This is a genomic window from Hymenobacter metallilatus, from assembly GCF_003944705.1.
GTDB lineage: Bacteria > Bacteroidota > Bacteroidia > Cytophagales > Hymenobacteraceae > Hymenobacter > Hymenobacter metallilatus.
In genome coordinates, this window is sequence record NZ_RWIS01000006.1 from 112,673 (window position 1) to 226,238 (window position 113,566).

Annotated in this window: 100 protein-coding genes, 1 tRNA gene and 1 riboswitch (2 of these 102 cut by a window edge); of the genes, 46 read left to right on the forward strand and 55 right to left on the reverse strand. The window is 60.6% G+C overall.

Features of this window, described 5'->3' with window-relative positions; genetic code table 11:
• The 3 genes in view from EI290_RS10605 to EI290_RS10615 are tightly spaced (at most 26 nt apart) and all read right to left on the reverse strand, a layout consistent with a single transcriptional unit that may run on beyond the window.
• Positions 1 to 1,061: the 5' portion of an outer membrane beta-barrel protein gene (locus EI290_RS10605; RefSeq protein WP_125429554.1), read on the reverse strand. 100 nt of this gene lie to the left of the window's left edge; the window shows 1,061 of its 1,161 coding nt (coding positions 1-1,061); the start codon lies at positions 1,059 to 1,061; its stop codon lies off the left edge, out of view.
• A gap of 26 nt (positions 1,062 to 1,087) precedes the next feature.
• Entirely contained in the window at positions 1,088 to 1,891 is an 804-nt protein-coding gene (locus EI290_RS10610; RefSeq protein WP_125429557.1) for a hypothetical protein, read from the reverse strand.
• A gap of 4 nt (positions 1,892 to 1,895) precedes the next feature.
• Positions 1,896 to 2,459 carry an RNA polymerase sigma factor gene (locus tag EI290_RS10615; protein ID WP_125429560.1) on the reverse strand — a complete coding sequence of 188 codons (564 nt, stop codon included), beginning with the start codon at positions 2,457 to 2,459 and terminating at the stop codon, positions 1,896 to 1,898.
• A 253-nt stretch (positions 2,460 to 2,712) separates the two neighbouring features.
• On the opposite strand from EI290_RS10615, the gene EI290_RS10620 reads away from it, so the two are divergent.
• Positions 2,713 to 5,040: a T9SS type B sorting domain-containing protein gene (locus tag EI290_RS10620; protein ID WP_125429562.1), complete on the forward strand. Its 2,328-nt coding sequence runs from the start codon at positions 2,713 to 2,715 to the stop codon at positions 5,038 to 5,040.
• A gap of 72 nt (positions 5,041 to 5,112) precedes the next feature.
• Here EI290_RS10620 and EI290_RS10625 read toward each other — a convergent pair whose 3' ends face one another.
• From EI290_RS10625 to EI290_RS10640, 4 genes are all read right to left on the reverse strand, one after another.
• The gene (locus EI290_RS10625) at positions 5,113 to 5,472 is read right to left on the reverse strand and encodes a CoA-binding protein (protein ID WP_125429565.1); all 360 of its coding nucleotides are present in this window, start codon (positions 5,470 to 5,472) and stop codon (positions 5,113 to 5,115) included.
• Between the two features lie 159 nt (positions 5,473 to 5,631).
• Positions 5,632 to 7,203, reverse strand: coding sequence for an NAD(P)/FAD-dependent oxidoreductase (locus EI290_RS10630; RefSeq protein ID WP_125429568.1), 1,572 nt, complete (start codon positions 7,201 to 7,203; stop codon positions 5,632 to 5,634).
• 156 nt (positions 7,204 to 7,359) lie between these two features.
• Entirely contained in the window at positions 7,360 to 7,656 is a 297-nt protein-coding gene (locus tag EI290_RS10635) for a hypothetical protein (protein ID WP_125429571.1), read from the reverse strand.
• A gap of 157 nt (positions 7,657 to 7,813) precedes the next feature.
• On the reverse strand, positions 7,814 to 8,233 hold the full coding sequence (locus EI290_RS10640) for an acyl-CoA thioesterase (RefSeq protein WP_125429574.1): 420 nt from the start codon (positions 8,231 to 8,233) through the stop codon (positions 7,814 to 7,816).
• Between the two features lie 199 nt (positions 8,234 to 8,432).
• Positions 8,433 to 8,650, reverse strand: a riboswitch (cobalamin riboswitch).
• A 320-nt stretch (positions 8,651 to 8,970) separates the two neighbouring features.
• Here EI290_RS10640 and EI290_RS10645 point away from each other — a divergent pair.
• Positions 8,971 to 10,299 (forward strand): O-antigen ligase family protein, encoded by a 1,329-nt coding sequence (locus tag EI290_RS10645; protein ID WP_125429577.1) that lies wholly within the window; start codon positions 8,971 to 8,973, stop codon positions 10,297 to 10,299.
• A 28-nt stretch (positions 10,300 to 10,327) separates the two neighbouring features.
• Positions 10,328 to 11,623: an MFS transporter gene (locus EI290_RS10650; RefSeq protein WP_125429580.1), complete on the forward strand. Its 1,296-nt coding sequence runs from the start codon at positions 10,328 to 10,330 to the stop codon at positions 11,621 to 11,623.
• A 16-nt stretch (positions 11,624 to 11,639) separates the two neighbouring features.
• Here the strand turns inward: EI290_RS10650 and EI290_RS10655 are convergent, their stop codons facing one another.
• Complete coding sequence (locus EI290_RS10655) at positions 11,640 to 12,050, reverse strand: hypothetical protein (protein WP_125429583.1); 411 nt, start codon at positions 12,048 to 12,050, stop codon at positions 11,640 to 11,642.
• Positions 12,051 to 12,229: 179 nt separating this feature from the next.
• Between EI290_RS10655 and EI290_RS10660 the strand changes: the two genes are divergently transcribed.
• Entirely contained in the window at positions 12,230 to 12,772 is a 543-nt protein-coding gene (locus EI290_RS10660; protein ID WP_125429586.1) for a DUF2911 domain-containing protein, read from the forward strand.
• A 47-nt stretch (positions 12,773 to 12,819) separates the two neighbouring features.
• On the opposite strand, the gene EI290_RS10665 is transcribed toward EI290_RS10660, so the two are convergent.
• Entirely contained in the window at positions 12,820 to 13,800 is a 981-nt protein-coding gene (locus EI290_RS10665) for a tetratricopeptide repeat protein (RefSeq protein ID WP_185816942.1), read from the reverse strand.
• Positions 13,801 to 13,899: 99 nt separating this feature from the next.
• Entirely contained in the window at positions 13,900 to 14,877 is a 978-nt protein-coding gene (locus EI290_RS10670; RefSeq protein WP_125429592.1) for a tryptophan 2,3-dioxygenase family protein, read from the reverse strand.
• 161 nt (positions 14,878 to 15,038) lie between these two features.
• Between EI290_RS10670 and sdaAB the strand changes: the two genes are divergently transcribed.
• From sdaAB to EI290_RS10705, 7 genes are all read left to right on the forward strand, one after another.
• Positions 15,039 to 15,719: an L-serine ammonia-lyase, iron-sulfur-dependent subunit beta gene (gene sdaAB, locus EI290_RS10675; RefSeq protein WP_125429595.1), complete on the forward strand. Its 681-nt coding sequence runs from the start codon at positions 15,039 to 15,041 to the stop codon at positions 15,717 to 15,719.
• 157 nt (positions 15,720 to 15,876) lie between these two features.
• Positions 15,877 to 17,382 carry a TolC family protein gene (locus tag EI290_RS10680; protein ID WP_125429598.1) on the forward strand — a complete coding sequence of 502 codons (1,506 nt, stop codon included), beginning with the start codon at positions 15,877 to 15,879 and terminating at the stop codon, positions 17,380 to 17,382.
• A gap of 106 nt (positions 17,383 to 17,488) precedes the next feature.
• Entirely contained in the window at positions 17,489 to 18,901 is a 1,413-nt protein-coding gene (locus EI290_RS10685) for an efflux RND transporter periplasmic adaptor subunit (RefSeq protein WP_125429601.1), read from the forward strand.
• Positions 18,902 to 19,152: 251 nt separating this feature from the next.
• Complete coding sequence (locus EI290_RS10690) at positions 19,153 to 20,142, forward strand: NAD(P)H-dependent glycerol-3-phosphate dehydrogenase (RefSeq protein ID WP_125429604.1); 990 nt, start codon at positions 19,153 to 19,155, stop codon at positions 20,140 to 20,142.
• Position 20,143: 1 nt separating this feature from the next.
• Positions 20,144 to 20,608 carry a hypothetical protein gene (locus EI290_RS10695; protein ID WP_125429607.1) on the forward strand — a complete coding sequence of 155 codons (465 nt, stop codon included), beginning with the start codon at positions 20,144 to 20,146 and terminating at the stop codon, positions 20,606 to 20,608.
• A gap of 84 nt (positions 20,609 to 20,692) precedes the next feature.
• On the forward strand, positions 20,693 to 21,088 hold the full coding sequence (locus EI290_RS10700) for a DUF4259 domain-containing protein (protein WP_125429610.1): 396 nt from the start codon (positions 20,693 to 20,695) through the stop codon (positions 21,086 to 21,088).
• Between the two features lie 4 nt (positions 21,089 to 21,092).
• Positions 21,093 to 21,521, forward strand: a complete 429-nt coding sequence (locus EI290_RS10705) for an EamA family transporter (RefSeq protein WP_125429613.1) — start codon at positions 21,093 to 21,095, stop codon at positions 21,519 to 21,521.
• 94 nt (positions 21,522 to 21,615) lie between these two features.
• Here the strand turns inward: EI290_RS10705 and EI290_RS10710 are convergent, their stop codons facing one another.
• The 3 genes from EI290_RS10710 to EI290_RS10720 form a co-directional block, all read right to left on the reverse strand.
• The gene (locus EI290_RS10710; protein WP_125429616.1) at positions 21,616 to 22,029 is read right to left on the reverse strand and encodes an EamA family transporter; all 414 of its coding nucleotides are present in this window, start codon (positions 22,027 to 22,029) and stop codon (positions 21,616 to 21,618) included.
• A gap of 424 nt (positions 22,030 to 22,453) precedes the next feature.
• Positions 22,454 to 24,241 carry a sensor histidine kinase gene (locus EI290_RS10715; protein ID WP_185816943.1) on the reverse strand — a complete coding sequence of 596 codons (1,788 nt, stop codon included), beginning with the start codon at positions 24,239 to 24,241 and terminating at the stop codon, positions 22,454 to 22,456.
• Positions 24,242 to 24,481: 240 nt separating this feature from the next.
• On the reverse strand, positions 24,482 to 25,840 hold the full coding sequence (locus EI290_RS10720) for a sigma-54-dependent transcriptional regulator (protein ID WP_125429621.1): 1,359 nt from the start codon (positions 25,838 to 25,840) through the stop codon (positions 24,482 to 24,484).
• Positions 25,841 to 25,972: 132 nt separating this feature from the next.
• Here EI290_RS10720 and EI290_RS23020 point away from each other — a divergent pair, with 132 nt between their 5' ends.
• On the forward strand, positions 25,973 to 26,356 hold the full coding sequence (locus tag EI290_RS23020; RefSeq protein WP_185816944.1) for a YbbC/YhhH family protein: 384 nt from the start codon (positions 25,973 to 25,975) through the stop codon (positions 26,354 to 26,356).
• A 9-nt stretch (positions 26,357 to 26,365) separates the two neighbouring features.
• Here the strand turns inward: EI290_RS23020 and EI290_RS10730 are convergent, their stop codons facing one another.
• The 5 genes from EI290_RS10730 to EI290_RS10755 all read right to left on the reverse strand — a co-directional run bounded on the left by EI290_RS10730 (position 26,366) and on the right by EI290_RS10755 (position 32,276).
• Positions 26,366 to 27,196, reverse strand: coding sequence for an ATP-binding cassette domain-containing protein (locus tag EI290_RS10730; protein WP_125429626.1), 831 nt, complete (start codon positions 27,194 to 27,196; stop codon positions 26,366 to 26,368).
• 185 nt (positions 27,197 to 27,381) lie between these two features.
• A complete protein-coding gene (locus tag EI290_RS10735) occupies positions 27,382 to 28,158 on the reverse strand; it encodes an ABC transporter permease (protein ID WP_125429629.1) in 777 nt (258 codons plus the stop codon).
• Between the two features lie 190 nt (positions 28,159 to 28,348).
• The gene (locus tag EI290_RS10745; RefSeq protein ID WP_125429632.1) at positions 28,349 to 30,127 is read right to left on the reverse strand and encodes an OmpA family protein; all 1,779 of its coding nucleotides are present in this window, start codon (positions 30,125 to 30,127) and stop codon (positions 28,349 to 28,351) included.
• Positions 30,128 to 30,414: 287 nt separating this feature from the next.
• Positions 30,415 to 31,404, reverse strand: a complete 990-nt coding sequence (locus tag EI290_RS10750; RefSeq protein WP_125429635.1) for a hypothetical protein — start codon at positions 31,402 to 31,404, stop codon at positions 30,415 to 30,417.
• A gap of 152 nt (positions 31,405 to 31,556) precedes the next feature.
• Positions 31,557 to 32,276: a hypothetical protein gene (locus EI290_RS10755; protein WP_148103633.1), complete on the reverse strand. Its 720-nt coding sequence runs from the start codon at positions 32,274 to 32,276 to the stop codon at positions 31,557 to 31,559.
• A gap of 210 nt (positions 32,277 to 32,486) precedes the next feature.
• On the opposite strand from EI290_RS10755, the gene EI290_RS10760 reads away from it, so the two are divergent.
• A complete protein-coding gene (locus EI290_RS10760) occupies positions 32,487 to 32,903 on the forward strand; it encodes a hypothetical protein (protein ID WP_125429641.1) in 417 nt (138 codons plus the stop codon).
• A 2-nt stretch (positions 32,904 to 32,905) separates the two neighbouring features.
• Here the strand turns inward: EI290_RS10760 and EI290_RS10765 are convergent, their stop codons facing one another.
• A complete protein-coding gene (locus EI290_RS10765) occupies positions 32,906 to 34,966 on the reverse strand; it encodes an ATP-binding protein (protein WP_185816945.1) in 2,061 nt (686 codons plus the stop codon).
• Between the two features lie 225 nt (positions 34,967 to 35,191).
• Here EI290_RS10765 and EI290_RS10770 point away from each other — a divergent pair, with 225 nt between their 5' ends.
• Positions 35,192 to 36,085, forward strand: a complete 894-nt coding sequence (locus EI290_RS10770; protein ID WP_125429647.1) for a DNA/RNA non-specific endonuclease — start codon at positions 35,192 to 35,194, stop codon at positions 36,083 to 36,085.
• A gap of 85 nt (positions 36,086 to 36,170) precedes the next feature.
• Here EI290_RS10770 and EI290_RS10775 read toward each other — a convergent pair whose 3' ends face one another.
• Together EI290_RS10775 and EI290_RS10780 are read right to left on the reverse strand one after the other, a co-directional pair.
• The gene (locus EI290_RS10775) at positions 36,171 to 36,566 is read right to left on the reverse strand and encodes a hypothetical protein (protein ID WP_125429650.1); all 396 of its coding nucleotides are present in this window, start codon (positions 36,564 to 36,566) and stop codon (positions 36,171 to 36,173) included.
• 56 nt (positions 36,567 to 36,622) lie between these two features.
• Positions 36,623 to 37,042: a hypothetical protein gene (locus tag EI290_RS10780; RefSeq protein WP_125429653.1), complete on the reverse strand. Its 420-nt coding sequence runs from the start codon at positions 37,040 to 37,042 to the stop codon at positions 36,623 to 36,625.
• A gap of 460 nt (positions 37,043 to 37,502) precedes the next feature.
• Between EI290_RS10780 and EI290_RS10785 the strand changes: the two genes are divergently transcribed.
• On the forward strand, positions 37,503 to 37,949 hold the full coding sequence (locus EI290_RS10785; RefSeq protein ID WP_125429656.1) for a hypothetical protein: 447 nt from the start codon (positions 37,503 to 37,505) through the stop codon (positions 37,947 to 37,949).
• Positions 37,950 to 38,098: 149 nt separating this feature from the next.
• Here EI290_RS10785 and EI290_RS10790 read toward each other — a convergent pair.
• The 3 genes from EI290_RS10790 to EI290_RS10800 form a co-directional block, all read right to left on the reverse strand.
• Positions 38,099 to 38,171: transfer RNA gene (locus EI290_RS10790), tRNA-Thr, on the reverse strand.
• 161 nt (positions 38,172 to 38,332) lie between these two features.
• A complete protein-coding gene (locus tag EI290_RS10795) occupies positions 38,333 to 40,660 on the reverse strand; it encodes a DUF349 domain-containing protein (RefSeq protein ID WP_125429659.1) in 2,328 nt (775 codons plus the stop codon).
• Positions 40,661 to 40,710: 50 nt separating this feature from the next.
• Positions 40,711 to 41,277 carry a YqgE/AlgH family protein gene (locus tag EI290_RS10800; RefSeq protein WP_125429662.1) on the reverse strand — a complete coding sequence of 189 codons (567 nt, stop codon included), beginning with the start codon at positions 41,275 to 41,277 and terminating at the stop codon, positions 40,711 to 40,713.
• Between the two features lie 258 nt (positions 41,278 to 41,535).
• Between EI290_RS10800 and pdxH the strand changes: the two genes are divergently transcribed.
• The 4 genes from pdxH to EI290_RS10820 all read left to right on the forward strand — a co-directional run bounded on the left by pdxH (position 41,536) and on the right by EI290_RS10820 (position 44,672).
• Positions 41,536 to 42,186 carry a pyridoxamine 5'-phosphate oxidase gene (gene pdxH / locus EI290_RS10805; protein WP_125429665.1) on the forward strand — a complete coding sequence of 217 codons (651 nt, stop codon included), beginning with the start codon at positions 41,536 to 41,538 and terminating at the stop codon, positions 42,184 to 42,186.
• 134 nt (positions 42,187 to 42,320) lie between these two features.
• Positions 42,321 to 43,643 carry a DUF1015 domain-containing protein gene (locus EI290_RS10810; RefSeq protein ID WP_125429667.1) on the forward strand — a complete coding sequence of 441 codons (1,323 nt, stop codon included), beginning with the start codon at positions 42,321 to 42,323 and terminating at the stop codon, positions 43,641 to 43,643.
• 7 nt (positions 43,644 to 43,650) lie between these two features.
• Positions 43,651 to 44,247, forward strand: coding sequence for a Maf family nucleotide pyrophosphatase (locus EI290_RS10815; protein WP_246008921.1), 597 nt, complete (start codon positions 43,651 to 43,653; stop codon positions 44,245 to 44,247).
• 119 nt (positions 44,248 to 44,366) lie between these two features.
• The gene (locus EI290_RS10820; protein ID WP_449404928.1) at positions 44,367 to 44,672 is read left to right on the forward strand and encodes a hypothetical protein; all 306 of its coding nucleotides are present in this window, start codon (positions 44,367 to 44,369) and stop codon (positions 44,670 to 44,672) included.
• 5 nt (positions 44,673 to 44,677) lie between these two features.
• On the opposite strand, the gene EI290_RS10825 is transcribed toward EI290_RS10820, so the two are convergent.
• The gene (locus EI290_RS10825; protein ID WP_125429676.1) at positions 44,678 to 45,328 is read right to left on the reverse strand and encodes a flavin reductase family protein; all 651 of its coding nucleotides are present in this window, start codon (positions 45,326 to 45,328) and stop codon (positions 44,678 to 44,680) included.
• Positions 45,329 to 45,640: 312 nt separating this feature from the next.
• On the reverse strand, positions 45,641 to 46,213 hold the full coding sequence (locus tag EI290_RS10830) for a fasciclin domain-containing protein (protein ID WP_125429678.1): 573 nt from the start codon (positions 46,211 to 46,213) through the stop codon (positions 45,641 to 45,643).
• A 250-nt stretch (positions 46,214 to 46,463) separates the two neighbouring features.
• Here EI290_RS10830 and EI290_RS10835 point away from each other — a divergent pair, with 250 nt between their 5' ends.
• Both EI290_RS10835 and EI290_RS10840 read left to right on the forward strand, forming a co-directional pair.
• Entirely contained in the window at positions 46,464 to 46,736 is a 273-nt protein-coding gene (locus EI290_RS10835; protein WP_125428788.1) for an IS1 family transposase, read from the forward strand.
• A gap of 25 nt (positions 46,737 to 46,761) precedes the next feature.
• Positions 46,762 to 47,172, forward strand: a complete 411-nt coding sequence (locus EI290_RS10840) for an IS1 family transposase (protein ID WP_246008931.1) — start codon at positions 46,762 to 46,764, stop codon at positions 47,170 to 47,172.
• Here the strand turns inward: EI290_RS10840 and EI290_RS10845 are convergent.
• From EI290_RS10845 to EI290_RS10870, 6 genes are read right to left on the reverse strand one after another with little or no spacing between them, the layout of a single operon-like run.
• On the reverse strand, positions 47,169 to 47,708 hold the full coding sequence (locus tag EI290_RS10845; RefSeq protein ID WP_125429684.1) for a hypothetical protein: 540 nt from the start codon (positions 47,706 to 47,708) through the stop codon (positions 47,169 to 47,171). The two genes, EI290_RS10840 and EI290_RS10845, sit on opposite strands and share 4 nt — an antisense overlap.
• A gap of 38 nt (positions 47,709 to 47,746) precedes the next feature.
• A complete protein-coding gene (locus EI290_RS10850) occupies positions 47,747 to 49,600 on the reverse strand; it encodes a M2 family metallopeptidase (protein ID WP_125429687.1) in 1,854 nt (617 codons plus the stop codon).
• A gap of 10 nt (positions 49,601 to 49,610) precedes the next feature.
• Positions 49,611 to 50,000, reverse strand: a complete 390-nt coding sequence (locus EI290_RS10855; RefSeq protein ID WP_125429690.1) for a type II toxin-antitoxin system VapC family toxin — start codon at positions 49,998 to 50,000, stop codon at positions 49,611 to 49,613.
• The gene (vapB, locus tag EI290_RS10860) at positions 50,000 to 50,236 is read right to left on the reverse strand and encodes a type II toxin-antitoxin system VapB family antitoxin (RefSeq protein ID WP_125429693.1); all 237 of its coding nucleotides are present in this window, start codon (positions 50,234 to 50,236) and stop codon (positions 50,000 to 50,002) included. The genes EI290_RS10855 and vapB overlap by 1 nt, the downstream gene beginning before the upstream one ends.
• A gap of 44 nt (positions 50,237 to 50,280) precedes the next feature.
• Complete coding sequence (locus EI290_RS10865; protein WP_125429696.1) at positions 50,281 to 51,225, reverse strand: M90 family metallopeptidase; 945 nt, start codon at positions 51,223 to 51,225, stop codon at positions 50,281 to 50,283.
• Positions 51,226 to 51,268: 43 nt separating this feature from the next.
• Positions 51,269 to 51,616 carry a low molecular weight protein tyrosine phosphatase family protein gene (locus tag EI290_RS10870; RefSeq protein WP_246008922.1) on the reverse strand — a complete coding sequence of 116 codons (348 nt, stop codon included), beginning with the start codon at positions 51,614 to 51,616 and terminating at the stop codon, positions 51,269 to 51,271.
• Between the two features lie 152 nt (positions 51,617 to 51,768).
• On the opposite strand from EI290_RS10870, the gene EI290_RS10875 reads away from it, so the two are divergent.
• From EI290_RS10875 to bglX, 8 genes are all read left to right on the forward strand, one after another.
• Positions 51,769 to 52,356, forward strand: coding sequence for an RNA polymerase sigma-70 factor (locus EI290_RS10875; protein WP_185816948.1), 588 nt, complete (start codon positions 51,769 to 51,771; stop codon positions 52,354 to 52,356).
• 185 nt (positions 52,357 to 52,541) lie between these two features.
• Positions 52,542 to 53,567: a FecR family protein gene (locus EI290_RS10880; protein WP_125429702.1), complete on the forward strand. Its 1,026-nt coding sequence runs from the start codon at positions 52,542 to 52,544 to the stop codon at positions 53,565 to 53,567.
• Between the two features lie 214 nt (positions 53,568 to 53,781).
• Positions 53,782 to 57,099 (forward strand): SusC/RagA family TonB-linked outer membrane protein, encoded by a 3,318-nt coding sequence (locus EI290_RS10885; RefSeq protein WP_246008923.1) that lies wholly within the window; start codon positions 53,782 to 53,784, stop codon positions 57,097 to 57,099.
• 18 nt (positions 57,100 to 57,117) lie between these two features.
• Positions 57,118 to 58,596 carry a RagB/SusD family nutrient uptake outer membrane protein gene (locus EI290_RS10890; protein ID WP_125429705.1) on the forward strand — a complete coding sequence of 493 codons (1,479 nt, stop codon included), beginning with the start codon at positions 57,118 to 57,120 and terminating at the stop codon, positions 58,594 to 58,596.
• 69 nt (positions 58,597 to 58,665) lie between these two features.
• A complete protein-coding gene (locus EI290_RS10895) occupies positions 58,666 to 60,291 on the forward strand; it encodes a glucoamylase family protein (protein WP_125429708.1) in 1,626 nt (541 codons plus the stop codon).
• Between the two features lie 12 nt (positions 60,292 to 60,303).
• Positions 60,304 to 61,668, forward strand: a complete 1,365-nt coding sequence (locus EI290_RS10900) for a glucoamylase family protein (RefSeq protein WP_125429711.1) — start codon at positions 60,304 to 60,306, stop codon at positions 61,666 to 61,668.
• A 124-nt stretch (positions 61,669 to 61,792) separates the two neighbouring features.
• Positions 61,793 to 63,553, forward strand: a complete 1,761-nt coding sequence (locus tag EI290_RS10905) for a family 43 glycosylhydrolase (protein ID WP_125429714.1) — start codon at positions 61,793 to 61,795, stop codon at positions 63,551 to 63,553.
• A 202-nt stretch (positions 63,554 to 63,755) separates the two neighbouring features.
• Complete coding sequence (bglX, locus tag EI290_RS10910) at positions 63,756 to 66,077, forward strand: beta-glucosidase BglX (protein WP_125429717.1); 2,322 nt, start codon at positions 63,756 to 63,758, stop codon at positions 66,075 to 66,077.
• Positions 66,078 to 66,404: 327 nt separating this feature from the next.
• Here the strand turns inward: bglX and EI290_RS10915 are convergent, their stop codons facing one another.
• The 8 genes from EI290_RS10915 to EI290_RS10950 all read right to left on the reverse strand — a co-directional run bounded on the left by EI290_RS10915 (position 66,405) and on the right by EI290_RS10950 (position 80,008).
• Entirely contained in the window at positions 66,405 to 67,871 is a 1,467-nt protein-coding gene (locus tag EI290_RS10915) for a glycoside hydrolase family 30 protein (protein ID WP_125429720.1), read from the reverse strand.
• A 79-nt stretch (positions 67,872 to 67,950) separates the two neighbouring features.
• Complete coding sequence (locus EI290_RS10920; protein ID WP_125429723.1) at positions 67,951 to 69,399, reverse strand: glycoside hydrolase family 30 protein; 1,449 nt, start codon at positions 69,397 to 69,399, stop codon at positions 67,951 to 67,953.
• Between the two features lie 37 nt (positions 69,400 to 69,436).
• A complete protein-coding gene (locus EI290_RS10925) occupies positions 69,437 to 71,410 on the reverse strand; it encodes a sialate O-acetylesterase (RefSeq protein WP_185816949.1) in 1,974 nt (657 codons plus the stop codon).
• 200 nt (positions 71,411 to 71,610) lie between these two features.
• Positions 71,611 to 73,725, reverse strand: a complete 2,115-nt coding sequence (locus EI290_RS10930; protein WP_185816950.1) for an RICIN domain-containing protein — start codon at positions 73,723 to 73,725, stop codon at positions 71,611 to 71,613.
• Positions 73,726 to 73,893: 168 nt separating this feature from the next.
• Positions 73,894 to 75,318, reverse strand: coding sequence for a glycoside hydrolase family 30 protein (locus tag EI290_RS10935; protein WP_125429732.1), 1,425 nt, complete (start codon positions 75,316 to 75,318; stop codon positions 73,894 to 73,896).
• Between the two features lie 107 nt (positions 75,319 to 75,425).
• On the reverse strand, positions 75,426 to 76,721 hold the full coding sequence (locus EI290_RS10940) for a sugar MFS transporter (RefSeq protein WP_125429734.1): 1,296 nt from the start codon (positions 76,719 to 76,721) through the stop codon (positions 75,426 to 75,428).
• A gap of 746 nt (positions 76,722 to 77,467) precedes the next feature.
• Positions 77,468 to 78,862, reverse strand: a complete 1,395-nt coding sequence (locus EI290_RS10945) for a DEAD/DEAH box helicase (protein WP_125429737.1) — start codon at positions 78,860 to 78,862, stop codon at positions 77,468 to 77,470.
• A 204-nt stretch (positions 78,863 to 79,066) separates the two neighbouring features.
• Positions 79,067 to 80,008, reverse strand: coding sequence for a YihY/virulence factor BrkB family protein (locus EI290_RS10950; RefSeq protein WP_185816951.1), 942 nt, complete (start codon positions 80,006 to 80,008; stop codon positions 79,067 to 79,069).
• A 106-nt stretch (positions 80,009 to 80,114) separates the two neighbouring features.
• On the opposite strand from EI290_RS10950, the gene EI290_RS10955 reads away from it, so the two are divergent.
• Positions 80,115 to 80,648 (forward strand): DUF2062 domain-containing protein, encoded by a 534-nt coding sequence (locus EI290_RS10955; RefSeq protein WP_125429743.1) that lies wholly within the window; start codon positions 80,115 to 80,117, stop codon positions 80,646 to 80,648.
• A gap of 119 nt (positions 80,649 to 80,767) precedes the next feature.
• Here EI290_RS10955 and EI290_RS10960 read toward each other — a convergent pair whose 3' ends face one another.
• The 5 genes from EI290_RS10960 to EI290_RS10980 form a co-directional block, all read right to left on the reverse strand.
• On the reverse strand, positions 80,768 to 81,748 hold the full coding sequence (locus tag EI290_RS10960) for an enhanced serine sensitivity protein SseB (RefSeq protein WP_125429746.1): 981 nt from the start codon (positions 81,746 to 81,748) through the stop codon (positions 80,768 to 80,770).
• Positions 81,749 to 81,929: 181 nt separating this feature from the next.
• Positions 81,930 to 82,370 carry a c-type cytochrome gene (locus EI290_RS10965; RefSeq protein ID WP_125429749.1) on the reverse strand — a complete coding sequence of 147 codons (441 nt, stop codon included), beginning with the start codon at positions 82,368 to 82,370 and terminating at the stop codon, positions 81,930 to 81,932.
• Positions 82,367 to 83,056 (reverse strand): SCO family protein, encoded by a 690-nt coding sequence (locus EI290_RS10970; protein WP_246008924.1) that lies wholly within the window; start codon positions 83,054 to 83,056, stop codon positions 82,367 to 82,369. Before EI290_RS10970 ends, EI290_RS10965 begins: the two co-directional genes overlap by 4 nt.
• A gap of 8 nt (positions 83,057 to 83,064) precedes the next feature.
• On the reverse strand, positions 83,065 to 83,469 hold the full coding sequence (locus tag EI290_RS10975; RefSeq protein WP_125429751.1) for a hypothetical protein: 405 nt from the start codon (positions 83,467 to 83,469) through the stop codon (positions 83,065 to 83,067).
• A gap of 83 nt (positions 83,470 to 83,552) precedes the next feature.
• On the reverse strand, positions 83,553 to 84,044 hold the full coding sequence (locus EI290_RS10980) for a DUF4112 domain-containing protein (protein ID WP_185816952.1): 492 nt from the start codon (positions 84,042 to 84,044) through the stop codon (positions 83,553 to 83,555).
• A 115-nt stretch (positions 84,045 to 84,159) separates the two neighbouring features.
• Here EI290_RS10980 and EI290_RS10985 point away from each other — a divergent pair, with 115 nt between their 5' ends.
• The gene (locus tag EI290_RS10985) at positions 84,160 to 85,149 is read left to right on the forward strand and encodes an aldo/keto reductase (RefSeq protein WP_125429754.1); all 990 of its coding nucleotides are present in this window, start codon (positions 84,160 to 84,162) and stop codon (positions 85,147 to 85,149) included.
• A 38-nt stretch (positions 85,150 to 85,187) separates the two neighbouring features.
• On the opposite strand, the gene EI290_RS10990 is transcribed toward EI290_RS10985, so the two are convergent.
• Positions 85,188 to 86,651, reverse strand: a complete 1,464-nt coding sequence (locus tag EI290_RS10990) for a diadenylate cyclase (RefSeq protein WP_125429757.1) — start codon at positions 86,649 to 86,651, stop codon at positions 85,188 to 85,190.
• 189 nt (positions 86,652 to 86,840) lie between these two features.
• Here EI290_RS10990 and EI290_RS10995 point away from each other — a divergent pair, with 189 nt between their 5' ends.
• Positions 86,841 to 87,116: a hypothetical protein gene (locus tag EI290_RS10995; protein ID WP_125429760.1), complete on the forward strand. Its 276-nt coding sequence runs from the start codon at positions 86,841 to 86,843 to the stop codon at positions 87,114 to 87,116.
• 56 nt (positions 87,117 to 87,172) lie between these two features.
• Here the strand turns inward: EI290_RS10995 and EI290_RS11000 are convergent, their stop codons facing one another.
• Positions 87,173 to 88,402 carry a BaiN/RdsA family NAD(P)/FAD-dependent oxidoreductase gene (locus EI290_RS11000; RefSeq protein WP_125429763.1) on the reverse strand — a complete coding sequence of 410 codons (1,230 nt, stop codon included), beginning with the start codon at positions 88,400 to 88,402 and terminating at the stop codon, positions 87,173 to 87,175.
• Between the two features lie 109 nt (positions 88,403 to 88,511).
• On the opposite strand from EI290_RS11000, the gene EI290_RS11005 reads away from it, so the two are divergent.
• Complete coding sequence (locus EI290_RS11005) at positions 88,512 to 89,699, forward strand: cation:proton antiporter domain-containing protein (protein ID WP_125429766.1); 1,188 nt, start codon at positions 88,512 to 88,514, stop codon at positions 89,697 to 89,699.
• Between the two features lie 62 nt (positions 89,700 to 89,761).
• On the opposite strand, the gene EI290_RS11010 is transcribed toward EI290_RS11005, so the two are convergent.
• The 3 genes from EI290_RS11010 to aroQ form a co-directional block, all read right to left on the reverse strand.
• Positions 89,762 to 90,322 carry a MarC family protein gene (locus EI290_RS11010; RefSeq protein WP_125429769.1) on the reverse strand — a complete coding sequence of 187 codons (561 nt, stop codon included), beginning with the start codon at positions 90,320 to 90,322 and terminating at the stop codon, positions 89,762 to 89,764.
• 112 nt (positions 90,323 to 90,434) lie between these two features.
• Positions 90,435 to 91,502: an aminotransferase class V-fold PLP-dependent enzyme gene (locus tag EI290_RS11015; protein ID WP_125429771.1), complete on the reverse strand. Its 1,068-nt coding sequence runs from the start codon at positions 91,500 to 91,502 to the stop codon at positions 90,435 to 90,437.
• Positions 91,503 to 91,690: 188 nt separating this feature from the next.
• Complete coding sequence (gene aroQ / locus EI290_RS11020) at positions 91,691 to 92,134, reverse strand: type II 3-dehydroquinate dehydratase (RefSeq protein WP_125429794.1); 444 nt, start codon at positions 92,132 to 92,134, stop codon at positions 91,691 to 91,693.
• A gap of 129 nt (positions 92,135 to 92,263) precedes the next feature.
• Here aroQ and xerD point away from each other — a divergent pair, with 129 nt between their 5' ends.
• Positions 92,264 to 93,166 (forward strand): site-specific tyrosine recombinase XerD, encoded by a 903-nt coding sequence (gene xerD / locus EI290_RS11025; protein WP_125429796.1) that lies wholly within the window; start codon positions 92,264 to 92,266, stop codon positions 93,164 to 93,166.
• A gap of 15 nt (positions 93,167 to 93,181) precedes the next feature.
• Here xerD and EI290_RS11030 read toward each other — a convergent pair whose 3' ends face one another.
• Entirely contained in the window at positions 93,182 to 93,610 is a 429-nt protein-coding gene (locus tag EI290_RS11030) for a hypothetical protein (protein WP_125429799.1), read from the reverse strand.
• A gap of 115 nt (positions 93,611 to 93,725) precedes the next feature.
• Between EI290_RS11030 and EI290_RS11035 the strand changes: the two genes are divergently transcribed.
• The 8 genes from EI290_RS11035 (at position 93,726) to EI290_RS11070 (ending at position 104,888) form a co-directional block, all read left to right on the forward strand.
• Positions 93,726 to 95,459, forward strand: coding sequence for a DUF6044 family protein (locus EI290_RS11035; protein WP_125429802.1), 1,734 nt, complete (start codon positions 93,726 to 93,728; stop codon positions 95,457 to 95,459).
• A gap of 147 nt (positions 95,460 to 95,606) precedes the next feature.
• A complete protein-coding gene (locus EI290_RS11040) occupies positions 95,607 to 98,567 on the forward strand; it encodes an FtsK/SpoIIIE family DNA translocase (RefSeq protein ID WP_125429804.1) in 2,961 nt (986 codons plus the stop codon).
• A gap of 117 nt (positions 98,568 to 98,684) precedes the next feature.
• Complete coding sequence (locus tag EI290_RS11045; protein WP_125429807.1) at positions 98,685 to 99,329, forward strand: LolA family protein; 645 nt, start codon at positions 98,685 to 98,687, stop codon at positions 99,327 to 99,329.
• Positions 99,330 to 99,483: 154 nt separating this feature from the next.
• The gene (locus EI290_RS11050) at positions 99,484 to 100,761 is read left to right on the forward strand and encodes a DUF2851 family protein (RefSeq protein WP_185816953.1); all 1,278 of its coding nucleotides are present in this window, start codon (positions 99,484 to 99,486) and stop codon (positions 100,759 to 100,761) included.
• A 65-nt stretch (positions 100,762 to 100,826) separates the two neighbouring features.
• Positions 100,827 to 102,101 carry a hypothetical protein gene (locus EI290_RS11055; protein ID WP_125429813.1) on the forward strand — a complete coding sequence of 425 codons (1,275 nt, stop codon included), beginning with the start codon at positions 100,827 to 100,829 and terminating at the stop codon, positions 102,099 to 102,101.
• A 106-nt stretch (positions 102,102 to 102,207) separates the two neighbouring features.
• On the forward strand, positions 102,208 to 102,846 hold the full coding sequence (locus EI290_RS11060; protein WP_125429816.1) for a NeuD/PglB/VioB family sugar acetyltransferase: 639 nt from the start codon (positions 102,208 to 102,210) through the stop codon (positions 102,844 to 102,846).
• Between the two features lie 99 nt (positions 102,847 to 102,945).
• A complete protein-coding gene (gene trhO, locus EI290_RS11065) occupies positions 102,946 to 103,908 on the forward strand; it encodes an oxygen-dependent tRNA uridine(34) hydroxylase TrhO (RefSeq protein ID WP_125429819.1) in 963 nt (320 codons plus the stop codon).
• 107 nt (positions 103,909 to 104,015) lie between these two features.
• Complete coding sequence (locus EI290_RS11070) at positions 104,016 to 104,888, forward strand: nucleoside phosphorylase (protein ID WP_125429822.1); 873 nt, start codon at positions 104,016 to 104,018, stop codon at positions 104,886 to 104,888.
• Positions 104,889 to 105,141: 253 nt separating this feature from the next.
• On the opposite strand, the gene EI290_RS11075 is transcribed toward EI290_RS11070, so the two are convergent.
• On the reverse strand, positions 105,142 to 105,453 hold the full coding sequence (locus tag EI290_RS11075) for a hypothetical protein (RefSeq protein WP_125429825.1): 312 nt from the start codon (positions 105,451 to 105,453) through the stop codon (positions 105,142 to 105,144).
• A gap of 232 nt (positions 105,454 to 105,685) precedes the next feature.
• Complete coding sequence (locus EI290_RS11080; RefSeq protein ID WP_125429828.1) at positions 105,686 to 106,711, reverse strand: acyl-CoA reductase; 1,026 nt, start codon at positions 106,709 to 106,711, stop codon at positions 105,686 to 105,688.
• A gap of 165 nt (positions 106,712 to 106,876) precedes the next feature.
• On the opposite strand from EI290_RS11080, the gene EI290_RS11085 reads away from it, so the two are divergent.
• Positions 106,877 to 107,224, forward strand: coding sequence for a 4Fe-4S binding protein (locus tag EI290_RS11085; RefSeq protein ID WP_125430038.1), 348 nt, complete (start codon positions 106,877 to 106,879; stop codon positions 107,222 to 107,224).
• Between the two features lie 148 nt (positions 107,225 to 107,372).
• Positions 107,373 to 107,546, forward strand: coding sequence for a hypothetical protein (locus tag EI290_RS22450; RefSeq protein ID WP_185816954.1), 174 nt, complete (start codon positions 107,373 to 107,375; stop codon positions 107,544 to 107,546).
• Between the two features lie 65 nt (positions 107,547 to 107,611).
• Here EI290_RS22450 and EI290_RS11090 read toward each other — a convergent pair whose 3' ends face one another.
• The gene (locus EI290_RS11090; RefSeq protein ID WP_125429831.1) at positions 107,612 to 108,775 is read right to left on the reverse strand and encodes an N-acetyl sugar amidotransferase; all 1,164 of its coding nucleotides are present in this window, start codon (positions 108,773 to 108,775) and stop codon (positions 107,612 to 107,614) included.
• Between the two features lie 93 nt (positions 108,776 to 108,868).
• Positions 108,869 to 109,831: a carbon-nitrogen hydrolase family protein gene (locus tag EI290_RS11095; protein ID WP_125429834.1), complete on the reverse strand. Its 963-nt coding sequence runs from the start codon at positions 109,829 to 109,831 to the stop codon at positions 108,869 to 108,871.
• Between the two features lie 274 nt (positions 109,832 to 110,105).
• Here EI290_RS11095 and EI290_RS11100 point away from each other — a divergent pair, with 274 nt between their 5' ends.
• Both EI290_RS11100 and EI290_RS11105 read left to right on the forward strand, forming a co-directional pair.
• Positions 110,106 to 112,796, forward strand: coding sequence for a valine--tRNA ligase (locus tag EI290_RS11100; protein WP_125429837.1), 2,691 nt, complete (start codon positions 110,106 to 110,108; stop codon positions 112,794 to 112,796).
• Between the two features lie 311 nt (positions 112,797 to 113,107).
• Positions 113,108 to 113,566: the beginning of a TonB-dependent receptor domain-containing protein gene (locus EI290_RS11105; protein WP_125429840.1), read on the forward strand. It continues 2,133 nt past the right edge of the window; the window shows 459 of its 2,592 coding nt (coding positions 1-459); the start codon lies at positions 113,108 to 113,110; its stop codon lies off the right edge, out of view.

The window sequence follows — 113,566 nt, forward strand, 5'->3', positions numbered from 1 at the left end:
CCCCGGATGCCCACGATGCCCTGCACGCCGTACTGGAAGTCCTCCAGGTTGTAGCTGCCCCGGTCCTTGTCTTTCTTGGTGCCGCCGTCGGCTTCATACTTGATTTTGGTGTGGGAGCCCAGGCGGTAGCCGATGAAGCCCCCGGCCCCGAGGCGAAACGCATCCTTACCCTTCTTATCCTGGAAGTTGAGCATGGGCATCAGGGGCAGGTTGATGCTGGTCACGGCCAGCTTGCTTTTCTCCAGGTTGCGGCCGGCATCGGCCTTTACAATGGTCGTGACGCCGTTGGTATTCACAAACTGGTAGTTGTTGTCGAGCATGTAGTTGTTGAAGGCTACCTCGGGGCCGGTGCGCAGGAACAAGGGCGAGCCCTTGCCACCCACCCGGACATCGTAGTGCCAGTTAAGGCTGAGGTAGCGCGAGGCAATGGGCCGCAGGTCGGGCGCAAACTGGTTTTGCGGCACCGATTTGTTTACCAGCGCATTCACGCCCAGGTCAATGTCGAAATTACTGTGAACGGCACGGTTCCGGCGCTCCTCCTGCTTGGCTTTACGCTCGGCATTGCGCACGGAGTCGGAAGCTGCCGACGTACCCACCCGCACCGATACGTGGTCGGAGCCGCCGTCGGTACTCTCCTCCACCGATACCCCGAACACCCGGCCCAGGGTCACGTCCACGTGGTCGGCCGATTTAGTGGCTTTAGCTCCGGTACCCTGGTTGCGCACCGTAATACGGATTTGCTCGGGTACCTGCTTGCCGGGCTGCTCCTTGGCCGGGTAGAACTCCATGGTTACCTGCTCCGCCTTGGAGTTTTTGCCGGCGGCTTCGGCCTGGCTGATGTACCCATCCAGCAGCACCAGCAGCGAATCGAGCTTGTACTGGCGCAGCTCGCGGAGCTGGGCTTTGTTCTTCACATACAGCGTCATGCTGGCCTGGTTGGGCAGTTTCACCACAATGGTATCATCGTTGGCCACGGTGGTGGGGCGGGCAAGCGTTTTGGCCTGACCGGCAGTGGCAGTACCAAGGAGCAGAGCGGCGACGAGAACGGGGAAGCGTTTCATAACGAAGGGCGCAAAAAGCGGGAGAGTTAGAGTTGGATGACTTTGGTGAGGGTGTGGCCCGCCACGCGGGCCTGCACCGTCACGGTTTCGGGAATGCCAGCGGCCGTAAGGCTCACTTTCTCGCCCTGCACCACGTTGCGGGCCTGCCGCAGCAAGGATACCAGGCGGGGCCGGTGGGCCGGGGCGGCCGGGGCAGGAGCCACGGCCGCGGGCCGGACTTCTACCTCAATGGGGCCGGTGAGGGCTACTGAGTGGGTGGCAAGCTCCGGAAGAGGGCTGGGCTCGGGCTCAGGCCCGCGCTCCGGACGAGTGGGCTGAAGAGCAGGAGCCGGCAGTTCTGGCGAAGCGGTCCGGGTAGTAGCCTGCGCCAGCTGGCGCGGGTCCGAAGCACGGGGCCGGTCGGGCCGGCGGGCTTCCGAAGCGGGGTCCGGTTGTACACCCACGGACCGGGTTTCGGAAGAGGGCACCGCAGTGGCCACTGCGGCGGCCGGCTCGGGGGCCGGGGCTTCTGAGGGGCTAGATGGAGAAGTGGGGGCGGGGGTTGCCTGGGGCTGTACACTATTTTTTGTGGCCGGAGCTGCGGGCCGGCGGGGCGTGGCAGCCGCCATTTCCGGTTGCGTGGCTGAGTGACCGGCGCCGCCTACCACTACCCACCAGGTGCCGCCCAGCAGCGCGAGCAGGGCTACGGCGGCCGCAGCCAGCCACAGCACCGGGCGGCGCTTGCGGGGCTGAATTTCAGCTGCTATTTCGTCCCACAGAAACGCGGGCGGCGTAGGAGCGTGGTCCGCCAGCCGGTCGCGGAACAGCTTGTCGATATCTTCGGGTTGCATGAGGCTAGTAGGTGTAGAGTGAGGTGGTAGTGGGCCGGGCCTGGGCTCCGGCCACCGCGAGGCGGCGCTGGAGCATGGCCCGGGCCTTGCTGAGCTGCGACTTGCTGGTGCCCTCCGAAATACCCAGCAGCTCGCCAATTTCGGGGTGGGTGTAGCCTTCCAGGGCGTACAGGTTGAATACCGTGCGGTAGCCAGCGGGCAATTCGGCCAGTACGGCCAGCATGTCCTGGGCGTTGAGCTGGCTTTCGGCTTCGGCGGCGGTGGTCGGCACGTCGTAGGTTAACTCGTCGATGGCCATGTGCAGGGGTTCCTTGCGGCGCAGCATACCCAGGGCCTCGTTCACCACAATCCGCCGGATCCAGCCCTCAAACGAACCCTCGTGCCGGTACTGATCCAGGGCCCGGAAAACTTTGGTGAAGCCCACAATCAGGGCCTCTTCCGCATCTTCGCGCCGCCGCAGGTAACGTAAGCATATGCCCAGCATCAGGCCCGCAAACCGCTCATAGAGCAGTTTCTGGGCCCGGCTGCTGCCCTCACGGCAGGCGGCTATCAACTCGGCTTCGGTCACGGGAAGAAAGGGTAAAGTAGGGTCAGGGGCAGGTCGTTTGGGGGGCTAGATGCAGCCGGCGCACAGGTGGTTGCCTGGAAGTAAGAAAAAAACGACCTTAAATACAGCAAACCGGTAAGCGAAGGGGCAGGCGGCTTGGTTTATCTGCACATGAGGGGCGGGTGCACCCGGTCTGGCGCTCTGCTATCTGCGTCCGGAACGCTTGCCGACGCATTCCAAACTACGTATCTCCGTGTATCTTCTTTCTGTTGCCATGAACCTGTTTTTACGCCTGAGCTGGCTGCTGCTCCTGCTTGCGGCAGCGCTGCCGGCCTCGGCCTCTCACCTGATGGGGGGCGAAATCACCTATAAATACCTGGATAATGCCGGCCCGGCCGCCCGGCCGTTCCGCTACGAGGTGGTAGTAACGCATTACATCAACCAGAACTCCTCCATTCCCAGCGGGGCCACCTCCATTTTCGTCCTGTTTCACAGTCGCTCAACCAACAACCCGGTGGTAGCCGAAGAGCGCTTTGCCCGCACCAGCATCACCACCATCAACCCCGCGTCCAGTACCTCCTGCGGGCTGCCACCTACCGGGGTGGTCGGCATTACCCTGGCCGTGTATAAGATGGTGGTGAATCTGCCGGTTTCGCCCTCCGGCTACTACGCCGTGTGCAACGTAACGGCCCGTAATGCCGGTATCCTGAATGTGCAGAACTCGGGTAGCGTGTCCATGACGCTGTTTTCGGAAATGGCCCCGCCCCAGCTGCCCAACACCTCGCCGGTATTTCCGGACACGGCGGTGGTGTTTATTTGCCGCGCCGACACCAGCCTAGTGCTCAATACTGCCTACGATGCCGACGGGGACCGGCTAAGCTATTCCTTCGGGACGCCTTACGGGGCAGTGGGTAGCGCCCAGGATGATAGCGCCATGCCGTTTACCCCCCTCCGGTATACCACGGGCTTTGGGGTGAGCCAGCCGTTTGGGGCGGGCGGCAGCGCCCAAATAGACCCCGCAACCGGCGTAACCCGCTATTTTACTTCCCTGAACGGGTCGTTTATTGTAGCCGTGGATGTAAAGGAGTACCGGATGGTAAACGGGCAGGAGGTGCTGCTGGGCACCACCCGACGCGACGTTCAGCTCCTGACCCGCACCTGCCAGCCCAATGCAACGCCCCAGCTGGCTACTTCCACCGGCAACGTCCGCAACCTGACCGTGGTAGAGGGCCAGACGCTGGAATTCGACGTGACGGCCTCCGATCCGGAGGGGCAGGCCCTCACGCTCCGGGCCAGCAGCTCCCTGCTGGATGGGCCTGGCCCCTTTGAGGCATTCCTCAACAACCAACCCGGAAGTGTGCCGGCGGGCGGGGCCGTGGGCTCAGTCAGCCTGAGCGGGGTTGGAACGGTGCAGGGGCGGTTCCGGTTTGCGGCCCACTGCGGCAATGCCCGGGCTATTCCTTATGATGTTGTGCTAAGCGGTACCGATGAAGACTGCAACCGAAAAACCGGCATTACGGTGGTCCGGATTACTGTGCTGCCGCTAACCATCGTCGGGACGCCGTTTTATTGCACCTCCGGCAGCGGCTCACTGACCTTTTCGGTGAGCGGGGCACCCAACGGCCGGTACCAGTGGACAATTACCGGGGGCACCATTACGGCAGGTCAGGGCACCGGCAGCATCACGGTACAGGTGCCGGCCGGTACAACTACCGTCACGCTCAGCGTAGCGGAGCCTGGCAGCCAGAGCTGCGCGGCCACCTTCACCATCCGCCCCGACAACGCCGCCGTGCAGCTGAACACGGCCTCGGTGGAGGCCGCCGCCCAGGACCGCAGCATCACGCTGGCCCTGCAGGTGCCCGGTAACAGCGGCAACGGCAACCGGGTGCAGATTCTGCGCCGCGACGCCGGCAGCACCGGCGCCTACACCACCGTGGGCACCGTGGCCAACTCGGCTACCGCCTTCACCGATACGGGCGTGGAGGCCGACCGCAAGGCCTATCAGTACCAACTCAACCTGACCAACGCCTGCGGCACCGTGCTCAGCAGCCAGACCCACACCACCATCCTCACCACCGCCACGGCCACCCAGAGCACCGGGGGCCGCAACGTGGGCCAAGTGCAGGTGAGTTGGAGTGCCTACCAGGGCTTCGCGGTGAAGGAATACCAGATCAGCCGCGTGGCCGACAATGGCGCGGCCGAGCTGGTGGGTACCGTGGCCGGCTCGGTGCTGAACCTAGAGCTGCCCAGCAGCACGGCCGGCTTCAACCAGTGCTTCCGGGTGCAGGCCGTCAGCACCGACGCCACGGCCCGCACCTCGGCCTCCAACGACGCCTGCGTGACGTTTGAGAATCGGCTGGGCTTCTACAACATCATCACCCCCAACGGCGACGGCAAGAACGACGTGCTGGTTATCGACAACGTGGCCCTCTACCCGCGCAACACGCTCACCATCTTCTCCCGCTGGGGCAGGCAGGTGTACCAGACCCGCAACTACCGCAACGACTACGGCGGCCAGGAGCAGGCCCAGGGCATGTACTACTACCTCTTCCAGCTCGAAGATGGTACCAGCTACAAGGGCTGGTTTGAAGTTGTGCGCTAGGCCACAATACCGGCACAACAAGGCCGCGCTGCTCACGGAACAGCGCGGCCCTGCGGTAAGGTGGTAAGCGCGTTAGTACTGACCTACGCTAAGCATCACCAGCGTGCAGGCTTCTTCGGTCTGGATGCCGCGCTGATGGGCCAGTTCCTCCAGTTCGGGGTTTTCGGTGCCAGGATTGAAAATGATACGCTTGGGCTGCAGGTCGAGGATATAATCGTACCAGGCGGGCTGATTCTGCGGGCCTACGTAGAGCGTTACAGTATCTACCCCCTCGGCGGCGGGCCGGTCGTTGCGGATTTCCAGGCCGGCTACCTGGCCTTTGCGGATACCTACCGGCACTACCTCGTGGCCGTGGCTTTTCAATTGATGAACGGCGCGGTAGGCATAGCGGGCGGGATTATCGGTAGCGCCCAGCACCAGGGTCTTTTTCATGGTCATTTCTTGTTGATAGGTGGTTATTTTCGCCGACCAGGGGCGGTCAACCGTCACTGGCGGGTGAGGTAAGCAGGGTGTAACGCAAAAATCGGGCAGAGAGCCAGGCAATTCAGTAAAACTAGTCAGCAAAAAAAAAAAACGAGCCGCGCGAAGAGCTTATAAGGCTGCCAGCACCGCCTCGGCGCACCGTTCCCCATCCATGGCCGCCGACACAATACCGCCAGCGTACCCGGCTCCTTCCCCGCAGGGAAACAGGCCCCGCACCTCGGGGTGCTGCAGCGTTTCCCGGTCGCGGGGGATGCGGACCGGGGAGGAGGTCCGGCTTTCCACGCCTACAATCTGGGCCAGGTTGGTTGCGTAGCCGGGAATTTTGCGGCCGAAGTTCTGGAAGCCCTGACGCAGGCGTTCCGAGAGGCCGGCCCCAAGCACCTCCTCCATCGGCACCGACACCAGGCCGGGCTGGTAGCTGGTTTCCAGCAGTTGAGCCGAAGTTTTCTTTTTCAGAAAGTCGCCCAGGAGTTGGGCCGGGGCTAGTTGAGTGCTCCCGGCCAGGCGGCAGGCCCGTTGCTCAATTTCCTGCTGGAACCGCAGGCCGGCCAGGGCCCCGTGCTGGCGCAGGTCCATATCCTCCAACTCCACGGCCGCCACAATGCCCGAGTTGGCAAAGCGGGAGTCGCGGCGGCTGGGGCTCATGCCGTTTACCACTACCTCGCCGGGAGCAGTGGCAGCTGGCACGATAAAGCCGCCCGGGCACATGCAGAACGAAAACACGCCCCGCTGCCGCTGCTGCCACTGTGTTTGGTGTACCAGGGCATAGGAAGCGGCTGGTAGCTCGCCCCGGTTGGGGCGGCGGTACTGGGCCTGGTCGATGAGCTGCTGGGGGTGCTCCACGCGCACACCCAGGGCAAAGGGCTTGGCCTCGATGAGCACGCCGCGCCGGTGCAGCAACTCGTATACGTCGCGGGCCGAGTGGCCGGTGGCCAGAATAACGGCGTCGGCGGTCAGCTCCTGGCCGGTGCTGGTTACTACCCCACGCAGGTGCGGGCCCGTCAGCAGCAGGTCATCCACCCGGGTATCGAAGCGCACCTCGCCCCCGGCCGCCAGTATCGTGTCGCGCAGGGCGGCTACTACGTACGGCAGCTTGTTGGTGCCAATATGCGGGTGAGCATCCACCAGAATGTCGGGGGTGGCACCGTGCTGCACCAGAATGCGCAGGATGCGCTGAATGTCGCCGCGCTTGGTGGAGCGGGTATACAGCTTGCCATCGGAGTAGGTACCGGCCCCGCCCTCGCCGAAGCAGTAATTGCTGTCGGGGTTTACGCGGTGCTCTTTGTTGAGGGCCGCCAAGTCGCGGCGGCGGGTACGCACGTCTTTGCCGCGCTCCAGCACAATGGGCTTGATGCCTAGCTCAATGGCCCGCAAAGCCGCAAACAACCCCGCCGGACCGGCTCCCACTATCACTACTGAGCGGGTGGCCTGCCGTACATCGGGGTAGCGAAACCAAGGGCCGAATAACTCAGCGGGCGGGGCAGCGCGGTAAATATCGGCGCGTAACCGCACCAGTGGCTGGCGGCCCCGGGCATCAATGGAGCGGCGGCGCAGGTGCACAAAGTCGGCCTGGCCCGGCATCAGACCGGCGGCATCGAGCAGGGCCCGGTAGCGGGCCAGCTCATTGTAGGCTACTTCCGGGGGCAGAAGCAGCTCAATTTCCTGGGGGGAAGTAGGCATGAATAAGTGGCGAAAGGGAGTTAGCCTTTGAACCGAAAAGGGTACGTAAGCAGCCGCGAAGATACAAAATCAGCACCCCACAGCAGTACGCTCCTGACGGCAGAGCGAAGTGCTACGGGGTGCTGGTACTGCCGCGGGGCGGGAGGGAGGCAGGAGCTACTGGCCGCTGCCAGAGAGCTGACCGGGCTTACCTGCCTGCACTTTGGGCCAGAACTTTTCAATCGACTCATTAAACTGCGTCAGCACCTGAGTCCGAACCTCGCCCGAGGAATGACGCAACAGGTTGCTGAGCAGGTGCCGGTACATTTCGGTGGTTACTTCGAGGCCTTTGGCACTTACCAGCCCGTGGTGCAACAGGTCGCAATTGGCCGCCACAGAGTTGGCCAACGATTCAGTAAGCTCCTCCCGGGCCTGATCGGCTTCCCGGAAAGATTGTTCCAGACGAGTATTCATGGGGGCGAGAAACGGCTGCTCGGTTGACATGGGAAGGATGGACGTGGAAGTGGCAACCAAACCAAGTCCGGCTGGCAAATAGTTCAGCCAGTCCCGAAAAATATCTTGGTTATATCCCATTACTTCGCCCGCCGGGAGGCAGATTGCTCCTCCCTTTTTATGCCGGCGTAGCCGGAGGCAGCAGGTTTGAAGGCAGAATGCGCACGGGCTTTTTGTGCTCGTCGATGGCCACAAAAGTGAACAGCCCCGACACGGCCCTGATGCGCTCTTCGGAATACATCTGCTCTACAAACAGCTCCACCCGTACTTTCAGGCTGGTATTGCCCACGTGCTCCACCCGCCCAATCAACTCCACCAGTGTGCCCCCAGGTATGGGATGCGTAAAATCTACCTTGTCCGAAGACACCGTCACCATTTTGAGGCGGGAGAAGCGGGTCGCCGTAATAAAGGCCACCTCGTCCATCAGGTGCAGGGTAGTGCCCCCGAACAGGGTATCGTAGTGGTTGGTGGTGTTGGGGAAAACGGCTTTGAAAATGCGCGTCTCGGCGCGGCTGATTTTGTCGGCAAGGGTAAGCATAAGCTGAGCAGGAAAAAGTAAGAGAAACTATTTCCCCGCCCGGTTTTCGAAGGTGCTTTTCTCCCCCGTACCCGCTGGTTCCTGTTGCCTGTACCCGTGCACCCACCCGTGCCGGACCCGCCCAGCGGGTTCGGAGAGCAGGCCGGCCGTAGCCTGCCGTGGCAGCACCCAACAAGGCTCTCAGGTCGCGAAGAGGCCTTATCAATAGAAGCGGCAGGCAGGTCTCCTGACTTGGGCCCGGCTTCCCGCCCTTCTCACCGGCCACGGGGCAGATAATGGGCTGCGAGGAGAAGCCGTTGCCGCCTTCCTTTGAAGGCGGCGGGCCGTTACAGTAGCGCGTCTGTCCGGGAGTTGCACCCGATTCCCTTTTCAGGCCTTCCCAAACACGGAAAAGCCACCGGCCGCTCGTCTGACTGAAAACACAGGCAAAGAACGTGGCCGCAAGGTACGTACAGAATACGGGTCCGCCAGCACACTTTCCCCACCCTGTACTCTTCAGGGAATAATGCGGCCCCCAGCCAAGGAGGTTGTGGGCAATGCGCCTACATTTGCGCCAATGAGCATCTTTACCAACCCGCTCCATTTCCCGCATGACTCCTAGCACACGGCCGCCTATTTCAGAGTACACTATGTTTTGGGGCGGTAGTGGTTTAGCTGCTGGCTTGCCGGCCTCACACAGACCGTACTCTCAGGCTCATAACCAGTAGGCAGAGGGTAGATTTAGCGGATATTACAGTATGCAGCAGGTGGTGGAAGCCTTTACCAGTGGCCGGTATTATCGTTCGGGGCGGTTGTCGCAGCACCTGCTGTGGCTGGCCTGCGGGGCGGGCGTAGCCGGGCTGCTCGCGTTTCGGGCCCTGATTGCGCTGAGCCCGGTAGTGGGCATGGTGGCGGTGCTGGCCAACCCCCGGCTGGGGGCGGCCCTGCCCCGGTACTGGCGCAACGGCGCGGCCCTGCGGGCGGCGGCCCTGGTGGCGTTTCTGCTGCTGAGTGGGTGCTATACCAGCCAGTGGCCCATTTGGCGGCACGAGTTATTCCGCAGCCTGACTTGGCTGGGGGTACCGCTGGCCTTTACGCTGGCCGTGCCCCTGAGCCGTGGGCAGCGGCTGGCGGTAGGAGCGTTGTTCGTGCTGAGTGTGGCGGCAGTGGGCCTGGCTACCATGGGCCAGTACCTGCTTAATCCTACCGGGGCCAACGAAGCCATCCGGATAGGCCAGAACATGCAGGCCGCCACGGGCACGTTTCATATTGCTTTCGGTATTATGCTGGCCCAGGCGTTTTTCTGGGGGCTGTTGCTACGGCGGCACCCGCTGGCCGGGCGGGTGCTGCGAGTAGGGCTGCTGGCGGCAGTGGCCGGCATCGGCCTCACGCTGCACGTGCTGGCCTACCGCACCGGGTTGCTGCTGCTGTATACGGGGCTGCTGGCCTACGCCCTGCGCCTGCTTGCACGCCGGCACGTATTAGCGGGCGGGCTGCTGTTGCTGGGCGTGGGGCTGGGGCCCTGGCTGGCCTACCGCACCCTGGAGTCGGTGGAGCAGCGGGTAAGCGCCACGGTGTACGACGTAAGCCAGTACCTGGAAGGGCAGGACATCAACGACTATTCCCTGGCCCGGCGGCTGGCGGCCGTCGAAACGGCTGGCACCATTATCCGCCAGCACTGGCTGCTGGGCGTTGGGCCCGCCGACGCCTACACGGCCATGCTGGACCAGTACAGCTGGCGCACCTTTGGGTTGCGGCCCGAAAACCGCGTGAACGTGCACAACCAGTACCTCAGTACCCTGGTGGGGGGCGGAGTAGTGGGACTGGGACTGTGGCTGGCGCTGCTCTTCGGACCCCTGATCCGCCCGGCTACCCGCCGCAACCCCTTCGTGGCCGTATTTATTTTCACTCAGGCCGTGGCCATGCTGGTAGTCGACATCCTGAGTCTGCAAATCAGCCTGAATCTGTTTGTGTTCGGCTACGGCTTTCTGGTAGTAGCCACCGAAACCGACTTCCTGCTGGCCCGGGATACGCCTGAACTGCCCCGGCCACCTGCTTCCGCGGCTGCCCCGGCCCCCGGGGCCTGACCTCCTACATCCTTGTTTTCCTCCGCCTATGAGGCCTCCCTCTACGCCCCGCACCATGGCTTCCCGCATCCGGTCCATCTTCAGCGGCTCGGTGGGCAACCTGGTGGAGTGGTACGACTGGTACGTGTACTCGGCCTTTTCCTTGTACTTTGCGCCGGCTTTTTTCCCGAAGGGCAACCTTACGGCGCAGCTGCTTAACTCGGCCGCCATTTTTGCGGTAGGCTTTCTGATGCGGCCCTTGGGGGGCTGGCTGATGGGAATTTACGCCGACCGGGCCGGGCGCAAGGCGGCGCTGCTGGCGTCGGTGCTGCTCATGTGCGGGGGCTCCCTGCTCATTGCCCTCACCCCATCCTACAGCCAGATTGGCGTGGCTGCTCCCGCGCTGCTGGTGCTGGCCCGGCTGCTGCAGGGCCTAAGCGTAGGCGGCGAGTACGGTACCTCGGCCACTTACCTCAGCGAAATGGCCGATGCCCGCCACCGGGGCTTCTTTTCCAGCTTTCAGTACGTTACCCTGATTGCGGGGCAGCTGCTGGCTCTGCTGGTCCAGCTGGCTCTGCAGCAGCTACTCACGCCCGCTGAGCTGGCGGCCTGGGGCTGGCGCATTCCGTTTGGCATTGGCGCTGCCGCGGCGCTGGTAGCCCTGTACCTGCGCCGGACCATGGAAGAAACCGATGCTTTTCAGCAAGAGGCAGCTCAGCCCTCGGCCCCGAAAGCCAGCCAGCTGCGGATACTGCTGCAGCATCCGCGCGAGGTGCTTACGGTAATTGGCCTTACCCTGGGCGGTACGGTAGTGTTTTATACCTTCACCACCTACGTACAGAAGTTCCTGGTTAATACGACCGGCTTCAGTAAAGGCCAGGCTACGCTGGTGTCGTTTGGGGCCCTGGGCGTAGCCATGCTGCTACAGCCCCTATTGGGCGCCTTGTCGGACCGGGTGGGACGACGGCCGGTGCTGCTGTTTTTTGGCATCGGGGCCACGCTCCTCACGGTGCCCCTGCTCACGGCCCTGGCCCGGGCCCAGGGCTTAGGGGAGGCTTTTGGCCTGCTGCTGCTGGCCATGCTGGTCATCAGCGGCTATACTTCCATCAATGCCGTAGTCAAAGCCGAACTGTTCCCAACCGAAATTCGGGCGCTGGGCGTAGGTCTGCCCTATGCCCTCACGGTGGCAGTGTTCGGGGGCTCGGCCGAATACCTGGCCCTGCTCGCCAAGGATTACGGCGTGGAGCACTGGTTTTACTGGTACGTAACGGCCTGCGCGGCCGTGTCGCTGCTGGTATACTGGCGCATGGCCGATACGCGCGCTACCTCGCGCATCCGGGAGTAGGGCCTAAACCGTAAGCTTATTGAATGGTGATGGTGTCGGTGAGGGTTTGGGTGGTGTTCGGGAACAGCAGCACGTAGGTGCCCGGCTCAGCCGCCGTAAACTGATACGTGCCCCGGTAGTCAGACACAACCTGCGGACAGGTGCACCCTTCGTAGTGCACGGTAGGCACGAGGTATACCTTTTTATCCTCCCGTTGCTCGCGCAGCCCCTGAAACTGTCCGCACCCATTTGGAATACTAACGGTGTAGGAAACCGGCACGGGAGTGCCCACCCGACCGGTACGGGCGCTGCTCACCGTTGCCACTGAGCCCACCACATCCTCGGAGCACGTAGCCTCATCGGTGGTAGGAAAACAGGACGTAGCCGCCCCGGTTAGGCCCAGGCACAGGGCTAGTAGTCGGATTGAATTGATTTTCAGAGAATTCATAGAGTAGGAACGGTAGCTACCGCAGGAAAGTGCACGGCTTGTCGCTTGATAAGATGCCGTGCACTCCGTAAAGGTTGGCAAAGAAAAGTAACTAAACTTTCAACTTGGGGTATAATTATTGAGGTGCTTCCTGATTTTGCGCCCAAATTCGGCCGCTCTGCGCTTCACTACTGCCCTCTATGCCTGCTACCCGTACACTGTTTGTGCGTTTTCTGCTGCCTCTGCCCATCTTACTGCACCTAACGGCCTGCTCCGACCAGAAAAAACCGGAACAAAAGCCCGCCCGGCCCAGTCCGCCGGCAACAGTTGCGGCGGCACTACCGGGAGGCGGGCAACTGGTTATCAGCTACAGTCAGCCCTCGGCTAAGGAGCGCAAAGTGTTTGGGGGGCTGGTGCCCTACGGGCAGGTGTGGCGCACCGGGGCCAACGAGGCCACCACGTTTCAGGTAAGCCGGAACGTAACGGTGCAGGGGCAGGCCCTGCCCGCCGGTAAATACGCGCTGTTCACCATTCCCCAGGAAAAGGAGTGGACCATCATCTTCAACAAAACCGCTAAGCAATGGGGGGCCTACGAGTACCAGGAGGCCGACGATGTGCTGCGCGTAAAAGCCACCCCAAGCCGGGCGGCCACTCCGTTGGAGCGCTTCACCATTACGGCCGATAAAGCGGGCCGGGTAACGCTGGCCTGGGAGAAAACCCAGGTAGCATTTGCGGTACGATAGGCTGCCCTACCGGCTGCCCGGAACCCTGCGGACCTGCCGCAGCGCTCCTAACGGCAATGCTCTTTCTGTAACTTTCTGATTTCCCGCTCGGCCGCCGGGGCATCGCCCCATTGCAAAGCCTGGCTCAGGGCCGCGCAGGCCCCGGCCGAGTCGTGCAGCCGCAGCTTCAGCATCCCGATGGCGCGGTAAAACTGGCCTCTGTCGCGGGGCTGCACCAGGTGCAGGCACTGCTCATTGTCGGCAACGGCGGCGGCGTAGTTGCCGGCGTCGGCATGGGCCAGGGCGCGGTTGGCGTAGGCATTGATATAGTGCGGATTGATGCGGGCGGCGGCCGTAAAATCGGCAATGGCGGCTGGGTAGCGCTTTTGCTCGTAGCGCAGCCAGCCCCGATTCAGAAAGGAAACCGAATCCTGAGGGTTCAGCTCCACGGCCCGCGTGAGGTAATGCGCGGCCCGGGCCGTGTCTTGCTGCTGCATGTACCAGAAGCCCGCCCGGCCGTTGGCAAACGGGTTGTTGGCCTCCAGGGCCAGCACCTGGGCATTTGCGGCCAGGGCCTGGGCATATTCCCGGTGCAGACTGTGCCCGTAGGCCACGCTATTATAATACTGGATCATGGCTTGGCTGTCCGGGTCGTGGCGGCGGGCCAGCAGCCGGAACCGTTCGGCCTCGGCGGGGTTGCGGGGCTGTTGCCAGGCGCTGAAACCGTAGTACACATCTGCCAGGGTAGAGTCCAGCAGCCAGGCCTGGTTGAAGCGCTTGATAGCCACCACCGGGTTGCCGGTCTGCAAATAGCTCCAGCCGAAATTGACGTAGACGTGGGCGGCTTCCCGCGCCGGGCCGTGCTGCCGCCGGGCCGTAGCCACAAATTGCTGGTCGGCGGCGAGTTGCTCGGCCGTTTTGGGCTGCCCACCAAACATGGGCAGCTCATTACTGGTACCGCGGGGCTGGGCCAGCTGCTGGGGTGTAGGACGGCTTTGGGCCGGGGCCAGGCAGGGGAGTAGCAACAGGAGCAGAAAGGATAATTTCATGTAGCGGGTAAATAACATATAGCGGGTAAATAAGCGGATAGCTCCTGCGCTCGGCGGGGCAAACCGCGCCGCCGTGCGGGTACATCAAATAAGGCGGCCCTACTCTGCTCCCAACACGCTTTCCACCCAGCCTTTGCCCCAGTCAACCAGTTCCTGCGCAGTCCAGAGCTGGGGGTAGAAAATGCGCCGCTGAAACTTGGGCGGCAGGTACTGCTGCCAGTTGGTGCCGCCGGTGGCGGCAATGGCATCGGGGTGGCGTTCCAGGTAGCGTACCGCCGATTTATAGTGCATCAGGGGCCAGTTTACATTCACATTTACATCCAGCTGCTTGAGCTGGCGCAGCAGGCGCGGGTGCTGCTGGCCCTCGGGGCCGGCGGGCAGGCGCTGCACCACGGCCCAGAGGTTGCGGTGCTGGTACTGGCGGGCGTGGTCGAGCAGCCGGTCGGCGTACTTTTTCTCGAACTCCGTCAGGGTAAGTGCTTTGGCTCCGGTTTCCACCACGGTGGCCCCCGATTTCCAGTAGATGCAGCCCATCAGCTCGTCGTGGGCGGCGGCCTCGCCCAACAGGCGGCGTTGCTCCTCGGGCACCAGGTTGGTCAGGGCGGTGCTGGCCAGCTCAATCATGCGGTACTGCACGCTCTGAAAGCCCGAAGCCGGCATCAGGGCCATGCGGAACTCCAGAAACTGCTGCTTGTCCATGCCGTCCACCATCACATCGAACGAGTCGATCAGGTTCTCGAAGTAGCGGTTGATGCGGCCCACCCGGCGCGTTACTTCCTCCACGGTGGGCGCGGCCAGGTCGCCCAGCTGCTCGTACTCGCAGAGGCAGAGCTTAAAGTAGAGCTCCGTAATCTGGTGGTAAATGATGAAAATCCGCTCGTCGGGAATGGTGGTGAGGGGGCGCTGCAAACTCAGCAGCGTATCCAGCTGAATATAGTCCCAGTAGCCCAGGTAGCGGGTGTGGTACAGGCCCTCCAGGTAGGCGGCCAGGTCCTGGTCGTCGGCGGCGTAGCGCTGCTGCAGGCGCTGCAGCTGCTCCAGCACAGCCGGCGAGGGTTGAAATTCGGGAGTTGTCATGCGGAGGGAGCAGAAGGAGAGTAGTGGGTGCTACAAGGCACAAAGATGGGAAAAGGGCGGCAAGTGTAGCTGATTGGTTTGTGGGCCGGCCGTAGGCAACTGTTTGGCCGCGGCGGACATCTGTTTTGCAGCTCACCACTTTCCTTACCTTTACCCAGCTTATGGCAGAGAAATCCAGTATTTTCGACATGATTGGGCCGGTGATGATTGGGCCCAGCTCCTCGCACACGGCCGGGGTAGTCCGCATTGCGCGGGCCGCCATCCGCATTCTGGGCAGCGTGCCCACCCACGCCACCATTACCTTCTACAACTCCTTCGCCCGCACCTACGAAGGCCACGGCTCCGACCGCGCCATCGTGGCCGGCCTGCTGGGGATGCCCACCGACGATGTGCGCATCCGGGAGGCCTTCGACCACGCTCGGGAGGCAGGCCTGCAGTATACGTTTCAGGGCGTCGGCAACGCCTCCACCATGCACCCCAATACCATTAAGCTGCAGCTGCGCGATGCGCACACGGACCGGGCAGTGGAAGTACTCGGCCAGAGCCGGGGCGGGGGCGTTATCCGCATTGTGGAGGTGGATGGCTTTCCTGCTGATTTCTCGGCCTCCCTGCACACGCTCATCATCGACGCCGACGATGTGCCGGGCTCCATTGCCTTTATTGCCAGCGTAATTGCCCACGACGACTGCAACATTGCCACCATGTTTGTGAGCCGAAAGGGGAAAAATGACGCCGCCCGGCAGTTTATTGAGGTGGATTCGGGCCTGCGCGACATCACGCTGGACTACCTGCGCCAGCTGCGGTGGGTACATCACGTTACTTACATTCCAACCATCGACTAACGGCGGTAACGGCCCGGTTAACGGCAGATTTTGCGCGGTTTGTTGATTTATCGTTTTGCGGGCCCTGGCCATCCGATACCTTTGGTGGCCCAGGCCACCGAGCCACGGTGTGTGCCCGGCCGTCGGGAGTGTTCCGTCAGCCCTCAACTCTTTCCCTATGAAGTGTACTTACTGGCTGCTGCTAAGTTCCGGACTGTTGGCCGCCGGCCCGCTACTGGCCCAGCAGGTGCCGGCCCAGCCGCCCGCCGGCTCAGTGCCCGCCTCGGCACCTTCCGGCCCCTGGACGCTGCAGCGCGCCATCGATTATGCCCTGCAAAACAACCTGACGGTACGCGGCCAGCAGCTTACGGCGGAGCTGCAGAATGCCACCCTGCGCCAGAGCCGGGCCGCGTTGCTGCCCTCGGCCAACCTCTCCGGCACTCAGGCCTGGAACTACGGTACCAGCCTCGATCCGCTCACCAACGACTTCGTGAGCCAGACCATCCGGTCCAATAACTTCTCGGCTAACTCGCAGGTAACGCTGTTTTCGGGGTTTCAGCTGCGCAACACCGTCAAGCGCAACCTCCTCGATTCGGAGGCCAGCCTGCTCGATATTGAGAAGGCCCGCAATGATTTGTCGCTGAACGTGGCTTCGGCCTTTCTGCAGCTGGTGCTGGCCGAGGAGCTGGTGCGGGCCAACGAAATCCGGGTGAGCAGCACGCGCAGCCAGGTGGAGCGTACCCAGAAGCTGCTGCGGGCCGGTTCTATCCCGGAAAGCAACCTGCTTGATATTCAGGCCCAGCAGGCTTCCGATGAGCTCAACGTAATTACGGCGCAGAACCAGCGCGACCTGGCCCGCCTCTCGCTTACCCAACTGCTGAACCTGCCCACGCCTACGGGCTTCACCATTGAGGTGCCTCAGCTGGCCGACCCCGACGAGGAGCCGCTGCTCTCGGCCGACCCCGACGGCACCTACCAGACGGCCCAGAGCCTGCTGCCCGAAATCAAGGCCGCCGACCTGCGGGTGCGCTCCGCCTCCCGCAGCCTGGATATTGCCCGGGGCGCGTATTACCCGCGCCTGGCCTTCGGGGCCGGTATCTTCACGGGTTTCTCGTCGTCGCGGCTGGCGCGGGTATTCAACGGCGACTCCACCGATGCCGTAGCGGTGCCCGTGTTTCAGCCGGGAACAGGCGGGCAGCCGGTGCCGTCGCAATATTTCCTGCTGCAGCCTAAGCAGGCCATTCCGGAGCTGCTGCCCTCCAGCTTTTCCAGCCAACTCAAGGACAACCTGGGCAAGAACCTGCAGTTTTCCCTGCAGATTCCGATTTTCAATGGGTTGCAGGCGCGGACTTCGGTGCAGCGGGCCCAGATCAATATTCAGCAGCAGGCGCTGCGGGCCGAGCAAACCCGCCTGACGGTGCGCCAGAGCATTCAGCAGGCCTACGCCGATGCCATTGCCGCCCAGCGGCGCTACCTCTCGGCACGCCGGCAGGTAGAGGCCCTCACAACCGCCTACCGCAACGCCGAAATCCGCTTCAACAACGGCCTGCTTAACGGTACCGAGTTCAACATTGCCAAGAATAACCTCACGGCCGCCGAGTCGACCATGATTCAGGCCAAGTACGAATTCATCTTCCGGCGCAAGGTGCTCGACTTCTACCAGGGGCGGCCCATTGCCCTGTGACTGAGTGAACGGAGCAGAGGAGTGAAGTAGCTACGGCGCTTTGCTTGCTCTCCACGGTTCAACCCATCACTCATTCGCGCACTCACTCATTCACTCCTGAAATTCCATGCGAAACAACCGTACCCTCTACATTCTGCTGGCCGTGCTGCTGGTGCTCGTCGGTGGCTTTCTGCTAGCCAAAAAGAAGGGGCTGGTTGGGCAGCCAGCCGGCACCGAGGTGCTGGCGGCCAACGCTACTCCGGCTACCATTGTGGAGAAGGTAAGCGCCTCGGGTAAGGTGCAGCCTGAAACCGAGGTGAAGATTTCGCCCGACGTATCGGGGGAGATTACCGAGCTCTACGTGGAGGAGGGCGACTCCGTGCGCAAAGGCCAGTTGCTGCTGCGCATCCGCCCCGACAACTACCAGGCTATGGTAAGCCAGCAGAGCGCCGTGGTAGGTACCCAGCAGGCCAACGTAGGGCAGAGCCAGGCCCGCCTGCAGCAGCTGATTGCCAGTGCCCGCCAGACCGAGCTAACCTACCGCCGCAACGCCTCCCTGTACAAGCAGAAGGTGATTTCGCAGGCCGACTACGAAGCCAGCAAAGCCGCCTACGAGGCCTCCCAGGAAGAAATAAACTCGGCCCGCCAGAACATCCGGGCTGCACAGAGCTCGGTGCGCTCGGCCCAGGCTGGCCTGGAAGAAGCCCGCAAAAACCTCAATAAAACAACCATCTACGCGCCCGTAAGTGGTACCGTGAGCAAGCTCAATGTGAAGAAGGGCGAGCGGGTGGTAGGTACTTCCCAGATGGCCGGCACCGAAATTATGCGCATTGCCAACCTCAACAACATGGAGGTGCGGGTAAGCGTGAACGAAAACGACATCATCAACGTGGACCTGGGCGACTCGGCCGATGTGGAGGTGGACTCCTATGCCAGCAAGGACCAGAAGTTCCGGGGTATTGTAACGGCCATTGCCAACACCGCCAAAGATGCCCTCACGGCCGAAGCCGTCACGGAGTTTGAGGTGCGCATCCGTTTGCTGCCCGAGTCCTACCGCCAGCTCACGCGCACGGTGCAGGGCCACAGCATTGTGCCCTTCCGCCCCGGCATGACGGCTTCCGTCGACATCATCACCAACCGCAAAGCCAACGTGCTGAGCGTGCCCCTGGCTGCCGTTACCACCCGCTCTGACAGCGCCAAGACGGAGGAGAAGAAAAATACCCCGGCCGTGCGCGTAAGCCGGGGTAGCTCGGCCCAGCCCGATAAGCCGGCCGCAACCGGCGTGAAAGCCCCGGTGCAGGAAGTGGTATTCCTGATCCGGAACGGCAAAGCCGTGCTGACGCCGGTAAAAACCGGTATCAGCGACTTCCAGAACATGGAAATCCTCAGCGGCCTGCAGGCCGGCGACCAAGTGGTGAGCGGGCCGTTCCGGGCCGTAGCTAAAACCCTTAAGGATGGGGCGCTGGTGGTAGTAAAAGATGCCAAAACCCTCGACAAGGCCGCCCTTAAGGAGGATGCGCCCGAAGAGGATGATAAATAAGTAAAACCGGCTAGCAACTCACACTGAGCCGCTAACCACCGCCGGAAGGCCGCCGTTGCGTCAGGCAGCGGTGGCCTTCCGTTTTTTTTGGTAAGATTGACCCGAAGGTGAGTTGGTGAAGTGGTGAAATGGTGGGTTTAATGTGGTTGGGAACATAGGGTCCGACACCACGCAAACCCGCGCCGTTAGCGCCATCCGAACAGTAAACTCACCATCCCACCACTTCACTATTTCACCATTTCCCACCCCCTTTGGAAAAAATAGCCATGCTTGGCGGCGGCTCCTGGGCCACTGCCCTCACCAAAATTCTTTCTGAAAACGGCAGCCGAGTGCACTGGTGGATGCGCAGCAAGGACGATGTACAACATCTGCTGCGTACCCGTCATAACCCACGCTACCTTTCCTCGGTGGCCCACGACCTGGAGCGGGTGCGCCCCACCACCGACCTGGAGGAAGCCGTGCGCGAAGCCGATTGGCTGGTGCTGGCCGTGCCCGCCGCTTTCGTGCAAAGCACCCTCGACAAGCTGGACCGGGACTCGTTGAAGAATAAGCGGGTTATTTCGGCAATTAAGGGCATGATTCCAGGCAAAAACGTGCTGGTGACGGACTACGTAGCCGAGCGGTTCCGGCTGCCCCACACCCGCCTGGGCGTAGTGGCCGGGCCCTGCCACGCCGAGGAAGTGGCCCTGGAAAAGCAAAGCTACCTCACCATTGGCTCGCCGGATGAGGAGCTGGCGGAGGATTTCAGCCGTTTGTTGCGCAACCGCTACGTGAAGGCCAACCCCGCTCAGGACCTTGACGGAATTGAGTACTGCGCCGTCATGAAAAATATCATTGCCCTCACCGGCGGCATTGCCCACGGCCTGGGCTACGGCGACAACTTTCAGGCGGTACTGGTAAGCAACGCCGTGCAGGAAATGCGCCGCTTCGTGCACGCCCTCAATCCCCAGCCCCGCGACCTGTCGGCTTCAGCCTATCTAGGCGACCTGTTGGTGACGGCCTACTCGCAGTTTTCGCGCAACCGCACGTTTGGCAGCATGGTGGGGCGGGGCTACAGCGTAAAATCGGCGCAACTGGAAATGAACATGGTGGCCGAGGGCTACTACGCCGTCAAGAGTATTTATGAGCTTAACCGCAAGCTGCAGGTGTCCATGCCCATCACTTCGGCGGCCTACCACATCCTCTACGAGAAGATTTCCCCGGCCATTGAAATTGAGCTGCTGAAAGAAAAATTCAAGTAGGATGGAGGTAATACGCTCGGGGGCTGGCTGGCGCCGGAGCTGGCATTTCGCGTTGGGGGCTGGCTGCTGCGGAGTGTTGCTGGCAGTGGTTTCGGGGTTGCTGCTGGATAAGCCTTTTTGGTTACGACTGCTGACGGATGATGTGGGCTGGACGATGTACCCACCACTAACCGCCCTGCCGCAAGCCTGGCCAGGTGGGGAAGAAAGCCTGCGTGAATGTCTGGAGGCGGGCATCAGCGGCGGCCTGTTCGGTGCCGGCTGGCTGCGGGCGTGGTGGCAGCGGCGCCGCGCAGCCTCCGCCGAAGCGAGCCGCTGGTTTGGCTGGTCGGTGCTGTTGGTAGTTCCGCTGCTGGTGCAACTGGGGGGCAACGTATATGCTGCCCGTTACCAGCACAACGCCGAAGAACAACTCCTGCTGCACCTGCGCCACACACCGCCGGATTCTGCGCCCGGCACCGGCCACTAGCATAACGCCCGACTTCGCCGCCAAACAAATCAGTCGTTTCTGCGTCTGCTACTCATACTCTCACCGTCATCACCATTACGCTATATGGGCACCTGGGACTACCACAACTTCGATAACGACGACGCGGCGGATTTTGCCGAAAATTTCCGCCTGAACCCCAACGAAGCTACCTTGTATGAGGCGCTGGCCACGGCCGCCGAAACGGAGGATTATCTGGAAATACCGGAAGCGGCCGAAGCCCTAGCCGCCGCCGAAATTGTGGCGGCTATTCTGGGGCACCCATCCCCGGATTTTCTGCCTGGCCTTACGCTGGCTGTAAACGGAATGGAGGTAGACGACGACCTGGCCGACCTGGCGGTGGAGGCCGTAAAAGCAGTGGTAAGCAAATCAGAATTGCAGGAAGAGTGGGCCGCCTCCGCCGACTATACACAGTGGCAACAGCAGCAGCAGGCCTTGCTGGCTCGCCTGCAGGCAGAATAGCTCCATGCCCTGGCTGCTCCTGGCCCTGCTCACGGCGTTGTGTCTGGCGGGCTACAACTTCTTCATAAAGCTGGCCTCGGGCCATATCTCGGCGGCGGCCGGAGCTGTAATTCTGCAGCTGGTAGCGGCCGGGCTAGGTGGGGTATGGCTGCTTCTGCTGCGGCTCAAGGGGCAGCCCCTGACCATCAGCGGCAAAGGCCTGGGGCTGGCGGCGGCGGCCGGCATTGGCGTGGGCCTGGCCGAAATCCTCACGTTTGTAGTCTTCAGCCGGGGAGTGCCTTCCTCGGTCGGAACGCCCGTTATAGTGGGTGGCTCGGTACTGCTGACGGCGGTGCTGGGACTAGTGGTTTTGCGCGAGGCCCTGTCGGGGCCGCAGGTGCTGGGGCTGTTGTTGATTGTGGGCGGCATTGCCCTGCTGGCCCGGGGGCACTAGCCCGGCTCAATTGCTGAACCCGATGCACTTTCCGCCGCAGGGTGAAGCGTACAAGGCCATGTAGTATACCGTTCGTGCCCTGGGCGCGGTGCCTTTACCGGATCAGCACCAGCGTACCGGCCAGAATCAGGCCGGCACCAATACCCGTTTGCCAGGTAAGCTTTTCGCCCAGGAACAGCACCGACAGGCCAATGGCCAGGGCCACGCTGAGCTTATCGACGGGTGCCACTTTGGAAACGGGGCCCAGCTGCAAGGCCCGAAAGTAAAATACCCACGACAGGCCGGTTGCCAGCCCCGACAGCCCCAGAAACAGCCAGTTCTGGCGGGTGAGCTGGTGCAACCCCGCCAGGCTTCCCTGGAAATACACAATACCCCAGGCCAGCACCAGCACAACTGCCGTGCGGATGGCGGTGGCCAGGCTGGAGTCGACACTGGTGATGCCTATTTTGGCCAGCACTGCCGTAAGCGCCGCAAACACGGCGGAAAGCAAAGCAAATATCCACCACATAACGCGCCACTGAAAACGTATAACCACCGGGAGAGGACCGCCCCTCTGCCCGGGTATCGTACGCAAAAATTGCCGATAGGGCGAATGTGGTAGGCCGGAGAGGCTGCGGCCTCCGGCGCCTGTGGGTTTTCCCAAACACCAAAACCGGGGTGTGCGCCCCGGTTTTGGTGTTTGGTTGCGGAAAAGGGGACGGTGTTGGCTTGGCTCAGCAGAGTTATGCCAGAGGGATGCACAAAGGTGCTATAATCCGGTGCCCGCCTCAAGCCCTCTTACGGCCTGTTTGTGACACGCCGGCCCCCTCTGTCCATATGGCCAACACGGTATTTTTTTTCCTGCCTGTGACTGATTCGGGTGCGCATCAGTGGATATCGACGGAAAAAGCAGGCGGATTGTGACATCCGGTCCGGGCTGCCTGCGTTGGGTATCAGCTGGCCGGGGCGGCCGGCAGCGTAAACCGGAAACTGCTGCCCCGGTCCACGGCACTCTCCACCCATAGCCGTCCTCCCTGGGCCTCAATGAACTCGCGGGAGATACTCAGCCCCAGCCCCGAGCCACCCTTATGGCCGCTGGCAATGCCCGGTACCTCCGAGAAACGCTGAAAAATCCGCTCGTGATATTCCGGAGCAATGCCGGGGCCACAGTCCTGCACCCCAATTTCAAGCTGTTCGTTCTGCCAGGCAGCGTGCACGCACAGGTCGGCCCCGCGTGGGGAGTAGCGGATGGCGTTGGCCAGCAGGTTGATGAGCACCCAGGTGGTTTTTTCCAGGTCGGCGCGGGCGGCTGGCAGATTGGCGGGCACGTCCAGGCGCAGCTGCAGCTCCCGGTCTTCGAGCTGAGGGCGCACCGTTTCAATGGCATACCGCACAATTTCGGCCAGCGGGATGGGCTGCACATCAAACTGAATTTCAGCTCCCGCATCCAGCCGTGACACCGCCAGCAGCTGGCCCACCATTCCCAGTAGGCGCTGGGTTTCGTCCCGGATACCGTCGGCTATGCGCTGGCGCTCCTCGGGCTCGGTTCGCTCATCTTGCAGCAGCATCAGGCTAAGCTTGATGCTGGCCAGCGGGGTTTTCAGCTCGTGGGAAATGGTAGCCAGGTAGTTCGACTTTACCTCATCCAGCTTCTTAAAGTCGGACACGTTGCGCAAACTCAGAATATGCCCGACAAACTCCGTGCGGCTGGTTTCCCGGTTGCGGCTGATGATGTGGTTGAGCGTGAGCTGGTAGTAAGCCGTTTCACCGTTCGGGCGGGTTATCGGGAGGGTAACCGGGGTGGGCGTGTCGCCGGCCCGCCCGGCCTCCTGGGCCAGCAGCGGCCTGAACAGCTCATGCAATAACTGCGACTCCCGGCTCAGCTCTTCCGCGCGGTGGCCTACCAGGTCGGCGGCCTCGCGGCCCAGTAGCTCGCGGGCGGCCGGGTTAGCCAGCAGTACCGTCCGGTCGGGGTCGAGCAGGAGCAGACCTTCATCCAGGTGCTCAATCAGACTTTCCAGCCGGCTACGCTCGGTAGCCAGGGCCGCCCGCGTAACGCTGCGCTGGTCCTGCATATAGCCGAAGGCCCGGTTCAGGGCCAGGGCCACGGCTCCCACTTCGTCGTTTTTGGCGATGGAAACCTGGGTGGCCGGTCCCGGACTGGCCACATCTTCCACATCGGCCCGCAGGCGGCGTAGGGGCCGCAGTACCACCCGCGGCAGCCGCACAACCAGCCCCAGGCCGACGGCAGTGCCCAGTAGCAGCAGCAGCAGCACCGTGCGGCGCTGCCGGGCGGCCTGCCGGGTCAGGCGCAGGGTTTGCTGGTTGAAGGACGCGGCATTGAGCTGCATCATACGGTGGGTTTCGGCCCGGAGTTGGTGCAGGCGGGCCAACTGCTGGGCTGCCGGAGCCCGGTCGTCTACCAGGCGCTGATAGTCGGCCAGGTGTTGAGTGAGGGTATCCACCAGCTCCAGCTCCCCGGTTTCGGTGATGTTGGCGGCCTCGCGGGTGAGGGCGCGGCGCAGCTGCTGCAGCGGCGGCTGAGCCCTGGGCTGCTCCTGCAGGGCCTCCAGAGCCCGCAGCATCTGCTCGCCGTACTCCACCGAGCGGAAGTTGGCCTGCTGTATACCGCGCGCTCTGCCCTCCAACCCCTGAATGGTGAAGAAGGTATATCCGCCTAGCCCCAGCAGCAGCGTCAGCATGGTCAGGATGCTCAGGCGAATTTTAAGTTTCAGGGACATGCGGCGGTGAGGTGGTGAAATTGTGAAATGGTGAGTTTGCCGTTCTGTCATCCTGAGCTTGCGAAGGACCTATTGCCAGTGGCACGGTGGTCGTTTAGCAGTTTTTAGCCCGCAGAGGACGCAGAAGGGTGCGCGGAGGGCGCAGAGTCGTTCGGGAGTTGGTTGGCGTGATAAGGTCCTTCACAAGCTCAGGATGACAGACAATTCCTAAACTCCCACCCGCTTACCCTCTCACCCTAATTAAAGCTCGTACTCCTGCACCTTGCGGTACAGCGTGGTGAGGCCGATGGCGAGGCGGCGGGCGGCTTCGGTTTTGTTGCCCTGTACCTGGTGCAGCACCTGGCGGATGTGGCGGGCTTCCACGGCGCGCAGGCTCTGGTCGGCGGGGTCGGCGTCGGGGCTGCCGGAGGCGGGCAGGGTGTGGAACTCGTCGGGGAGGTAGCCGGCGGAGAGGGGCTGGTCGGCGGGAGCGAGGATGGCGGCGCGCTCCAGCACGTTTTTCAGTTCGCGCACGTTGCCGGGCCACTCGTAGCGCTGCAGCAGCTCCACGCACTCGGGCTCCAGGCCCGGCAGGCGCTTGCGCAGCTGGGCCGCGAAATGCTGCAGAAAGTACTCCGCCAGTGCCGGTACATCCTGGGCACGCTCCTGCAGGCTGGGCACGTTGATGGTAAACACCGAGAGGCGGTAGTACAAATCGGGGCGGAAGTGGCCGGCGGCGGCTTCCTGCCGGAGGTTGCGGTTGGTGGCGGCCACGATGCGCACGTTCACGCTGGTGGGTCGGGTGTCGCCGAGCTTGGTGAACTGCCGCGTTTCCAGTACCCGCAGGAACTTGGCCTGCACGTTCAGCTCCAGCTCCCCGATTTCGTCCAGGAACAGGGTGCCGCCATTGGCTTCTTCCAGCAGGCCTTTCTTGTCGGCCAGCGCGCCCGTAAACGCGCCCTTCTTGTAGCCAAACAGCTCCGATTCCAGCAAGTCCTTCGGGAAAGCCGAGCAGTTCACGGCTACAAACGACTTGGCTTTCCGCTCACTGGCTTCGTGCAGGGCCTGGGCAAACAGCTCCTTGCCCGCGCCGGTGGGGCCTTCCAGCAGCACGGTGCTGTCGGTGGGCGCTACCTGGCGGGCCAGGTCCTGGGCGCGGCGCAGGGCCGGGGCCGCGCCTATCATACTCTCGAAGCTGTAGCGCTGGCCCATGCGCCGCTCCAGCTCGGCCACGCGGCGGCGCAGGCGGGACTTCTCGGCGGCGCGCTCCACCACTACCACCAGCTGCTGCTCGAAGTCGCCCTTGGTGAGGTAGTCGAAAGCGCCCTGCTTCATGGCCCGCACGCCGTCGGGAATGGTGCCAAAAGCGGTAAGCAGCACGATTTCTGCATCGGGGGCCTTGGCCTTGAGGCGTGGAATCAGGTCGACGCCGTGGGCATCGGGCAGCTTCACATCCGATACCACCACCAGCACCTCCTGGGCGTGGTGCTGCAACAGTTCCAGGCCGCGGCTGGCATCGGGGGCCTGCAGCACGGTGTAGCCTTCCAGCTCCAGCACCCGCGCCAAGAGCTGGCGCAGGCGGGCTTCGTCGTCAATCAGGAGCAGGGTACCGGTGGGCATGAACTCAATTAAAAATTAAAAATGAAGAATTGAACCTTCGGGTGCGAAAGTACCGGCTTGCTGGGAAATGATAGAATGAATTGTCAAGGCCCGGTATCTTGCGTCCATACAATTCATCCAGCTATTTCTCTCATGCCATTACGCTTAGGCTTTTATGGTTTCCTATTGCTGCTGACGCATAGCTTCAGCAGTTGTGCTCAGAAGCATAGCCGGTTGGGACGGGAAGTGGCTAAAGAGCAATTACAAGAGGCCTTGAAGCGAGAGGCAACCGTTGTAAGTTCCACCGTACCGCGGCCTTTACCAGACAGTGTCGCCGCGGTGCGAATTGCGGAGCCCATCTTGTTTCGGACGTATGGCAAGAAGAATATTGTAGATGAACGGCCTTATGAGGTATATCTGATTGATAAATATTGGGTAGTAATGGGCACACTACCAGAAGATACGGATGGTGGAGTATTCATAATAATTCTGGATTCCAAGGATAGTAGGGTAATAAAACTGACACACGGGAAATAACTGCGTGACTCACGCACTCTGTCGAATCTCCTCCTTCAGATGCTCCACGAACCGAACAAACTCCGGCTCGGCTTCCACGTTTTCGTGCCAGGCGAGGCCCATTTCGGCGAGGTTGTACTGGTGCTCGGGGCTGATGGTGGCGCCGGGCAGGAGCTGGCCGCTGGCGTCCCGCTCGTAGCCCAGTAGCCAGAGCCGGTCGCAGAGGGCGGTGGTGGTCTGGATGTCGTGGGAGACGATGACGACGGTGTTCAGCTCGTCCATAGTCGTCACTTCGAGGATGATTTTCTTCACCTCGTCCATCATGGCAATATCAAGGCCTGAAAACGGCTCATCGAGCAGGATGAGGTGGTCGGAGCAGAGGAGCTGCTGGGCAATGGCAGCGCGCTGGCGCTGGCCGCCGGAGAGGTGGGCCGGGTACTTGCGGCGGTGGGCCGTGAGCTGAAACCGCTCCAGGTAGCTGTCGGTCTGGCGGCGGGCTTCGGCGGCATCGGCGTACTTGCGGGCGGCGGCCAGCAGCAGGTTGTCGTGGAGGGTGCGGTGGTTGAACAGCGGGTACTGCTGTTGCACGAAGCCCACCGCGCCGGGCGCTACAGCCTCCTGCTCCTGGCCCACCAGCACTGTGCCTCGGCTGGGCGTCATCAGCCCCGCCATAATGCGGCACAGCACCGATTTGCCCAACCCCGAGCGGCCGTAGAACCCTACTACCTGGCCCTGCTCCATGCCCGGCCGGCACACATCCAGCACCTGCGCCGAAATGTCGCGCAGAATGATTTCCCCGTTGAATTCCATCGACACGCTGTCGAGGGTGAGGACGGGGAATTTGTAGAAATAGGGAGTCATTTCCGGAAGGGTGAACTTGTGAAAGGTGAAGTTGTGGGGTTGACGTTTTGTATACCCCTGGCCGCCATCTTCTGCCGGGTTGTAGAGACGCGACACTTCGCGTCTCGTCGTTGCTGACGTTGCTTATCCTGCCGAACCGAACGGCGCGGACGACGAGACGCGAAGTGTCGCGTCTCTACATCGTTCTAGCGCGCGGTGGCCAGTTCAGAATAAGGAAAGAACACGCGGCGCAGGAGGGTGAACAGGTAGTCCTGGGCGGCGCCGGCGGCCAGGATGACGAGCTGAATGGCCAACACGCCGTCGAGGTGGAGGTAGCGGTTTTGCTTGTAGAGCAGCAGCCCGATGCCGCCTTCCGACTGGTAGAGGGTTTCTACCAGCGTTATCATTGTCCAAATGATGGCGAAGTTCTGGCGCACTACTTCCAGCATCTCATCCAGCTTGCCCAGCACCACCACTTCCCAGAAGCTGCGCCACTCGCCCAGGCCCAGGGTGCGGGCGTGGTCCATTTCCTGCTGCGTGGTAGTCAGAATCACCGACGTCATGCCCGTAACCAGGTACACGGTGGTGGCGAAAATCAGGACCGAAAGCTTCACCTCGTGGCCGGAGCTGACCAGCAGGGCCATAAAAAACGTGAGGCCGGTGAGGGTGAGGTAGCGCATTTTGGAGGCCGCATAAGCCAGGGGCCGAAAGAAGGGCAGGGCGGTGAGGTAGGAAAGCAGCAGGGCCAGCACCGTAGCCACACCCAGGGCCTGCAGGGCCGTGGTCATGCTGGCCCACAGTTCCGGAATGAGGCCCTGTGTGGTAATCAGGTCGGCCAGCGCCCGGAGCACTTCCCCTAGCGAGGGGAAGATGCGCAGCGGCATCCAGAGCCACAGCAGCAGCAGAACCAGTACCTGCCCGCCCGCCATCAGCAGAAACGTCGTGCGCGGCGGCCGGGCGTTGGGGAGAAAGAGGGATTTCATGGGGGAGTAGTTGTCAGTTGTTCATTGTCAGTTGTTCATTGTCAGTTGTTCATTGTCAGTTGTTCGTTGTCAGTTGTTCGTTGTCAGTTGTTAGTGGCTGGTTGGGGTTTATTGTTCGTTGTCAACTGTTCGTCACCAATGGGAGGTAACGAACAGACTGACAACGGACAACGAGCAACTGGCAACCCATTTAGTTGCCCAGCACGATTTCCACGCGGCGGTTGCGGGCTTTGCCGTCGGGGGTGGCGTTGGAGGCTACCGGCTCCTGGGCGCCGTGGGCGTACACCTGCACCCGGCCTTCCGGGAAGGCGCTGGCACTGCGCTGCTCCAGCCAGTGCTCCACGGCCAGGGCGCGGTCCTCACTGAGCTGCTGGTTGCGCTGCGGGTCGCCGGCGTTGTCGGTGTGGCCGTGCACGGCCACTTTCAGGCGGCCGGCCACTACCAGGTCGTTGAACAGCTGCTGGAGCTGCCGCTCGGCGGCGGGCGTAAAGGAGCTCTGCCCGGTGTTGAACTCAATATTCCAGGCCCGGCGGCTCACGCTCCGGCGAATTTCATCATCGGCGGCAAACTGCTGCTGCTCGGCGGGGGCAATGGCCTTGCCGCGGTACTTGGCCTGCAGCTTACGCAGGGGCGCCAGGTCCAGCATTTGGTCCAGCGGCACGTAGGAAGGCAGCTCCTTGGGGTACAGCTGATGCTGCACGTCGCCGAAGGTTTTGTACACGGCGGCGTAGATGTTGGTGCCGCCTTCGTTGAGGCCGAACAAAGCCAGGTTGTCGGCGAAGTTGAAGGCCTTGGAGCCGCCCAGCTCCACTACTTCGCCGTTACGGTCGGCTTCGCTCACGCCCTTGTAGTAGCGCAGCCAGTAGGCGCCGGGCTTGTCCTTGTCGCCGTACACCTGGCTGGAAATATCGGCGGCGCGGCTCAGGGCCTCGGGGTGGCTTTTTACCTGGTCGCCGGCCACGGCAAAGGCCGTCATCAGGGCTTCCACTTCCTTGGGGTGGGCATCGTACCAGCGCCTGGTGGTCACCATGATGTTGGGCATCTGGTTGCTGTAATCCTTGGTGCTCACAATGTTCACCAGGCCGCCTTTCTGCCGGGCAATGTTTACGTCGCCGGGCGTCCAGGTGGCCACGGCGTCGGCCACCACATCCACTTTCACGCCGGTGTTGCGGCCCTTCACCACTTTCACGCGCTGCTCGGGCTTCCCGATGATGTACTTTTCGGCGGCCACCAGGAAGTCGGAAGCGGCCAGGAAGTTCACGGCCTCGGGGTCGTAAGTCGTCTCGTCGGGGTTGACTTTGAGGCCGTTGTCGGCGCACCACTTCAGGGCAATGTTCTGGTCTCCGTCGCGTAGGTAGCAGGCAATGGTTTTGCCCAGGGCCGCTTTGGGGTTATCCAGCCACTCTTTGGGGCCCATCAGCTTGTCTTCGCCGAAGCTCTTACCCACCGAGTACGGGATGATCTGAAGGCTGGTGCCCGCCTTTTCCAGCTGGGGCTGCACCGCCGAGAAGGCCGGCAGCCCGTCGCCCATGATGCTCACCAGCAGGCCGGGCGTGTCGGGGTTGGTTTGCAGGTCGAGGGCATTTTTCACCAGGTCAGCCTGCATTTTGGCCACGTCGTCCTGGCGCACAATCTGCATGTCTATGCCGTTGGCGGCCAGCGCCGAGCCTTCTGTGGTGCGGGCCCCGCCGTTGGCCAGCATCCCGGCCATTTGGGAGTTCCAGGCCATTACCTCCCACACAATGGGGCTGCCTTTGCCGGCCGGGGTTTGGGAAGGCAGCGGGGCCAGGGGCACGGCCACGTTGGTGCGGGAGCCGCCGCTGGCGGCCGGCAGCTCAATGGAGTTCAGTAGCACCGATTCGGTGGCTGCTTTCTGGAACAGCACCCCGCTCCCAACGAGCTTGTTGATGCCGAAGTACAGCAGCGCTACAATAAGGACGCCCAGTACGAATTTACCGCGGGTTGTCATGGTTGTTATTGGTTGTTGGTTGGTTGTTGTTTGTTGGCGTCAGGGCGTCACGCTGAACTTGCCGAAGCATCTCTAGCTCTAGTCGCCTCACCCCAACCCCTACGCCGCTTGATGCGCCGAATGAAAAAGGAGAGGGGCTCTAGCTGTAGTTTTCTAGCTTTTAGTGGTTGTTCTGGTGGGTTTACCACCCCGCCCTTCGGGCACCCCTCCTTGAAAAATGAGGGAAGTTTTTAGCTTTAGGCTGCGTTTTTTGTCCTTCATCCCATATCCCTAATCCTTTATCCAACTCAATCCAGCAAACTCCGGTAGGCGTCGTTGGTGGCGGAGCGGGTGTGGGCGGTGGTCGTAGGGGCGGGCTTCTCGTCGAGCAGGGCATTGAAGTCGCCCTTTTGGTACTTTTCCAGCAGGCGCTGGCCTTTCTCGCTCATCACCCCGTTCTGGATGTCCATTTCTTTCACGAACTCCTGGGAGTAGCGCATAGCCTGCTTGATCTGGCCGAGCTGCTGGGCCATGTCCTGGGCCACCCGGTCGGTGGCCAGGTCGAAGAAGTACTTCTTGTCCGGGTCGCCGCGCAGGATGTTCATGGCGGCGCGCATACCGGAGCTGGTGCGCTTCACTAGCTGGTACTCGTCTTTCAGCAGGTTTACTTTGAACTTGCTGCCGTCAATCTGGCGCAGGGCGGCTTTCAGGATCTGGCGCATCACCAGGCTCACGTTTTGGGTAGTGGTGAGCATGGGCTGGAGGCGCTGGTTATACTCCTGGAGCTGGGCGGCGCGGCTGGCGTACTGCTCGGCGGCATCCGGCTCGCGCTGGCGGGTGGCGGCGTCGGCCAGCTGCAGGTACTCACGCATCTGCTGGGTGTTGGCCTCCAGCTTACGCTTCACCAGCTCGTGGGCACCCTCCACGTGGCCCACTTCTTCCTCCATCTTGCGCGCCTCCTGCGAGGTGCTTTTGATGTAGTCCTCCATGATGCCGATGGGGTCGGTGTTGACGAAAATACCGGCGGCGGTGCGGAAAATGCGCTGGCCCGCGTACCACAGCCCGGCTTTCACCCGGGGGCTCGTGAGCACCAGCCAGGCGGCCAGCAGCACACCCAGCCCGATGCCCAGCTTCACGGTGTCAAACACCATGTCGACCAGGAAGGGCACGATGGTGGCCCAGCCGTACACGGCGGCTCCGGCCAGCCCGGCCAGGAAAATCCAGCCGGCTACCTTCTCGGGCTGCTGCCACTTGGGCAGCTCGCCGGTTTTAAAATCGGGAGTGGAAAGAGAGTTCATCAGTTAAATGGCGAAGTGGTGAAATGGTGAATAAGGGGAGGGCTGTGCTCCGGTCCGGCAAGCCATCGGGTCGGTTGCCGAAGGCGCGGCCTCGTAGTACCAGTGGCATCGCTCGGGCGTGGTCGTTCGGGCGGCAGCCGGCCCGCTGGCTCTTAGCCGCCGGACCGGAGCAGAAAGGCCTGTACGGCCTGCTGGTGAGCTTTCAGCTCGGCGGCGGCGGTGGCGTGGGCCAGCTCGTAGGAGGCCAGGGCGGCCGCCGCTTTCTGCTGCTGCTCCTGCAGCTGCTCCCGCACGGCCAGCAGGCGCTGCTGGGCTTCTTCCAGCTGCCGGGCTAGGTCGGCGAGGCCGGCCTGCAGCTGCTGCTCCTGCTGCTGCAGCTGCACCAGGGGGCTGGGCGGCACGTTTGGAATCCGGATTTCGCCCACCTTCTCGCGGTGCCGCTCCAGAATGCTGTTGCGGTCCGAGGTTAGCTTCAGCTCAAACTGCTCAGCTGAGCGGAGCAGGGCCGGCAAATCCAGGCTGGTGACGGCGGCAAAGGCGTTGAAGGCTGTCTGGTACAGAACCGGGCCGCTCAGGCCGCTGGCCTGCAGGCTGCTTACCAGTTTGGTGAAGGCCATAAAGTCCTTGCCGTCGCCGGCCAGCAGCTGCCGGATGTGGTCGAGGTGGCGCTGCTCGGGCTGGGCAGGCAGGGGCGGAACCACCTGGAAAGCAGCCGGGCCGCTGGTGCTGGTAGCCGGGGCGGGCTGGCCGGGCAAGGGGCGGGGGGCCGCTACGGAAGGACCTTCAGCGGAGGTTTCCTCAATAAAAAAATCCTTGGCGGCTTTGGCAATGTTATCGAAGAGGGGCATGGTCGTGTGGTAGAGTAGGGACATGGTACCCCACAGCCAACTCCAATGCCTGTTTTACATCAAAGGGTTTTTGCTTTAATAAGTAGTTGATAAACAGATAATTGAAAAATTATATGCTGTTTTTAGGCCCGAGGCAGAGAAAATAACCCTTTCAAAACGGCAGGGTGGGTTATCGGAATGATAGGGAGGCGCAAACAAAAAAGGGTACTTGATGGTACTTTGCGGCCACATTGTATGCGTCCGGAACTCTCTACACTGTACTTTGAAAACCAAGCCGCCCGGATTCTCGAAGACCCGGCCGGCTTTCTGCGGGTTATCTGGAGCGCTCAGGAGCGGGATCCGCTCACGTTCAGGGCCGTTTTCAATCACATGGCTCAGGCTCTGCAGCGCCGGGGCTGGTCCAGGATATTGGTCGATCAGCGGCACATGCGTGCCTTTAGTACCACCGAGCAGCAGTGGATTGTGCGGGAGTGGCTACCCCGGGCCGTGCTGGAAGCCGGCTACCGCTATGGGGGCGTGCTGGTGTCGGAGGACGTATTCACGCGCCTGGCTACTGCCTACGTGACTACCTCCGTGCAGAATCTGCCCTTGGTGTACCGGACGTTTTCGCATGAGGCCAGTGCCAACGCCTGGCTGCTGCAGCAGCACTAAACCTAGGAAGCCGCAGCCGTGGGGCTGGTAGGCAGACTAATAGTGTATTCTGTACCACTAGCCGCCAAGCTGGTGGCTGCCAGCGTGCCCCCGTGGGCTCTGGTAATGATATCATGACTGAGGGCCAGGCTCAGGCTGGTATCTGAGCCACCCGTGAACCGCTGGAACAGCGTCGTCAGGTTGTCCGGGGTCAACCCCCGGCCATTATCCCGCACCCGGATCTGCAGGGTGGCCCCCGTGTGCTGCGTACGCAGCTCTATCTGGGGCACGTACTCCTCCTCGGCATCGGTGAGGCGCTGCTGCACGGCCAGCAGGGCAGCGCTGAACACCCCTACCAAAGCCCGGCCAATATCCTGGCGAACCACCTCCACCCGGGTCAGGGCGGGGTCGAGGCGCAGGAGCAAAGCCACGTTGAAATGCCGGTTTTTGGCGCGTAGGTCGTGGTAGGTGAGCCGCAGGTATTCCTCCGCCAGCTGATTAAGGTCGGTTGACTGGCGGGGGCCGTTGCCATCCTGGGAGTACTCCAGCATTCCGCGCACAATAGACTCGGCCCGCTGCCCATGCACCATAATCTTGGCGTGGTTCTGCCCTAGATTCTGCAGCATCTCATCCACCAGTTCCTGCTCGTGCTCTGGCAAGGGGAGCCGGCTCAGTTCCTGGCGGACATCTTCGCACAGCTCCACGCTGATAGCGGCAAACTTGCGCACACAGTTCACGGGCGTCTGAATTTCGTGGGCCACACCGGCCATCAGCTCCCCCAGTGAGGCCATTTTTTCGCGCAGGACCAGTTGACTTTGGGCTATTTTCAGCTCCTGCAGGGTGCGGGCCAGGTCGTCGCGCTGGGCCGTTAGCTCCCGGGTCTGCTGGCCTAGCTGCTGGTGCAACTGGCTTAGCTGCTGGTGGGCCCGGCGTTGCTGCCGGTTGCTGCGTCCCAGCAAAATGGAAACCAGCAGTAAACCGGCCACCCCGGTCAGTAACCCGCCCAGACGTAGGCGCTCATACAGCTGCGTCCGTTCGGTTTCCAATTCCTGCAGCCGTTGCTGTTCGGCAAATCCGATGGCATCCAGCTGTTTGATGCGGCGCGGGTTATAAAGGCTATCCTGGGCCGTAAGCATGGCCCGCATGTACTTGAGGGTGCTATCGGGCTGTTGCCGGGCCTCGAAGGCTCTGGTGAGCAGGGTACTAGTACGCACCACTCCCACCACGAAGGGCAGAGCAGTAGCCAGGTTCAGGGCTTTGCGGGCGTAGTGCACGCTGGAGTCGGGTTGGCCGAGGGTATGATACAGCTCCGCCATGTACTGGTAGGCCCGGCTGGCACTACGCAGGTCGTTTTCCGGGAAGGCTGCCTTGGCGCTGCGCCGGTAAAACAGTAAAGCCGCTTCCGGATGGCCCTGCGCGTGCTGCAGCAACCCCAGCTCCCGCAGCACATAGGGTGCCGGATTGCCCCAGCTGCTCCGGTGTACCATCCGGGACTGGGCCGTAAACTGCCAGGCCTGGTTTAAAAAGAAGGCCGCTGAATCGTACTGGTGCAGGCCCTCGTAGCTGGCTCCCAGGTTGGCAACCACGCTGATTAACTGGGAGGTGTCGCGGGTGCGGGCCTGCTGGTATAGCCGAAGCGCCCGGAAAAAATACTGCAGCGCCGGGCGGTAGTCATCCAAGGCTACATACAGCAGCCCGGTCTGATTAAGTGTACGGGCGGTTCCTTCCGCATCGTGGCTTTGCTGGTTGAGCCGTAGAGCCTGCAGATCAACCCGCAGGGCCTGGGGCAGATTGCCCCGCTCTCCTAACAGCAGCGCCAGGCGGGACAGGCAACGACCTTCTCCCTTAGGGTAGCTCACCTGGCGCGCCAGCTCCAGCCCCTGCCGGGCATACCACTGCACCGAGTCGAAGCGGGAATAGCGGTAAGAGGCAGCCAGATCCGCTAATATCAATACCCGGGCCGTATCGTTGGGCGCTTGCGCCAGAGCCCTCTGCAGGGGCCGGGTTTGCGGACTCTGGGCCATAAGCGGGAGGGGCAGCACCAGCAAAATGGCCAGCAGCCCGCGCAGCAGGCATGGTATCATTGGAACAGGCATAGGTGAGGCGTCAGCGGCCAGGAAACCAGCCACCGATAGGGAGTAAGCAGGAGCAGCGGGGCAACTAAAACCGGAAGCTAATGTATTTTTTTGGAATATAATTGGGTTTTGGAGTTATGCACTTCCCGGAGGCCTCACTTGCCGGCTCCCTAACCCGCCAGCCTATAGCCGGGCAGCGGGCAGTACTAGCCGGCTGTGGGTTACTTTTGTAGTATGTTCTATCTACCTTTCTGTCACCGGCGCGGGAGCCGCGCCCTGGTGCTGGCGGCGGCCTGCTGGGTTTCTGCCTGCTCCACCTCCCCCGACCCTGCACCAGTGGCACCGCCTGCCTCCCAGCCACCCACGCCGCAATTACCCGAGCATCTTACCTTAGGTAACCCCAGTGGGGCAGTAGCTGCCGAGAGCCAGCCCACCAATTTCCTGCTGCTCAAGCCCCAATATGCACTCAGCTACCACCGTGACCGGGGTATTCCCAACTGGGTAAGCTGGCACCTGACCATCGGCAACCGGGGCAGCGCCTCCCGGCAGGATGATTTCCGGGCCGATGCTACGCTGCCGGCCGGTTGGTATCAGGTGCAGGCTACCAGCTACTCAGGCTCCGGCTTCGATAGGGGCCATTACTGCCCCTCCGCCGACCGTACTGCTACCGTGGCTGATAACTCGGCTACCTTTCTGATGACCAATATGATGCCCCAGGCTCCGCGCAACAACCAGCAAACCTGGGCCAACCTGGAGGATTTCTCCCGGGCCCAGCTAAGCAATGGGGCCAATGAGGTATATATTATCTGCGGAAGCTACGGAAAAGGCGGCACCGGCTCCAATGGTTACAAAACCACTCTGGACCAGGGCCGCGTGACCGTGCCCGCGCGGATCTGGAAAGTGGTTGTGATTCTGCCAACCGGCGACAACGACGCCGCCCGCGTGAGTGCTGCTACCCGCGTTATTGCCGTTGATACGCCTAATGACAATACTATCAACACCAACTGGGGCCAGTACCGCACCAGCGTAGATGCCATTGAAGCTGCCACCGGCTACGACCTGCTTTCCGCCCTGGCTCCCGCCGTGCAGCAAGTCGTGGAAAGCCGCGTTGACGAAGGCTCTTTGTAAGCACACCGAAACGACAACTTCAAACCGGAGTGGGAAGGGCTGAAGATCCTACCTGCTGGTACGGCTCCAAGCCCTTCCGCTCCGGTTAAGAAAGCCGCAACCAGGCAGCAGCAGCAGCTTCCTCGCCGAAAAGACGGTAGCGGAGGGCACCGTGGGCCTGCTCCTGAACCTGGTGGAGGGAGTGGCGGGTATCGGCATTGTGCGCTACTACCACGGCAACAGTCACGGGGCCGGCCACGAACTGTCGGGCCTGCCAAAAATCCAGGGCCAGGGCCTGCTCATCTTCCGTGAGGGGCGAAAGGAGCCGCTGGTCGCTCAGGATTTTGCTCCAGCCCCGTTGTTGCAGCAAGCGTCCGGTTTGCTGCAACACTTCCTCCACATCGGCCAACGAGCGTTTGCGGGGCAGATACCGCAACAGCACGTACCCGTCGGGGTGCTCCAGAATACACGCCATGGCATTTTCATAGGTAGCACCGGACATGACTACTTGAATAGGGCGTGCTGAGTGAATAAACCGGACTATTCTGTTACCTGAAGTTAGGCCTGCTGTCCTAGCCAGGCAGTGGCCGCGTCAACCTCCGTAAATATGTGATAGAGCAGTACTCCTTCCCGCGCATCCTGCTGCTGTAGCGCAGCCGGAAGTCCGGTAAACACTTCCTGCGTCACGAGCACTGCGGCCTGCATCTCCTGCTGCAGGGCATGGGAAACCTGCAGCCACTGATTATTAATAAAGTCGTGCTCCTGCTCCGTAAACGGATCCATGCGGCGGTGGTCCCCCAGCATTTTATTCCAGCCCCGGCGTTTGAGCAGATTTTCCAGATGGTGCAAAAACGACTGAAAGGTTTCTAAGTTCCGGGGGCCGGCGTTGTAATCGATGATGACGTAACCATCCGGATGCTCATAGAAACGACCGATGGGATTTTCAAAGTAGAGCGGCAGGCCCGCAAGCTGTGGCATAGCGCAACGAAAGCAGACAAGTGGTGAGAAAGAAAGGAAAGGCCGGCAAGATAAGCATGGAATCAGATGTTGAAGGTAGCCCGATGGTACCTTCAGCAGCTGTGCAACGCTAAACGCCAGATGGCCTGCGAAGTTGCAGGCGCAAGCTACAAGCAGTGTTTGCCCGGACGAAATAGCTCCCGATGGCGGAGCGCATGGCCGTTTTTTGCAGCTGAATGCGCATCTTTCTCTGCGCCAGGCGTGCTATTAAAAGGCAAGAATACAGTACTCCTCCTTCCCGATAGGAAGGCTATTTGCTTTCCTGCCAACCAAGGAGTAGTTGCAGTTCCTCCGGCTTGAACGAGGTCAGCTGGCCCGGGTCAGATGCATCATCCTGAACTATTTGTCCGATCCTAGCCGAGGTGTTTGCCAAGCTAGTTAGCGGAAGCTACCTTTGCTTAAAAACTTAGCCAGGTTACGCATGGCCACCCGGAAAAAAAGCCCGCAAACCCTTGTTCTTGACCCCGAATACCCTACTACGGCGGCCTCTCCGGACCACGTTCCGGTTGGGCCCGATGTGGAGTCGGACGTATACTCAGAGGTGGGGGCCGCTCTGTGCCCGAACTGTGGTGAGCTGCTGGCCTGGCACGAGGAGCCGTGCCGGGTAGTACCGGGTATGGACGTACCGGCAGAAGAGGAGCCTGCGGCTCAAACCAGCATCATCCCCAGCCCGCCGCCCTCGCGCTTCGCCTATGCCCTCGGCCAACCGGTGCAGCCTGCTCCCGATGCGCCCGCCCGGCCTGTCATCTGGCGCGGTCAGCTTAAAGCCCGGGAAGCAGCCGATGGCCTGATTCGCCGCGTCAACGTCTACCGCCTCGATAACGGTTATTGGGACTGTTACTACGAAACGGATCTGCAGGCGGCCTAAGTGCTGCTCCCTCCCGCGCAGTGTCGTATCGTCGGGAAACTTTTGGGCTGGTATCCAGGAGTACCGATTCCCCCAAACGCAAAAGACCCGGAAACCCACTTTCGCAGCGCGAGAAGCAAGTTTCCGGGTGTTCCGGTACAGGATGAGTGAGCCCCCAGTCGGAATCGAACCAACGACCTACTGATTACAAGTCAGTTGCTCTACCAGCTGAGCTATGGAGGCATTCAGGTGGCACAAAAGTAGGAGATGAGCTTGAGTGGGACAAATGTTTCAGGCAAATTTTACTTGGATTTTTAGTAACTGGCTGACTCATCGGATTATAAAAAAGGGCTTATCCATATTGGATAAGCCCTTTTCAGTGTCAACCGGTGCTCCGTAGAGCCCTAGCTGCGCACCGCGCGGAGCTGACGCTTAAGACCGTCAATGCGGGTCTGGGCTTCGTTGATACGGCCCTGATACTCCTCTCGGAGCTGACCAGCATTTTTGGAGCGCGCAAAGAATTCCAGGTTGGTTTTGAGAGTGGAAATATCGTTTTCCAGCTCATTTATTTCCCGGCGCAACGCCTGTTCTTTCTTGTACAGCAGTTGCTGGGAGTCGGGAGAAGATTTCAGCCGCTCAATCTGCAGGGAAAACAGCAAATCGGTGCGCTCCGGATAGGACAGGCCCGGTACCTGGTCCAGATACTTGCCCATCAGGCTCTGAAACTTCTCCTCGGCCTGACCTGAAGTACGGGCTCCATCAAACCCACGCCATTCCTGCACCTGCTGACGGAAGCCCTCCAGCGTGCCCGGCTGTTCGGGGCTGAGGGCCGCAATGGCATCGGCCAGTTGCGCAAGGTGCTGGGTTTGCTCCTGGCTAAGCTGCTGGGCGTGCTGCTCCCGCTGGCGGGTTTCCTCCTTCTTACGGTCAAAAAAGGAGTCGCAGGCCGTCCGGAACCGGTTCCATACTTTGTCTGATTGTTTTTCGGGTACCCGGCCAATCAGCTTCCAGTCCTTCTGCAGGCGGATAACGGTTTCGCGGGCCTCCTCCCAGTTTGGATTCTGCAGAGCAGCTTCGGCCTGTTCGCAGAGTTCCAGCTTACGCTTCAGGTTCGTGTTTTTCTCCTCGTCCAGCGCTTTAAAGAACTGGTTTTTCTTCTGAAAAAAGCCCTTGTACGCCCCCCAGAACTGCTTGTTGAGGTGTTCGGCTTTATCCCGGGGGACAAGGCCGGCGGCATCCCAGGCTTCTTTCAGCTTCTGCAGCTCGTCGGTTTTGCTGCGCCACTCGTTCACCCGTTCCGTATGAAACTCCCCAAAGGGGCGTAGCTGCTCCAGCAGGGCCGTTTTGCGCTCCAGGTTGCTGTTCTCCTGCGTCTGGCGGGCCGATAGAAACTCCTGTTTGCGGTTGTGAACCTGCTCCGAGGCCTGCAGAAAGCGCTGCCAGAGGGTTTCACGCTGCTCATTGGGCACGGGGCCAATATGCTTCCATTCCTCGTGCAGCTGGCGTAGCTCCTGTAGCGCTTTGTTAATGCTGGGTTGCTGCTGCAGGGCGTCGGCCCGGGTAATGAGGCCCTCCTTGGCTTCGAGGTTGCGGCGGCGGTCCAGCTCTTTCATCTCGAAGAACAGGCCGCGGTTATTGTAATAAATGTCGAGCAGCGCGTGGTAACTGTTCCACAGCTCCTGGGCATCCTTCTGGGGTACCGGGCCGGTGGCCTTCCAGTCGTTTTGCAAGGCCTTGATGCGGGCCGAGCTGTCCTTGGTTTCCGCCGATTCTACCAGAGTACGCAGCTGGGAAAGCAGGTACTGTTTGTGGGCCAGGTTTTTGTCCCGCTGCTCGTTTTCTGCCTTGGTGTCGCGGGCCCGGGTTTCCCGAAAATCGTGCAGTGCTTTGGTTAGTTCGGCATGGCCCGTGGGGCCGGTGTAGGCAAACTCATCCGGCTGACCACCCTCTTCCTGAAACCGCTGCCGGGCCGCCGTGCGGTCTGCCTGAAGGTGGGTTTCGTACTGCCGGTGCAGGTCAACGATTTGCTTGCGGTTCTGGCGGGCATCGGGGCGGCGCAGCAAGCCCAGCAGGTGGCTAGCCTGGGCAGGCAGATCCAGGGCGCTGAAGTCCACGGCGGGTACTTCCGGAATGTATTCCTCTTCTTCCTCAGTGGCTTCAGTAGCCGCCGCATCCGAGGAGGTTGGCAAGGATCCTACGTCCGGAGCCTTTTCCAGGCTGGTTTCCAGGGAGTCAGTAGCCGTTAGCTCAACTACGGGCGTTACGTGGGGCGCTTCGGGCTCCGGGGCGGCAGCGGACTCCTGGGCCACTGGTGCCTCCGGGGCGGGCTCTTGCCCGGCCTCTGGAGCAGAAGCAGTAGGCTGGGGGGCCGAAGTGGCCTGGTTTTCGGCCGGTGTGGTAGTGCCGTAGTGGGCCATAGCCCGGGCTTCGCCCGCCGAATGAAGGTCCTCGGAAGGTGCTTCGGCGGGTACGTGCGCTACCGACTTGGTTGTTGCCACGGCTTCGGGGGTATCTGCATCGGACCCGTGGGAGGCGGCAGCCGGCTCGGCAGTACCGGCCCCACTGGGCTCGGCGGGCAGGGGCGGCGTGCCCTGGGCCGGGTGCTCGGTTATGTCGTCGGGGGTATTCTGGCGGGAACGGATTTCGGCCAGGCGGCGCTCCAGAATGTGTTGTGGTGACTCGCCAGGATTGGGCGAGTTGGCGGGGGCGGGGGTATCTTGGTCAGGTAGCATACTCAATCGGCAGGATGGCCTTGCCAGCGGGCAAGGCAGGTGGTGAGGCGTTAATTCAGGCGGGGGTCAGGGGGGTAGTTGGACAGCATCCGGTAGCGGCCGCCTTTTTCCCGCAAAATGGATTGCCAGAAGGCATCGGTGGTCAAAGTAAATACTTTCGCGGCAGCATTGGGCTGCACAATCCAGACATTTTGCCGGACTTCTTCGGCCAGCTGGCCGGCCGTCCAGCCCGAATACCCCACGTACAGGCGGACGCTCTCGGGAGCTACCTGCCCGCTGATGAGCTGTTCCAGTAAGCGGGCGAAGTCGCCGCCCCAGTACACCTCGTCGCCGACGTGCTGGGCCTGGGCCAGGTCAGGTTGCTGATGCAGGTAGTGCAGAGTGTCGGGTTGAACGGGGCCGCCAATGCCCAAGGGAATCCGGGCGGCCGGCAATGCGCTGCCACCCGGCAGCTCCAGCACGTCGCCCAGCTGCAGGGTGGCCGGGCGGTTCAGCACCAGGCCAAACGAGCCCTCTTCCTCGGCATGGCTACAGAGCAGCACCACAGTACGCTCGAAGTTGGGGTCGCCCAGGAAGGGCTGGGAAATCAGCAGGCTACCAGGACGAAGACGGGACATAAGCGGCAGAGAATAAGGGGCAGGCGCGAACAGCAGGCAACAGGAGTAAGTACGGAAAAGATTCGGACTGCGCCTTGCCGGCGCTACCGGAAGCCTGGTAGCAGTACGACGGGGAGGGGGGGCTGGGTTCCGCTGCCCGCCATCATTTATACTACCTTGCAGCCGGAAGTAGCCGAAGCCAGCCTGCCCAAGCCGGGTTCGGGCCCGCCCAGGTTGTTTCTGCTCACCCGTTCAATATTCTCATTCCTGCCCCGCCCTATGACCGACCAACAGCTGGCCGACCTGCGCCAGACGTACTCGCAGCGTACCCTGACCGAAACGGAGGTGCACCCCGATGCCGTGGCCCAATTCCGGACCTGGCTGGAGGAAGCCCTGCAGGCCCGCCTGGAAGAGCCCACAGCCATGACGCTGGCCACCGTGAATGAAGCCGGCCAGCCCGCTGCCCGTATTGTGCTGCTCAAAGGCCTGCCCGATGACGCCGGCTTTCTGTTTTTTACCAATTACGATTCGCGCAAGGGACAGGAGCTGGCAACCAGTCCGCTGGCGGCCCTCACGTTTTTCTGGCCGGGGCTGGAGCGGCAGGTGCGGGTGGAAGGCCGGGTGGAAAAGGCCCCGGAAGCCGTGTCGACGGAGTATTTCCGGAGCCGTCCCCGGGGTAGTCAGATTGGGGCCTGGGCCTCACCCCAAAGCCAGCCCATCCGGAGCCGGCAGGAGCTGGAGCAGCGGGAGCAGGACATCGAAGCCCGGTTTGCGGGCCTGGAGGCGTTACCCCGCCCCGATAACTGGGGTGGCTATCTGCTGCGCCCCCAGCGGGTGGAGTTCTGGCAGGGGCGCCCTTCCCGCCTGCACGACCGGCTGGTGTACGAGCAGCATCCCGAAGGCTGGAAAATCAGCCGGCTAGCTCCCTGAGCCAAGCAATCCAATGAGCCTTACGAGTTGACCAGGACACCCAAAGCTGGCCGCTGTACCGAATACAGTACGGGTCGGCTCGTTGGCACCTGGGTTCTGGCTGCCTGATTTTTCCTTTCTAATCGTATTCCCTTTTGGCCGAAATTCAACCTATCCGCGGCTGGCGCTATAACGCGGAGCTTAGCCGGCAGATTGATGCCTATGTGTCGCCGCTGTTCGATGTGGTATCGGTAAAGCAGCGGGAAGCTCTCTACCGCAACCCCCTCAATAGTATTCACCTGTCAGTGCCCCGGGGCCAGGACCCCGCCGCCGAGGCCTGTCGCCGCCTGCGGGAGTGGCAGGAGCAGGGCGTGCTGCGCCAGGATGAACTGCCGGGTATATACGTGTACTACCAGTATTTCCGGCTGCCCGGTAGCTCGCACGAGTACTGCCGTAAAGGCTTTATGGCGCATATCCGGGCCTACGACTGGGCCGAAAATGTGGTGCTGCGCCACGAGAATACCCTCCCTACTGCCGTAAGCGACCGGGCCGAGTTGCTGGCCCGCACCGAGTTCCAGACCAGCGCCACCCACGGCCTCTACCGGGACGAGGCCTTTGAGCTGGAGCAGTACATGGATGAGGCCATGCAGAACCCACTTTACCAGACGGAAGAGGACTACCAGGGGGCCCGCGACGTGCTGGCCGTTATCCAGGATGCCGGCGTTATCCGGCGCTTCCAGCAGGTGCTGGCGGCCCGGGAGGTTATTCTGGCCGATGGGCACCACCGCTACGAGGGCTCCCTGGCCTACCGCCGGGCCCGGCAAGCAGCGGCCGGAGCGGGCTATACCGGTCAGGAGGCCTGGAATTTCCACCTCATGTACCTGACCAACGCCGCCGCCGACGACCTGCGCATCCTGCCCACGCACCGGCTGCTGCTGGAGCTGCCCGGGGGCCTTACCGATGCGGAGCTGCTGGCCCGCCTGGCACCGTATTTTACCCTGCTGCCCCTCGACGACCCCTACGACCTGCCCGAGCGTATTGCGGGGAAACAGTGGGCCTTTGGGCTGTATCTGGGGGAAGGACAGGTATATAAAATCCGGTTGCGGCCGGAGGTACACCAGTTGCTGGACTGGGAGACAACCTCCGAGGTAAAAGCCCTGGATCTGACGGTGCTGCACTATTTCGTGCTGGAAAAAGCGCTGGGGATAGTGGGGCCGGAGCAGCAGCGCCAGTGGACCGGCGTGGCTTACGTGCGCAACTTTCCCGAATGTCTGACCCGCGTGGACCGGGGCGAGGCCCGGGCGGCTTTCATAACCAACGAGGTAACCATGGAAGAAGTGGAGCGGGTATGCCACTCCGGAGCGGTGATGCCGCCTAAATCGACGTTTTTTTACCCTAAAACCATTGGTGGCTTCCTGTTTAGCAGCATCCGCGAAACCGAAGCGGCCGCCCCTTTCTATGCAGTTTTCCGCTCCTGATCCGCCTTTGAACGCTGCCGTTACCCGCCCCCGGCTGGTACTGGCTTCCAACTCGCCCCGCCGCCGGCAGTTGCTCACGGAGCTGGGATTGGCCTACGAGATACGGCTGCGCGAGGTGGAGGAAAACTTTCCCCCGCAGCTGGTGCGGGCCGAAGTAGCCGAATATCTGGCCGCCCATAAAGCCGCCGCCTACGCCCCCGATCTGGCTCCCGATGAGCTCGTGGTTACGGCCGATACCATCGTCTGCCTCGGAAACGACGTGCTGAACAAACCCGCCGATGAGGCCGAGGCCGTGCAGATGCTTCTGCGCCTGCAGGGCCGCGCCCATGATGTGTACACGGGGGTGTGTCTGCTTCACGGCGACGGCCGCCGGGTAGTATTCTCCGATCAGACCCGCGTGCACTTTCGTCCGCTCAGCTTAGCGGAAATTGAGCATTACGTGCGTCAGTACCGCCCCCTCGATAAAGCCGGTGCCTACGGAGCCCAGGACTGGATTGGTATGGTAGCCGTCACCCGGCTGGAAGGCTCTTACTTCAACGTGATGGGCCTGCCGGTGCACCGCGTGTGGGAGGAGCTGGTGAAGCTGGGAGCCGTAGAGGTGTAGCGTGCCGTGGTATGGTACTTATACTGTGTATTTTCTCGTTTGCGACGGGCCTGGCTATCTACCAGGCTGTTCAAGGGTATCAGAGGCAAAAATGGCTGCTCACGGCAGGAATACCAGCTATGGGGCGTTTAGTTGACTGGCAGGTTTCCGGCTCCGGACGCAGCCGGCAGCGTATGGCATTGGTGGAGTTTCGGACAACCGACGGGGAACTGATTCGAACGGCTACTAACCTGAATACCTCGGCTATTATGGGATACAGTGCCGGCGACGCCCTGCGGGTACGCTTCAACGCGCAGCATCCCCAGGAATGCATTATCGATGAGCAGCAGCTGGTACCGCTCTGGTTCAAGCTTACGCTGATAATCCTGCTGTGGCTTTTATTTTTCGCCGGGGCTGGCATCATCACGTGGCAGAGCCGCCATTAGCTACTTTATTCGCCCGAAACCGACAGCTCTGGTAAGGGCTGATGAGGTCGGGCATAGCCGTAGCGGGCCAGGGGAGTGGCTTCGTAATACGTATCGAGGCCACTGAGGGCTACCGTGCCGGCAGCCGCTAAATCCAGTGAGCCGTCCGCCCGTTGCACATCGTTTTCGGGCAGGTACACATGCTCTACGGCCCCAACCAGCAGCACGGTGCCATTCGCTTCGATGGGGAGTTCCTGCACGAGGGTAAGCCCTATGCGCAGGCGGCTTTCCTGCACGTAGGGGGCAGCAAACCCATCTAGGTACTCGGGGGTTAGCCCGCAGGTCTCAAACTCGGATTCCTCACGGGCAAAGTTAGCCGATGTGAGATGGGCGGCCCGCATAATTCCCGCGTGCACGTGGTTGAGCGTGTAGGAGCGGGTTGCCCGGATGTTGTCGTAGGAATGGCGCTCCACAGTAGGTGGGCGCATTACCAGGCCCAGTAAGGCCGGATTTGAGCCCAGGTGCACCACCGAGCTGATAATAGCCAGATTCGTGCGGCCTTGCTCATTGGCGGTGCCCAGCAGATTGGCGGGCTTGAAGCCGGTAATGGCATTGATGAGATTCAGCCGGTATACTTTTTCCAGGCAGGCAATATCGGCAGCAGTCAGATGAGGCATAGGGTGAGTACGTGAGAAAGTATCATCCTAACCAGCAGCCGGGCATTTTGTCCGCAGCACATTCGTGCTTTTTCACGCTGGCAGCAGGCCCAAGGAAAGAAAAATGGCCTGTGTTACAGCCGATGCCCGCACGTAGCGGCTTAGTAAACCATATCCGAAGTGGCTGTACTGTCCCTTTGATTGCCTTATTGCTGTATGCCTGAATTTATACTTAAAACAAGGATACAAATAATTAGGATGAATAATAAAACACGGGCAATTCGACTAAATTAATTTAGTCGAATTGCCCGTGTTTTATTGCTTATACGGTGCTTAGGGCATCAATACTTTGTCAATTACGTGAATTACGCCATTGCTCTGAATTACGTCGTACGTGGAAATTGTCGAAATATTTCCTTTTTCATCCACCAGTACCACGTTTTTCGGGCCGTTCATCATGGCTTTCAATGTGCCGCCGCTTACGGTTTTAAGCGTGGCCGTGCCCTTTCCAGCCTTGATGGCGGCCATAATCTTGTCAGCCGTCATATTGCCGGCTACCACGTGGTAGGTCAGGATTTTGGTGAGAGTAGCTTTGTTCTCCGGCTTCACCAGGCTTTCCACCGTGCCAGCGGGCAGGGCATTAAAAGCGGCATTAGTAGGCGCAAATACCGTAAAAGGACCTTTGCCCTGCAAGGTTTCTACCAGGCCGGCGGCCTTTACAGCAGCTACCAGCGTGGTGTGGTCTTTGGAGTTAACTGCATTTTCAACAATGTTCTTGTTGGGGTACATGGCCTCGCCGCCTACCGAAACAGTGCCGGGCGTCAGTTTGGCCTGTGCCGAAGCCGCCGTAACAGAAGCCGCGCCGAGCAGGGCCGTAAGAGCGAAGGAAAGCAGGTGCTTTTTCATGCGTAAGAGAGGGGTGTAGTGGAACTAAGTTGAGGGCACTTACGCCACTTCTTTCCTCTCCGGATTTACCTGCTTTAAAAAATAATGCAGTCCTGCTGTAACAATGTAAATAAATACCTGAAAATGACGTGAGTATTTTTTATAAATCAGATAATACTTATTTCACTTGGTGCAGCAGAGGTGTGGCTGCCGCCTGTGTAGACTACAGTTAATGGCGGTGGTCTAAATCGTGGTTTTGCTATCTTGTGTGATGCTACAGACTACCCTTACCTGTGCTAAATGTGGGAGCACAGCCTTGCGCAAAAATGGGCATAGCCACGGCCACGCCAAGTATTTGTGCACGAGTTGCCGCCACCAGGCGGTGTTTCAGCCAGCGGCCCCACGCAAAGCGGCGCAGTATGCACAGGTAGAAAAGCTGCTCCTGGAGCGCGTGTCGCAGCGGGCCATTGTGCGCCTGACGGGCGTAGCGCGGATGACGGTGGCCAAACTGGCAAAAAAAAGCGCAGACCCGTCCGAGCAGTAGCCCGCTGCCGCACCGGCCGAAAGAGCTGGAATTGGATGAGCTGTGGACGTTTGTGGGGCGGAAACGGCGCAAGAAATGGCTCTGGCTGGCTGTGGAGCGGCACACGCGGCGCATCGTGGCCTGGGTGCTGGGCAGTCGAGGCCGCGCCACGGCCCGACGTCTGTGGCGGGCACTGCCCGCCCCGTATCGGACAGGCACGTGGTATCACACGGACGAATGGGAGGCCTACAAAGGCGTGCTGCCCAGGCACGCCCACCGGGCCCACCCCAAAGGCAGCGGCCAGACCAGTGTCGTGGAGGCCATCAACTGCTCCTTACGCCAACGGTGCGCCGTGCTGGTGCGCAAGACCTGCTCGTTCAGTCGCTGCTTGGCCATGCACCACGTGCGCATTCAACTCGTCATTGACGAGCACAACCGACGATGCACCACAGCTTAGACCACCACCTTTTTGTGAAATTCAGCCAGCATCCTACTGGCTACAACTGCGTAGTAACGGTCTAAAGTTGCCTTATCCTCGCGACTTGGCGGCGGTGGCATACTAGCAAATTTCGGATTAGACAGATTGGTCGATAAGCCACACAAGCTCAACTCATGAATCGTCCCGTCATGGTTCAGGGTGGTATAAAAAACCCAAATGCCGGGCGTTACGGTGAGGCCACAGGATGAAGAGAGATTGTTAAATCCGGTGAGAGTGTCGGCTTTTATCTGTCCTTTGAATATATCAATAGGACGTACCCGGTAGGTGTTACCGCTGGCCGACATTACCTCCCCAACAAATACATGTTGACTCAGGGTTAAGCCTTCCCGGATGCGTTCCGAGGAAAATTGAGTGCCCCGTGAATTCTCGCAAATACAGGCATACGATGTTAGATTACTCAACCAAAACCAGAGCAGTAGATAAAGGCGGCAATGCCACATAGTGAAATGAATAAGTATGAAAAAATCAGCCGAAACGCTGTTGAATAGCATCACGGCTGATTTTACAGAAAAGCGGCGACACTGCCGGGTAGTTACATCGTGTACTTGCGGCCTTTGTTCTGCTGTTTCAGGTAGGTCATCAGCGGCTGGAAGTATTCTACCATAGCGCGGGCCGAGAGGTCTTCGCCTGTTTTCTCCTTCAGCACAGTGCGCCAGTCCTTGCTGGATCCGGGCCGCATGATGTCGGCCAGGAAGGCCCCGACTTCCTTGTTGCCGTAGTAGTTGGTGGCGTGCGGGTCCTGCTTCAGGATCTGCTTGCTGATGTGGTCGTGCAACTGGAACAGGATGACGTATGACAGGGCGTAGTCGTAGTACTGCGCGGGGTCGTCGTTGATGTGGGTTTTGGTGGCGGGGTCGAGGTACTGCTCGCCGCGGGTGGTGGGGGGCACAATGCCCTGGTACTGCTTGGCCAGGGCCCACCAGCGGGCATTGAGCTGGTCGGCGGGAAGCTTGTCGGCGTAGAAGCTGTTTTCCCACTCGCTCATTACGCCCGAGGCAAACGGGATAAACACGGCATAGTTCAGGGCTTCTTTCAGCAAGGTCTGCGTCTGGTCGGTTTTGGCTTTGGCGTCCACCAAGCCCAGGCCGGCCAGGAAGGGTTTCTGGGTGGCGGCCAGGCCCATCAGGGAGCCCATAGCCTCGTGGTAGGCACGGTTGGCTCCGCCGCGCAGCAGGGGCGGCACCTCGGGGTTGGTGTAGGTGAGGTAGTAGTAGATGTGCCCCAGTTCGTGGTGGGTGGTTTCGTACCACTCGGTGTTGCCTTCCACGCTCATCAGGCTGCGCACGTCCTGGTTCAGGTCCATGTGCCAGGCCGAAGCGTGGTTGTTCTTTTTGTAGGTAGCCCCCTTGGGCAGCGGGTACAGGCTGGATTTCTCATAGAACGAGCCGGGCAAAGCCGGGAAGCCCAGACTCTGGTAGAACCTCTCCGCCTGCTGCACCTGCCACTCGGGGCCTTTTTTGGCCAGCACGGGGTCAATGTTGAGGCCCTTTACGTCCACCATGGCGCTCCAGTCCTGACCCCAGCGGTTAGGCAGCCAAGAGGCGGGCAGGTAGTCGGGCACCTGCTTCACGCCGTATTCTTTGGCAAGCTCGTAGCGGGCATAAGTGTGCAACTCCCGGTACAAGGGGCGCAGCTCCTCGTTGATTTTGCGCACCAGCGTCATCATCTCCTCCCGGCTCAGGCCGTAGTCGGAGGCCTGGTAGCTGAAGTAGTCAGGGTAGCCCAGGGCCTGTACCGTCTGGTTGCGCAGGTCACGCAGGTTCAGCAGCCCGTCTTTGAGGGTGGGGCCGATGGCCTTGCTGGCTTCCCAGATTTGCTGGCGCTTCAGCGGGTTGTTTTCCTTGCGCAGCAGTTCGTCCAGGTCGTTGGTGGTAACCGATTTCCCCTGGTATTTGTAGTCAAAGCCATAAAGCTTTTCCGTCTGCTGGGTTTCGGCCTTGATGCGGCGCTTTACCACCTCGGCAATGGTCTGGGGCGAGTTGGCCGCGTTGTAGAGGGCCGTTTGCAGCTGCTTTACCTGAATTTCGGAAAGCTGGTCCTTGTGGTCCAGCAGCTCGCGCAGGCGCTCAATGTTCTGGGTGGAGCCCGTGAAGGCCGCCATCCGTTCATTGGCCCGGGCAGTAGCCCCGGAGTTGGCCGTGTCGCCGGCCACAATGCGGGTATTGGAGCGCCACTCCGCCTCGCTCGACTGCGTGTACAAGCGCACGTACTCGGCGGAGTAGTCCTGCAAAAATTTATCGGCCTGCTCGCCCCAGGTGGGCGCGGCGGGCTGGGTAGCCGGTTCGGGCTGGGTGGCGGCCGGAGTGGCGGCCGTGGGCGCCGTGGCTTTCTGGGCGCAGCCGGCTAGCAGCGCGGCGGTGAGGAGGGGGAGAAGGGGTTTGTACACAGGCGAAAGGTTAGGAGAGGCGTTGCACATCCGGGTACAAGTCGAACTTATCATCAGCAGTCAATACCGGAATTTGTTCGACTAATGCCTGCGCAATAATCAATCGGTCAAAAGGGTCACGGTGCTTGTCGTCGGGATATGGCAGCGTGGCCACCCGCAAAAAATGCGTCGGCTGCAAATTAAGCACCTTAATGCCGCGTCGGGTGGCGGCAGCTAAACTTGTTGCCAAATCAACTTTCAGTTTGCCAGCACTGATTTTAATAGCCATTTCCCACCACGTAGCAGCACTAACCAGTAACTCATTACTAGAGTCCAGAATGAGTGCGGAAGCGGAGGCCGTTAATTGCGGGTTTTCGCTTTGATACCAAAGCAAAATATGCGTATCAAGAAGTATTAGCATTAGTATTCGGCGAAGTCTGGGAGAGGCGCATCAAAGTCGTCAGCCATCCAAATTTTTCCCTTTAACTCGCCCAATCCTTCCCGACGGCGCCGGCCAATTTCTTCATCGGAAACAGGCCCCAGCGGTTGCTTGCCTGCCCGCCGCTGGGCCAGAAACTCCGCGAAATCCACCACTTCCTGCTGCAATTCAGCGGGCAGAGTTTCCCAGGTGTGCAGAAGTTGTTTTACGTGTACCATAGCTCAATATACAGCCAGATGTCCAGTGTTAGTTCGAGCGAAACTTAGGCTGCCTGCTCCTGCTCGGCCAAATGACACTCCTTATACTTCTTGCCGCTGCCGCAGGGACAAGGGGAGTTGCGCCCGAACTTGCGGCGGCTGCGTAGCTGCTGTAGCCACTGGCGCGGGTCGGTGGCCCACTTCAGAAAGCGGCTTTTGGGGTTCTGGCGGAAGGCCAGCAGCAGTAGCCCGTAGAGTTCGGGGTGGTGCTCCTGCAGCTTCTCGGGCTTCTCGAAGAAGTATTCAGTAACTACGGCAAAAAACTCGGCCTCATTGGTGCCGGCGTAGTCGTTGATTTCTGAGTTGCCGGCCCGGATGGCTGCAATTTCGCGCTGCATGACGGCCTCCCATTCGGGGCGGAGGGCGGCGGGCAGGGCCAGGCCGGGTACACCGTCAATTTGCCCGTCCGCCTCATCCAGCAAGTGGGCAAACTCATGGATGCCCACGTTCTGCCGGTCCAGGGAGTCTTGGAAGCCCTGCTCCAGCGAGGCCTTGGACAGCCGCATGTAGTGTGAGGTCTGAAACCCCTGCACCGAGCCCAGCAGCGTCCCTTCCAGTCCTACAAACTCTTTGTTGGGGTCCCGTTTCAGCGTCCAGGCGTCGGGTACCACCAGCACTTCGCTCAGGTTGGCATACTCCCAGTCGGGAAAGCCAAACACCGGAATAATGGCCGAAGCGGCTACCAGCACCCGGGTCACGTCGTCAATTTCGGTTTGGATGCCGCTGATGCGCGTTTGGGCCAGGAACACCTGCACCCGCCGCTCAAACCGCTGCTTGTCGGGGGCGGAGAGGGAGAGGTAGAAAGCCACCCGCTGCTGCAGCGTCTGGCGCCAATCAGCCGGAAACTCAGCTTGTAGCGCTTGTTGCTTCAGGCGGGCGTCGCGGGTGAGGTAGCGGTAAAAGGCAAAGGCTACGGCCGCTACCAGCGCGGCAAAAAGGAGGTTCTGCATGGCCTGCCTCAACGGGGCGGCCGGGGGCGGGGTTGCCCCCCGGCTACCACTCCACGCCCAGGTGCTCCGTGAGCCGCTCCCGCAGCAATTCCTGCAGAATATGGTCCATGAACTGAAATTTATCCGGAATACGCAGGATAACAAGCCGTTTGCCTTCCACCGCATCCGGGAATTTCTGCCGCAGATAGTCCGCATGTTTGCGCTCCATTACCACTATCGTATCCGCCCAGCCCAGGTGGCCGGCCGTTACGCGCACCCGGGCCCCCGGCTCGGTGCCGGCCGAGCGGGCCATATAATCGGGGCGGTTATCGAATAACCGTTCGGCCGTGAGGCTGCGCCAGCGGTTCTGGCTACAGATGAAGAGCAACGTGGGAGCAGAAGAAGCAGACACGAAAAAGGCAGCAAGAACAGGTAAGCGGCGAAAGATACAGCCGGCCAGGGAGGAAAGAGGCCGAAACGGGTTGGGTTTTGTAGGTTCCTGATAAGATTCCTACGTTAGCAGTTTAGCTTGCTCCCATGCCGCCCTCCGTTCCTCCGTCCGCCATGCGCCACCAGCTGTACGCTGCCCGCACCGATGCAGACTTGGTACGGGGGCTGCGGGAAAACGACAACCTGGCCTTTGCCGAACTCTACGAGCGGTACTGGCCGCGGCTGCTGGATGCGGCCTACCGCCGCCTGCACTCCCGCGAAGCTGCCGAGGAAGTTGTGCAGGATGTGTTTGTATCGTTGTGGCACAAACGCCACGAAGTACTCATCCAGCAAGTACCTAACTACCTGCTCACCGCCGTAAAATACCGGGTAATTGATGCCCTGAAGCTGCGCATGAGCCGGGAACAATACGTGGAGCGCACTCTGCCCCAGCGTACTGCCGAAGACCACAGCACCGAGGAAGCCGTAGCGGCCGACGACTTGTCGGGGGCATTGCTGCACAGCCTGCTGCAACTGCCCGAGCATACGCGGGAAGTGTTCCGGCTGAGCCGGCTGGAGCATCAGTCGGTACCCGAAATTGCGGAGAAGCTGCACATATCCCCGAAGACAGTGGAATACCACCTGACCCGCGCCCTAAAGGCGCTCCGCGTGAGTCTGCGCGACTTTCTGCTGCTAACGGTGCTGCTGCAGTGGTGGGAGTGAGCAGGCTAGGGTGCGGGCTGGCCTCGGGCGCAGGCCCAAGCAACAGAACTCAGGCAGAGTGCCTGTGGGCCGACCTCCGCCTGAGGCCGGCTTTTTTGTGAAATTTTTTTCGGGGTGGGCTAGGGTGGTACGGCAGTTAACCGACTATCCAAGTAGCCCGCCTCTTTACCTCACGCTGAACAGCTATGAATCCAACCGATATGCACGCTTTACTACAGCGGTACCAGCGGGGAGAATGCACACCCGAGGAAGCCAGGGTAGTAGACCAGTGGTATGACCTGCTGAGCCATGAGCGTGCTCCCCTAGAGCTCACGCCGGCTGAGCAGGAGCAGGTGCGGGCCTCCATGTGGCAGCAGATTTCGGCCCGCACCCTCCTGGCCGAAGACCTGAGTCCGCCAGAAGTAGGCCGCCCCTGGTACGCGGGCACCTGGCGCTGGGCTGCTGCGGCAGTGCTGGCCCTGGGCGTGGGGGCAGGGGTGCAGGGTTACCTCGGGCGGCCGGTTGCTGCTCCGGTGGCTACTGCGCCCCGGCAAGCCAGCGGCTGGCAGCACTACGCTAATACCACCACGCTGCCCAGCACAGTACGCCTTGCTGATGGCACCACCGTGCGGGTAGCGCCGGGTGGGCAGCTGAAGTACCCCAGCCGGTTTGCCGCGCAGCATCGTACGGTGTATCTGCAGGGCGAGGCATTTTTTGAAGTCGCCCACGACAAAGCCCATCCATTTCGGGTGTATACCCGCCAGGTGGTAACTACGGTGCTGGGAACCAGCTTTCTGGTGCAAGCGCCCAAAAACCAGGGCCCCGTAGTAGTAAAAGTGCGCACCGGCCGTGTGCGGGTGCAGCCCCGGCCCGATGCTGCCGTGGCAGTGGCTCCGGCGCCCATTGTGGTGCTACCCAACCAGCAGGCCGTGTACTCGCCCCAGCGCCATGCCCTGGCCCGCCAGCTGGTAGCCGAGCCCGTGCAGGTGCTGGCCCAGTCGTTTGCATTCGACGACCGGCCCGTGGCGGAGGTACTGATGGCCCTGGAGAAAGCCTATGGCGTTACCATTGAGTTTGATGCCCAGGCGCTGGCCAATTGCTCCGTTACGCTCAACCTCCGCGAGGAGTCCCTGTACGCCAAGCTGGATGTGCTCTGCAAAACGCTGGGTGCGAGCTACCAGAAAACCGATACCCATATTCTTTTTCGCAGCTCCGGCTGCGCCGCCCGTTAACTCCGCGCCGTTCTTCCTTCCACCTGTTGTTCATCTAGCTCTCAGTTGCCTGCCTATGATGCATTAGCCCCTGCCGTATCTGCTGTACTGCTGCCGTGCAACAATTCCCATCTGGCCTTCTAGCGAGGGTTGGTTTGCTGCCCTGTAGCTCGCTTCCGGATTTCCGGCGCCGTAGCCATGTGGCTGGGCGCGTTTCATCAATTCCCACCTTTCTATGAACCATCCCCTACACGCTTTTTCGCCCTTTTCCTGGAAAGGGACGGCCCTGCTGCACCCTCTGTGCATTACCCTGCTCAGCAGTAGCCTGGCCACCGCCGCCTCACTGCCCATGGCCGCCCAGGAGTATCTGGAAAAGCCTATTACGCTGCAGGCCCAGAACGAGACTGTACACACAGTACTCACCAAAATTGAAAGCCAGGCCAACATCCGGTTCCAGTACAGCCGCCAGCTGATTGGGGCCAGCCGCCGCGTTACCATTCAAACAACCGGCTTGCCCCTGGCTGAGGTACTGCATGTGCTGCTCGACCCCCTGCGCATTGCCTACGAGCCCATCAACAGCGGCATTATTCTGAAGCCTGCTGCCCCCGCTGCCGATATTACCGTAACGGGCCGGGTAGTAGATGAGAAAGGCTCCCCACTGCCCGGCGTGAACGTGGTAGTAAAGGGTACCAGCATGGGTACCCAGACCGATGGTGACGGCCGCTATTCCCTGCAGGCCCCGGAGGGCGCTACCCTGGTGTTCTCCTTTGTGGGTTACACTGCCCAGGAAGTTGCCATTAGTGGCCGCACCACCATTGATGTTTCTTTTGCCGCCAACGAAGCCCTGCTGAATGAGGTAGTAGTGGTAGGCTACGGTACGCAGCAGAAGCGCGACGTAACCGGCTCCATTGCATCCGTAAAAGGTACGGAGCTGGTCAATCAGGCCTCCCAGAATGCCGTTAGCTCCCTGCAGGGCAAAGTGGCCGGCGTACAGATTACCAATACCGGCCAGCCCGGTGCCACGCCCCAGGTGCGGGTGCGGGGCACGGGCTCGGTGCTGGGCAGCGCCAACCCGTTGTACGTAGTGGATGGCACCTTTGTGGATGATATCAGCTTCCTGAACCAGGATGATATTGCCTCTATTGAAATTCTGAAAGATGCCTCCAGCGCCGCCATTTACGGGGTGCGCGCGGCCAATGGGGTAGTACTGGTAACCACCAAGCGGGGCAAAGCCGGCACACCGCACGTAAGCTACAATGGCTTCGGTGGGGTGCAGCGCATCACCAACAAGGTGCAGATGGCCAACGCCTCGGAGTACGCCACGCTCATTAACGAGCGGACCGGTGCCCAGACGCTGGCCGGTAACCTGCCTACCACCGACTGGTTCGACCAGATTTCGCGCACGGCTTCTATCCACAACCACCAGCTCAGCATGTCGGGCGGTTCGGATAAGGTAACGTACAGCGTGAGCGGGAGCTACCTTAAGCAGCAGGGCATTGTGCAGAAAAACGACTACGAGCGTATCACGGCCCGTCTGCAGACTGACTACAGCCCCACCGACCACATCAAAGTGGGCTACAGCGCCATCTTCCAGAATTACCGCTCTACTGATATTCCGGCCGATGTACTCTTTTACCAGGCCTTCGTGGCCCCGCCGGTTTTACCGGTATTCAAAGCCAACGGCAACTACGGCGACTCCAAGGACTACCCGTTGGGCAATTTCGCCAACCCCCAGGCCACGCTGGACCGCTACAACCAGAAATCCAACGGGCAGCAGCTGGTTAGCAACATATACGCTTCCATCAATTTTCTGAAGGCGTTTACGCTGCGCTCCAGCCTGGGCGTGAACTACGGCGTGGCCCAGTACCGGAACTACCAGGCCAAGGACTCGCTCACCAGCACGCAGTTTGCCACCCGCAGTGCCCTCACGGCTTCCAACTCCAAGAACAGCCGCTGGCTCTGGGAAAACACCCTGACCTACGACCATGCCTTCGGCGACGGTAACCACCGCCTAACGGCCCTGGTGGGCGTTTCGGCCCAGCGCGACCAGTTTAACCAATTCATTGGCACCATCAACGACGTGCCGTACTACAACGAGTCGTCGTTGTACCTGGGGCTGGGCACGGCCAGCACAGCCCGCATCCAGACGCCCGCCGACAAGTACACGTTTGCCTCCTACTTCGGCCGCGTGAATTATGCCTTCAAGGACCGGTACCTGCTCACGGCCACCCTGCGCCGCGACGGTTCCTCCAAGTTCTCGGAGGATAACCGCTACGGCCTGTTTCCTTCGGTAGGAGCCGGCTGGGTACTCACAGAAGAAGGCTTCCTGAAAGACCAGAGCGCCGTGGATCTGGTGAAGCTGCGCGGCAGCTGGGGCCGCCTGGGTAACAACAACATCCCCTCCAATATTGCCATTCAAACGGTGGCCGTAGGAGCCGGAGCCCAGTACTACACGGCTATTTTCGGGGGGATTCCCTACACCGGTGGCAACATTAATGCCCTGGCGCAACGCACTCTGGACTGGGAGATTACCGAGGAAACAGACTTGGGGGTGGACCTGGGCTTCCTGAAAAACCGGCTGACTTCCACCATCGATGTATACAACCGCCGCACCTCCGATGCTATTTTCAGCATTCCGGTGCCGGCCACGGCGGGCCTGCGTGACAGCCGCACCACAGGTAACTATGCTACCCTGCGCAACCGGGGCGTAGAATTCACGATGAACTGGGCCGACCAGGGTTCCGACAAGTTCGGCTACAACGCGGGCTTCAACGTGAACTACAACCAGAACCGGGTGCTGAGCCTTACGGCCATCGGGGCCGACCTGCCGGCCGGCAACCTGCCGGTAGGGGGTGTGCAAACCTCTATTGTGCGCGAAGGGCTGCCCCTGGGTGCGTTCTACGGCTATGAGGTGGAAGGTATCTTCCAGACGGCCGACGAGGTGCGCAACTCCCCGCAGGCAACCAGCGGGGCCGTGCCCGGCTCATTCCGCTACCGGGACCTGAACGGCGACGGGAAGATTGATGCCAGTGACAAAAAGGTCATCGGCAACCCTAACCCTAAGTTCAACTACGGCGTGAACCTGGGTATGCACTATGGGGCCTTTGATGCGCAGCTGGATTTGCAGGGCGTGGCCGGCGTGGATATTTATAACGGTACCAAGGGCGTACGCTACGGCAACGAGAACTTCACCAAGGACTTTTTCGATAACCGCTGGCGCGGAGCCGGCACGTCCAACGAGTACCCCGGCGCTGCCCTCAGCGGCAACGATTTGAACGCCAACACCTGGTACGTGGAGAAGGGCGACTACATCCGCATCCGGAACGTGCAGGTGGGCTATACCCTGGCCAAGGCCTTTGCCAATACGCTGCACGTGCAGGGCGTGCGTTTCTACGCCAACGCCCAGAACCCGGTAACGTGGTTCAAGTACACCGGCTTCACCCCGGAAGTAGGCCTGCTGCGTAACTCCACCGGCAACCTCAGCCCCGGCATCGACCTGAACGTGTACCCACTCTCGGCCACTTACAACGTGGGCGTTAACGTGACCTTCTAACCGCCAACCCCTCCCACCATGTACCGCAATTTCTCTTATATAAAGCGTAGCGCGCTGAGTGCGTTGTGCATTGCCACCCTGGCTGGCGGCATCACCGCCTGTAAGGATTCGTTTTTGGATGTTGAGCCCCAGGGCCAGCAGCGCGACACGCAGTTCTTCACCAACCAGGAGCAGGCCATTCAGGGCGTCAATTCCATTTACGGCAACCTGCGCGCCTGGCCGCTGGTGGCATTTGCCCACCTGGCCATTACCACCCTTAGCTCCGACGATGCCGATAAAGGCAGCGTAACCGGGGATGCCTCCTTCCTGAATGCCTACGACAACTTCACGTTTTCGCCCACTGAGGGCATTCTGAACGACTATTGGGGCGGGCAGTATCAGGGCATTAACCTCTGCAACCAGGTACTGGCCAACGTGCCCAACATCAACATGGATGCGGCCCTGAAAAACCGGCTGCTGGCTGAGGCGAAGTTTCTGCGCGCGTACCACTACTTCAACCTGGTGCGGGCCTACGGCGGCGTGCCGCTGGTGCTGAAACCCATTACCAATACCAGCTCGCCGGAGGAAATCAACCCGGGCCGCAACAGCAAGGAGGAAGTGTACACGCAGATTGTAGCCGACCTGACGGACGCCGGCGCAGCCCTGCCAACTACCTACCCGGCCGCCGACAGGGGGCGGGCCACCAAGGGGGCGGCCCTGGGTATGCTGGCTAAAGTGAAGCTGTACCAGAAGCAGTGGGCCGATGCCGTGGCGCTAAGCGACCAGGTAATCGGGTTGGGCTACTCCCTGGCCCCGGATTATGACCAGATGTTCCGGATAGCCGGCGAAAACGGGCCGGAGTCCATCTTCGAGATACAGGCTCAGACGGTACCCGGCAACTGTGACGCCTCCAATAGCCAGTGGGCTGAGGTGCAGGGAGCCCGCCCGCAGTACGGCTGGGGTTTCTTTATTCCAACGCCGGAACTGGTAGCCGCCTTTGAACCCGGGGATAAGCGCCGGGAAGCCACTATTTTGTACCGGGGCGAAACCACGCCCCAGGGCGACCGAATTGATGCGGCAGCGGCTAACCCGTACTATAATCAGAAAGCCTACGTGCCCTCCGCCGCCGACCGGAGCTGCGGCTACGGCAAAGACCAGAACGTGCGTATCCTGCGTCTGGCCGAAATCCTGCTCATCAACGCCGAAGCTGCTAATGAGCTGGGCCAGACTACCAAAGCCCTGGCCGCGGTAAACCAGGTTCGTGCCCGCGCTGGCCTGGCTGCCCTTACCACCACCGACCAGGCTACCCTGCGGACCCGCATTTGGCAGGAGCGGCGCGTGGAGCTGGCCCTGGAAAGCGGGGACCGGTTTTTCGACCTGGTGCGCCAGGGCCGCGCTGGTCAGGTACTACGGGCCCAGGGCAAGCAGTTTGTTGATGGTAAAAACGAAGTGTTTGCCATTCCGCAGCAGCAAATCAACATTACCGGTGGCAAGCTAACGCAGAACCCCGGCTACTAAGCAGCGAAAAGCCCCGGAACCGATTTTGCCGGCTCCGGGGCTTTTTTTATTCGTGCCATTTGCACTGCTATGAACTGGATAACCACCAGCCGCTGGATACTGGGGCTAGCCTTGCTGGCGGCGTGCCACCCGCCCGCCGACGACCCACCCGTGCCCACTCCCGACCCTACACCTACGCCTACCGTCAGCAGTGTAGCTGCCGACCGGGCCCTGCTGAACCAAGTCCAGGAAGCTACGTTTCGCTACTTCCGCGACTACGCCCACCCCGTGTCGGGGATGGCGCGGGAGCGGACCGGCTCCGGCGAAACCGTAACCAGCGGCGGCACCGGCTTCGGGGTGCAGGCCCTGGTGGTGGGCAGCAGCCGGGGCTGGCTGACGCGGGCGGAAGCCGTGGCGCAAGTCACAAAAATCTGCACGTTTCTGGCCTCCGCCGACCGGTTCCACGGGGCCTGGAGCCACTGGCTCAACGGCAGCAGCGGCGCGGCTATTCCATTCAGCCCCAAAGATGACGGCGGCGACCTGGTCGAAACGTCCTATCTCCTCAACGGCCTGCTGCTTGCGCGCACCTATTTCAACGGCTCCGACCCCGCCGAAACGGCCCTGCGCCAGCAGATTACCCGGCTTTGGGAAGGCGTGGAGTGGGACTGGTACGCCTCCCGCGGCGACGGGCAGCTGTACTGGCACTGGAGCCCGCGCTACGGCTGGGCGATGAATCTGCCTATCCGGGGCTGGAATGAAGCCCTGATAACCTACGTGCTGGCCCTGGCCTCGCCCACGCACCCTATTGCGCCGGCTGTGTACCGGAGCACCTGGGCTGCGGGCCTGAACACTGCGCCGGCCACCTACGAAGGCTATCCGCTAAACCTGGGCCCCGCGTACGGCGGGCCGTTGTTCTTCGCGCATTATTCTTTTCTCTCCCTCGACCCCCGGCAGATGCAGGACCAGTACGCCAACTACTGGCTGCAGAACGTGCGGCACACGCTCATCAACCGGGCCTGGTGCCTGTACTCGGCCCCGAAAAGCCACGGCTACTATGCCAGCTCCTGGGGCCTCACCGCCTCCGACGACCCGATGGGCTACCGCGCCCACCAGCCCACCGACGACAACGGCACCGTGGCTCCCACGGCCGCCCTGTCGTCCATGCCCTATACCCCGTACTATTCTATGCTGGTGCTGCGCAACCTATACGGCACCAGCCTGGGCCCGGTAACGGGGCAGTATGGGCCCTATGATGCCTACAACCGCAGCCAGAGCTGGATTGCTACCAGCTTTCTGGCCATCGACCAGGGCCCGATTGTGGTGATGCTGGAGAACTACCGCACTGGCCTGCTCTGGCAGCTGGGCCGCTCTACGCCGGAGCTGCAAACCGGCCTGCGCCAGGCCGGCATCCAGGCGCCCACCTACGAAACCGGCTTTGCCCTGAGCGTGCCTGAAGTCCGGACTAATCTGGTGGACCTGCTGCGCCACCCCGACCTGGACGCCTACCAGCTGGACGTAACGCTGTCCACGGCTGGCGCGGCCACGCTCACACTATTGAAAGCCGATGGCACCGTGGCCGAAACCATCTGGCAGAACGAGGCCAAAGCAGCGGGCGTGCATGCCGTGCGGTTCGGGGTGGCCGCCGTGGCCGGCACCTACACGCTGCGTCTGCAAGCCGGCCCGCTCACCAAAGAACTATCCGTTGCCCTGCGCTAACCTTTTCCACCCATGAAGCACCGTTTTCTCCTTGTTCTGCTGGCCCTGCTGCCTGTGTTGGCCGATGCCCAGCAGAAGTCGGCCCCCAAAAAAGCCCCGGCCGCCAGCCCGAAATTCGACCCGAAGCAGCGCCCCCGCAACCTCTCCGACGAGCAGCTGCTGGATTTGGTGCAGCGCCAGACGTTCCGCTACTTCTGGGACTTCGGGCACCCCGTGTCGGGCATGGCGCGGGAGCGGAGCAACCGTTCCTTCGACTACGGCGACGAAGTGGTAACCACCGGCGGCACCGGCTTCGGGCTAATGGCCATCCTTGTGGCGGCGGAGCGTAAGTGGATAACGCGGGAGCAGGCCGCCGAGCGGACCCTCAAAATCGTGAACTTCCTGTGGAAGGCCGACATGTACCACGGCGTGTTTCCGCACTGGATGGACGGGGCCACCGGCAAAACCATCCGCTTCAGCCTCAAGGACGACGGCGGCGACCTGGTGGAAACAGCTTTCCTGTACGAAGGTCTGATTTGCGCCCGCCAGTACTTCACCGGCAATACGCCCGCCGAAAGCCAGCTGCGCAACAAAATTCTGTGGATGTGGGAAAACGTGGAGTGGAGCTGGCACACCCAGGGCGGCCAGAACGTGCTGTACTGGCACTGGAGCCCCAACAACGGCTGGAGCATGAACCATCAGATTCACGGCTGGAACGAATGCCTGATTACCTACGTGCTGGCCGCGGCCTCGCCTAAATACGCCATTGACAAGAAGGTGTACGACCAGGGCTGGGCTACCGGCAGCTACTTCCGGAACGGCAAGCAGTTCTACAACACCACGCTGCCGCTGGGCTTTGATTTGGGCGGGCCGCTGTTTTTTTCGCACTACTCTTTCCTGGGCCTCGACCCGCGCGGCCTCAAAGACCAGTATGCCGACTACTGGCAGCAAAACCAGGCCCACACCCGCATCAACTACGCCTACTGCGTAGACAACCCCAAGAAATTCAAAGGCTACGGCCCCGACTGCTGGGGCCTCACCGCCTCCGACAGCTACCAGGGCTACGCCGCCCACTCGCCCACCGAGGACCTGAGCGTGATTTCGCCCACCGCCGCGCTGTCGGCCATGCCCTACGCGCCCAAGGAGTCGATGGCGGCGCTGAAGCACTTCTACAACGACCTGGGCGACAATATCTGGAGCGAGTACGGCTTCGTGGATGGCTTCAGCGAGCAACAGAACTGGTACGCCAAGTCTCACCTGGCCATCGACCAGGGTCCCATTGTGGCCATGATTGAGAACCACCGGACCGGCCTGCTCTGGAAGCTGTTCATGAGCAGCCCCGACGTGCAGCGCGGCCTCACCAAACTCGGTTTCGAGAGCCCACAGCTGAAAAAGTAAGCCAGCCCGTCACGCAGAGGCGCAGCCGAAGCATCCCGCGTGCTGAGGTTGCTTTGCTGAATTGATTACTGCTGCCCGCGAGATTCCTCCCACGTCGGAATGACGTTCTTTTCCACCCGTTCCCATGCGTTCCATTCTGCTTCTTTGTCTTGCCGCGCTACTGAGTTTTGCCGCGCAGGCCCAGCCCACGGCCAGCCCCGGCGGGCAGCGTACCTACTGCAACCCGCTGAATCTGGATTACGGCTATACGCCCATTCCCAACTTCGCCGAGGCCGGGAAGCACCGCGCCACCGCCGACCCGGTTATCACCCTGTTCAAGGGCGACTACTACCTGTTCAGCACCAACCAATGGGGCTACTGGTGGAGCCACGATTTGTACAGCTGGAAGTTTGTGCCGCGCCATTTCCTCAAGCCTGAGCACAAGGTGTATGATGACCTGTGCGCCCCGGCCGTGTTTGTGCTGGGCGATACGCTGCTGGCCTACGGCTCTACCCAGGAGAAAAACTTTCCCATCTGGATGAGCACTAACCCCAAGTCCGGGGAGTGGAAGGAAGCCGTGGACCCGTTCCAGATTGGAGCCTGGGACCCGGACTTTTTCCTGGACGATGACGGCAAACTGTACCTGTACTGGGGCAGCTCCAACGTGTACCCGCTCTATGGGCAGCAAATCAGCCGCAAAACGTTTCAGCCCATTGGGCAGCGGAAAGAGCTCTTCAAACTGAACGATGCCAAGTACGGGTGGCAGCGCTTCGGCGAATACTTAGATAACACGTTCCTGGACCCCTTTATGGAAGGTGCCTGGATGACTAAGTGTCAGGGAAAGTATTACTTACAGTATGGTGCGCCCGGCACCGAGTTCAGCGGCTACGCCGATGGCGTGCAGATAAGTGACAAGCCGCTGGGACCATTTGTGCCCCAGGTACACAACCCGTTTGCCTACAAGCCCGGTGGTTTTGCCCGCGGGGCCGGCCACGGCAACACCTTTCAGGATACCTACGGCAACTGGTGGCATTTGTCGACAATGGTCATATCGGTAAAAAACAATTTCGAGCGCCGACTGGGGTTGTGGCCGGCCGGCTTCGATAAGGACGGCGTGCTGTACTCAAATACCGATTTCGGGGACTACCCGCACTACCTGCCCACCAGCCCCGAGGACCACCTGAAAAGCCGGTTTACCGGCTGGATGCTGCTCAACTACCAGAAGCCCGTTCAGGCCTCGTCCACGCTCGGGGGTAACCTGCCCAACTACGCCGTGGATGAGAGTATAAAAACCTACTGGAGTGCTAAAACGGCCAATAAAGGCGAGTATTTACAAACCGATTTAGGCAGCCTGAGCACCGTGCGCGCCATCCAGATCAACTACGCCGATCAGGACGCCGAGTTCCTGGGCAAGCAGCAGGGCACGTATCACCAGTACCGGCTCTGGGAGTCGAAAGATGGTAAAAAGTGGAAGCTGCTGGTGGATAAAAGCCAAAACCGAACCGACGTGCCTCACGACTATATTGAGCTGAAAAAACCTGTGCAGACGCGCTACCTCAAACTGGAAAATATCCATATGCCTACGGGTAAGTTTGCCCTCAGCGGACTACGAATTTTTGGGCAGGGCACTGGTTCGGCACCCAACCAAGTAAAAGGTTTTGTAGTATTGCGCACCGAGAAGGACAAACGCAGCGCCTGGCTGAAATGGGCTCCTTCCGACGATGCCTACGCCTACAACATCCACGTTGGCGTAGCGCCCGACAAGCTCTACAGCTGCATACTGGTGCACGGAGCCGCCGAATACTACTTCAAAGGCATGGACAAAGACCTGCCATACTACTTTACCATCGAGGCCCTCAACGAAAACGGTATTTCCGCACGCACTCCCGTGCTGGAAGTGAAGTAGCGTTGTGCAGTTTTCCTTGGTGTTAACGGAGTAAAAGAACGTCATGCAAAGGCGGAGCCGAAGCATTTCGCTCTAATGGCAACACAGTGGTTGGGTAACGTCAGCACGCGGGAGGCTTCGGCTCCGCCTCTGCATGATGGCCGGTTCCTTGTCCTGTCCGCGCTGGCTCTGACTTCTGACTTCCCATAATTTCTTTTCCCACATGAAACGAGTTTTTCGAACCGCCCTGCTCATGTCACTGGGGCTGCTTACCCCCCAGCTGCAGGCCCAGAAAGCTACCATGCCAACGGCCGCCACTGCCCAGGCCGATGACCCGAAGATGACCAAGTTCATCAGTGAGCTGATGCAAAAGATGACGCTGGAAGAAAAAATCGGCCAGCTGAATCTGATTACGGTGGGCTTTGATGTAACCGGGCCGGTAGTCAGCAAGGATGTGGATGCCAACATCCGCAAGGGCAACGTAGGAGCCGTGCTGAACACCTTTACCCCGGTGGCAGCCCGCAAGCTCCAGGAAATGGCCGTGAAGGAGTCGCGCCTGCATATTCCGCTCATCTTCGGCTACGACGTAATCCACGGTCACCGTACCATTTTCCCAATTGCCCTGGGCCTGGCCAGCAGCTGGGACCTGGCTGCCATGGAGCGCAGCGCCCGCATTGCCGCCGAGGAAGCCTCCGCCGATGGCATTAACTGGGTATACTCGCCCATGGTGGATATTGCCCGCGACCCGCGCTGGGGCCGCATCAGTGAGGGCTCGGGTGAGGACCCGTATCTGGGTTCTCAGATAGCCCGTGCCATGGTACACGGTTACCAGGGCGACGACCTGAGCAAGAATAACACTGTAATGGCCTGCGTAAAGCATTTTGCCTTGTACGGTGCTGCCGAGGCCGGCCGTGACTATAATACCACCGACATGAGTCTGGTGCGCATGTACAACGAGTACCTGCCTCCGTACAAAGCTGCCCTCGATGCCGGGGCGGGCTCGTTTATGTCCTCGTTCAATGATATTAACGGGGTGCCGGCAACCGGCAATAAGTGGTTGATGACCGATTTGCTGCGTAATCAGTGGGGTTTTAAGGGCTTTGTAGCTACTGACTATACGGCCATTAATGAAATGACCAACCACGGCATGGGCGACGACGCCCAGACCTCGGCCCTGGCCCTGAATGCCGGCATCGACCAGGATATGGTGGGTGAAATTTTCCTGCGCAACCTGGCCCGGAACCTCAAGGATGGCACCGTAAAGCAGGAGCAGATTGACCAGGCCTGCCGCCGCATTCTGGAAGCCAAGTGGAAGCTGGGGCTATTTAAAGACCCCTACCTCTACACCAACGAGAAGCGCGCCAAAGCCACCATGATGAAGAAAGAATTCATCACCGATGCCCGCGACATTGCCCGTAAGAGTATGGTGCTGCTCAAAAACGGCAACAACACCCTGCCCCTCAAAAAGCAGGGGACTATTGCCCTTGTTGGTCCGTTGGCCACCCGCCAGCGTGATATGATTGGGAGCTGGAGTGGCGCCGGCGACTGGAAACAGGCGGTGTCGCTGGAGCAAGGCATCCGGAACGCGGTTGGCAGCTCAGTAAAGGTGGTAACAGCCCAGGGAGCCAACTTCACCGATGACCAGCAGATGATTGACCGCCTGAATGCTCATGGCGGCGAACTGAACGTGGACAAGCGTAGTTCGGAGGAGATGATTCGGGAAGCGGTGCAGGTAGCCCAGGGTGCCGATGTAATTGTGGCAGCCGTAGGCGAAAGCCAGGGCATGACGGGGGAGGCTGCCAGCCGCGCCGACATTGGGCTGCCAGGCCAACAGCTGGAACTACTCAAGGCCCTCAAGAAAACCGGTAAGCCGCTGGTGCTGGTGCTTATGAACGGCCGCCCGCTTACGCTGCCCTGGGAGGATAAAAACGCTGACGCCATTCTGGAAACCTGGTTTGCGGGCACTCAGGCCGGTAATGCCATTGCCGATGTGCTGTTTGGCAGCTACAACCCCTCGGGTAAGCTCACCGCCACTTTCCCCCAATCGGTAGGCCAGATTCCGCTGTACTACAACCATAAAATGACGGGACGGCCGTACCAGGGCGTAGCGCTGGATAAGTATAAGTCGCGCTACATGGACATAACCAACGATCCGCTGTATCCGTTTGGGTACGGGCTGAGCTACACCAGCTTCGAATATTCCAAGCCCGAGCTAAGCACGGCCACGCTACCCATGACCGGAGTCCTCGACGTGAAAGTAACGGTAAAAAATACGGGCAACTACGACGGCGAGGAAGTAGCCCAACTCTACATCCGCGACCTGGTAGGCTCTATTTCCCGGCCCGTGCAGGAGCTGAAAGGCTTCCAGAAAATTATGCTGAAGAAGGGTGAAAGTCGCATGCTTACCTTCCGCCTCACGCCCGAAGACCTGAAATTCTACAATGCTGATCTGCAGTTTGTGGCCGAGCCCGGCGACTTCCAGGTACTGGTGGGCGGCAACTCCCGCGACGTGCAAATGGCGGCCTTCACACTAACTGCCCAATAAGCACGGACTAAACCCGCGCCTCGTGTGGGACGGGGCAGCGGGGGCTTCCGGAAACCAGAATGCTAGTTAGGGGAGCGGACTGACTTTTCGGAAGCCGACCAACAAAAAGGGCGAAGCCACAGCGGCTTCGCCCTTTTTGTTGGTGACGTTTCCGGTAAGGTGAGAAACTGGAGGGTGCTTGACAGCGGCTGCCGGGTTTCTTCGCCTGCCTGTGTAAGCACCGGGAGCAAGAGAATCAGGGCTTGGTGAGCAGGCCGCTGGCGCATTGCGCGGCACTGCGGAAAATAAGCCAGGGTGCCAGTGCCCTGAATTCCTGCACGACGTTCTCTATTGCACTACCATGGTCATAATAGAGTGGGGCTGGCTGGTGGTTTGGGCGGCCTGGCCTTTTATCCAGAGTTGAAACGGCTGCTCTTTTTCGGTGCTGTTCATCACTACCACGGCTACTTTACCATCGGTATTGAGGAAGGCCGTGGCCTGCAGCACGTCACGGCTGGAGGCCACGGCCACGCGCCGGGCCCCGGGCCGGATAAACTTGGAAAAGTGACCGATGTAATAATACATGTTGGTATAGATGAGCTTTCCACTGCGGGTGTCGCCAATAACGGGAGCGTAGCAGAAGTTGCCCACGTGGTTGGGGCCACCGGTTTCATCCAGCAGTACGTTCCAGTCGGTCCAGGCCACGGTGCCGGCGTTCAGGTCGTTGATGAGGGAGTTGCCGTACCGCTCACCCAACGCCCAGTCCTGTACGTTGTCGAGCTTGAAATTCTCCACGCAGCCCTCCGTAAACACCAGATTTTTGCTGGGGTAGGTTTCGTGTACGCGGCGCAGGTTATCGAACTGCATGGCGGAGCCGGTCCAGGTTTCGTACCAATGGTAGCCCAGGCCCCAGTAGTATTGGCTGGCCTCGGGGTCGTCGAACAAGGTGCTGGCGCGCTGAAACATCAGGTCCCGGTTGTGGTCCCACCCAATGAGCTTCCGGTCGGCCAGGCCGCTTTTTTTGAGCGTGGGCCCCAGAAAGCCCTTCACGAAGTCCCGCTCTTCCTCGGCCGTAAAGATGCAGGACTCCCAGCGCTGCTTGGCCATGGGCTCGTTCTGCACAGTAAGGCCCCACACCGGAATACCCAGCTTCTCGTAGGCCTGAATGAACTTCACGTAGTGGTTGGCCCAGGCCTGCCGGAATTCCGGGCGGAGGTGGCCGCCCTGCAGCAGGTTGTTGTTGTCCTTCATCCAGGCCGGAGGGCTCCAGGGGCTCACGTACAGCGGCAGCTTACCGCCGGCCGCCTGAATGGCCTGCCTGATAAACGGCACCCGGAACTGCTCGTCGTGCTTCACCGAAAAGGTATTCAGGTCCTTGTCGTTGTCCTGTACGTAGGTGTAGCTGCCGCTGGAAAAGTCGCAGCTGGCAATATTGGTCCGGGCTAGGGTATAGCCGATACCGTTGGTGGGGCTGAAGTAGGCCTGCAGTAACTCCTGCTGCTGGGCTTTGGGCAGCTTGGCAAAGGTTTCGGCTGAAGCATCGGTAAGTGCCCCGCCTATGCCCAGCAGCGTCTGGAAGGTGTGGGTGGGGTCCACGAATACCGTAGGCTGGGTTTCCAGAGGCTGGCCTACTGGCTGGAAGCTGAGCGCCGCTCCCGTGGCCAGCCGCTGCTGCGTGCCGCTGGCGGTAGTATACAGCTGCACCCGCCGGCCGGCGGCGGAGTAGGTTTTGGGAGTGTTGGCCGCTGGTTTCTGCGCGGTAGCAGCCGTGCTGATGCCCGCGGCCAACAGTGCGGTAAAGAAGGTTTTGTGCATGAGTATCAAATGGGAAGTACTGACTGGCGGTGGCAGAGGTCATGCGGGGTGAGCAGAGAAACCCGCCCCGGTTTCATGCTTACCACACGTAGGTACCAGCCGAGCCGGCATCCAGAGTGGTGGTAACGGCTTTGCCGCGGTACTGAATATCAAAGGTTTGGGAAGTGCTGCCCGTGTTCAGTACGAGCAATACCTTCCTGCCATCGGGGTTTTTGAAGGCCACATTCTGTAAGTTGCCGGGCACGTTGGTGTTGATGCGCACCGAGCCGGGCCGCACAAATTTGGCCGCGTGCGCCACCGTATAGTAGGCCGAGTTGCGCGTTACAGTGTTGCCGTTGATGGTTATAGCCCCCAGGCAGGTGGTACACCCGCCTGGGGTGTGCGGCCCATAGTTCTGGTCGGCGGCCAGGTTCCACTCCAGCACATTGCGGCTCCAGTTGCGGGTGGCCCCAATTATCAGATTATCCATATGCCACTTAAAGTCGGCGTTGAAGTTGCCGGGGCCTCCCGTCCACATCTCCGTGAAGTACACGTTCTTGCCCGGGAAGGCATTGCGCACGGTGCTCATGGTGCTAATGCTGCCCCCGTACAAATGAAACGCCGAGCCATCCACGTACTGACTGGCCAGCGGGTCGCGCAGAACGGAAAGCGGATACTCTGGCACGTCCAGGTTATGGTCGTAGAGGATAATTTTGGTTGTCAGCCCGGCTGCGCGCAGGGCCGGGCCCACGTTGTCCCGGATGAAGTTGGCCTGCTCGGCCGCCGTCATCAGCATACTGGGGTTGTTACCGCCGTACAAGGGCTCATTCTGCAGCGTAACGGCATCAATAGTGATGCCCTCAGCCTTCATGCCCTGAATGTATTTAACAAAGTAACGGGCGTAGGCATCATAGTATTCCGGCCTGAGAGAGCCGCCCACCGAGTTGTTGTTGGTTTTCATCCAGAGCGGGGCCGTCCAGGGGGAGCCCAGAATCTTAATGGTGGGGTTGATGGCCAGAATTTCCTTGAGCACCGGAATCAGGTGCCGGCGGTCAGGAGCCAAACTGAAGTTGGCTAAGGTAGGGTCGGGGCCGGCATCGTCGTAGGTAAACACGGTGGCATCCAGGTCGGAGGCCCCAATGCTCACGCGCAGGTAGCTGGTGCCAATATTGGTGCCATCGGTGGCAAACAGCTCCCGCAGTAGCGCCGCCCGCTCGGTAGCCCCCATCTGGTAAAGCAGCTGAGCGCTGCCGCCCGTAAGGGCATAGCCGAACCCATCAATTGTCTGATAGGTCTGGGTGGTATCCACAAAGATGGCCGTGTTCTGGCTGGTAGCAGAAACAAAAGTCAGCGAAGCGGTGCTCTTGGCAAACCGCGTCGATGGGTCGGTGGTGGTAAGCCACAGCTGCACCTGCGAAGGCGTAACGGAGGGAGGTGGGGTAGGAGGCTGCGGCTGCGGGTCGGGCTTATCGGAGCCGCCGCAGCCGGCCAGCAAGCTCAGCGCCAGCAGGCCCGCTACCCCCAGGGAAGTGGTGAAAGATACTGTCATATGATGAAGAGAGAAGAGGTAATGCAGGAAAACCGCCTTATGGGGCCGGCTGGCGGGGCCAGGCATCGGAGCGGAAGGGGGAAGCCGGTAATCCGGCTTTGTTGTAAAGCGTGGCGGGCCGGTTGTTGCCCCAGGCGTAGCGCACGGCCACAGGGTTGGGCACGCCCTCAGCTTGTAGTACCAGCGTGTTGCCTTTTACCGCGGCCCGAGCCCACACAAAGCGTCGGTCAGGGCCAGCCACGGCAAAGGAGCTGCCCCCGTCAGGAGCCGGCTTCAACACGAGCCCCCCGCCCAGGTTGCCGAAGCTGAGCGTAAGCTGGTTGCCGGTGGTAGTGAGCTTCTCGAAAGTGGGGCCGGAGGCAGGCACGGTCGTTTCGGCGTAGGCCACGCGCCGGGCCGCCAGAGCCAGGCGGCGGCCCACATCCAGCTTGTTGCGGGGGTGAATGTCGTCGGGGTTGCCCAGGTCCAGGGCCACGGCCATGGCGGTGCTGGGCACGGTGAGGCTGGTGAGGCGCTGGGCTTCCCGCAGGCGGGCCCAGTCGGGGTCGGCAGGCAGGGCGGGGTCAGCCATATAGCCGGCCAGCTGCACAAACAGAAAGGGCAGGGCCGGCTGCTGCCAGCGGGTGCGCCAGTCCCGGATCAGGACCGGAAACAGCGTTTCGTATTGGGCGGCACGGCCGGCGTTGCTTTCTCCCTGGTACCAGATTACACCCTTCAGCGCATAGGGATGCAGGGCGGCAACCATGCCGTTGTACAGGGCCGTGGGCTCGTTCTGGGCTCCACCGGGGTAGGGCGGACGGGGCTGGGTGCCGGGCGTGTAGGCCGGGCGGTACTGCCACTCACCAGCCAGGGCCACGGTGGTGCTGCCCACCGTGGCCGACATATCAGCGGGCTTGCCCCAGATGCCGCCCCCGCTGCCGGTATCCGTTACGCGCACGGTTACCACGTTGCGGCCGGCGCGCACCAGGTTGGCCGGCACCGTGTAGCGGCGCGGGGTGGCATAGCCGCGGGTACCGCCCACGGCCACGCCATTAAAAAACGTGCTGTCAGCATCATCCACCTGGGCCAGCGAGAGGGTAAGCGGCTGCCCGGCCGCCGCAGCGGGCAGGGTCAGGTCGCGGCGCAGCCACACCACGCCGTCAAAGTCGCTGAGCTCCGGGGTAGAGGCCTCCCAGATGCCCGGCAACGGCATGGTTTTCCAGGCGGTGGTAGGCAGGTTGGGGTCGGCCCAGGTGGGCTGGCCGGGCAGCAGGCCCCGGTCCTGGCCCTCGGGGCTGCGTTGCCAGTTGCTCAGGCGCGTGGCGTAGGCCGCTTCCTGCTCGGCAAAGGAGCCGGTTTGCTGGGCCAGGGATGCCAGTTTGGGCTGAAAATCGGGGAGTTTACCCAAGGCCTCGGCGCTGGTCCAGGCTTCGGCCACGGTGCCGCCCCATTCGGCGGCAATCAGGCCTACGGGCACCTTATACTGCTGCTGCAAGTCGCGCCCGAAAAAGTAGGCCACGGCCGAAAACCCGGCCACCGACTGGGGCGTGCACGGCTGCCACTCGCCCCCGGCCAGCTCCGCCAGGGGCCGCCGCTCGGCACAGTTGGGCACGTTGAATAGGCGGATTTGCGGGTGATTGGCCGCCGCAACGGCTGCCGCTCCGCCCGCCGCGTCGCGCAGGGGCCATTCCATGTTCGACTGTCCCGAGGCCAGCCAGACGTCGCCCACCAGCACATCGGTGAGCTGCACCGTGTTGGTGCCTCGCACCGTCAGGGCAAAAGGACCGCCGGCCTGCTGGGGCGGCAGCGTGAGGGCCCAGCGCCCATCGTCCCCGGCGTTGGTTTGCGCGGTTGCGCCCCGGAAACTCACCTGTACGGCCTCGCCGGGGGCAGCCCACCCCCAAAGCGGCAGCTTCACGTTGCGTTGCAGTACCATGTGGGAGCTTACCAGGCGGGGCAGGCGCACCGTGGCCCGGGCAGCCGGAGCAGCCAGCAGCAGAATGACCAGCAGAGGAGTGGGGCGGAGTTTCATAGGTAAGTAATCAGCTGAAAAACATCTTCCAAAGAGTTCCAAAAGAACTGGCGGAAGGATACGTTCCGGCCCAGAAGGCTGCACCATTTGCCATTGGGCAGTACCCATAGCGGCAGCCTGATACAGCGTAAAAAATCCAGCAATAGGCAAAACCCGAATACCGGCCCCGAAACCGCTTCGGGGCCGGTGATGAAAACTGCTTATTCGTGGGCAACTACCACGCGCCGTACCAGCTGGCCGGCGGGTGTATCTACCTGCAGCAGGTACACGCCGGCCCGCAGTGCGGCCACCGGCACGGTCAGGTGGTTGTCGCCGCTGGTTACGGCCTGGTTGGGCTGGCTGACCACAACGCGGCCGGTAAGGTCGAGCAGGCGCAGGTGCAGGCGCTGAGCCGCGGCGGAAGTGTAGTACAGGCTCAGCTCCGCATCGGCTACGGTGGGGTACACCTGCAGGCACAGGTCGGCAGCGGAGCCGGCCGTGGCCAGGGCTACCCGGGCCGCGCCCTGGTCCGAAAACCACCAGCGCTGGTTGTCGCCACCCCCGTAGGTCCACTGGTGCACGGCCGCGCCATCGGCAGTGGAGTTGTTGGATACATCCAGGGCCTTGCCGCTAAATTTATTGATGATGCGGTAGGTACCGTCGCCGTTGCCGATGATCTGCCAGTACTGGCTGTCTTGGCTCAGCCAGTCCCACTGGTGGGTGAGGGCACCGTCGGCGGTGCTGGGGCCAGCCACATCCAGGCTCTTGTTGCTGTTCAGGTTTACCAGGCGCACGTAGCCCCCGCCTGCATCTACCAGCTTCCACTTTTGGCTGGCCGAAGCCACCCAGGTCCACTGCTGCACCCGCCCGCCGTTAGCCTGGGAGTTGTTGGATACTTCCAGGGCCTTGCCGCCGTTTTTGGAGCTGATTTCGTAGATGCGCCCGATGGCGGGCCCGCTGCCGGTGCCGTTGTAGTTGCCGCCGCCGGGATAGTTCACAATGCCGTTCTGGTTCGGCGACACGGCCGCTACCGTGGTGTTGGGCACGCAGTTGGCAAACTGAATGTTGGTCAGCACCTGGTTGAGGCCGGCGGGCCCGTCCACCACGTAGGGTGGGTTGATGTGCATGAAGGCGGGGTTGCTACGGTCCTCGAAGCGCTTATAGGTCCAGTGGCACCAGCCAATGCCCACAGAGTTGAGGTTGCGGGCCGCGTCGCGCATCCAGGTATCGGAGTTTTCGCCGGTTTCCCCTATCCAGATGGGCACGTTGTGGGTGCTGCGGAAGTTGCGCAGGTTGCCAATGAAGCGCAGGTCGTTGGGCCCGCCCCCGGTGGAGTTCACGCCATTGTCCATTTCGTAGCCCGTGCCGCTGTAGCGGTGGGAGTTGTACACCAGGTTGCTGCGGTTGGGGAAGGTAAACGGCTCCAGGTAGTTGTAGTCGTTTCCCCAGCCGTTGCCCTCCACCAGAATCAGGTGGTTGTCGCCCTGCCCCCGGATGGAGGTAATCAGCCGCTGCAATACGTCGTGAATCTTCTGGTTGCTGGGGTAGTTGTTGGGCTCATTGATCAGGTCGTACATAGCCACCCGCGCGTCGTTCTTGTACCGGTTCGATACAAAGCGCCACAGCCGGTCCAGCACGTCCTGGTTGATCTGGCGGTTCCAGAGGTCATTGGCCACAATCTGGTCGGCAATGTTGGCATCCGTACCCTGAGAACCGGGCACGGCGTGCATGTCCAGCACCACGTACATATTATTGGCCTGGGCCCAGGCCAGGGTGTTGTCAATCATGGCCAGGGCCGCCATGTTGCCCGGGTCAGTAAAGAGCTGATTGTTGTTGTACCAGCCCGTGAGCTGGCTCACGTAGGACTCATAGCTCACAGTACCGCGCATCACGCTGTTGCGCACGGCCCGCTGGGCGGGCGTCAGAAACAGCTCATAGTGCAGCGGCAGCCGCACGCAGTTGAAGCCCTTGCTGGCAATGTAGTCGAGGTCGGGCTTGGTGATGAAGTTGGCGCGGTAGTTCTGGTAGAAGGTTTCCACGGCCGCGTCGGTCATGCCCGCGTTGTAGAGCGTCTTCTTAACCTTACCCTGGGTTTGCTTGCCATCGAGGCCGGGCCAGCCCACCTTCATCATGTAGCCCTCCTGCACGGCCCAGTTGCCCAGGTTCATGCCGTTGAGAATGACCTCCTGGTTGCTGGCATTCACGATGCGCTGCCCATCGGCCCGCAAAAAACTCTGCGCTTGGGCGGCCTGCCCGAGGCCCAAACCGGCCAGTACCAGCGGCAGCTGCCGCAACGCCCGGGCCACGCGGCCCCCCGAAAAAGTACGAATGTTCATGAAAGTGGGAATTGGTTGTGAAAAAGGAAAAGGAACAAGCCGGTCCTGGGGAGGCCGGAAAGCCGGTTTTACCGGGCCAGGCCCGATGGATGTCGCTAGGTCACTACCATTTCCCACGCGCCAGCAGGGGCGGGGTACTCTGGGCATTTGGGCGCCGCAAGCGCGGGGTTACCACACGTAGGTGCCGGCCGCCCCGGGCTGCAGCGAGGAGGTTAGGGTTTTGCCCTGGTAGCGGAGGCTGAAGGGTTGGGCCTGGGTGGAATTGTTCTGCACCAGCACCACTTTCTGGCCGTTGGGCGCTTTAAAGGCCACGTTGGGCAGGGTTTCGGAGGCGGTGGAGGCAACGCGCACCGAGCCCGGCCGGACAAACTTACTGGCGTGGGCAATGATGTAGTAGGCATCCTCGCGGGTTACGGTGCTGCCAGCAAGGGTGAGGGCGCCCCGGCACTCGGTGCAGCCCCCAGGCGTGTGCGGGTTCTGCTGGGGGTCGGCGGCTAGGTTCCACTCCAGCACGGTACGGGCCCAGTTGCGGGTGGCCCCAATCAGCAGGGTGCGTACGTGCCAGGGGAAATTCTCCTCGAACTTACTCATGGAGCCCACCCACTGTTCGGTGAAGTACACGTTGCGGTCGGGGTGGGCGTTGTGCACCTGGCTCAGAGCCTCAATGGGGCCGGCGTAGAGGTGAAAGGCCGAGCCGTCCACGTACTTCTTGGCCTCGGGGTCACCCAGAATGGTCAGGGGGTAGTCGGGCCGGTCAGCGTTATGGTCGTACACGATGATTTTCGTGTCGATTCTGGCGCTCTGGAAAGCCGGGCCGAGGTGCTTTTTCACAAACTCGGCCTGCTGCTCGGCCAGCATGAGCAGACTGGGGTTATTGCCGGGGTGCAGGGGCTCGTTTTGCACCGTAATGGCGTCAATGCGCACGCCCTCGGCCTTCATTCCCTGCACATACTTCACGAAATACTGCGCGTAGGCCGGGTAAAACTCCGGTTTCAGGGAGCCGCCCTTATAGTTGCCGTTGGTTTTCATCCAGGTCGGCGGCGACCAGGGGGAACCCAGGAGTTTGATGGTGGGGTTGATGGCCAGGATTTCCTTGAGCACCGGCAGTAGGTGCGCCTTGTCGGGGGCCAGGCTGAATCGGGCCAGGGTGGGGTCGGTCTGGCCTTCCGGCAGGTCATCGTAGCTGAATACAGTGGCGTCCAGGTCGGAGGCCCCGATACTCAGGCGCAGGTAGCTGACGCCGATGTTGGAGCCATCGGTGGCAAACAGCTCCCGCAGAAGGGCCCGGCGGGCCTCGGGCGCCATGCGGTGCAGTAGTTCAGCGCTGCCGCCCGTGAGGCAATACCCAAACCCATCAATGGTCTGGAAGGTCTGCTTATCATCCACCTCAATAACCGGGGTGCCGGCCACCGGGGCGGTGCTGCTCCAGGCCGGTGCGGCCTGCGGCTGAAACAGCACCGACTTATCGGGGTTCGTCAGCCAGAAGGCGGCCGTGCCCCTGGCCGGGCCCGACTGGGGCGGGCGCTGGCAGCTGGCGCCCAGCCCAAGGGCGAGCAGGAGCATGGCGGCGGAAGAGCGAAAAATGAGAGACATGGGGCGGAAAGAATAGGCAAGCAAGTGGCCGTCAATCGAATCCGTTCGATTGAAAAGGCAGGAAATCAGCAGCGGGAAGGGTGGCGGAGCGGTACCGGCCGGCTAGTTTAGACTTGAGCAGGTTTGTGGCCTTTCAGGCCGTACCACATGATATAGAGGTAGCAGAGTACGGGCAGCACAAAGGCCCAGCGTAGCGCATGAATGCCGCCGCCGCCAATAGTGCTGTCGGCAATCATACCGAACAATGGAGGAATAATAGCCCCCCCCACAATAGAGGCCGACAGCATACCCGAGGCATCTTCGGTATGACGGCCCAGGCCGGCTACAGCCAGGGTAAAAATTACCGGGAACATAATAGAGTTCATCAGCCCCACAGCCAATAGGCTGTACATGGCCACTGGTCCGGTGGTATTGATGGAAATCAGTACTAGTACAACAGCGCCAATGGCATTGAAGAACAGTACTCTACTGGGTTTAACAGTGCGTAACAGGAAGATGCCCAAGAAACGCCCTACCATGGCCGCACCCCAATAGAACGACACTTTGTAACCAGCACTTTCGGGGCTCAGATTCATTACCTCGGGCTGGCTGAGGTACTTCACAATGTGCGCGCCAATTACCACTTCAGCGCCTACGTAAGTGAAAATACCCACCAGGCCCAGCAGCAGATGCTTGTAATGCCAGGCGCGGCGCGTGTCGCCCGCTTCGGCGGGGGCGTGGATGATGGTGGGTAGTTTCAGAAAAGCCAGTAGCAGACTAATCAGAATCAAGACGCCTCCAATGCCCAGATACAGATTCTGAACGGGCGACACATCCAGAGCGGCAGCCTGCGCCGCCGACAATTTTTTAAGGTTGGGGAGTTTAGAAAGAATCAGCGCGGAGCCCAGGATGGGAGCAATGGTAGTAGCTAACGAGTTGAAGGCTTGGGTAAGGGTAAGGCGGGAGGAAGCCGTTTCGGGTGGCCCCAGAATGGCTACGTAGGGGTTACCAGCCACTTGCAGCGTCACAATACCGCTAGCCAGGATAAAAAGTGCTCCTAGAAACAAAGGGAAAGTTCGGCCTTCGGCGGCCGGATAGAACAGAAAAGCTCCCAGTGCGGCTACCAGAAAGCCCACCAGCATACCCTTTTTGTAGCCTAACTTCTTTACCACCAAACCTGCCGGAATTCCCATTATCAGGTAAGCGCCAAAAAAACAGGAATTTACCAGATTGGCTTTGGCATTATTAAGTGTGAATAAGCCTTGTAGGTAGGGCATCAGAATGTCATTCAACACCGTGATGAAACCCATCATGAAAAACAGCACCGTGAGCGAGGCCAGGGCGGGGGTGTAATTGGGCACTTCGGTGCCTGGGGGCGTGGCGGGCGGTTTGGGAAGGGTAGGAGCGGAAATGGGAGCAGCCATGGTGGGAAGGAAAAAGGGAAAAATGTCAGGATGAAGAAGGAACCTGCAACATCGGTTCTTTTCCGCAAAGTAACCGATAGGTACTGGTAGGTTTCCGCTTACTCACCCGCAAGGACCGGCCCTGCTCCCCTTCAGCAAAGCCGGCCCCAAACCCCCGGTCAGTCTAGCGAACCTGCCAGGGCGGGAAAATCCGGGTGCGCTGGTGTGCACCCGGGAAAAAATTGCTGGTAAGAATGGTGCCGGATGAGGAAGCCGGTAGCCGACTACCAGATCTGCTAACAGGCGCAAAGACAAAAATGGCGTTGGGAGAGGTAGGCAACCAAACCAAATATCTGGGTGGGGTGAGCAGAAAACAAACCGTAAAAGGCGGTTTCTATTCCGGAGGACCCTGTTTCAAGCACTTACCACACACGCAAAAACGGCTGTCTTGCAAAAACCCAATGGCCAGCCGCCGCTAACTGTAACGGATAAGAAACAACAAAAAAAGATGCGGCTTACAGACGCTGATCTGCCGGCGAATCGTGAGCCGCTCCGGGCGTCACCGGCAGTAGTTCTTGGCTTATTTCAGCCGCAGGCGGGCAGTAGGCTAACAGCTTTCAGTGTGCTGCTGCGCGCTGCTAGTAACACGCGGCGCTACAGCTGCACACCATACACCTAGTACAAACACCAGAAAGCCGGCTGGGAGTAGCCGGAGCTACTCCCAGCCGGCTACAGGCTACGGGTACAGGCCTCGTACGGGCCGGGCGCTAGGCCACCACCGATACGCGCACTTTCTTGCCTTTCACTTTGGCCCCGGCCAGCCGCTCGGCTACTTCCTGAGCCTGCTGGCGCGGCACGGCCACGTAGCTGTAATAGTCGAACACCTCAATGTGACCTACCTCTTCGCGGGAAACCCCACCCACATTCACGAAGGCCCCCACCAGGTCGTGGGCGCTTACTTTATCCTTCTTGCCCGCCGAAACGTGGAGGGTTACATTTTCGGGGCGGGGTGCTTTGGGAGCAGCCGGGGGCAGCTTGGGGGCGTGCATCTGCTGCCACCGGATGCCGGCCGCCACGGGCCACTTCTTTACGTGGGCCAACTCCTTATCCGTTACCAGAATGTGGGCGGTACCCTCGGCCCCGGCCCGGGCGGTGCGGCCTGCCCGGTGCTGGAAGGCATCGGCCTTGTCGGGGGCATCGTACTGCACCACCGTATCCAGCTGGGTTACGTCGATGCCGCGGGCAGCTACATCAGTGGCCACCAGGGCCTGGCTGGAGCCGTTGCGCAGCTTGAGTAGAGCTTTGTCGCGCTCCGGCTGGGGCATTTTGCCGTGCAGCACCTCGGCCGCTACGCCCCGGCCCACCAAAAAGCGTGTAAGCTCCATGCACCGCTCCCGGGTGTTGCAGAAGATGAGGGCCCGGCCGGTGGCGGGCTGCTGGAGCAGGTGCAGCAGGGCCGCCGGCTTCTTCTCCACAGTGCCCACGTGGCCCAGCAGCGTCAGGTTTTCGGGCAGCTCGTCGGTGTCTTCGCCAGCATTCACCACCCGGGGCCGCGTCAGGTTCTTCCGGATCAGCTCCAGCACCTTATCCGACATAGTGGCCGAGAACAACAGGGTTTGGCGGCGGCGGGGCAGGCGCTTCACAATTTCCACCAGCTCATCCTGAAAGCCCAGTTCCAGCAGCTTGTCGGCCTCGTCCAGAATCAGAGTTTTGAGCTGGTTGGGCACAATGCTGCGCCGCTCGAAGTGGTCGAGCAGGCGGCCGGGCGTGGCCACTACCACGTGCGGGGCCTGGGTAAGAGAGGCCGTTTCTTCGCGGAAAGCGTGCCCCCCGTAGAACGCGGCCACCCGCAGGTTAGGCAGAAACTTGCCCAGCTTTTTGAGGGCGTCGCGCACTTGTAGGGCCAGTTCCCGGGCCGGCACCAGCACAATTACCTGCACGGCGTCGGTTTTGAGGTCGAGGAGCTGCAACACGGAAAGGCCGTAGGCAGCAGTTTTGCCCGAGCCGGTGGGCGCCTGTCCCGCTACGTCCTGGCCGGCCAGCGCCATAGGTACCACCTGCTCCTGCACGGGAGTGGGCGTCTGGAACTGGAGTTCGTCCAGGGCCTGAAGCAGTTCAGGGGCCAGGCCCAGGTCGGCGAAGGAAGCAGGTATTGCAGTCATAAAGCAGTATTTCACGCAAAGGTACGCTTTATGAATGGGTGGATGGGTTGATTGTTGGTTGTTGATTGTTTTGTCATCCTGAGCAGCGCGAAGGATCTTATTACGTTTGAACGAGTCGTTGTCACGAGTATCGTTCCAGCGTGATTAAGTCCTTCGCGCTGCTCAGGATGACAAGCGACCAACAACTAACTATCAACAATCACCCTACTTCTCCTCGGGCACATCAACCAGTTTGTAGCGAATGGCGGATTTCTTGGGGCGGATGTCGAGGCCGACGTAGTGGGCGTAGGCTTTGGTGAAACAGGCCCCGAAGTAGAAAATCATAGCCGAATAGAATACGAACAGCAGTACCAGTACAATGCTGGAGGCCGGGCCATAGATGGGCCCCAGGTTGCGGGGCACCAGCAGAAACCCCAGCACATTCTCGCCCAGGTCAATGAGCACGGCCGTGAGCAGGGCGCCCCGCCACACCGCCTTGGGCGGCACCTTGGCGCTGCTCAGGTTGCGGAACGTAACGCCGCACCAGGCCGTGAGAATAAGCAGGGAAAACAGCTGATTACCGATTTTGAACAGCGCCGTGCTGAACAACGCGCCAAAATCGTGGGCGTAATGCGCCAGAAAAGCCAGGGCCGCATCCGATAGAAATGCCAGCATCGACAGTAACCCGGTTGCCAGCAGCAGGCCCAGGGAGCGGCTCCGTTCCTTCAGTACCTTGCGGAACTGCCCGGTGCTGCGCCGCACCCGCACCTGCCACAGCTGATTGAGCGAGTTCTGAATCACGCCGAATAGTGTGGTGGCAATAAACACCAGAAACCCAAACCCCAGCCAGGTAACCAGGCGGCTCCGCTCGATATTGGTTACGTTCTGCAGAATCTGCTCCACAAGGCCCGCCGCCGAGGAGCCCAGTAGGTGAGAAAGTTTGGTGAGCAACAGCACCCGCACCTGGGAGCGGGAGTAGAGGGAGCCCAGCAGCTGAATCAGGATAATGACGATGGGCGGCAGAGCAAACGTGGTGAAGAACGCCGTGGCCGCCCCCAGGCGCAGCGGGTCGTTGGCGGCAAACTCCCGGGCCGCCCGGCGCAGCAGAATCAGGAAGTCGGGAAAGAAATGACGTCCGGCGTGCCCGGACTGGTGTACTTTTGTCATGGGAGGCGCGTACAATCTGCCGGCGCGCTGCCAAACAGAACACAAGTTGCGAAGGTAGCATCCGGTTTCTGCATCGCCCACCCCTTTTTTTGCTCCTGGTTTCTCTGTGCAGCCACCCCTAACTCCTCCAACCACTACCATACCTGCCGAGCCTGCCCCGGGCTGGTGGCGCCGCCGCGTAGTGCAGCCGGTGCTCAACCTGCTGCGCCAAGGCCTCACGCCCCATCAGCTGGCCCTTACGGCGGTGCTGGGTACGGCGGCGGGCCTGGTACCCATGCTGGGCATTACCACGCTGCTCGCTACGTTTGCGGCGGTGCGCCTGCGCCTGAACGTGGCCGCGGCTTTGCTGATTGCTCACCTCTGGAGCCCGGTGCAGCTCCTGCTCATCATTCCATTTATGCGCCAGGGCGCCCTGCTCTGGGGCGGGCACAGCCCCCCGCTCACGCTCACTAAGCTGCAATACCTGTTTGGCCACAACTGGGTAGCGGCCCTGAAACTGCTCTGGCACGCAATACTGGGGGCTTTGGCGTTGTGGGCTGGTACTTTTCTGGTGTTGGGCCCGCTGCTATATCTTCTGCTCCGGCCGGTGCTGGCCCACCTGCTGCGCAAGCGCGCCGCGCCGGCCGAGGCCGCCGGATAACAATGCCCCAGGTGTCTTCTGCTTTGGCGGGTAAGAAACTCGGTAGGGTCAACTATTTTTTACAAAAAAAGCCCCTGCACGGATAAATGCAGGGGCTTTCTGGCTAAGGGGCCGGGCGGTTATGCCCGCTGATATACTGGCTCGGTGGTCAGTAGGTACTGCACCAGAGGCTCTTCCGAGGCCGGGTCAATCAGCATCAGATCCACGAATTGGGTTTCGCCGATTTTACCTTGAATGACGGGACCCAGTTCCTGCAGGAAGGCCGGATCTTTCTCCTCCGTGTCGAAGGCCACGAGCAGGCGGGCTTCCTGGGGGTTATGCTGCATACGCATTTCCGTGAGGTACACCGTCCGAATGGCGGGCTGGGTGGCGCAGTACTCGCGCAACGAGTCCATCAGCTCGGTGGGAGCGGGTTCCGGCTGATGCAAGGATACCTGCATATCCGGCGGGGGCGTAGCGTCAAACAGCTGCCCGGCCAGTAAGGCGTCAATTTCGCCCGCTTCCAGCAGCTTACCCACAGCCGAGAACGGGTTCAAGGCGCAGTCGGCTCCCTTCACCATCGTAAAGAAATCGTGGCCGCGCAGGCGCAGGAAGGCTACGCTGCCTTCGGGCACGGCTCCGTTGTCGTGGATACGCTCGGGGGCGGTGAAAACGGCAATTTTACCATCGTGCAAAGCCTGGAGCTGAATTTCCATGCCTTCAGTGGGCGTTACCTCGCCGGGCTCCTGGCCTTCTTTGGCGGCCATTACTACCGTTACTTCTTCGCCCAGCAACGCCTGGTAGAAGGGGCTACGGAACTGTGGCTCCACGGCGGCCTGCATCAGCAGCTGCTCCAGAATATTCAGGGGCTGAAAATCGGGCAGCTGAGGCGGCTGACCTTCAACACCGGGCAGCGGAATAGGCGGGGCCGGTGGAATGTTGAGAGCCGGGGCGGGAGCCGGCGCGGCGGGCATCTGATAGTTGGAGCCCTTGTAGCGCGGACCGGAAGGCGTTGGGGCCTCGGAAGAAGCTTCGGCGGCAGCGGAAGCGCCGGAAGCAGGGGTGGGAGCGGGGGCCGGGGTGCCCTCGTCTTTCTTTTTCAGGAAGTCAAACAGACCCATAACAAAACAAACAGATGAAAGTGCAAGCTAAGCAGGTTTCCGGGAAGATGCACCTGGCGGTGAGATGGTGAAATGGTAAAATGGTGAGTTTAACGTTCGGCCAAACCTGGTGGCGCAGTCTGCACAGACAGCCCGGGTAACTCAAGCGGAACGTCAGACCCACCATTCCGCTGCCTCACCACTACTGCCCATCCGAACCGTTGCAGCGGCCTAGCAAGTCAGAAACCTCCCGGATGGTATAGGTCTGGTTGCGGTTGCCCCAATTGGTTTGCAGAAAGTTCAGCAGGTTGGTAATCTGGGAGTCGGTGAGGTCTTCGTGGCCGGGCATTACCTGGTTGTACCCGATGCCGTTGACCACGAGCGGGCCTTTCATGCCCTTGCGGATCAGGCAGGGTAGGTCGGCGCGGCGCTGGGCCACGTAGTCGGAGGCGGCTACGGGCGGAATGAGGCGCTGCAGGCCCTGGCCCTGGTCGCCGTGGCAGCTGGCGCAGTGGGTGGCGTAGAGCTTGGCCCCCTCGTTCTGGCGCTCGGTAAAGCAGCCGCTGAGACTACCAGCCGCTACGGTGGCCGTAGCGGCCAGCAGCAGCCCGCGCTGTAGCCTGGTACCAGTGGCCCGGCTCATTTGGTGGCCGGGGCAGTTTCCAGCTGCTCCTCTTTCAGCAGTAGCGGCAGGTCCTGAATCAACTGGTCAACCTGCGCTTTCTCCATACCATCGTACACGCCCCGGATGCGGCGCTGGGAGTCGATGAGGGCGAAGGCGCCGCTGTGGGCGAAGCCACCCTGCACGGTTTTATCTACCTGCGCAGCCGTCATGTAGGCCTTGGCCAGCGCAAAAATGGTATCATGGGAGGCAGTGGCGAAGTGCCAGCGCGAAGCGTCCCGGACGCCCAGCCGCTCGGCGTAGTCGCGCAACACCGGAATAGAGTCGTGGGCCGGGTCGATGGTGTGGCTTAGGAACAGCACGTTGGGGTTGCCCTCGAACTGCTTATACACCCGCAGCAGCTCGCTCTGCATTTTGGGGCAGATGCTGGGGCAGGTAGCAAAGAAAAAATCCGTGACATACACCTTGCCGGCAAACGTCTGGTTGGTAATTACCTGACCCTGCTGGTTGGTAAGGCGGAAGGCGGGCACCGGGTCGGGCAGGGTATCAGCCGGCGAGGTAGGGGCATTGTGCTTAAGCCCCAGCACCGGCAGACGTTCGGGCTGGGTGGCCGTGGTGGCCGAATCAGGGGAGCAGGCCGCCAGCAGGCTGCCGGCCATCAGCAGGCTCGCCAACACGGCACGGCTCGTAGTAAAACGCAGAGGCATAAAAGGCATTAGTGTGCTGAAGGAGAGGCCGCCGAACTGGCTTCTACTAGTAACCGGGCCGAGTCCTGACTGGTTCGAAACAATACGCCAACCGAATCCATGCGCTGCTGCTGAGCGGCATAGTAGGCCAGCCGCTGCTCTACGGCCACGGTATCGGCGGGCTTGCGGTAGTGGTGCATCCAGAACAGCATACCGGCCTCGGCCCCGAGCAGGGCCCGGCGCTGGCGGCCGGCGGCCACAGTATCAGGTATTGTCTGGAGCTGCTGCCGCAGGCCATAGAGCTGGTCCATTTGGGCCATAAGCTCGTCGTGACGGGCCAGCAGGGCTTTTTCGGCAGCTTCGGCTTTCTGCTCTTCACTCTGCAGTGAAAGGCAGGCGGGCAACAGCAGCAACACAGGGGCAAGGCGGAGCATTTTCACGGCCGCAAAGCTACAACAGGAACATCTGAAACCGTGGTGCAAGGCCAACTATCAGCCAGCTAGGCGCGGGGCTAGGCCTACCACCGGGCGGCGGCCCAGTGCCACAGCGCCCAGCCGCCCCACACCAGCCCGGCTGCCAGGGCCAGCAGCACCACCAGAATCAGCCCAATCAGCCCCCGCCCGCTGCCCTGGTATCTGCCCTCCTGGTAGTGGGCGCGCAGTAGGCGCACGTTCCGGTCGTTGGCTTTATAGGCGAAGTCGAAAATGTTGCCCACCACCGGAATAGAGCCAATAAGGGCATCCAGCACCACATTCACAACCATGCGCACTACCAGGCTGCCGCTGGCGCCGTGGCGCAGCATGGTCAGGATCAGAACGCCGGAAATGGCCAGGGAAGGCAGGCCGCCCACCACCGGAATCAGGCCCATGATGGGGTCGAGGCCGAAGCGCCAGGTGGTGCCGGGCACCCGGAACTGGCTATCCAGCAGGTGCGAAATCCGCTCCACCCACAGCAGGCGGTTGTCTTGGTCGAAGGTGGGCGTTGGCAAGGGAAAGGCAGGAGTTGGCATGGTATAGGAGAGTTGGGTGCCGGAGGAAACGAGTAACGGAGCGTGTATACGGTGCGTAGAGTATTTCTGCAGTCCGGTGGGGCTGCCGATTGTTTCTTCATGTATCGTACTACGTATGAAAACCCGCACACTTGGCCCGCAGGGGCCATTGGTATCAGCAATGGGGCTGGGCTGCATGGGCATGTCCGACTTCTATGGCGGCCGCGACGAGCAGGAAAGCCTGCGCACCCTCAACCGGGCCCTGGAGCTTGGGGTCACCTTCTTTGATACGGCCGACATGTACGGCCCCTACACCAACGAGGAGCTGCTGGGCCGGGCCCTCAAAGGCCGGCGCAACCAAGTGGTAGTGGCCACAAAATTCGGTATTCAGCGCGACCCGAACGACCCCGCCAAACGCGGCATCAACGGCCGGCCCGACTACGTGCGCCAGGCCGTAGAGGGCTCCCTCAAGCGCCTGGGTACCGATTACATCGACCTGTACTACCAGCACCGCGTCGACCCGGATACGCCCATTGAGGAAACCGTGGGAGCCATGGCCGAACTGGTGAAGGAAGGCAAAGTGCGCTACCTGGGGCTGTCGGAAGCGGCACCGGCCACGCTGCGCCGGGCCTGCCAGGTTCACCCCATTACGGCCCTGCAAACCGAGTATTCGCTCTGGAGCCGGGAGCCCGAGGAGGAGATTCTGCCTACTTGCCGGGAGCTGGGCGTGGGTTTTGTGCCCTACTCGCCGCTGGGGCGGGGCTTCCTCACCGGCCAGATTCAGCGGTTTGAGGACCTGGCTGCCGACGATTACCGGCGGCATACGCCACGCTTCCAGGGAGAAAATTTTCAAAAAAACCTGGATCTGGTGGCGCGCATCCGGGAAATGGCTACCGAAAAAGGGTGTACGCCCGGGCAGCTGGCCCTGGCCTGGGTGCTGGCGCAGGGCGAAGATATTGTGCCTATTCCGGGTACCAAGCGGGTAGCCTACCTGGAGGAAAACCTGGGGGCCGCCGACATTTTGCTGTCCCTGGAAGACCTGGCCCGCATTAATCAACTGGCTCCCCAACATGCCGCCGCCGGCCAGCGCTACCCCGAGGCCATGATGAAAAGCGTGAACGGGTGAGAGTAACGGAGTAACGGAGTAAACTGCTCCGTTACTCACTACCGCCGCACGGGAGGGAGCAGGTCAATCCAGCCGTCCTCACTTACCACCACGGCCAGCACGGGGTAGCGGCTGCTTTCCACGTAACGCAACGCTGAGTTATAGCGGGAGCCCCGGCTGGAGTCGCCCTTTTCGGTGGCCAGGCCGTCAAGAATAGCGCCGATGGCGTAGCAGGTACCGGCCGGGTCGATGAGCACGGCCCCATCGATGTTGGTAACCAGGCGCAGCACGGAGGGCGTCATCAGGCGGGGGGCCACCCGGAAGCACTGGCGGGTAAGGCGGGCCGCCTCCTGGGCCGCGCCCTCCGAAATCAGCAGAATGGTGCCGTTGGACTGCGTGGTGGCCTTCAGCGTCAGTTCCCAGAGGTAGGCAATGCCGGCAGTGTCCACAGCCGGAAACACCCGCCGAATGGCTTCCGTAAAGTTATTTTCATCCACGGTGCCCTGGGGGAGGCGGGGCGTGTTGGAAACCACCTTCATCATCACCTGCCCGTCGTGGCTTAGCTCCCAGCTATAGTGCTTGGTGAAGTGTACTGTAAACAGCGGCTCGTACTGTGGGTCGGTGGGCTCGATGAGGTAGCCCAGCCCGAATACATCGGTTGCATCCGTAATCAGGGAGTTTCGGTCCTCACTCAGCTCCAGCAGTTTCCGGATGCGGCGGTAGTCGCGCAGCGGAATCGGGGATTCCAGCGTAAGTACCGGCACTACGGCCTGGTGGTTGCGTCGGGAAATCAGCATGGTACCCACACCCTCGTCGCCCTCGTGGCGCAGGGCTGCTACGCCATTGCAGGCATCGTAGAGGCCGTGGGAGCCGGCTGCCGCACGCAGCATGAAGCGGCGGCCGGCCGCCCGCAGCACCTCATTGTAGTCCCGGTCCAGTACGGGCCGGTCGTCGTCGGTGTCCGATTCGCGCAGGGCCCGGGAGGCATCCTGCAGCACCTCCTGCACCGTGGCCGCCAGCAACGAAGCCGGACGAGTGGGGCCGGTGGGGCCAGGCAGCGCGTAATAACTCTGATAAGCCTCGATGCTCAGCTGCAGCACAATAATAACCAGGTAACCGCCCACGGTAACGGGCTGGGAGCAAAAGCTGATGCGCTCTTCCCGCCGACTGGCTACCACATCATTGAGCGTGTGCTCGGTGGCCCGGCGCAGCAACTCGTACCACCGCTGTTTCTCGTACCGGTCATGGTCGAGCGGGTGCAGGTGGTACACTACCTCGCGGGGCCCATCGGGCTCCATGGCGGCGGCCCGGGCTTTAATGCTGGTGAAATCCTGCGGCTGGTAGCGGTGCATACTCGGCTCTACCACAATGGCCTCCGGCTCGTCGGTTTCGCGGGCCGAGGCCAGCCCCAGCAAAAATACTTCCGGCTTCAGGGTCCGGTCGAGCAAATTAAAAACGCCATCGGCAAACAGCTGGGCCGAAACGCGGAAAAGACTCTGATTTTCCCACATAAGGGAGGACAAGCGAGAAGGAAATACGGGCAGAATTTCCCAAGTACGCAAAAAGCTACTACCCGTTGGAGAAAGGGTCCGGCTGCTCCGAAGAAAAATACATAAACAACCCAACTGCCGGGACGTTGTACTGACAGCAAGAGCTTGGTAGTTTGGGCTTTCCTGCGTATCTTCTCCTGATTCTATTCCCCTGGTTAAGTCATGCTAGACATTGCCCCTCTGTTCGGAGTGCTGCTACTGCTCGGATTGGCAGGTGGACTAGCCATGGTAGGGCTTACCACTGGATATTGCGCACACAGCCACGGACGGTCCTTCTGGCTGTGGTTTGTGCTGAGTATGGTGCTGCCGGTAGTGTCGTACTTCGTGCTGTTTGCCCTCATTCTGCAGCAACATCTCAACCAGGGCCAGCGCCTGCTCAATGAAGCCCGGGCTATCCTGGCCGCCGCCGAAAAAGCCGAACGGACGGAAAAGTGGTGAAATGCTACATGCGTAACTCGTGTGGCTTCTTGCGTAAGCGCAGGATGCCGGACGATTTACGCACGTAGCCACTGCCGGATGCCCCGGGCGGCCCAGGCTCCCGTGCTGAAACAGCCCTGCAGCAAGTAGCCACCGGTGGGCGCTTCCCAGTCCAGCATTTCGCCGGCCACGAAGGTACCAGGGCGTTGCCGCAGCATCAGGTGCTCGTTTACGGCGTCCCAGGCCACACCGCCCGCCGTGCTGATGGCCTCATCGAGCGGACGTAAGCCGCGTACCGGTATTGGCAGTCGGGTGAGCAGTTCCTGTACCTGGGGTAGGGGCGCGGGCAACACCGCCGGCCCTACTTCCCGCAGTAGTGTGGGTACCGGCGGCTTCAGGCGCAGGGCTTCGCTCAGGAAGGCGGCCCAGGACTTGCTGGGGCGGCGGCGGCGAAGCTTTTCCAGTAATTGGGCTGCGGTGAGGTCTGGTTTAAGGTTCAGGTGCAGCTCCGCCGGTCGGCCGCCGGTCAGGGCCGCCCGCAGGTGGGGCGTAAGGGCATACACGGGCGTACCCTCCAGGCCGTAGTCGGTGAGCATGATTTCGCCCCGCACAGTGTGGGCGCCGCAGCTAAGGGCCACGTTTTTGAGCGGCTGCCGGCCCACCTTCTCCCGGAAATAAGCTGACCACGCCACCTCGGCTCCGCAGTTGCTGGGGGCAAAAGGCATACAGGTTACACCCGCCGCCTGCAGCGTGGGCAGCCACTGTCCATCGGAGCCGGTTTTAACCCAACTGGCCCCGCCCAGGGCCAGCAGTGTAGCATCGGGCTGCACCACCAACTCCTCACCGCTGGCTTCGTTGCGGATGCGCAGACCATTGGCCGGTGCAAAACCCAGCCAGCGGTGGCGGGTGTGCAGCTCTACGCCCAGATGCCGGAGCTGTGCCAGCCAGGCACGCAGCAGCTGGGCGGGCTTGTGCTCCGCCAGCGGAAACACCCGGCCGCTGGTTCCTACGAAGGTGTCAATGCCCAAGTCCGCTGCCCAGGCGCGCAAATCGAGAGGGGAGAAGGCCGCCAGAAAACGGGAAAAAGCCGGAGTACAGGAGCCATAGCGGGCCGCAAAAAGTGCGGCTTCTTCAGCATTGGTAAGATTGAAGCCGCCGTGCCCAGCCACCAGAAACTTACGGCCCGGGGTAGCCTGTGCCTCAAATACCTGCACCCGGTAGCCGGCCCCGGCCAGGTGCTGCGCGGCCAGCAGGCCGGCCGGGCCGCCCCCAATAATAGCGACGGTAGGGGAGGATGTATGCTGCATTGCGCAAAGGTACGACCAGGGTGCCCGAATCAGGGGTAGAGGGGTAAAAAGCGGTTACGAGGGAGGCTGGTACGTATAGAAGGGCAGTTGTTGGGTTTATGTACTTGCTATGGGTTCGTACTCTATTCTGATCGGGCTGAGCCTGGCCGTCATTCTTTCCTACCTGTTCGACCTGGCGGCGCGTGCTACCAAAGTGCCTTCGGTGTTGATGCTGCTGTTGTCTGGCATTGCCCTTCGGCAGGCGGCGGATTACTTCGATGTAGTTCTGGCGGTGCCCAAGGTTGTCCTGGAAATATTCGGCATCATCGGGCTCATTATGATTGTGCTGGAAGGGGCACTGGACCTGAAAATCAGCCGCGAAAAAGCTCCCCTTATCCGTCGGTCCTTTTTCGCCGCCGCCCTGATTCTGGTGGTACAGGCAATAAGCATTGCCCTGATTTTGCACTTCTGGTTACGGGTTAACTTTCAGAGCTGCCTGGTCAATGCTATTCCGCTGGCGGTTATCAGCTCCGCCATTGCCATTCCCAGCGTGGCCAATCTGCAGGGCGAAAAGCAGGAGTTCATTGTGTATGAAAGTACTTTTTCCGATATCCTGGGCATCATGTTCTTCAACTTTGCTTTGCAGAACAACTTCGCGCAGGGAACTTCTGTCCTGACGTTTGGGGCCGATGTGCTGGCCGTGTTGGTAGTGGCCGTACTCAGTACAGCGGCTCTGGCCTTCCTGCTTGACCGGATTCGGCTCCACGTTAAATTTTTCCTGATTCTGGCCTTTTTGATTCTGCTCTACAGCCTGGCCAAGAAGCTGCACTTGTCGTCGTTGGTGCTGGTGCTGGTGTTCGGATTAGCCGTTAACAATGCCGAGCATTTTCTGAAAGGCCCGTTGCGCCGTTGGTTCCGACCCGAGCGGCTAAGCGAGGAGGTCCACCAGCTGCGTAGTATCACCGCCGAATCGGCCTTTCTGATTCGCACCTTCTTCTTCCTGCTGTTCGGTTTTAGCATCACATTGGGCAACGTGCTTAGTCCACAGTTGCTGTTGCAGGGAGTTTTGATTGTGGCAGCCCTCACAGCAATCCGCTTGGTGTACTTGCGCTACATTGCCCGCACCGACCTGATTCCGGAACTGTTTATTGCGCCAAAAGGCCTGATTACAGTACTGTTGTTTTACAGTATTCCCGAAAAGCACCTCATTGGCGAGGTCAGCGAAAATATCCTGTTCGTGGTGATTCTGCTGACCGGTGTGCTGATGATGATAGGCTTGCTGCTAAGCAGGCAGGAGCCCGTAATAGGGGAATATTAAGACAAGGGGCGCCAGGTTGCCGCCAGCTCACACTGACTTTTGGGGTGGCGTACGCTTACCCGCTAAAAATTAGCCTTAAACAGCTTGATGGCAATGGCCAGCAGAATTACGCCGAACACCCGGCGCAGAATGTCCTCACCGGCTTTGCCCAGCTTACGCTCTAGCCAGGCTGAGCTTTTCAGTACCAGATACACAAAAACCAGGTTGAAAAAGATGCCGGCCAGCACGTTGGGGAGTTGGTAGGCAGCCCGCAACGACAGCAGGGTCGTCATGGTACCGGCTCCCACGATGAGCGGAAACGCCAGCGGCACAATGGAGCCCGTGGCCGCCAGCGGGTTGTGCTTGAACAGCTCCACGCCCAGAATCATCTCCATGCCAATGAGGAAGATGATAACGGCTCCCGCCAAAGCAAACGACTGGAAATCAACCCCGAACAAGCTCAAAATACTCTGGCCCAGAAACAGGAAGGCTACCATCAACACCCCCGCTACCAGCGTGGCCACCTCGGCGTTGATGCCGCCTTCCCGCTGCCGGATCTGGATGATAATGGGGATGGAGCCCAGAATATCGATGATGGCAAACAGCGTGAGCGTAACGGAGGCTATTTCCTTGAGGGAGAACATCGGTGAAGTTGTGAAATGGTGATGTTGTGGAAGGTGAAGCTGTGGATCCTTTGCCCCGCATAGTTTGCGTAGCTCAACCAATTCACAACTTCACCTTTCACAATTTCACCCTTTAAGAAAATTCCCGGGCGAAAAACTGCACCAGCTGCTCGAAGGCAGCGTCGGGAATGGCGGGAAAGTTGGCAATGCGCAGGCTGGTGGGCTTCCAGGAGCCGTAGCCGCTGCCCAGCTGCAGCTCCTGGGCCAGGGCCCGGCGCTTCACCTCCTCGATAAGCGCCGGCGGGCCCTGCAAGCCGATAACGGTGGTAGAGCGGGTTTCGGGGTTGGAAACCAAAGGGGTGAGCTGGGTTGCCTGGTCGAAGTAGTCGTAAAGCTTCTGGGCGCGGTCGGTCAGGTGCTGATGTACCTGTTTAATGGCGGGCCGGTCCTGGAGGCTACGGCTCAGCAGGTAGATACCCAGTACGTTAGGGGTGTGGGTAGTCTGGAAGTTGAGCATCTTCTCGTACTGGGCCGTGAGCGAGTTGTAGTGGCTCCGCTCATTGAGGCGCCGCAGCCGCTCTATCGCCCTCGGCGACAACAGCATAATGGAAAGGCCCGCGGGCAATCCGAAGCATTTCTGCACCGAGGCATACCAAATATCGGCCTTAATAAACTTCAGCTGAATGCCGGCCATGGAGGAGGTGGCATCAACAGCCAGCAGGGCATTGCTGGGCAGACGGTTATACAGGTTCAGAATGGCCCCGTCGCGGAGCTGGGTGGCGTTGCTGGTTTCATTCTGGGTAACGCATACCAGGTCCGTTTCCAGGTCGAGGCCGGGCAGGTTCTGCACATCGGGTACTTCATCGAGGCCAAACTGCATGCCAATGCTGGCCGGGCGCAGGGCTTTGGCATACTCATACCACTTCTCTCCGAAAGCTCCGCTGTACAGGTGGAAGCTCTTGGTGGGTGTGAGGCTCTGGGTGAGTACTTCCCAGCACTCCGTGGCCGAGCTCATAAAGAACACGCTGTAATCCTGAGGTACGTTGAGCTTGTTTTTTAGCTCCTGCACCGTCTGGCGCATCAGCTGCACAAACCGCTCGCCCCGGTGAGGGGCCGAGAGCCAGCCCTCATCAAAGGCATCCTGCAGGTAGCGGCGCACCTGCGGGTACACCTGGGATGGGCCGGGATTGAATGTATACATAGGTGTGAAAAGGCTAAAGGAAGACAAAAGTAGTGATGAGGAAAGAGGGAATGAGGTAATTGGTGACCGGTAATCCAACAGCCTCATACGTGCAGCTGTTGGATTACCCCTGCAATATCAGCACGCGAGATTCCGCGCAGGCTCGGAATGACGTACTTACCTGTCACCAGTTAGCTCATCACCCAAAATCACTTAAACCCTACCCGCTTGGGCCGCTGCCCGTCGAAGTAGTGCAGGGCCAGCTTGTAGCTCTCCAGCTTAAAGCCACTGATGCTGCCGATGCAGTTGCGCCCGATAAGGCTGCGCTGGCGAAACTCCTCCCGGGCGTGCAGATTGCTCAGGTGTACTTCCACTACGGGGGTACCAATGGCGGCCACGGCATCGGCCAGGGCCACGCTGGTGTGGGTGTAGCCGCCGGCATTCAGCACAATGCCGTGGTAGCTGAAGCCTACCTCGTGCAGCTTGTCAATCAGCTCGCCCTCGTGGTTGCTCTGAAAGTGCTCCAGTTCGAACTGCGGGAAGGCTTCGCGCAGTTCGGGCAAATAGTCTTCGAAGGAGCGGGTACCGTAGATGCCCGGCTCACGCCGGCCCAGCAGGTTCAGGTTAGGCCCGTTCAGCAGAAGGATTTTCATATGTAGCGGAAGCTTTAGCGTGCGTTGTCGTTGGGTTATCCGGGGGCGGTTGGTAGCTTGCACTGTCGTTGGTTGCAGAAGGGTTGCAGGCAGCGGCCAACGGCAACGCAAGCTAAAGCTTACGCTACAATGTCCACCTGGTCTATCACCATTAAGCAGTTTGCCGGGTATCTGCAGCTGGAAAAATCGTTGTCGTCGAACTCCGTGGAGGCGTACGTGCGCGACGTAGAGAAGCTGCGGCAGTACCTGGAACTGGAAAAGCTGCCGGCCTCGCCCCAGCAGGTAACCACCCGCATTTTGCGCGACTTTCTGGCCTGGCTGGGGGGGCTGGGCATGGAGGCTACTTCCCAGGCCCGTACCCTCTCGGGCATCAAAGCCTTCTACCGCTACCTGATTATGGAAGACCTGCTGGCTCTGGACCCCACAGACACGCTGGACGCGCCCAAAACCGGCCGCAAACTCCCCGACACGCTGAGCTACCCGGAAATAGAGCAGATTCTGACCGGTATAGACCTGAGTACGCCCGAGGGTACCCGCAACCGGGCCATGCTGGAAGTACTCTACAGCTCCGGGCTGCGGGTAAGCGAACTGACGGGCCTGCGCCTCTCCAACCTGTACGCCGACCAGGGCTTTGTGCGCGTAACGGGCAAGGGCAATAAGGAGCGGCTGGTACCCATTGGGCGCGACGCGCTGAAGCACCTGGGCTTGTACCTGCAGGGCATCCGGGCCCACCTTACCATTAAGCCCGGCCACGAGGATACCGTGTTTTTGAATAACCGGGGCAGCGGCATTTCGCGGGTATCGGTGTTCACTATTATCAAAACGGCCGCTTCAGCGGCCGGCATCCGCAAGAGCATCAGCCCACATACCTTCCGCCATAGCTTTGCCACCCACCTTATTGAGGGCGGGGCCGACCTGCGGGCCGTGCAGGAAATGCTGGGCCACGAGAGCATCACGACCACCGAAATCTATACTCACCTCGACCGGGACTACCTGCGGCAGGTTATCACGGAGTTTCATCCGCGCAGCTGAACCCAAAAACGGGAGCTACGGCTCCTGCTCCTGTGCCTGACAATGGCTGAGCCAGTCCGTGGCTTCCCCGGCCTCGTCGAAAATCTGAATTTCAAATTCCTTAAACAGCAGATGCACAGGAGTAGCCGTGAAGGAGGTGGCAAAGTTGTTGGCTCGGGCCACGTGGGCTACGTAACGCAGGCCAGCCTGGGCGGCGGCCGGGCCCCACTCGTGGGAAAGCCAGTACACGGAGTCGAACCACGGGCCTTCGAGGCGGCTGTTGTCGTTGAATAAATAAGCGCAATGGTATTCCCGTAGCATTTCCAGACTGGCTACGGCCCCGCGCATGGCCAGATCGGGGCCTACGTAGCCCTGCCAGACCACGCGCAGCCACTGCGTTGAAGCATCGTAGTTCAACTGGCAATACACAGATTCGTCCGGGTTCGTGAGCAGGCGTTGGTTCATAGGAATAGTGAAATATAGTAAACTTGTTGATTGAACGCAGAAACTCGGCGGAGGATGCCGACGAGGTACAGAACTGCTATGTTTGTAAGCCCGTCGTTTCTGCTTTTTTTCTAGTATGCCCGCTTCCGAGGCAGTTCGTTTGTTGCGCCCTTTACTGGCCCGGCCGCTGGTATGGGCAGTGCTGGCCCTGGTGCTGCTGAGTGTTGTGTACGTAGCTCCCGCCGGCCGCACGTACATCCTCCTGGATGACAACCTGGATACCGAACTGGCCGTGCCCTATGTGCTGGTGCAGGAAGGCAAGACGCTGGACTACCGCCCGCACACCGTTGTACCGCACTTGCTAAATGGCCTGCCCCGCAACGCGCTGCGGCCGGGGCTGCAGCCATTGGTTGGCCTGATGGCTTTGCTGCCGCCCCTGCCGGCGTACCTGGGGCACGAGCTGCTGGTGCGCCTGGCGGGGCTGCTGGGCATGTACGTGCTGCTGCGTCGTGTAGGACTTCGGGGGCCTGGCCAGGCTGGTATCTGCGCCGCGGTGGCTTTGGGCTGGGCGGTGCTGCCTACCTACACTGCCTACGGGGTATCGGTGCTGGGGCAGCCCTGGGTGGTGTGGGCGTTGCTACAGCTGCGCGCTGGCCGGCAGGTGGCGGCTGGTTACGCCGTATTAATTGGGTTTGCTGTGTGGTCGAGCTTGGTGCTGGCGGGCTTTTTTGTGCTGGTAGCCGCTGGCCTGGCGTTGCTGATTGATGCCTGGCAGACTCAACGGGTGGCGTGGCGGGCCGGGCTGGGGCTACTGGTACTGGCCCTGAGCTATGTGGTGGTGGAGTACCCGTTAATGCAATCAGTGCTCCTCAACCGGCAATTTGTGCCCCACCGGCTCGAGTTCAACTACGCCCGGCTGGCGCCGCCTGGAGTAGGGGCGGGGCTGGTTTCGGCGGTGCGGTACTTTCTGGTAGGGCAATACCATGCCAGTGCCTTCGTGCATGTGGCCCCTCTGCTGGCGGCCGGCGCCGCTGTGGTATGGGGGCCGGAGGGAGCAGTACGGCGGCAGCTGCGTCGTTGGCTGATCAGCGCACTACTGGTGCTGGCCGCGGTGGCGCTGTTCTGTGGCTTTTACCCGCTCCTGATTGGGGCGGTGCAGCGTTTGGTGCCGGTGCTCGGGGCCTTCAACCTCACCCGGATTCATTTCCTCACTCCCCTGGCTTGGTTTGGGGTGCTGGTGCTGGGCCTGCACTACTTGCCTGCGGGTAGGGCCAGGTGGGCGCTAGTGCTCCTGCAGCTGCTGGTTGGGCTGGGCATGAACCCGGAGTGGACGCTGAACCTCCGGCGGCAGCTTGGGAAACTTCCCGCTACCGAACCTACCTACGCTGCCTTCGTCGCCCCCGGGCTGCTGCGCCAGATACAGGCAGACATCCGGCGGCAAACCGGCCAGTCCCCGGCCCAATACCGGGTAGCCTGCCTGGGCCTGCCTCCGGCCGTGGCTTCGCTCAACAACTTTTACACCCTGGATGCCTACCTCAACAATTACCCCCTGGCTTACAAGCACAAGTTCCGGCCGCTGATAGCCGGGGAGCTGGCCAAAAGCCCTGAGCTGGGCACCTACTTCGATGCCTGGGGTAACCGGTGCTATCTGTTTTCGGCTGAGTTGGGCAAGAACTTCCGGGTGGGTGCGTTACCCGCCCGCACGGTGCAGCACTGGGCCTTCGATGCCGCCGCCTTTCGCCGGATGGGGGGGCGGTACGTACTGTCGGCGGCTAGGCTGGCCCGCCCGGAGCAAAGTGGCCTGCAGCTATTCGGGCAGTATGCCTCCCCCAGAGCCTACTGGCACCTCTGGGTGTATGCGGTGAAATAGGGAGATGATGAAATGGTGAGTTTGCTGTTTCGACGGCCCGGATTGCGCGAATTATCTCCTTTGTGCCATCAGAATAACAAACTCACCATTTCACCAACTCACCACTTCACCGTTTATGCCTAGATTTGGTCTTTGGCGAGTATTCTGATGGCTAAAAATACCTACAAGCAACAACCCGACGCGGCCACCAGCCGCTCCAACGAGCCCCGCGCTGCCGCCGAGCCCAAAACCGCACGCAACCAACCGCGTCCGGCCACTGAGCCGGCCCGGGAGGGGCGTCGGAACGAGCCCCGCAACGCGGTTCCCAAACCTGCCCGTAAGACCATAAAGCTGCCGGCCCTGAAACTGGGAGGCATCTTCGACTTCCTGCGTGACCGGCGTTTTCAGCTGTTTCTGGGCTTTTTCTTCCTCATTGGGTCCATCTACCTGACCATTGCCTTTATTTCTTTCCTGTTCACGGGCCATGCCGACCAGAGCGTGACAGAAAGCGTGAGCACCACGCCCGTACGGGATGCGGGGCAGGAAACCAGCAACTGGCTGGGCCTGATTGGGGCCCTCATGGCCCAGTTTCTGATTCAGAACGGGTTTGGGGTGGCCGCTTTTGCAGCCATACCCATTGTGTTTTTCCTGGGGTATAAAATCGTATTCCGGCGGGCAGGCGTATCCTTCACCTACGTGCTGGCCCTATGCCTGTTTACCATGGTGTGGCTGAGCGTGCTGCTGGGCTACGTGGTACTCAGCATTCAGAGCCCCGAGGCCGACCCGGCACTGGCGCACAGCCTGGATTTTCTCTGCGGCCGCATTGGCTACGAAACGGCTTTCTGGCTGGATAGCCTCATTGGCTGGGGCACAGTGCTGCTGCTGGCTTTTGTACTGATTTCCTTCGTGGTTTTCTTCTTCAATGTGACCAGCCTCAACCTCAACCTGCGCCGGAGTGCCGGCGACGACGACGAGGAGGAGGAAGGTGCGGTGTTCAACGCGCCTACTCAGGCTGCCAATTATGCTGCCGCCAGCCCTGACCCCTGGGCCGATGAAGAAGAGGACGAACTACCTGCCCTGGGCATTACGCTCAAGAAAGTAGGTCCTTTGGCCTCCCAGCCTGAGCCCGAAGAAGAGGAGCCTGCTCAGGAAGCTCCCCTGCGCACCGGGCCGGTTGCCGCTCCTGCGTTTACGGTTGCTGGTGCGGCAGGTGCCCCGGTAGCGGCAGTGGCTTCGGCCACGGTAGCCGCCGGTGGGCTGGCCGCATCGGCGCTGCCCCTGAGTGTTGCTTCTACGGCTGCCGCCGGGGCAGTAGCTCCGGCTGCCAGCGGCCCGAGCTTCTCCTTTGAGATGCCCACCGCCGGGCCGGAACCCACTGCTGCTCCTGCCGTGCCAACTGTGCCTACGCCGCTGTCCCTGGCCGATTTGGTGGATGATGACGCCCCCATGCCCTTGCCGGCTGCGCCCGTAGCACCGGTGTCGGCGGCGGTAGCCGGGTTGTCGTTTGAGGTTGAGGATGCCACTATGGCCTCGCCGGAGCTGGACCCCTCGGCCGGAGCCGATATGGCCGTAATTGCCGAGGAGGATGAGGACGAAGAGGCTATGCCCTCCGGTGAGTACGACCCTACCCTCGACCTGCCCCGCTACCAATACCCAACCCTGGAACTGCTCAACGACTACGGCGTAGCCAAGGCCCAGGTAACCAAGGAAGAGCTGGAAGCCAACAAGGACCGCATTGTGGAAACCCTGGGGCACTATGGTATCAACATTGCCAGCATCAAAGCTACCATCGGGCCCACCGTTACGCTGTATGAGATTGTACCCGACGCCGGGGTGCGCATCAGCAAAATCAAGAGCTTGGAAGATGATATTGCCCTAAGCCTGGCGGCCCTCGGCATCCGCATCATTGCGCCTATTCCGGGTAAGGGCACCATCGGTATTGAAGTACCCAATACCAAGAAGGAAATGGTGAGCATCCGCTCGGTGTTCAACACCGACAAGTTCATCGGCACCGAGATGGACCTGCCCATTGCCTTCGGGCGCACCATCACCAACGAGGTATTCGTGGTGGATCTGGCCAAAATGCCGCACTTGCTCATGGCCGGGGCCACCGGCCAGGGCAAGTCGGTGGGCCTGAACGTAATTCTGGCCTCCCTGCTCTACAAGCGCCACCCCAGCCAGTTGAAGTTTGTGCTCGTCGACCCCAAGAAGGTGGAATTGAGCATCTTCAACAAGATTGAGCGCCATTTCCTGGCCAAGCTGCCCGAGTCCGACGAGCCCATCATCACCGATACCAAGAAGGTGGTGAACACGCTCAACTCCCTGTGCATGGAAATGGACCGGCGCTACGACTTGCTGAAGGATGCCGGCTGCCGCAACCTGAAGGAGTACAACCGCAAATTTGTGGAGCGCCGGCTCAACCCCAAGAAGGGCCACCGCTACATGCCCTTTATTGTGCTGGTAATTGACGAGCTGGCCGACCTGATGATGACGGCCGGCAAGGAGGTGGAAACGCCCATTGCCCGCCTGGCCCAGTTGGCCCGCGCCATTGGCATTCACCTGATTGTGGCCACCCAGCGCCCCTCGGTAAACGTTATTACGGGTATCATCAAGGCCAACTTCCCCTGCCGGATTTCCTTTAAGGTGACCAGCAAAATCGACTCCCGCACCATTCTGGATGCCGGTGGGGCCGACCAGCTCATCGGCCAGGGCGACATGCTCATCTCCCAGGGTTCCGATATCATTCGGGTGCAGTGCGCCTTTATCGACACGCCCGAGGTGGACCGCCTCTGCGACTTTGTGGGCGAGCAGCAGGGCTACCCCAACGCCTACGAGCTGCCCGAAGTACCCGGGGAAAGTGGCAGCGGTAACGGCGACTCCGAGGACTTCGACATGAGTGACCGGGACTCCATGTTTGAGGAGGCCGCCCGCGTAATTGTGCTGCACCAGCAGGGAAGTACCTCGCTCATCCAGCGCAAGCTCAAGCTGGGCTACAACCGCGCCGGCCGCCTCATCGACCAACTGGAGCACGCCGGCATTGTGGGGCCGTTTGAAGGCAGCAAAGCCCGGGAAGTATTAATTCCGGATGAGTATAGTTTGGAACAGTTGTTGAATAACCTGCCTAAATGAGAAGTACGTAAGCAGAAGTGAGATCTGAGAATCAAATTTCTATGTGCTGATTAAACATAGTCTCGCTTCCTACGTCTTTGTACTAACTTCTCTTCTCCCAATCCACCAACCTTTGCAATGAAACACTATCTCGCCCTGCTCGCCTTATCCGTGTCGCTTACTTCCGTGGCTACGGCGCAGCAGGACCCCAAGGCCGGCAAGATTCTGGACCAGATGAGCGCCAAATACCAGGCCATGAAGGCTTTTAAAGCCACCTTCACCCAGACGCTGGAGAACGACGCGGCCAAAGTGAAGGAAAACCTGAGCGGCGACATTACCGTGAGCGGCCAGAAATTTCGGCTGAAAATGAGTGGTCAGGAGGTTATCAATAACGGCCAGACGATGTGGACCTACATGAAGTCGGAAAATGAGGTAAACATTTCTGACTACGAACCGGAAGAAGGGGAAGTGTCACCTTCCCAGATCTATACCCTCTACAAAAAAGGCTACAAGTATGCCTACGTGCAGGAAGCCAAGGAAGGCGGAGAAGTAGTGGACGTAATCGACCTCTCGCCCGAGGACCGCAACAACCCCGTGTACAAAGTGCGCCTGAAAGTGGGCCGCACCGATAAGGCCGTAAAAAGCTGGCAGATGTTCAAAAAGAACGGCAACCGGTATACCTACCGTATTAGCAAGTTTCAGCCCAACGTAGCGGTGGATGCCACTACCTTTAACTTCGACAAGACCAAGTACAAAGGCGTAAAGGTGATTGACCTGCGCTAAGCCAGTACGTTGGCTTATGAGCCGGCCCGCTTCTGCTGCCACAGCAGGGGCGGGCCGGTTTGGTTTCTAGCCGAACTAGTGGCTTATTGCCAAGCAGGCGGCTGAACAACAGTAAATTGGCTTAATGGCCCTGCCTGGAGCTACAGTATCCGCTATGAAGGAAGATTTTCTGCACTACGTCTGGCAGCAGCAGTATTTTGACAAGCACGATATCCGTACCGAGGATGGGCAGCCAATAACCGTGCTGCGGCCCGGCCACCGCAACCCCGACGCCGGCCCCGATTTCCTGAATGCCCGGCTGCGCCTGGGCGACGTGGAGTGGAACGGGGCCGTGGAAATTCACCTGCGAGCCACCGACTGGCACCGCCACCAGCACCAGCTGGACGCCAAGTACGACCAGGTAATTCTGCACGTGGTGTACGCCGCCGATGCGCCCGTGCAGCGCACCAACGGCTCGGCCATTCCTACGCTGGCCCTGGGAACCCGCCTGGCCCCGGGCCTACTAGCCGCCTACGACAAGTTAAGCACTCAGCCCGCCGAAGCCCTGTTGCCCTGCACCCCGCTGCTGGGTCAGGTTTCGGAGTTGACCCGCACCATGATGCTGGGCCGTACCCTGCTGGAGCGAGTGGAGCAGAAGGCCGAGCGAATTACGGCGCTGCACCACAGCCTGGCGCAGGACTGGGAGGCTACGGCCTGGCACGCGGTGGCCGGGGCGTTTGGATTCCGCAAGAATGCTGAACCACTGAGCCGCCTGGCCCGGGCGCTGCCCCTGAGCCTGATTCGTCGCCACCGCCACGATGCGCACCAGCTGGCCGCTCTGCTGTTTGGGCAGGCTGGTTTTCTGGAGGCTGCTCCCGCGGAAGAGTACGTGGAGCAGCTGCGCACGGAGTACCAGTTTTTGCAGCACAAGTACAACCTGCACGGTACGGCCCTGGCTTCCCACGAGTGGAATTTCCTGCGCCTGCGGCCGGCCAATTTTCCTACTGTGCGCCTGGCGCAGCTGCTGGCCCTGCTGCTGGCCCGCCCTTCCCTGTTCGATGCCTTGCTGACGGCCCGAAATGTGCCAGCCCTGGAGCAGTTTTTTATGGCGCCGCTTCCGCCGTACTGGCAAACGCACTCCCGGCCCGGAAGGCCCGGAAAAGTGGCCGGGCTGGGCCGCGGCAGTGTACACCTGCTGATTACCAACGTGGTGGTGCCGTTGCGGGTGGCTTACGCGCATTCTGTAGGCAACCCTGAGCTGGTAGAAACGGCCGTATCGTTGCTGGACCACCTGCCCCCCGAGCATAACCACCTTACGGAGCCGTATGAGGCCGCCGGCTTCCGCAACGAAACCGCCGCCGACTCCCAGGGCCTGCTGGCCCTGCAGCACGGGTATTGTGCGCCCCGGCGCTGCACAACCTGTAGCATTGGGGCCCGGCTGCTTCGCCAGTAAGCCCGGCCTTCTCCAACACTATACGCGCCCGCTCCGCTACCTTTGGGGCTGGTTAACCCAACTAGATGGTGCTGGTCCGACTGCTTCTTGCGCTTACCCTGAATACCGGGCTGCTGCTGCTGTTCTGGCGGTGGCTGCCCCGGGTGCGGACCTTGCCCGTGGTGGGGCGTTGGGTGCTGCCCACGCTGGCCCTTAAGCTACTGGCTACCGGCCTGTCAGTGTGGCTGATCAGCGAGGACGCCCGCTACTTTATGCTGTGGTCGGTGCGGATGACGGAGCAACTCACCCAGGCGCCGGGGCAGTGGCTGCCAATGCTGTTTCAGGATGAGTTTCGCTGGGGTACCTGGGAGCTGGTGTTTCATGGCCTGTCCAATACATTTTTCCTCATTAAGCTTCTGTCGGTACTGAACCTGGCCAGTGGGGGTAGTACGCTGCTCAATGGCTGTTACCTGTCTATGTTCAGCTTCGTGGGCAGCTGGGAGCTGGTACGGCAGTTGCAGCGGCACTGGCCAGCTGCCTCCCCGGGCGCCGCAGTGGTGGCATTTCTGATCTGGCCCACGGTGGTGTACTGGACCTCCGGACTTACCAAGGAAAGTTTGCTGGTGGGCAGCGGGGCGCTGGTACTGGCCCTGGTTGTGCATCTTGGCTATGGCCGCCCGCAGCGGCAAATCTGGCCCGTATTGGCGTTGCTGTGCATAGGCTGGCTGCATTTCAAGATGCGGTATTTCTTCGCTGTTATGCTGTTTGGCACGCTGGCCGGGTTAGGAGGCATCCGGGTACTGCAACGGCTGGGTGCAGCCCGCTCCCGGCTGGGGCAGGCCGTGGTGCTGGTGGGGCTGCTACTCAGCGGGGCCTGGGTAGCCAGTGAGGTGAGTCCGGTATTTCGGGCCAACAAGTTCACCTCCCAGCTCCAACGCAACTACTCCGACCTGCTTCGGTCCTCGCGCAAGCGCCCCCACCTGGAATACCCGGATTTGCGGCCCACTACCGAAAGCGTGGTGCAACACACCCCGGCAGCAGTGCTTAACTCGCTTTCCAGGCCCTGGCCCTGGGAAGGCGGCAACGGGCTGTATAGTATTGCCGGCCTCGAAAACCTGGCCTTGCTGGTAGTACTGGCGGTGGCGGTGCTGGCCGTTGGGCCGGGCCGGGCGGGGCAGCTGCCGTTCGGGCTGGTGCTGGCACTGCTGCTGTACTGCGGTATTCTGGCGGCTTTGCTGGGGCTTACTACCCCCAACCTGGGTACACTCAACCGCTACCGGGTTACTTTTTTGCCGTTTCTGGTGTTGTTAGCCCTGCAAAACGACTACGCTGCCCAACTGCTCCGCCGATTACGGCTGTAGTTGGCCGCCACCCCCGGAAAGAGAAGTCTAAAACTAACGGGCTAGCTGTATCTTTGCTGCTGTTCCCCAACACTCATCGGCCGCTCAGCGGCCGTTTTTTCTACCAATGGAAAACCCCGTAATCATCCTGGGTGCGCAGGCAGTAGGCACTGCTGCCCTCGATGCCTTTCAGAGCAATGAGGTAGTAGTGTACTGCCTGCTCGACGATAAAGCCGAGCTGCAGAACACCGAGCTCAATGACGTACCCGTAATGGGCAACACCGACGATAAAGAGCTGCTGAAGCTGCTGGGCAAGAAGTGCGAAGTATTTGTGGCCACTGAGGATACGGCCAGCCGCCGCAGCCTCACCAACATGCTGCGCGAGGAGTACACGGTGGCCCCCGTGAATGCCATCCATCAGCGCGCCAGCGTGTCGCCCCACGCCTGGCTGGGCCATGGCAACCTCATCGGGGCCAACGCCGTGGTGGCCGCCACCGCCAAGCTCGGCGACGGTTGCATCCTGGGGGCCAACTCGGTGGTTGATGTGAAGGCCGAAGTGGGCGACTATGCCCAGCTGGGGGCCGGAGCCATTCTCAACGCCGAAGTGCAGGTAGGAGAGCAGGCCTTTATCGGGGCCGGAGCCGTGGTGGTAGCCGGCGTAAAAATTGGGAATAAGGCCCGCGTTGGAGCTGGCTCGGTGGTGGTGGCCGATGTGCCTGCCGGTCAGACGGTATTTGGCAACCCCGCGCAGACAATTAAAAACTAAAAATTATGAATTAAGAATTGAGGTTCGGGTTATGCGCAGTTTAGGCCTGATTCCCAGTTGTTAATTTCTAATTTTTAATTCTCAATTTTTAATTGAAAAATGGACTACCTCGTTCTACTGTATTACTGTTACACGCCCATTGGTAATCCTGAGCAGTTTCGGGAGGAGCACCACCGGCTGTGCCTGCACCTGAATTTGCTGGGGCGCATTATCGTGGCCGCCGAGGGGCTGAATGGCACCGTATCGGGCCGCCGAACCGACTGCGAGGAATACATGCGCCTGATGAAAGCCGACCCGGCTTTTGCCGCTCTGGAGTTTAAGGTAGAGGAGGCGCCGGCTCACACCTTCCAAAAGCTGCACGTGCGCGTGAAGCCGGAAATCGTGCATGTGGGCCTGCCCCATATCAAGCCCTACGAGCGGACGGGTATTCACCTCTCGCCCCAGGAATTCCGCGAGCTGAAAGACCAGGACGATGTGGTGGTGCTGGATGTGCGCTCCGACTACGAGCATAGCCTGGGCCGCTTCAAAAACGCCGTGACCCTGGACATTGAGAATTTCCGCGAGTTTCCGGAGAAGGTGCAGGAGCTGGAGCAGTACCGGGGCAAGAAAATCCTGACCTACTGCACCGGCGGCATCAAGTGCGAAAAGGCCTCAGCTTACCTGTTGGAGCAAGGCTTTGAAGACGTATACCAGTTGCACGGCGGCATTATTAAGTACGGCCTGGAAGTTGGGGGTGAGGACTTTGACGGGAAATGCTACGTGTTCGATGGGCGTGTGGCAGTGGATGTGAATAGCGTCAACCCTACCATCATCAGCCAGTGCCACCACTGCCATACCCCTTCCGACCGGATGGTGAACTGCGCCAATCCCCACTGCAACGCCCACGTACCGCTCTGCGAGGCCTGTGGCGCGCAGCTGGATGGAGCCTGTTCCACCACCTGCCAGCAGCACCCCGCCAAGCGCCCCTACGACGGCACCGGCACCTACCCCAAGCTCAGTAACCACTACAACCCCGAACAGGGCTTACTCTCGTACCGCGCCCCGGTATCAATTAAAAAGTAAAAATTGAGAATTAGAAATGCTTGATACTAGGCAATAATGTGCCTGAAGCAATGCATTTTCCAGTCAATTTTTACTTTTTAATTCTCAATTTTTAATTCCTTTCCCTCATGCCCATTGCCGAATCGGAGCTGATCCTGAACAAGGACGGCAGCATCTACCACCTGAACCTGCAACCCGACCACCTGTCCGATACGATTATCACGGTGGGCGACCCGGAACGGGTGCCCTCGGTCAGCCAGCATTTCGATTCCATCGAAACCAAGATTCAGAAGCGCGAGTTTGTCACGCATGTGGGGTATTATCAGGGCAAGCGCATCACGGTCATCAGCACCGGCATGGGCACCGATAACATTGATATTCTGCTGAACGAGCTGGATGCTCTGGTGAACGTGGACCTCGTGACCCGGGAGCCGCGGCCTTTAGAAGAACGCATTAGTCTGCGCATTATCCGGGTGGGTACCAGCGGCTCCTTGCAGGCCGATATTCCGGTGGGCTCCCTGCTGGCCTCGGAGCACGCTGTGGGCCTCGATTCCCTGATGCAGTTTTACCCGCTGGTAGAAACCGGCCTGGAAGTAGAGGTGGCCACTGGTATTCAGCAGGCATTGCAACTGCCTTACCGCCCGTATTGCGTGCGGGGCTCCGACCTGTTGCGCGAACAAATCGGGTTTGATATGGTGAAAGGCAATACGCTCACCTGCCCCGGTTTCTATGGGCCTCAGGGCCGCGTGTTGCGCCTGGATCTGCGCCTGCCCACCCTGATTCAGGAGTTTCAACAGTTCCGTCACCACAGCGCCGAGGGCGAGTTCCGCCTTACCAACTTCGAAATGGAAACTGCCGGCTACTATGCCCTGGGTCGAATGCTGGGCCACGAGGTATTGTCGCTGAATGCCATTGTGGCCAACCGGGCTACGAGGGAGTTTGCCACCAACTCCGAAGATATAATCAACGACCTGATCCAGAAAACCCTGGACCGCCTCTAATTCCTGCTTGCAGGGATTCACGGGGATTCCACGGCTTTGGTGGACGCTTGACCGGGGCACCCGCTATAGCTGGTGCTGTACTGGCAAAATTTGTTCTGATAAATAACAAAAAAGGCTTGCCCCTTAGGCAAGCCTTTTTTGTTGAAGTTGGTTTTCGCACTGACGTAAACATTATACACCCGGCACCAGCCACAGCGGGTGCCCCCGGTCAAGCGTCCACCAGAGCCGCGCGAATCTGTGCAAGCAGTGGTTCTTAGTAGAAATCGAAGCTAAGCACGGCACGCAATGGCAGCGAGATACCTGATTTCAGGGTGAGGTATTCCTCGTGAGTAGCCCAAACGGTGGTGTACACCCGTTTGGTAGCGCCATCGGCCGTTTGAAAGTAGATATCCAGTTTACCATGGTAGGCGTTACCCAAGGTAGCGGCGCGCTCCGCGTCGTGGCGGCGGCGCTTCACCGCTACCGGGTCGGTGAGAACATCCTGGGCCGCAAAGCGCAGAGTGGGAATTACTTCTTTGTCAAGGGTTTCAATGGCGGCGTCCGTGGGTTTAATCTCGGGTATCATTGTCGTAGGGTCAGGTAAGAAAGCAGTGCAAACGGTCCGTTCTGCTTACAGCATACGGCCAGCCGGATGGATGTCTGATGAACAGAGCTGTCGGTTTTTATCTGCAGCACTGTTCAGGCAGCTTACGTTTGTGTACGTAACAACCTATCGGAAGGTGTACCCACAATCGTGCCCACTCTTACTGCCAGGCCCGATTTACCGCAACAGCTGCCTGAATGCCTGACAGGTTGCTTTACACCAGCTCAGCTAAAAAAGCCATGGTATCTACACCATCGGCATAGTCAGCTACTCCGGGCTGCTGGGCTTGTCCGCAGGCTACACTGCCCGGATACAGCCCGCCGCCGGAAACCAGGCACTGGGTTTGCGCCGCCACATCCGTCAGTTGGTCCAGTAGGTCTACTTCGCTGGTGTAGGTAGCGTAGTGCAGCACCGAGATAGGGGAAACGAGTTGGGCACTTTCCGTCAGAAGCAAAAAGCCCGTATCGAGGTGAGGCACGCGGTTCACCAGTAGAATGCTCTTATTATAGTCGTAGTTGTTTTGGTAGCGGTTGTGCTCCAGCACACGGTGCCGGGGCTGCTGGGCGTCCAGCAAAGGCGTAAAATCGTAGCCTTGAGGCACGTACAGCTTGCTCACGTTGCGGCAGCCCAGCCCGTAGTATCGGAATATATCTTCCCCCAGCAAGCCCAGGTCGTGGTCGGATTCGCGGCCGGTCAGGATGGCCAGACTAGTGCGGTTGCGCCGGATGATGTTGGGTTTCTTGCCGAAATAGTACTCGAAGTACCGGGCCGTATTATCCGAGCCGGTGGCAATAAACGCATCGGCTGCGTTCAGGCGCTCTACCAGCCGGATCTGGTTGGCAAAGCGGGGCTCCAGGCGTGTGAGCTCATCCAGCACCCAGCGCATCAGCACGGTATCGTCGGAGCTGAGTTTGGCCAGCAGAATATGGCCCGAGAGCAGCACGCACATGGCATCGTGGAAACCTACCAGTGGAATATTGCCGGCCATAACTACGCCCACCTGCCGGGGTGTGGCAGGCTCCGGAGGGTAGCGGGCAGCCCAGTGGCGCAGTGGCTCCTCGCGCAGCAGATGCGCCACGCCCTGAATGGCCGCCCGTACGTTGGGCTCATCGAACCAGGGATTCTGGTTGCGGGCCCGGCTGAGCAGGGGCCACAGCTCGGCTTCGTTTTCCGGGGTGGTAAGGAAATCAAGGCGCTGGCCCAGGGCTACAAAAGCGGCAAGGCGGTCGGCGTGGTGCATATTATGAGGGAAGAAAAGCAAGCAAAGAGAAAAAGGCGACGCTGAGCAGCAAAATTACTTAACTGTGTACGGCTAATTCCTAATTTTGCCCCGCCGCATCCTGTAGTTGCCGGGTTGCGTATGGCACTTTACCGAATTTCCTACTTCTTAACGACACCTGCGGCTATGGCCATCATGATAACCGACGAGTGCATCAACTGTGGTGCCTGCGAACCGGAATGCCCGAACACTGCTATTTACGAGGGCGGTGCCGCCTGGCGCTGGGCCGATGGCACCAGCCTGAAGGAGGTGCAGCTGGACGGCGGCAAAGTGGTATCGGGGGTAGCCCCGCAAACCCCGATTTCCGACGAGTACTATTATATCGTATCGGATAAGTGCACCGAGTGCGTGGGTTTCCACGAGGAGCCCCAGTGCGCTGCCGTATGCCCCGTTGACTGCTGCGTGGATGACCCCGACTACCGCGAATCGCAGGACAAGCTGCTCAGCAAGAAGCAGTGGCTACACCAGGAATAACCACCGTTTACATGGATTTTGCGGCCGATTGTGGTACACGCTTCAGCTTGTGCCGGGCGTAGAATTGATACGTTAGCCCCGAAACCAGCTTCAACAAAAAAGGCTTGCCGGTTAGGCAAGCCTTTTTTGTTATTTACTAGAACAAATCTTGAAGCTGTTTAAAAAGCCGAAAGACCGTCATGCTGAGCTTGTCGAAGCATCTCTACCGCTTTTTATGTCGTTCAACGAAGCGGTAGAGATGCTTCGACAAGCTCAGCATGACGGTCTGATTGGTTCTGACAGACTTCCTAAACAGCTTCCTTGCCAGTACGGCACAAGCTAAAGCGTGTGCCACAATCGTCCACAAAATCCGTGCAATCCGCCTTACATCCGTGAAAATCCGTGAGCCTAGGTGCCGCAGTTGAAGTACTTATCGTAAGCCGACTCGGGGATAAGCCGGAACTGGCTCAGGAGTTTGATAGGCCATTTCAGCAGGCGGATCAGCTCGTAGTTGTTGGGGTAGGAGCGGAACGTTCGGGGCGGGGCCGCCACAATTTGCTCAAATTCCTGTCGGGTCAGGCCCAGGCGCTTGATGCACAGATCAATGACCTTTTCATCCTCGATGACGTTGACGTGGCGCACCCGTTCCAGGGCCACTTCCCGCGGCATCTGTCCCGAGCGCACCAGGGCCGAGTAGTTGAACAGGCGCCGGTCGATGTTGAACTTGGTGCGATTCAGGTAATAAATAACGCTCTGATACAAGTCATCGAAATAGTGGGCCCCGGGGTTTACCCACTCCAGTTCCCGGGCCAGTAGCTCATCCACCTCGGCCCGCACGTAATCTACATGGTAAAGCAGCGTTACGGTTTTGATGCGGCGGATAAAGGCGTAGTAAAACATTTCCTTTATATCCAAGTGGAAGCCTGGGTCGGCGGGTTTCCAGGGGCGTAGCGGCACCGTGCCAAACTGCTTGTGTACGGCCTTCAGGTACTTGCCATCCAGGTAGTTCCAGCTCAGCGGGGCAATGCCCTCCGTCCGGAACGACTGCCCGATGACAATGCGCTGCACGCCTTCTTTCGCTGCCACGCCGTACAGGGCCGTGGCAATGCCCACGTCGGTTCCCTCCTCCATATCGGGCACGGAGGCCTTCAGAAAGGCAATTTTCAAGTCCTTGGATTCGCGCCAGTCCGAGGTGATAGTGCGCATTTCCACGCCTAGCTTACGGCAGGCCTTCACCATATTTTCTCCGGCCACCGGGTTGCCAAACCCATCGTTGAAGTGTACGGCTAGGGGGCGTAAGCCTAACTTCACCACGCAATACCATAGGGTAAACGATGAGTCGCGGCCGCCACTAACCCCCAGTACGCAGTCGTATTTTTTGCCTTTGCCCAGCCGTTTCATATCCGCCACCATTTCCTGTACGTGGCGGGCGCCGGCCTCACCTAGCGGGAAAGCCCGATCCATCTTATCGTGGAGGGCACAGAAATTACATTCGCCGCGACCATCGAATCGGATACCGGGAACAGTAGTATCCATGATGCAGCGGGTGCACTGTTGGTAAAGTTTGCTCATGCAGTAGGGAAAGGATCCGAAGTGGCGCAGGGGGCAGACCAGCTCGGAGGAAAGTTCGGGGGATAGTTCGAGGGGCACCCGGTGGGTGGCCGCTCAGGATGGCAGGGAGTCAAAGGTAAAACCTTTGCGCACTAGCATCTGGCCAATTTGTGTGCCTTGCTCCATCCGAACCGGGCGCGGCAGGTCCGCCACTACTAGGTCGCCGGCAAATTCATTGAACGTACCCTGGGCCCGGATGCCGCTGGCATCAACGGCCAGGGAGCATCCCACGCTTTTCTTGCCCTCGTAGGGGCCGCCCACAATGTAGCCCACCGAAGTAGTACCCACCACCACCACATTGTACAGCTGAGCCAGGATAGAATAGGGCTTGATCCATTTCTCCCGGTAGGGGTCGTGCTCCTCGTTGATGGAGTAATCCACCGTCCAGGAGGAGGGCGACAGAATAAACTCGGCTCCCATGCGGGCCAGGGTGTGCCCGATGGGCAGCCCATCCAGAAAGTTGTCGGCGCAGATATTTACCCCGATTTTGCCCAGGGGGGTGTCCACCACGTTCAGCGTCTGGCCCACGGCGTAAAAGGGTAGTTCTACTTCCAGTAGGTTGATTTTGTGATACTTGCTGATGATTTCGCCCTGGGGGTTAATAAGGATGGCCGCATTATAGTTGCGGCCATTGGCTGCCCGCTCGGTCAGGCCCGCGCAGATGTAGAGGTTGTAGCGCAACGCCGCCTGGCACAGCCGGTCGGAATAAGGGCCGGGAATGGGCTGAGCTTCGGTGAGGGCGCTGGGGTGAGTCCAGGCAAAATCCAGGGTTTCGGGCAGCAACAGCACGTCGCAGCGCTGAGAGGCGGCTTCGGCCACCATCCGCTCGGCCCGCTCCAGGTTGCGGTCCGGTTCACCGCCTTCTACCAGCAGCTGACCCATGGCAACGCGCAGGGAGCCGGCACTAGCGGTAGTTGGGGGCGGAGGTGTGGGTAGAGGAATAGCGGCCGGCGCCACGGGAGCTGGCAAGGGAGCTGCCAGGCTAGCCGATGATTTACGGAAGGAAAAAAGAGCCATACGCGCGCGTCAACTACGGGAAAAGAGGAAAAACTGCGTCGATAGAACGGGGCTTGGTGGGGGAGTGGGAAGAAGAAAGAACGGTAGCGTTAAGCTTCAAAAATACAGAATAGGCCCATACAAACCCGCTAAAACTTTCTCTTCTGCCGCAGAACGTTCAACGGCAGGCCGGGCGCTGACCTCCGCTGGGCCCGGAGACGGGTAAAGCGCCTGGTTTCCTGCCCGGCCCGAAATGCCTACTTTTGCCCCTATTCTGAACTGATTCCCTTCGACGATGTCCATCGCCAAAACCTATACTCCCGCCGACGTTGAAGCCAAATGGTACCAGCGCTGGCAGGAGCAGGGCTTTTTCAAAGCCCGGGCCAACCCCCGCAAGCAGCCGTACACGGTGGTAATTCCACCGCCCAACGTGACAGGGGTGCTGCACATGGGGCACATGCTCAACAATACCATTCAGGACGTGCTGGTGCGCCGGGCCCGGATGCAGGGTAAAGAAGCCTGCTGGGTGCCTGGCACCGACCACGCCTCCATTGCCACCGAAGCTAAGGTAGTGGCGCTGCTGAAAGAGCAGGGTATAGAGAAAAAAGACCTGACCCGGGAGCAATTCCTGGACCACGCCTTTGCCTGGAAGGAGAAATACGGGGGCATCATTCTGGAGCAGCTTAAGCAGCTCGGCGCTTCCTGCGACTGGGACCGGACGCGCTTCACCATGGAGCCAGAGCTGACCGAGGCCGTGCTGCGCGTGTTCGTGGATTTGCACCAGAAAGGCCTGATTTACCGCGGCGTGCGCATGGTCAACTGGGACCCCCAGGGCCAAACGGCCCTGTCCGATGAGGAAGTAATTCCCAAGGACGTGATGGCCAAGATGTACCATTTGCGGTACGAAGTTGTCAGTGATTCGTTGCCAGTTGGTAGTGAAGGCAACCAGCAGAACGATGCTGATAACCAACAACTGACAACTAACAACTACCTTACCGTAGCCACTTCCCGGCCCGAAACCATCATGGCCGACGTGGCGGTGGCGGTGAATCCCAACGACCCGCGCTACACGCACCTGCACGGTGCCAAAGTGCGGATTCCGCTACTGGGCCGCGAAATTCCGGTAATTCTGGACGAGTACGTGAGCATCGACTTCGGTACGGGCGCGCTGAAGGTGACGCCGGCCCACGATTTGAACGACTACGAGCTGGGCCTGAAGCACAACCTGCCCGTTATCGACATCCTCAACAACGACGGCACGCTCAACGAGAAGGCCGTGTTGTACGTGGGCCAGGACCGGTTTGCGGCCCGCCGCAACATCGTGAAGGACCTGGAGGAAGCCGGCCACCTGGTGAAGGTGGAGGAGTACGCCAGCATCGTGCAGACCTCGGAGCGCACCAAGGCTGTGATTGAGCCCCGCCTGAGCCTGCAGTGGTTCCTGAAAATGGAGCACCTGGCCAAGCCCGCCCTGGAAGTGGTGGAAAATGACACCGTGAAGCTGCACCCGGCCAAGTTCAAGAACACCTACCGGGTGTGGATGGAGAATGTGCGCGACTGGTGCATTTCGCGGCAGCTATGGTGGGGCCAGCAGATTCCGGCCTACTACCTGCCCGATGGCACCTACGTGGTGGCCCTGACGGCTGAGGAGGCCTTGCTGCAGGCCCGCGAGCAAAGCGGCAACGAGGCGCTGCAGCTCACGGACCTGCGCCAGGACGAGGACGTGCTGGATACTTGGTTTTCGTCGTGGCTGTGGCCGATTTCGGTGTTTGATGGCTTCAAGGACCCCGATAACGCCGACGTCAACTATTTCTATCCCACCAATGACCTGGTGACGGGGCCGGACATCCTGTTTTTCTGGGTGGCCCGCATGATCATGGCCGGGCTGGAATACCGCCGGGAAGTGCCCTTCCGCAACGTGTACCTCACCGGTATTGTGCGCGACAACCAGGGCCGCAAAATGAGCAAGCAGCTCGGCAACTCGCCCGATCCGCTGGACCTCATCAAGCAGTTCGGGGCCGACGGCGTCCGGACCGGTATGCTGTTCTCGGCCCCGGCCGGCAACGATTTGCTCTACGATGAAAAGCTGGTGGAGCAGGGCCGCAACTTCTCGAATAAGCTCTGGAACGCCTTCCGCCTGGTTAAGGGCTGGGAGGTGGACGCTGCGCTACCCTTTGCAAATGAGAAGGCCGTGGAGTGGTTCTCCGCCAAGCTGAATGCCACCATTGCTGAGTTGGATGAGCATTTCGAGAAGTTCCGGATGAGCGACGCGCTGATGACGGTGTACAAGCTGGTGTGGGATGATTTCTGCTCGGTGTACCTGGAGATGATCAAGCCCGCTTATCAGGCCCCCACCGACCCTGAAACCCTGCGCCACACTACGAGCTTCCTCGAAACCCTGCTCAAGCTACTGCATCCGTTTATGCCCTTCATCACCGAAGAAATCTGGCATGAGCTGAAGGAGCGGGGCGCCAAGGAGTACGTATGCGTAGCCGCCTGGCCCAAGGCCCAACCCGTGGCCGGCAGCCCCGAGCTGCTGGCCCGCATGGATCGGGCGCTGGATGTTGTGGCGGGCGTACGCAACATTCGTAACCAGAAAGGCCTGGGACCTAACAAACCTCTGACCCTGGCGGCCAAAACCGACGATGCCCAGCTGCTCCAGGACTACAGCAGCATCATCCGGAAGCTGGCGGCCCTCACCGAAATCAGCGTGGTAGAGGCGTCCCCTGCGGCTTCCGTAGGGTTTGTATCAGGAGGAGCTGAGTTCTTCGTGCCCCTGGAAGGCCAGATTGACTTAGGAGCCGAGAAGGAGCGCCTCAGCAAGGAGCTGGAATACGCCCAGGGTTTCCGCAACTCGGTATTGAGCAAGCTGAGCAACGAGAAGTTCGTGCAGAACGCCAAGCCTGACCTGGTGGAGCGGGAGCGGCAGAAGCTGGCCGATGCCGAAGCCAAAATTACAGCCCTGGAGCAGAGCCTGGCGGCGCTGTGATGTAAGTAAGAAGCAGGCGCAGAAAACTGCGGCACTGCCTATCCCGCAAAGGCGGTTCTACACACGTAGAACCGCCTTTTTAGGTTTCAGCAAACAAATATTCCAGGGCACGTGCCACCCCGGCGGCAAAGTTGCGTCTGTGGCTGCGGTTACCTGGTATTCGCCCGGACTTTCTCCGGTTTCCGCCGTACAAATGAACCGCTTAGTCGGGTTCATTTCGGGTGGCAACACGCGGGTAGTAGGTTTGGAGTACAATTGATAAGCTTTAGTCTGCTGCCGAATAGTTGGGAGCCGCTTTTCCCCTCACGTTCATGAATAGAGTTCTTCTTTCGATACTGCTGTTGAGTGGTAGTCATGCCGTACTGGCCCAGATGCCGGCTGGCGAACGGCCGGCCGGTGCGGGGCGCCCCGCCGGAGCCGAGCGCCCTGCTGGTGCGCCTACGGCGGCTCCGCAGGAAGGCAGCGGCCGCATTACCGGTACGGTGCTCGACGCGGCCACCAAGCAGCCGGTGCCGTACGCTACCATTGCTCTGCTGAACCCCAGCACCGGCAAGCCTGTGGATGGCACTGCTGCCGACGACAACGGTAAATTTGCTATTCCGCGTATTGCGGCGGGTACGTACACGGTGCAAATCAGCTTTATCGGCTACACGCTGGTGGAGAAACCCGGCGTAGTGATTACCGAGGCGGGTAATACCGTGGCGCTGGGCACCGTGGCGCTGGCGTCCTCGGCGCAGGCCTTGGGTGAGGTGCGGGTGGAGGGCCAGCGC

Excerpts from the sequence above, each read along its gene's own strand:
- EI290_RS10760 (WP_125429641.1), top strand. The coding sequence starts at position 32,487 with ATGCGTCCGGAACTCTCTACACTGTACTTTGAAAACCAAGCCGCCCGG.
- EI290_RS11100 (WP_125429837.1), top strand. The coding sequence starts at position 110,106 with ATGTCCATCGCCAAAACCTATACTCCCGCCGACGTTGAAGCCAAATGG.
- EI290_RS10705 (WP_125429613.1), top strand. The coding sequence starts at position 21,093 with ATGCCCTGGCTGCTCCTGGCCCTGCTCACGGCGTTGTGTCTGGCGGGC.
- EI290_RS11080 (WP_125429828.1), bottom strand. The coding sequence starts at position 106,711 with ATGCACCACGCCGACCGCCTTGCCGCTTTTGTAGCCCTGGGCCAGCGC.
- EI290_RS10780 (WP_125429653.1), bottom strand. The coding sequence starts at position 37,042 with ATGCCACAGCTTGCGGGCCTGCCGCTCTACTTTGAAAATCCCATCGGT.
- EI290_RS10620 (WP_125429562.1), top strand. The coding sequence starts at position 2,713 with ATGAACCTGTTTTTACGCCTGAGCTGGCTGCTGCTCCTGCTTGCGGCA.
- EI290_RS10670 (WP_125429592.1), bottom strand. The coding sequence starts at position 14,877 with ATGACAACTCCCGAATTTCAACCCTCGCCGGCTGTGCTGGAGCAGCTG.
- EI290_RS10945 (WP_125429737.1), bottom strand. The coding sequence starts at position 78,862 with ATGACTGCAATACCTGCTTCCTTCGCCGACCTGGGCCTGGCCCCTGAA.
- EI290_RS10820 (WP_449404928.1), top strand. The coding sequence starts at position 44,367 with ATGGGGCGTTTAGTTGACTGGCAGGTTTCCGGCTCCGGACGCAGCCGG.
- EI290_RS10660 (WP_125429586.1), top strand. The coding sequence starts at position 12,230 with ATGCCTGCTACCCGTACACTGTTTGTGCGTTTTCTGCTGCCTCTGCCC.
- vapB (WP_125429693.1), bottom strand. The coding sequence starts at position 50,236 with ATGGTACACGTAAAACAACTTCTGCACACCTGGGAAACTCTGCCCGCT.
- EI290_RS10765 (WP_185816945.1), bottom strand. The coding sequence starts at position 34,966 with ATGATACCATGCCTGCTGCGCGGGCTGCTGGCCATTTTGCTGGTGCTG.
- EI290_RS10755 (WP_148103633.1), bottom strand. The coding sequence starts at position 32,276 with ATGTCCCTACTCTACCACACGACCATGCCCCTCTTCGATAACATTGCC.
- EI290_RS10685 (WP_125429601.1), top strand. The coding sequence starts at position 17,489 with ATGCGAAACAACCGTACCCTCTACATTCTGCTGGCCGTGCTGCTGGTG.
- EI290_RS10650 (WP_125429580.1), top strand. The coding sequence starts at position 10,328 with ATGAGGCCTCCCTCTACGCCCCGCACCATGGCTTCCCGCATCCGGTCC.
- EI290_RS10745 (WP_125429632.1), bottom strand. The coding sequence starts at position 30,127 with ATGACAACCCGCGGTAAATTCGTACTGGGCGTCCTTATTGTAGCGCTG.
- EI290_RS10835 (WP_125428788.1), top strand. The coding sequence starts at position 46,464 with ATGCTACAGACTACCCTTACCTGTGCTAAATGTGGGAGCACAGCCTTG.
- EI290_RS10750 (WP_125429635.1), bottom strand. The coding sequence starts at position 31,404 with ATGAACTCTCTTTCCACTCCCGATTTTAAAACCGGCGAGCTGCCCAAG.
- EI290_RS10875 (WP_185816948.1), top strand. The coding sequence starts at position 51,769 with ATGCGCCACCAGCTGTACGCTGCCCGCACCGATGCAGACTTGGTACGG.
- EI290_RS10930 (WP_185816950.1), bottom strand. The coding sequence starts at position 73,725 with ATGAACATTCGTACTTTTTCGGGGGGCCGCGTGGCCCGGGCGTTGCGG.
- EI290_RS11000 (WP_125429763.1), bottom strand. The coding sequence starts at position 88,402 with ATGCAGCATACATCCTCCCCTACCGTCGCTATTATTGGGGGCGGCCCG.
- EI290_RS10635 (WP_125429571.1), bottom strand. The coding sequence starts at position 7,656 with ATGAATACTCGTCTGGAACAATCTTTCCGGGAAGCCGATCAGGCCCGG.
- EI290_RS10610 (WP_125429557.1), bottom strand. The coding sequence starts at position 1,891 with ATGCAACCCGAAGATATCGACAAGCTGTTCCGCGACCGGCTGGCGGAC.
- EI290_RS11050 (WP_185816953.1), top strand. The coding sequence starts at position 99,484 with ATGAAGGAAGATTTTCTGCACTACGTCTGGCAGCAGCAGTATTTTGAC.
- EI290_RS11015 (WP_125429771.1), bottom strand. The coding sequence starts at position 91,502 with ATGTATACATTCAATCCCGGCCCATCCCAGGTGTACCCGCAGGTGCGC.
- EI290_RS10630 (WP_125429568.1), bottom strand. The coding sequence starts at position 7,203 with ATGCCTACTTCCCCCCAGGAAATTGAGCTGCTTCTGCCCCCGGAAGTA.
- EI290_RS10960 (WP_125429746.1), bottom strand. The coding sequence starts at position 81,748 with ATGGGTCTGTTTGACTTCCTGAAAAAGAAAGACGAGGGCACCCCGGCC.
- EI290_RS10645 (WP_125429577.1), top strand. The coding sequence starts at position 8,971 with ATGCAGCAGGTGGTGGAAGCCTTTACCAGTGGCCGGTATTATCGTTCG.
- EI290_RS10895 (WP_125429708.1), top strand. The coding sequence starts at position 58,666 with ATGAACTGGATAACCACCAGCCGCTGGATACTGGGGCTAGCCTTGCTG.
- EI290_RS10715 (WP_185816943.1), bottom strand. The coding sequence starts at position 24,241 with ATGTCCCTGAAACTTAAAATTCGCCTGAGCATCCTGACCATGCTGACG.
- EI290_RS11005 (WP_125429766.1), top strand. The coding sequence starts at position 88,512 with ATGGGTTCGTACTCTATTCTGATCGGGCTGAGCCTGGCCGTCATTCTT.
- EI290_RS10920 (WP_125429723.1), bottom strand. The coding sequence starts at position 69,399 with ATGACAGTATCTTTCACCACTTCCCTGGGGGTAGCGGGCCTGCTGGCG.
- EI290_RS11040 (WP_125429804.1), top strand. The coding sequence starts at position 95,607 with ATGGCTAAAAATACCTACAAGCAACAACCCGACGCGGCCACCAGCCGC.
- EI290_RS11090 (WP_125429831.1), bottom strand. The coding sequence starts at position 108,775 with ATGAGCAAACTTTACCAACAGTGCACCCGCTGCATCATGGATACTACT.
- EI290_RS10665 (WP_185816942.1), bottom strand. The coding sequence starts at position 13,800 with ATGAAATTATCCTTTCTGCTCCTGTTGCTACTCCCCTGCCTGGCCCCG.
- EI290_RS23020 (WP_185816944.1), top strand. The coding sequence starts at position 25,973 with ATGCCATTACGCTTAGGCTTTTATGGTTTCCTATTGCTGCTGACGCAT.
- EI290_RS10625 (WP_125429565.1), bottom strand. The coding sequence starts at position 5,472 with ATGAAAAAGACCCTGGTGCTGGGCGCTACCGATAATCCCGCCCGCTAT.
- xerD (WP_125429796.1), top strand. The coding sequence starts at position 92,264 with ATGTCCACCTGGTCTATCACCATTAAGCAGTTTGCCGGGTATCTGCAG.
- EI290_RS10980 (WP_185816952.1), bottom strand. The coding sequence starts at position 84,044 with ATGCCAACTCCTGCCTTTCCCTTGCCAACGCCCACCTTCGACCAAGAC.
- EI290_RS11070 (WP_125429822.1), top strand. The coding sequence starts at position 104,016 with ATGCCCATTGCCGAATCGGAGCTGATCCTGAACAAGGACGGCAGCATC.
- EI290_RS10995 (WP_125429760.1), top strand. The coding sequence starts at position 86,841 with ATGCTAGACATTGCCCCTCTGTTCGGAGTGCTGCTACTGCTCGGATTG.
- EI290_RS11075 (WP_125429825.1), bottom strand. The coding sequence starts at position 105,453 with ATGATACCCGAGATTAAACCCACGGACGCCGCCATTGAAACCCTTGAC.
- EI290_RS10795 (WP_125429659.1), bottom strand. The coding sequence starts at position 40,660 with ATGCTACCTGACCAAGATACCCCCGCCCCCGCCAACTCGCCCAATCCT.
- EI290_RS10830 (WP_125429678.1), bottom strand. The coding sequence starts at position 46,213 with ATGAAAAAGCACCTGCTTTCCTTCGCTCTTACGGCCCTGCTCGGCGCG.
- EI290_RS10640 (WP_125429574.1), bottom strand. The coding sequence starts at position 8,233 with ATGCTTACCCTTGCCGACAAAATCAGCCGCGCCGAGACGCGCATTTTC.
- EI290_RS10935 (WP_125429732.1), bottom strand. The coding sequence starts at position 75,318 with ATGTCTCTCATTTTTCGCTCTTCCGCCGCCATGCTCCTGCTCGCCCTT.
- EI290_RS10905 (WP_125429714.1), top strand. The coding sequence starts at position 61,793 with ATGCGTTCCATTCTGCTTCTTTGTCTTGCCGCGCTACTGAGTTTTGCC.
- EI290_RS10680 (WP_125429598.1), top strand. The coding sequence starts at position 15,877 with ATGAAGTGTACTTACTGGCTGCTGCTAAGTTCCGGACTGTTGGCCGCC.
- EI290_RS10985 (WP_125429754.1), top strand. The coding sequence starts at position 84,160 with ATGAAAACCCGCACACTTGGCCCGCAGGGGCCATTGGTATCAGCAATG.
- EI290_RS10710 (WP_125429616.1), bottom strand. The coding sequence starts at position 22,029 with ATGTGGTGGATATTTGCTTTGCTTTCCGCCGTGTTTGCGGCGCTTACG.
- EI290_RS10940 (WP_125429734.1), bottom strand. The coding sequence starts at position 76,721 with ATGGCTGCTCCCATTTCCGCTCCTACCCTTCCCAAACCGCCCGCCACG.
- EI290_RS11060 (WP_125429816.1), top strand. The coding sequence starts at position 102,208 with ATGGAAAACCCCGTAATCATCCTGGGTGCGCAGGCAGTAGGCACTGCT.
- EI290_RS10970 (WP_246008924.1), bottom strand. The coding sequence starts at position 83,056 with ATGCCTCTGCGTTTTACTACGAGCCGTGCCGTGTTGGCGAGCCTGCTG.
- EI290_RS10785 (WP_125429656.1), top strand. The coding sequence starts at position 37,503 with ATGGCCACCCGGAAAAAAAGCCCGCAAACCCTTGTTCTTGACCCCGAA.
- EI290_RS10700 (WP_125429610.1), top strand. The coding sequence starts at position 20,693 with ATGGGCACCTGGGACTACCACAACTTCGATAACGACGACGCGGCGGAT.
- EI290_RS11095 (WP_125429834.1), bottom strand. The coding sequence starts at position 109,831 with ATGGCTCTTTTTTCCTTCCGTAAATCATCGGCTAGCCTGGCAGCTCCC.
- EI290_RS10825 (WP_125429676.1), bottom strand. The coding sequence starts at position 45,328 with ATGCCTCATCTGACTGCTGCCGATATTGCCTGCCTGGAAAAAGTATAC.
- EI290_RS10655 (WP_125429583.1), bottom strand. The coding sequence starts at position 12,050 with ATGAATTCTCTGAAAATCAATTCAATCCGACTACTAGCCCTGTGCCTG.
- EI290_RS10695 (WP_125429607.1), top strand. The coding sequence starts at position 20,144 with ATGGAGGTAATACGCTCGGGGGCTGGCTGGCGCCGGAGCTGGCATTTC.
- EI290_RS10770 (WP_125429647.1), top strand. The coding sequence starts at position 35,192 with ATGTTCTATCTACCTTTCTGTCACCGGCGCGGGAGCCGCGCCCTGGTG.
- sdaAB (WP_125429595.1), top strand. The coding sequence starts at position 15,039 with ATGGCAGAGAAATCCAGTATTTTCGACATGATTGGGCCGGTGATGATT.
- EI290_RS10950 (WP_185816951.1), bottom strand. The coding sequence starts at position 80,008 with ATGACAAAAGTACACCAGTCCGGGCACGCCGGACGTCATTTCTTTCCC.
- EI290_RS11035 (WP_125429802.1), top strand. The coding sequence starts at position 93,726 with ATGCCCGCTTCCGAGGCAGTTCGTTTGTTGCGCCCTTTACTGGCCCGG.
- EI290_RS10865 (WP_125429696.1), bottom strand. The coding sequence starts at position 51,225 with ATGCAGAACCTCCTTTTTGCCGCGCTGGTAGCGGCCGTAGCCTTTGCC.
- EI290_RS10915 (WP_125429720.1), bottom strand. The coding sequence starts at position 67,871 with ATGCACAAAACCTTCTTTACCGCACTGTTGGCCGCGGGCATCAGCACG.
- EI290_RS10735 (WP_125429629.1), bottom strand. The coding sequence starts at position 28,158 with ATGAAATCCCTCTTTCTCCCCAACGCCCGGCCGCCGCGCACGACGTTT.
- EI290_RS10800 (WP_125429662.1), bottom strand. The coding sequence starts at position 41,277 with ATGTCCCGTCTTCGTCCTGGTAGCCTGCTGATTTCCCAGCCCTTCCTG.
- EI290_RS10900 (WP_125429711.1), top strand. The coding sequence starts at position 60,304 with ATGAAGCACCGTTTTCTCCTTGTTCTGCTGGCCCTGCTGCCTGTGTTG.
- EI290_RS11045 (WP_125429807.1), top strand. The coding sequence starts at position 98,685 with ATGAAACACTATCTCGCCCTGCTCGCCTTATCCGTGTCGCTTACTTCC.
- EI290_RS11010 (WP_125429769.1), bottom strand. The coding sequence starts at position 90,322 with ATGTTCTCCCTCAAGGAAATAGCCTCCGTTACGCTCACGCTGTTTGCC.
- EI290_RS10975 (WP_125429751.1), bottom strand. The coding sequence starts at position 83,469 with ATGCTCCGCCTTGCCCCTGTGTTGCTGCTGTTGCCCGCCTGCCTTTCA.
- EI290_RS11085 (WP_125430038.1), top strand. The coding sequence starts at position 106,877 with ATGGCCATCATGATAACCGACGAGTGCATCAACTGTGGTGCCTGCGAA.
- pdxH (WP_125429665.1), top strand. The coding sequence starts at position 41,536 with ATGACCGACCAACAGCTGGCCGACCTGCGCCAGACGTACTCGCAGCGT.
- EI290_RS10885 (WP_246008923.1), top strand. The coding sequence starts at position 53,782 with ATGAACCATCCCCTACACGCTTTTTCGCCCTTTTCCTGGAAAGGGACG.
- EI290_RS10855 (WP_125429690.1), bottom strand. The coding sequence starts at position 50,000 with ATGCTAATACTTCTTGATACGCATATTTTGCTTTGGTATCAAAGCGAA.
- EI290_RS10890 (WP_125429705.1), top strand. The coding sequence starts at position 57,118 with ATGTACCGCAATTTCTCTTATATAAAGCGTAGCGCGCTGAGTGCGTTG.
- EI290_RS10775 (WP_125429650.1), bottom strand. The coding sequence starts at position 36,566 with ATGTCCGGTGCTACCTATGAAAATGCCATGGCGTGTATTCTGGAGCAC.
- EI290_RS11030 (WP_125429799.1), bottom strand. The coding sequence starts at position 93,610 with ATGAACCAACGCCTGCTCACGAACCCGGACGAATCTGTGTATTGCCAG.
- EI290_RS10965 (WP_125429749.1), bottom strand. The coding sequence starts at position 82,370 with ATGAGCCGGGCCACTGGTACCAGGCTACAGCGCGGGCTGCTGCTGGCC.
- EI290_RS11055 (WP_125429813.1), top strand. The coding sequence starts at position 100,827 with ATGGTGCTGGTCCGACTGCTTCTTGCGCTTACCCTGAATACCGGGCTG.
- EI290_RS10925 (WP_185816949.1), bottom strand. The coding sequence starts at position 71,410 with ATGAAACTCCGCCCCACTCCTCTGCTGGTCATTCTGCTGCTGGCTGCT.
- aroQ (WP_125429794.1), bottom strand. The coding sequence starts at position 92,134 with ATGAAAATCCTTCTGCTGAACGGGCCTAACCTGAACCTGCTGGGCCGG.
- EI290_RS10730 (WP_125429626.1), bottom strand. The coding sequence starts at position 27,196 with ATGACTCCCTATTTCTACAAATTCCCCGTCCTCACCCTCGACAGCGTG.
- bglX (WP_125429717.1), top strand. The coding sequence starts at position 63,756 with ATGAAACGAGTTTTTCGAACCGCCCTGCTCATGTCACTGGGGCTGCTT.
- EI290_RS10720 (WP_125429621.1), bottom strand. The coding sequence starts at position 25,840 with ATGCCCACCGGTACCCTGCTCCTGATTGACGACGAAGCCCGCCTGCGC.
- trhO (WP_125429819.1), top strand. The coding sequence starts at position 102,946 with ATGGACTACCTCGTTCTACTGTATTACTGTTACACGCCCATTGGTAAT.
- EI290_RS10880 (WP_125429702.1), top strand. The coding sequence starts at position 52,542 with ATGAATCCAACCGATATGCACGCTTTACTACAGCGGTACCAGCGGGGA.